Origin of the sequence: Kribbella sp. NPDC051718, from assembly GCF_040681515.1 — a bacterium.
Classification (GTDB): Bacteria; Actinomycetota; Actinomycetes; order Propionibacteriales; family Kribbellaceae; genus Kribbella.
Genome location: NZ_JBFAYZ010000007.1, coordinates 285325 through 400667 on the forward strand (window position 1 = coordinate 285325; position 115343 = coordinate 400667).

General features: G+C 68.0%; 101 protein-coding genes (2 of these 101 only partly in view). 43 read left to right on the plus strand and 58 right to left on the minus strand.

What is annotated here, in order from left to right:
- From AB0M15_RS26700 to AB0M15_RS26720, 5 genes are all read right to left on the minus strand, one after another.
- Positions 1 to 86 carry the 5' end (the start) of a hypothetical protein gene (locus AB0M15_RS26700; RefSeq protein WP_363824175.1) on the minus strand. Its footprint begins 448 nt before the window's first position, so 86 of the gene's 534 nt are visible here — the first part of the coding sequence; the start codon lies at positions 84 to 86; the stop codon falls past the left edge of the window.
- A gap of 121 nt (positions 87 to 207) precedes the next feature.
- Positions 208 to 600 (minus strand): hypothetical protein, encoded by a 393-nt coding sequence (locus AB0M15_RS26705; RefSeq protein WP_363824176.1) that lies wholly within the window; start codon positions 598 to 600, stop codon positions 208 to 210.
- Positions 597 to 1976, minus strand: a complete 1380-nt coding sequence (locus tag AB0M15_RS26710) for a DUF4331 domain-containing protein (RefSeq protein ID WP_363824177.1) — start codon at positions 1974 to 1976, stop codon at positions 597 to 599. Before AB0M15_RS26710 ends, AB0M15_RS26705 begins: the two co-directional genes overlap by 4 nt.
- 10 nt (positions 1977 to 1986) lie before the next feature.
- Positions 1987 to 2259 (minus strand): twin-arginine translocation signal domain-containing protein, encoded by a 273-nt coding sequence (locus AB0M15_RS26715; RefSeq protein WP_363824178.1) that lies wholly within the window; start codon positions 2257 to 2259, stop codon positions 1987 to 1989.
- 124 nt (positions 2260 to 2383) lie between these two features.
- Positions 2384 to 3793: a protein kinase gene (locus AB0M15_RS26720; RefSeq protein ID WP_363824179.1), complete on the minus strand. Its 1410-nt coding sequence runs from the start codon at positions 3791 to 3793 to the stop codon at positions 2384 to 2386.
- Positions 3794 to 3880: 87 nt separating this feature from the next.
- Between AB0M15_RS26720 and AB0M15_RS26725 the strand changes: the two genes are divergently transcribed.
- Both AB0M15_RS26725 and AB0M15_RS26730 read left to right on the plus strand, forming a co-directional pair.
- On the plus strand, positions 3881 to 4525 hold the full coding sequence (locus AB0M15_RS26725; protein ID WP_363824180.1) for a hypothetical protein: 645 nt from the start codon (positions 3881 to 3883) through the stop codon (positions 4523 to 4525).
- Entirely contained in the window at positions 4522 to 5676 is a 1155-nt protein-coding gene (locus AB0M15_RS26730) for a PrsW family intramembrane metalloprotease (RefSeq protein ID WP_363824181.1), read from the plus strand. Before AB0M15_RS26725 ends, AB0M15_RS26730 begins: the two co-directional genes overlap by 4 nt.
- Here AB0M15_RS26730 and AB0M15_RS26735 read toward each other — a convergent pair.
- The 3 genes from AB0M15_RS26735 to AB0M15_RS26745 form a co-directional block, all read right to left on the minus strand.
- On the minus strand, positions 5670 to 6203 hold the full coding sequence (locus tag AB0M15_RS26735) for an EF-hand domain-containing protein (protein WP_363824182.1): 534 nt from the start codon (positions 6201 to 6203) through the stop codon (positions 5670 to 5672). The two genes, AB0M15_RS26730 and AB0M15_RS26735, sit on opposite strands and share 7 nt — an antisense overlap.
- Before the next feature lie 119 nt (positions 6204 to 6322).
- Positions 6323 to 7444, minus strand: a complete 1122-nt coding sequence (locus AB0M15_RS26740) for a heavy-metal-associated domain-containing protein (protein ID WP_363824183.1) — start codon at positions 7442 to 7444, stop codon at positions 6323 to 6325.
- Positions 7445 to 7470: 26 nt separating this feature from the next.
- Complete coding sequence (locus AB0M15_RS26745) at positions 7471 to 8529, minus strand: acyltransferase family protein (protein WP_363824184.1); 1059 nt, start codon at positions 8527 to 8529, stop codon at positions 7471 to 7473.
- 171 nt (positions 8530 to 8700) lie between these two features.
- On the opposite strand from AB0M15_RS26745, the gene ligA reads away from it, so the two are divergent.
- Genes ligA through AB0M15_RS26765 form a run of 4 tightly spaced genes read left to right on the plus strand, consistent with a single transcriptional unit; the run spans position 8701 to position 13360 of the window.
- The gene (gene ligA / locus AB0M15_RS26750) at positions 8701 to 10698 is read left to right on the plus strand and encodes an NAD-dependent DNA ligase LigA (protein ID WP_363824185.1); all 1998 of its coding nucleotides are present in this window, start codon (positions 8701 to 8703) and stop codon (positions 10696 to 10698) included.
- 33 nt (positions 10699 to 10731) lie between these two features.
- On the plus strand, positions 10732 to 11145 hold the full coding sequence (locus AB0M15_RS26755) for a metalloregulator ArsR/SmtB family transcription factor (RefSeq protein ID WP_363824186.1): 414 nt from the start codon (positions 10732 to 10734) through the stop codon (positions 11143 to 11145).
- Positions 11142 to 12182 carry a cation diffusion facilitator family transporter gene (locus tag AB0M15_RS26760; protein ID WP_363824187.1) on the plus strand — a complete coding sequence of 347 codons (1041 nt, stop codon included), beginning with the start codon at positions 11142 to 11144 and terminating at the stop codon, positions 12180 to 12182. Before AB0M15_RS26755 ends, AB0M15_RS26760 begins: the two co-directional genes overlap by 4 nt.
- Positions 12182 to 13360 carry an MFS transporter gene (locus AB0M15_RS26765; protein ID WP_363824188.1) on the plus strand — a complete coding sequence of 393 codons (1179 nt, stop codon included), beginning with the start codon at positions 12182 to 12184 and terminating at the stop codon, positions 13358 to 13360. Before AB0M15_RS26760 ends, AB0M15_RS26765 begins: the two co-directional genes overlap by 1 nt.
- Here AB0M15_RS26765 and AB0M15_RS26770 read toward each other — a convergent pair.
- The 7 genes from AB0M15_RS26770 to AB0M15_RS26800 form a co-directional block, all read right to left on the minus strand.
- Positions 13317 to 13832: a DUF2231 domain-containing protein gene (locus tag AB0M15_RS26770; protein WP_363824189.1), complete on the minus strand. Its 516-nt coding sequence runs from the start codon at positions 13830 to 13832 to the stop codon at positions 13317 to 13319. The two genes, AB0M15_RS26765 and AB0M15_RS26770, sit on opposite strands and share 44 nt — an antisense overlap.
- 37 nt (positions 13833 to 13869) lie before the next feature.
- A complete protein-coding gene (locus AB0M15_RS26775) occupies positions 13870 to 14322 on the minus strand; it encodes an FMN-binding protein (protein ID WP_363824190.1) in 453 nt (150 codons plus the stop codon).
- On the minus strand, positions 14319 to 14855 hold the full coding sequence (locus AB0M15_RS26780) for an FMN-binding protein (RefSeq protein WP_363824191.1): 537 nt from the start codon (positions 14853 to 14855) through the stop codon (positions 14319 to 14321). The genes AB0M15_RS26775 and AB0M15_RS26780 overlap by 4 nt, the downstream gene beginning before the upstream one ends.
- 19 nt (positions 14856 to 14874) lie before the next feature.
- Positions 14875 to 16281, minus strand: a complete 1407-nt coding sequence (locus AB0M15_RS26785) for a ferredoxin reductase family protein (protein WP_363824192.1) — start codon at positions 16279 to 16281, stop codon at positions 14875 to 14877.
- A gap of 67 nt (positions 16282 to 16348) precedes the next feature.
- A complete protein-coding gene (locus AB0M15_RS26790; RefSeq protein WP_363824193.1) occupies positions 16349 to 17572 on the minus strand; it encodes a HAMP domain-containing sensor histidine kinase in 1224 nt (407 codons plus the stop codon).
- Positions 17569 to 18225, minus strand: coding sequence for a response regulator transcription factor (locus AB0M15_RS26795; protein WP_363824194.1), 657 nt, complete (start codon positions 18223 to 18225; stop codon positions 17569 to 17571). Before AB0M15_RS26795 ends, AB0M15_RS26790 begins: the two co-directional genes overlap by 4 nt.
- Positions 18222 to 19001 (minus strand): FAD:protein FMN transferase, encoded by a 780-nt coding sequence (locus AB0M15_RS26800; RefSeq protein WP_363824195.1) that lies wholly within the window; start codon positions 18999 to 19001, stop codon positions 18222 to 18224. Before AB0M15_RS26800 ends, AB0M15_RS26795 begins: the two co-directional genes overlap by 4 nt.
- A gap of 172 nt (positions 19002 to 19173) precedes the next feature.
- Between AB0M15_RS26800 and AB0M15_RS26805 the strand changes: the two genes are divergently transcribed.
- Together AB0M15_RS26805 and AB0M15_RS26810 are read left to right on the plus strand one after the other, a co-directional pair.
- Entirely contained in the window at positions 19174 to 19842 is a 669-nt protein-coding gene (locus AB0M15_RS26805) for a response regulator transcription factor (RefSeq protein WP_363824196.1), read from the plus strand.
- On the plus strand, positions 19814 to 20932 hold the full coding sequence (locus AB0M15_RS26810; protein WP_363824197.1) for a HAMP domain-containing sensor histidine kinase: 1119 nt from the start codon (positions 19814 to 19816) through the stop codon (positions 20930 to 20932). The genes AB0M15_RS26805 and AB0M15_RS26810 overlap by 29 nt, the downstream gene beginning before the upstream one ends.
- On the opposite strand, the gene AB0M15_RS26815 is transcribed toward AB0M15_RS26810, so the two are convergent.
- From AB0M15_RS26815 to AB0M15_RS26865, 11 genes are all read right to left on the minus strand, one after another.
- Positions 20889 to 22706: a copper resistance protein CopC gene (locus AB0M15_RS26815; protein WP_363824198.1), complete on the minus strand. Its 1818-nt coding sequence runs from the start codon at positions 22704 to 22706 to the stop codon at positions 20889 to 20891. The two genes, AB0M15_RS26810 and AB0M15_RS26815, sit on opposite strands and share 44 nt — an antisense overlap.
- On the minus strand, positions 22706 to 23188 hold the full coding sequence (locus AB0M15_RS26820; RefSeq protein WP_363824199.1) for a hypothetical protein: 483 nt from the start codon (positions 23186 to 23188) through the stop codon (positions 22706 to 22708). Before AB0M15_RS26820 ends, AB0M15_RS26815 begins: the two co-directional genes overlap by 1 nt.
- A gap of 63 nt (positions 23189 to 23251) precedes the next feature.
- Complete coding sequence (locus AB0M15_RS26825; RefSeq protein ID WP_363824200.1) at positions 23252 to 26287, minus strand: multicopper oxidase domain-containing protein; 3036 nt, start codon at positions 26285 to 26287, stop codon at positions 23252 to 23254.
- An 11-nt stretch (positions 26288 to 26298) separates the two neighbouring features.
- The gene (locus tag AB0M15_RS26830) at positions 26299 to 27588 is read right to left on the minus strand and encodes a multicopper oxidase domain-containing protein (protein WP_363824201.1); all 1290 of its coding nucleotides are present in this window, start codon (positions 27586 to 27588) and stop codon (positions 26299 to 26301) included.
- Positions 27589 to 27604: 16 nt separating this feature from the next.
- Positions 27605 to 28858, minus strand: a complete 1254-nt coding sequence (locus AB0M15_RS26835; RefSeq protein ID WP_363824202.1) for a multicopper oxidase domain-containing protein — start codon at positions 28856 to 28858, stop codon at positions 27605 to 27607.
- 79 nt (positions 28859 to 28937) lie between these two features.
- Entirely contained in the window at positions 28938 to 34265 is a 5328-nt protein-coding gene (locus AB0M15_RS26840) for a hypothetical protein (protein ID WP_363824203.1), read from the minus strand.
- A 253-nt stretch (positions 34266 to 34518) separates the two neighbouring features.
- Positions 34519 to 37197 carry a phosphoesterase gene (locus AB0M15_RS26845; protein WP_363824204.1) on the minus strand — a complete coding sequence of 893 codons (2679 nt, stop codon included), beginning with the start codon at positions 37195 to 37197 and terminating at the stop codon, positions 34519 to 34521.
- 90 nt (positions 37198 to 37287) lie between these two features.
- The gene (locus AB0M15_RS26850) at positions 37288 to 38661 is read right to left on the minus strand and encodes an ABC transporter permease (protein WP_363824205.1); all 1374 of its coding nucleotides are present in this window, start codon (positions 38659 to 38661) and stop codon (positions 37288 to 37290) included.
- A complete protein-coding gene (locus tag AB0M15_RS26855) occupies positions 38661 to 39611 on the minus strand; it encodes an ABC transporter ATP-binding protein (protein WP_363824206.1) in 951 nt (316 codons plus the stop codon). Before AB0M15_RS26855 ends, AB0M15_RS26850 begins: the two co-directional genes overlap by 1 nt.
- 121 nt (positions 39612 to 39732) lie before the next feature.
- Positions 39733 to 40551, minus strand: a complete 819-nt coding sequence (locus AB0M15_RS26860; RefSeq protein ID WP_363824207.1) for an NADPH-dependent oxidoreductase — start codon at positions 40549 to 40551, stop codon at positions 39733 to 39735.
- Between the two features lie 24 nt (positions 40552 to 40575).
- Positions 40576 to 41055 (minus strand): hypothetical protein, encoded by a 480-nt coding sequence (locus tag AB0M15_RS26865; RefSeq protein WP_363824208.1) that lies wholly within the window; start codon positions 41053 to 41055, stop codon positions 40576 to 40578.
- Positions 41056 to 41188: 133 nt separating this feature from the next.
- Between AB0M15_RS26865 and AB0M15_RS26870 the strand changes: the two genes are divergently transcribed.
- Entirely contained in the window at positions 41189 to 41923 is a 735-nt protein-coding gene (locus tag AB0M15_RS26870) for a hypothetical protein (protein ID WP_363824209.1), read from the plus strand.
- On the opposite strand, the gene AB0M15_RS26875 is transcribed toward AB0M15_RS26870, so the two are convergent.
- Positions 41905 to 42528, minus strand: coding sequence for a DJ-1/PfpI family protein (locus AB0M15_RS26875; RefSeq protein WP_363824210.1), 624 nt, complete (start codon positions 42526 to 42528; stop codon positions 41905 to 41907). The two genes, AB0M15_RS26870 and AB0M15_RS26875, sit on opposite strands and share 19 nt — an antisense overlap.
- A gap of 63 nt (positions 42529 to 42591) precedes the next feature.
- Between AB0M15_RS26875 and AB0M15_RS26880 the strand changes: the two genes are divergently transcribed.
- Positions 42592 to 43929, plus strand: coding sequence for a PLP-dependent aminotransferase family protein (locus AB0M15_RS26880; protein WP_363824211.1), 1338 nt, complete (start codon positions 42592 to 42594; stop codon positions 43927 to 43929).
- On the opposite strand, the gene AB0M15_RS26885 is transcribed toward AB0M15_RS26880, so the two are convergent.
- Complete coding sequence (locus AB0M15_RS26885) at positions 43926 to 44750, minus strand: M55 family metallopeptidase (RefSeq protein WP_363824212.1); 825 nt, start codon at positions 44748 to 44750, stop codon at positions 43926 to 43928. The two genes, AB0M15_RS26880 and AB0M15_RS26885, sit on opposite strands and share 4 nt — an antisense overlap.
- Positions 44751 to 44920: 170 nt before the next feature.
- Positions 44921 to 45148: a hypothetical protein gene (locus AB0M15_RS26890; RefSeq protein ID WP_328324740.1), complete on the minus strand. Its 228-nt coding sequence runs from the start codon at positions 45146 to 45148 to the stop codon at positions 44921 to 44923.
- Between the two features lie 123 nt (positions 45149 to 45271).
- Here AB0M15_RS26890 and AB0M15_RS26895 point away from each other — a divergent pair, with 123 nt between their 5' ends.
- Entirely contained in the window at positions 45272 to 45463 is a 192-nt protein-coding gene (locus tag AB0M15_RS26895) for a hypothetical protein (protein ID WP_343965354.1), read from the plus strand.
- On the opposite strand, the gene AB0M15_RS26900 is transcribed toward AB0M15_RS26895, so the two are convergent.
- A complete protein-coding gene (locus tag AB0M15_RS26900) occupies positions 45460 to 46614 on the minus strand; it encodes a zeta toxin family protein (RefSeq protein ID WP_363824213.1) in 1155 nt (384 codons plus the stop codon). The genes AB0M15_RS26895 and AB0M15_RS26900 overlap by 4 nt on opposite strands.
- Before the next feature lie 107 nt (positions 46615 to 46721).
- Between AB0M15_RS26900 and AB0M15_RS26905 the strand changes: the two genes are divergently transcribed.
- From AB0M15_RS26905 to AB0M15_RS26935, 7 genes are all read left to right on the plus strand, one after another.
- On the plus strand, positions 46722 to 47210 hold the full coding sequence (locus AB0M15_RS26905; RefSeq protein ID WP_363824214.1) for a SigE family RNA polymerase sigma factor: 489 nt from the start codon (positions 46722 to 46724) through the stop codon (positions 47208 to 47210).
- Positions 47207 to 47785, plus strand: a complete 579-nt coding sequence (locus AB0M15_RS26910; RefSeq protein WP_363824215.1) for a hypothetical protein — start codon at positions 47207 to 47209, stop codon at positions 47783 to 47785. The genes AB0M15_RS26905 and AB0M15_RS26910 overlap by 4 nt, the downstream gene beginning before the upstream one ends.
- An 88-nt stretch (positions 47786 to 47873) precedes the next feature.
- Positions 47874 to 48779 carry a carbamate kinase gene (locus tag AB0M15_RS26915; RefSeq protein WP_363824216.1) on the plus strand — a complete coding sequence of 302 codons (906 nt, stop codon included), beginning with the start codon at positions 47874 to 47876 and terminating at the stop codon, positions 48777 to 48779.
- Positions 48780 to 48808: 29 nt separating this feature from the next.
- The gene (locus AB0M15_RS26920) at positions 48809 to 49891 is read left to right on the plus strand and encodes an acyl-CoA dehydrogenase family protein (protein ID WP_363824217.1); all 1083 of its coding nucleotides are present in this window, start codon (positions 48809 to 48811) and stop codon (positions 49889 to 49891) included.
- Positions 49892 to 49992: 101 nt separating this feature from the next.
- Positions 49993 to 51987 carry a PEP/pyruvate-binding domain-containing protein gene (locus tag AB0M15_RS26925; protein WP_363824218.1) on the plus strand — a complete coding sequence of 665 codons (1995 nt, stop codon included), beginning with the start codon at positions 49993 to 49995 and terminating at the stop codon, positions 51985 to 51987.
- Positions 51984 to 53195 carry an MFS transporter gene (locus tag AB0M15_RS26930; protein ID WP_363824219.1) on the plus strand — a complete coding sequence of 404 codons (1212 nt, stop codon included), beginning with the start codon at positions 51984 to 51986 and terminating at the stop codon, positions 53193 to 53195. Before AB0M15_RS26925 ends, AB0M15_RS26930 begins: the two co-directional genes overlap by 4 nt.
- Positions 53192 to 54541, plus strand: coding sequence for an ATP-grasp domain-containing protein (locus tag AB0M15_RS26935; protein WP_363824220.1), 1350 nt, complete (start codon positions 53192 to 53194; stop codon positions 54539 to 54541). Before AB0M15_RS26930 ends, AB0M15_RS26935 begins: the two co-directional genes overlap by 4 nt.
- On the opposite strand, the gene AB0M15_RS26940 is transcribed toward AB0M15_RS26935, so the two are convergent.
- Positions 54534 to 55235 carry a hypothetical protein gene (locus AB0M15_RS26940; protein ID WP_363824221.1) on the minus strand — a complete coding sequence of 234 codons (702 nt, stop codon included), beginning with the start codon at positions 55233 to 55235 and terminating at the stop codon, positions 54534 to 54536. The two genes, AB0M15_RS26935 and AB0M15_RS26940, sit on opposite strands and share 8 nt — an antisense overlap.
- An 18-nt stretch (positions 55236 to 55253) precedes the next feature.
- Entirely contained in the window at positions 55254 to 55613 is a 360-nt protein-coding gene (locus tag AB0M15_RS26945; protein ID WP_363824222.1) for a cupin domain-containing protein, read from the minus strand.
- A gap of 332 nt (positions 55614 to 55945) precedes the next feature.
- Here AB0M15_RS26945 and AB0M15_RS26950 point away from each other — a divergent pair, with 332 nt between their 5' ends.
- Entirely contained in the window at positions 55946 to 56554 is a 609-nt protein-coding gene (locus tag AB0M15_RS26950) for a response regulator transcription factor (protein ID WP_363824223.1), read from the plus strand.
- Positions 56555 to 56577: 23 nt separating this feature from the next.
- Here AB0M15_RS26950 and AB0M15_RS26955 read toward each other — a convergent pair whose 3' ends face one another.
- From AB0M15_RS26955 to AB0M15_RS26980, 6 genes are all read right to left on the minus strand, one after another.
- Positions 56578 to 58287, minus strand: coding sequence for an ABC transporter ATP-binding protein (locus tag AB0M15_RS26955; protein WP_363824224.1), 1710 nt, complete (start codon positions 58285 to 58287; stop codon positions 56578 to 56580).
- A gap of 94 nt (positions 58288 to 58381) precedes the next feature.
- Positions 58382 to 60025 carry an ABC transporter ATP-binding protein gene (locus AB0M15_RS26960; protein ID WP_363824225.1) on the minus strand — a complete coding sequence of 548 codons (1644 nt, stop codon included), beginning with the start codon at positions 60023 to 60025 and terminating at the stop codon, positions 58382 to 58384.
- Positions 60022 to 61980, minus strand: coding sequence for a prolyl oligopeptidase family serine peptidase (locus AB0M15_RS26965; RefSeq protein WP_363824226.1), 1959 nt, complete (start codon positions 61978 to 61980; stop codon positions 60022 to 60024). The genes AB0M15_RS26960 and AB0M15_RS26965 overlap by 4 nt, the downstream gene beginning before the upstream one ends.
- Positions 61981 to 62045: 65 nt before the next feature.
- On the minus strand, positions 62046 to 62180 hold the full coding sequence (locus tag AB0M15_RS26970; protein WP_363824227.1) for a SapB/AmfS family lanthipeptide: 135 nt from the start codon (positions 62178 to 62180) through the stop codon (positions 62046 to 62048).
- A gap of 3 nt (positions 62181 to 62183) precedes the next feature.
- Positions 62184 to 64733, minus strand: a complete 2550-nt coding sequence (gene lanKC / locus AB0M15_RS26975) for a class III lanthionine synthetase LanKC (RefSeq protein WP_363824228.1) — start codon at positions 64731 to 64733, stop codon at positions 62184 to 62186.
- A 121-nt stretch (positions 64734 to 64854) separates the two neighbouring features.
- A complete protein-coding gene (locus AB0M15_RS26980) occupies positions 64855 to 65778 on the minus strand; it encodes a patatin family protein (protein ID WP_363824229.1) in 924 nt (307 codons plus the stop codon).
- A gap of 192 nt (positions 65779 to 65970) precedes the next feature.
- On the opposite strand from AB0M15_RS26980, the gene AB0M15_RS26985 reads away from it, so the two are divergent.
- From AB0M15_RS26985 to AB0M15_RS27000, 4 genes are all read left to right on the plus strand, one after another.
- The gene (locus AB0M15_RS26985; protein WP_363824230.1) at positions 65971 to 66882 is read left to right on the plus strand and encodes an MBL fold metallo-hydrolase; all 912 of its coding nucleotides are present in this window, start codon (positions 65971 to 65973) and stop codon (positions 66880 to 66882) included.
- 17 nt (positions 66883 to 66899) lie between these two features.
- On the plus strand, positions 66900 to 67235 hold the full coding sequence (locus AB0M15_RS26990) for a PadR family transcriptional regulator (protein WP_363824231.1): 336 nt from the start codon (positions 66900 to 66902) through the stop codon (positions 67233 to 67235).
- Between the two features lie 77 nt (positions 67236 to 67312).
- Positions 67313 to 68053, plus strand: a complete 741-nt coding sequence (locus AB0M15_RS26995; RefSeq protein ID WP_363824232.1) for a hypothetical protein — start codon at positions 67313 to 67315, stop codon at positions 68051 to 68053.
- A 50-nt stretch (positions 68054 to 68103) separates the two neighbouring features.
- Positions 68104 to 68865: a DUF4184 family protein gene (locus AB0M15_RS27000; protein ID WP_363824233.1), complete on the plus strand. Its 762-nt coding sequence runs from the start codon at positions 68104 to 68106 to the stop codon at positions 68863 to 68865.
- On the opposite strand, the gene AB0M15_RS27005 is transcribed toward AB0M15_RS27000, so the two are convergent.
- Both AB0M15_RS27005 and AB0M15_RS27010 read right to left on the minus strand, forming a co-directional pair.
- Positions 68843 to 69730 (minus strand): alpha/beta hydrolase, encoded by an 888-nt coding sequence (locus tag AB0M15_RS27005; protein WP_363824234.1) that lies wholly within the window; start codon positions 69728 to 69730, stop codon positions 68843 to 68845. The genes AB0M15_RS27000 and AB0M15_RS27005 overlap by 23 nt on opposite strands.
- Positions 69731 to 69795: 65 nt before the next feature.
- Positions 69796 to 70716, minus strand: coding sequence for a sigma-70 family RNA polymerase sigma factor (locus AB0M15_RS27010; protein WP_363824235.1), 921 nt, complete (start codon positions 70714 to 70716; stop codon positions 69796 to 69798).
- Positions 70717 to 70892: 176 nt separating this feature from the next.
- On the opposite strand from AB0M15_RS27010, the gene AB0M15_RS27015 reads away from it, so the two are divergent.
- Positions 70893 to 71813: a lysylphosphatidylglycerol synthase domain-containing protein gene (locus tag AB0M15_RS27015; protein WP_363824236.1), complete on the plus strand. Its 921-nt coding sequence runs from the start codon at positions 70893 to 70895 to the stop codon at positions 71811 to 71813.
- A gap of 49 nt (positions 71814 to 71862) precedes the next feature.
- Positions 71863 to 72489 (plus strand): hypothetical protein, encoded by a 627-nt coding sequence (locus AB0M15_RS27020; protein WP_363824237.1) that lies wholly within the window; start codon positions 71863 to 71865, stop codon positions 72487 to 72489.
- Between the two features lie 27 nt (positions 72490 to 72516).
- Here the strand turns inward: AB0M15_RS27020 and AB0M15_RS27025 are convergent, their stop codons facing one another.
- The gene (locus AB0M15_RS27025; protein WP_363824238.1) at positions 72517 to 73857 is read right to left on the minus strand and encodes an FAD-dependent oxidoreductase; all 1341 of its coding nucleotides are present in this window, start codon (positions 73855 to 73857) and stop codon (positions 72517 to 72519) included.
- A 187-nt stretch (positions 73858 to 74044) separates the two neighbouring features.
- Between AB0M15_RS27025 and AB0M15_RS27030 the strand changes: the two genes are divergently transcribed.
- Positions 74045 to 74677: a dienelactone hydrolase family protein gene (locus tag AB0M15_RS27030; RefSeq protein WP_363824239.1), complete on the plus strand. Its 633-nt coding sequence runs from the start codon at positions 74045 to 74047 to the stop codon at positions 74675 to 74677.
- Positions 74678 to 74788: 111 nt separating this feature from the next.
- Here the strand turns inward: AB0M15_RS27030 and AB0M15_RS27035 are convergent, their stop codons facing one another.
- Complete coding sequence (locus AB0M15_RS27035; protein WP_363824240.1) at positions 74789 to 77311, minus strand: X2-like carbohydrate binding domain-containing protein; 2523 nt, start codon at positions 77309 to 77311, stop codon at positions 74789 to 74791.
- Positions 77312 to 77511: 200 nt separating this feature from the next.
- Between AB0M15_RS27035 and AB0M15_RS27040 the strand changes: the two genes are divergently transcribed.
- The 3 genes from AB0M15_RS27040 to AB0M15_RS27050 are packed head-to-tail and all read left to right on the plus strand — an operon-like array spanning position 77512 to position 80239.
- Positions 77512 to 78993 carry a hypothetical protein gene (locus AB0M15_RS27040; protein WP_363824241.1) on the plus strand — a complete coding sequence of 494 codons (1482 nt, stop codon included), beginning with the start codon at positions 77512 to 77514 and terminating at the stop codon, positions 78991 to 78993.
- Positions 78990 to 79616 carry a hypothetical protein gene (locus AB0M15_RS27045; protein ID WP_363824242.1) on the plus strand — a complete coding sequence of 209 codons (627 nt, stop codon included), beginning with the start codon at positions 78990 to 78992 and terminating at the stop codon, positions 79614 to 79616. The genes AB0M15_RS27040 and AB0M15_RS27045 overlap by 4 nt, the downstream gene beginning before the upstream one ends.
- A gap of 14 nt (positions 79617 to 79630) precedes the next feature.
- On the plus strand, positions 79631 to 80239 hold the full coding sequence (locus AB0M15_RS27050) for a hypothetical protein (RefSeq protein ID WP_363824243.1): 609 nt from the start codon (positions 79631 to 79633) through the stop codon (positions 80237 to 80239).
- Here the strand turns inward: AB0M15_RS27050 and AB0M15_RS27055 are convergent.
- From AB0M15_RS27055 to AB0M15_RS27070, 4 genes are all read right to left on the minus strand, one after another.
- Positions 80236 to 82833 (minus strand): hypothetical protein, encoded by a 2598-nt coding sequence (locus AB0M15_RS27055; protein WP_363824244.1) that lies wholly within the window; start codon positions 82831 to 82833, stop codon positions 80236 to 80238. The genes AB0M15_RS27050 and AB0M15_RS27055 overlap by 4 nt on opposite strands.
- Before the next feature lie 49 nt (positions 82834 to 82882).
- Positions 82883 to 83146, minus strand: coding sequence for a hypothetical protein (locus tag AB0M15_RS27060; RefSeq protein WP_363824245.1), 264 nt, complete (start codon positions 83144 to 83146; stop codon positions 82883 to 82885).
- Positions 83136 to 83591, minus strand: coding sequence for a hypothetical protein (locus AB0M15_RS27065; protein ID WP_363824246.1), 456 nt, complete (start codon positions 83589 to 83591; stop codon positions 83136 to 83138). The genes AB0M15_RS27060 and AB0M15_RS27065 overlap by 11 nt, the downstream gene beginning before the upstream one ends.
- Positions 83592 to 83762: 171 nt before the next feature.
- Positions 83763 to 84497 carry a lipoate--protein ligase gene (locus AB0M15_RS27070; protein ID WP_363824247.1) on the minus strand — a complete coding sequence of 245 codons (735 nt, stop codon included), beginning with the start codon at positions 84495 to 84497 and terminating at the stop codon, positions 83763 to 83765.
- Positions 84498 to 84524: 27 nt separating this feature from the next.
- Between AB0M15_RS27070 and AB0M15_RS27075 the strand changes: the two genes are divergently transcribed.
- A complete protein-coding gene (locus tag AB0M15_RS27075; RefSeq protein ID WP_363824248.1) occupies positions 84525 to 85247 on the plus strand; it encodes a hypothetical protein in 723 nt (240 codons plus the stop codon).
- A 47-nt stretch (positions 85248 to 85294) separates the two neighbouring features.
- On the opposite strand, the gene AB0M15_RS27080 is transcribed toward AB0M15_RS27075, so the two are convergent.
- Positions 85295 to 86275: a methyltransferase gene (locus tag AB0M15_RS27080; RefSeq protein WP_363824249.1), complete on the minus strand. Its 981-nt coding sequence runs from the start codon at positions 86273 to 86275 to the stop codon at positions 85295 to 85297.
- A gap of 133 nt (positions 86276 to 86408) precedes the next feature.
- Here AB0M15_RS27080 and AB0M15_RS27085 point away from each other — a divergent pair, with 133 nt between their 5' ends.
- On the plus strand, positions 86409 to 87389 hold the full coding sequence (locus tag AB0M15_RS27085) for a hypothetical protein (protein ID WP_363824250.1): 981 nt from the start codon (positions 86409 to 86411) through the stop codon (positions 87387 to 87389).
- Here AB0M15_RS27085 and AB0M15_RS27090 read toward each other — a convergent pair whose 3' ends face one another.
- From AB0M15_RS27090 to AB0M15_RS27100, 3 genes are all read right to left on the minus strand, one after another.
- A complete protein-coding gene (locus tag AB0M15_RS27090) occupies positions 87390 to 87839 on the minus strand; it encodes a transglycosylase SLT domain-containing protein (protein WP_363824251.1) in 450 nt (149 codons plus the stop codon).
- A gap of 259 nt (positions 87840 to 88098) precedes the next feature.
- A complete protein-coding gene (locus AB0M15_RS27095; RefSeq protein WP_363824252.1) occupies positions 88099 to 88344 on the minus strand; it encodes a hypothetical protein in 246 nt (81 codons plus the stop codon).
- A gap of 90 nt (positions 88345 to 88434) precedes the next feature.
- Positions 88435 to 90774: a chitobiase/beta-hexosaminidase C-terminal domain-containing protein gene (locus AB0M15_RS27100; protein WP_363824253.1), complete on the minus strand. Its 2340-nt coding sequence runs from the start codon at positions 90772 to 90774 to the stop codon at positions 88435 to 88437.
- A gap of 219 nt (positions 90775 to 90993) precedes the next feature.
- Between AB0M15_RS27100 and AB0M15_RS27105 the strand changes: the two genes are divergently transcribed.
- Entirely contained in the window at positions 90994 to 93213 is a 2220-nt protein-coding gene (locus tag AB0M15_RS27105) for an NADP-dependent isocitrate dehydrogenase (protein WP_363824254.1), read from the plus strand.
- Between the two features lie 130 nt (positions 93214 to 93343).
- On the opposite strand, the gene AB0M15_RS27110 is transcribed toward AB0M15_RS27105, so the two are convergent.
- Positions 93344 to 93916 carry a GNAT family N-acetyltransferase gene (locus tag AB0M15_RS27110; protein WP_363824255.1) on the minus strand — a complete coding sequence of 191 codons (573 nt, stop codon included), beginning with the start codon at positions 93914 to 93916 and terminating at the stop codon, positions 93344 to 93346.
- A gap of 47 nt (positions 93917 to 93963) precedes the next feature.
- Here AB0M15_RS27110 and AB0M15_RS27115 point away from each other — a divergent pair, with 47 nt between their 5' ends.
- Positions 93964 to 95034 carry a hypothetical protein gene (locus AB0M15_RS27115; RefSeq protein ID WP_363824256.1) on the plus strand — a complete coding sequence of 357 codons (1071 nt, stop codon included), beginning with the start codon at positions 93964 to 93966 and terminating at the stop codon, positions 95032 to 95034.
- Here AB0M15_RS27115 and AB0M15_RS27120 read toward each other — a convergent pair whose 3' ends face one another.
- Both AB0M15_RS27120 and AB0M15_RS27125 read right to left on the minus strand, forming a co-directional pair.
- The gene (locus AB0M15_RS27120) at positions 95035 to 97086 is read right to left on the minus strand and encodes an AAA family ATPase (RefSeq protein ID WP_363824257.1); all 2052 of its coding nucleotides are present in this window, start codon (positions 97084 to 97086) and stop codon (positions 95035 to 95037) included. It lies immediately after the preceding gene.
- A 147-nt stretch (positions 97087 to 97233) separates the two neighbouring features.
- Positions 97234 to 97656, minus strand: a complete 423-nt coding sequence (locus AB0M15_RS27125; protein ID WP_363824258.1) for a hypothetical protein — start codon at positions 97654 to 97656, stop codon at positions 97234 to 97236.
- Positions 97657 to 97734: 78 nt separating this feature from the next.
- Here AB0M15_RS27125 and AB0M15_RS27130 point away from each other — a divergent pair, with 78 nt between their 5' ends.
- A complete protein-coding gene (locus AB0M15_RS27130) occupies positions 97735 to 99099 on the plus strand; it encodes an ABC transporter ATP-binding protein (RefSeq protein ID WP_363824259.1) in 1365 nt (454 codons plus the stop codon).
- 10 nt (positions 99100 to 99109) lie between these two features.
- Here AB0M15_RS27130 and AB0M15_RS27135 read toward each other — a convergent pair whose 3' ends face one another.
- Positions 99110 to 100084 carry a LuxR C-terminal-related transcriptional regulator gene (locus AB0M15_RS27135; RefSeq protein WP_363824260.1) on the minus strand — a complete coding sequence of 325 codons (975 nt, stop codon included), beginning with the start codon at positions 100082 to 100084 and terminating at the stop codon, positions 99110 to 99112.
- 110 nt (positions 100085 to 100194) lie between these two features.
- On the opposite strand from AB0M15_RS27135, the gene AB0M15_RS27140 reads away from it, so the two are divergent.
- The gene (locus tag AB0M15_RS27140) at positions 100195 to 101328 is read left to right on the plus strand and encodes a hypothetical protein (protein ID WP_363824261.1); all 1134 of its coding nucleotides are present in this window, start codon (positions 100195 to 100197) and stop codon (positions 101326 to 101328) included.
- Positions 101325 to 103226, plus strand: a complete 1902-nt coding sequence (locus AB0M15_RS27145) for a putative Ig domain-containing protein (RefSeq protein WP_363824262.1) — start codon at positions 101325 to 101327, stop codon at positions 103224 to 103226. The genes AB0M15_RS27140 and AB0M15_RS27145 overlap by 4 nt, the downstream gene beginning before the upstream one ends.
- Before the next feature lie 53 nt (positions 103227 to 103279).
- Here the strand turns inward: AB0M15_RS27145 and AB0M15_RS27150 are convergent, their stop codons facing one another.
- Complete coding sequence (locus tag AB0M15_RS27150) at positions 103280 to 103960, minus strand: FadR/GntR family transcriptional regulator (RefSeq protein WP_363824263.1); 681 nt, start codon at positions 103958 to 103960, stop codon at positions 103280 to 103282.
- A gap of 54 nt (positions 103961 to 104014) precedes the next feature.
- Here AB0M15_RS27150 and AB0M15_RS27155 point away from each other — a divergent pair, with 54 nt between their 5' ends.
- Positions 104015 to 105205, plus strand: coding sequence for an MFS transporter (locus tag AB0M15_RS27155; RefSeq protein WP_363824264.1), 1191 nt, complete (start codon positions 104015 to 104017; stop codon positions 105203 to 105205).
- 181 nt (positions 105206 to 105386) lie between these two features.
- On the opposite strand, the gene AB0M15_RS27160 is transcribed toward AB0M15_RS27155, so the two are convergent.
- Positions 105387 to 106856: an MFS transporter gene (locus tag AB0M15_RS27160; protein ID WP_363824265.1), complete on the minus strand. Its 1470-nt coding sequence runs from the start codon at positions 106854 to 106856 to the stop codon at positions 105387 to 105389.
- 53 nt (positions 106857 to 106909) lie between these two features.
- Between AB0M15_RS27160 and AB0M15_RS27165 the strand changes: the two genes are divergently transcribed.
- Complete coding sequence (locus AB0M15_RS27165) at positions 106910 to 107581, plus strand: TetR/AcrR family transcriptional regulator (RefSeq protein ID WP_363824266.1); 672 nt, start codon at positions 106910 to 106912, stop codon at positions 107579 to 107581.
- Here the strand turns inward: AB0M15_RS27165 and AB0M15_RS27170 are convergent.
- Together AB0M15_RS27170 and AB0M15_RS27175 are read right to left on the minus strand one after the other, a co-directional pair.
- Positions 107578 to 108570 (minus strand): slipin family protein, encoded by a 993-nt coding sequence (locus AB0M15_RS27170; RefSeq protein ID WP_363824267.1) that lies wholly within the window; start codon positions 108568 to 108570, stop codon positions 107578 to 107580. The two genes, AB0M15_RS27165 and AB0M15_RS27170, sit on opposite strands and share 4 nt — an antisense overlap.
- A 107-nt stretch (positions 108571 to 108677) precedes the next feature.
- Entirely contained in the window at positions 108678 to 109919 is a 1242-nt protein-coding gene (locus tag AB0M15_RS27175; RefSeq protein ID WP_363824268.1) for a Gfo/Idh/MocA family oxidoreductase, read from the minus strand.
- Positions 109920 to 109993: 74 nt separating this feature from the next.
- Here AB0M15_RS27175 and AB0M15_RS27180 point away from each other — a divergent pair, with 74 nt between their 5' ends.
- The 5 genes in view from AB0M15_RS27180 to AB0M15_RS27200 are tightly spaced (at most 57 nt apart) and all read left to right on the plus strand, a layout consistent with a single transcriptional unit that may run on beyond the window.
- Positions 109994 to 111148, plus strand: a complete 1155-nt coding sequence (locus tag AB0M15_RS27180; protein WP_363824269.1) for an ROK family protein — start codon at positions 109994 to 109996, stop codon at positions 111146 to 111148.
- A 57-nt stretch (positions 111149 to 111205) separates the two neighbouring features.
- Positions 111206 to 112459 (plus strand): sugar ABC transporter substrate-binding protein, encoded by a 1254-nt coding sequence (locus AB0M15_RS27185; protein ID WP_363824270.1) that lies wholly within the window; start codon positions 111206 to 111208, stop codon positions 112457 to 112459.
- Between the two features lies 1 nt (position 112460).
- The gene (locus AB0M15_RS27190) at positions 112461 to 113363 is read left to right on the plus strand and encodes a sugar ABC transporter permease (RefSeq protein WP_363824271.1); all 903 of its coding nucleotides are present in this window, start codon (positions 112461 to 112463) and stop codon (positions 113361 to 113363) included.
- Entirely contained in the window at positions 113356 to 114168 is an 813-nt protein-coding gene (locus tag AB0M15_RS27195) for a carbohydrate ABC transporter permease (protein ID WP_363824272.1), read from the plus strand. The genes AB0M15_RS27190 and AB0M15_RS27195 overlap by 8 nt, the downstream gene beginning before the upstream one ends.
- A 25-nt stretch (positions 114169 to 114193) precedes the next feature.
- Positions 114194 to 115343, plus strand: partial view of a DUF4832 domain-containing protein gene (locus AB0M15_RS27200; protein ID WP_363824273.1) — the 5' portion only. Its footprint extends 602 nt past the window's final position; only the first 1150 of its 1752 coding nucleotides appear in the window; its start codon is at positions 114194 to 114196; the stop codon falls past the right edge of the window.

Genomic DNA, 115343 nt, shown 5'->3' on the forward strand with positions numbered 1-115343 from the left:
TCGTGGCGGAGCCCGAGGTACCAGACCCCTGCACCCACGACCAAAGCTCCGGCTGCGACACCGGCAACCAACGTCTTAGCACCCATCCGCTCCCCCAGCCCATAGCGTGCTTGTGGTCAGACGGTATCGCCTGCGGGGGCCGCTCGCACCGAACCGCCGGGGTGGGCCCCTGTCCCATCCCGACGGTCCTGCGGTGCGGTGTTCGTCTCAACCCAGCCAGTCCGCCTCGGTGACGTGCCCGCCGGTCACTTCGACCGCCAGTTGCACGGGGCCGTCGGGTAGCAGGTACAGCTCGTAGCTGCCTTCGGGGACGTCGAAGAAGACCGCGGAGTAGACCAGCTCGCCGTCCGGAGATGGCCGCGGGACAACGGCCACATGCGGAAAGCCGGCTCCATGACCGTGGCCGTGCCCATGGCCGTGTCCAGCGCCATGCTCATGACTGCGGCCGTTCTCAGCCGTCCAGCCGAGCGGGCGGCGTTCGATCTCGGCGTCGTCGAGGGCGGCCGGCATCGTCAGTACGATCGCGCCGACGCCGTCACCGATGTCGAGCAGGACCGAAGAACCCTTTCCTGCATGGGGATTCTCCTCCGCGTTGCTCATGACGCGGCCGGTACGCCCGGCTTGCTCTGGTAGCCGCCACCTGGCGTACCGAGGTACGGGAACACCTTGAGGTAGTCGGAGTTGGTGTTGGACGTGCCGTCCTTGACCGCCGACGCGGCCCCGTCCGGCGTGAACGACGGATCGACCAGCGGAATCGTCAACCCGGCGACCGCCCGGATCTCCACGGTTACGACGTCGTCGAAAACCCTGCGCCCGTTCGGGAAACCGGCCGCGTCACCGGCCACCAGCCCGAGCGGATTCGGCGACTTCGACGGCGGTACGGCCACGTTCAGCCGCAACATGTCCGCCTGCACCGGCCCGGTGTAGTTCTGGAACCCCGGTACTACGCCCTTCGGGATCCCGGTCAGCAGGATCGCCGCCAGATCAGCGCGCGGCTTCTTGTACGCCGCCAGGTTCGGGAACACGCCCGGATACAGCACCGGCAGCAGCCCGGCCAGCTCCGGCTTGGTCACGTACTGGGCGTACTTCTTGTCCTCCGACGGCGGCCGGCTGTTCCACTTGTCCTTCTCGGCCATCGGCACGATGACCTCGTTGAACAACGGGTTGCCCAGCCGCGAGACCTGCTTGTGCGGACCGTGCCAGTGCGAGATCCCGAGCAGCTCGTCGAAGATCTTGGACTGCTGGCGACTCGCGGTCGCGTAGACGCCGATGACCGACTTCGCCGACATCACATCCGTCGGCTTCTTGCCGTCGCGCGTCAGGTCCGAGATCGGCACCTGCAACGCGATGGTGTGCACGTTCGAGCCCTGCAGGCCGTTGACGCCGACCGCGGCAGCGGACGGGATCAGGTGCGCCGCCTGGAACGGGCGCAGCGTACCGAGGTCGAAGATCGAACCGAGGTCCGCGAAGAATCCGTCGGCACGCTGGCCGGCGAACACCTTGCGGTTCTTGCCGATCGTGTGGATCGCCTCGCCCGCGAGCTTGGCGTAGTTCGGCGTACTACGAACGCCCACGTTCACCGGCGGCGCGGCCAGGTCGCGCGCCAGGATCCGCGACTTGCCGTGCTCGACCCGGGTGACCGAGTAGTACTGCGGCCGGTTCCACGTCTTGTCCTTGATCGAGGTGATCGGGCCGGTGTTGTACAGGAACGTCTTCTTGTTCCGGATCTCGGCGTGGAAGCGGAACTGGTAGCTGATGTCCGCCTTGCCGGTACCGGAGTTGGAGATGTGGATCTGGTAGAGCACGTCGTCGCCGAACTCGTAGAAGTTCGGGCCGCCGAACGGGTTCTGGAACGGGATGAAGTTGGCGATCAGGGTGACCGTGTCCGGCTTGTCCGGGCTGACGAACGCGTAGACGTCGGTGTTGTCGGCGACCGGGTCCTTGGAGATCTCCGGAGCTTCGCGATGGGAAGACATGTCCCGCTCCTCAGGCCGTGGTCACGCCGGCCAGCCGGGTGGCCAGCTCGCGATCGATGATCGATACCTCGCGCTCGCCGACCAGGATCGTCAGCTCGCCCTTCTTCACGTCCTTGACGTGGACGACGAACGATTCCGCGTTCGCCAGGTCCGCTGCCTCCAGCTGGGGCGCGGCGTCGGCGGACTGGTCGCCGAAGATCCTCGGCGCCGCGACCGCGCCGACCGCGGCTGCCGTCCCCGCCCCCGCGAAGACCAGAAAGCCGCGACGTGTTGCGTCACTCATGACTGTCCCTTCCCTCTTCTCCTGCCTCCACATGCGAATCAGTCGCATGTGTTGTGATCTGGATCACAACTGCAGTCGAGGGACATTCGGGGCTGTCCTGCGGCCGGATGGGTGCCTTCGGTGTTTATCCCCCGGCAGGCGTGGTGGCCGACGACGGTGGAGGCGTCGAGGGATTCTCGGGTGGCGGCGTGCTCGAGGGAGCGGTCGTCGGCGCGGAGGTGGCCGGCGTGGTGGGTGCGGTGCTCGTCGGCGGCTTGGTCGAGGTGGGGGTCTGCGACGGCGCGGTTGTCGCCGGCGTACCTGACGATGTCGTCGGTGTGGGGGTGTTCTGGCTGGAGGGCGTCTGCGATGGCTTGGGCGAGGTGCTTTGGGTCGGCCGGGTCGTGGTGCCGGCTTGCTCCGGGCCGGAGCTCGACGGGTTGGCGGGCGCGTTCGGCGTACCGGAGGTGACCCCTGGGCCGGGTCCGACGTTGTTCGTCTCCGGCAGCCGGGGATCGTTGTTGTCGAGCAGGACCACGGCCAGTACTGCGGCCGCGGCGGCGACAAGCGCGATCACACCGGCCAGCAAAGCCTTCTGTCGCGGCTGCCAACCCGCGGGCGGTGGCGGCGTCGGTGCAACAGGAACAAGCGGCGTCGTCTCGACCGGGACGACAGGCGTAGCACGAACCGTCGGTGCGACCGCTGGCGCGACCATCGCCGCGGTCGCAAGGCCCGGCGTCCGGAGCGAGCCGGCTGCGATCTCCTCGGCGGTCGGGCGCTCGGCGGGCTCCTTGGCGAGCATCCGGAACAGCGCGGCCTCGAAGGCGCCCGCGAGCTCGGGGCGGGTCGCGCTCGGCAGCGCCGGTTCGGCGTCCACGTGCTGGTAGAGAATCGCGGCCGGGTGCTCGCCCGCGAAGGGCGGCTGGCCGGTGAGCAACTGATAGAGAACACAGCCGAGCGAATACACGTCCGACGGCTTGCCGGCCTGTCCACCGCGCGCCCGCTCCGGTGCCAGGTAGAGCGCGCTGCCGATCAGCTGCCCGGTGGCGGTCAAGGCGGTCGCTTCATCGGCACGATGCGCGATCCCGAAGTCCGCGACCTTCACCGTTCCATCAGGCGTCAGCAGCAGGTTTCCCGGCTTGATGTCGCGATGCACCACTCCCTCGCGATGCGCCGCGGCCAGCCCCAGCGCAGCCTGCTCGACGATGCCGATCGCGCGGTCCTTCGGCAACGGTCCGTGCTCGGCGAGCTCGCCCGCCACCGTCCGCCCCTCGACCAGCTCCATCACCAGGAAGAACTCGTTGCCGTGCTGGCCGAAGTCGTACACGGCGACCACATGCGGATCGTTGAGCTGAGCGGCCGCCCGGGCTTCCCGATGAAAGCGCTCCACCGCGCTCGGATCGCGATCCGACGGCAGCATCAGCTTGACCGCGACCGGCCGCCCCAACTGCTCGTCGACAGCACGGAACACCTCCCCCATCCCGCCACGCCCGAGGGAAGTACCAAGTCTGTATCGCTCCGCTACCAGCACCCACCCATCCGTACCCCACGACACCAAACCCAACCCCAGCCCCGGACCGGCGCGGACCGAATACGGTGTCTGTTACGCCCAGACCGCGCCGGATGGACGAACGGAGCTGCGATGACGGCCAGTACGGAGCAGTCACTGCGAGACTGGGTGCCAGTCGAGCATCGGTGGTTCGGGCTCGACCGGCGGACCTTCAAGCCTGCATTGATCGTGCTCGGCGTGGCGCTGGTGCTGATCTACGGCCTGCAGGGGCTCAACGCGGCGATTCCGTGGCGCAACGCCATCGAGTCCGGGCAGGTGCTCGATCTGGGTGGAGGCGCGACCGCGGTCCCGCCCGTCGGGTGGCAACTCGAGAGCGGCACGCTGACCGGCGGCGCCGGGGCGAGCGCGACGAATCTTCAGGTGCTCCTGGTCTCCGGCGGCGCGCGGATCGAGCTGATCGGTACGACCTACGACGGCAGCGCGACCGCCTTCCTCCAACAGGTCCGGCGCTCGCAAGGCGATGATTCGCCGCAGGTCCCGTCCGGCCAGGGCACCCTGACGACCGACGCGGGCCTGGTCGGTGTGGTGCAGACCCGGACCGGGCCGACAGGTGACGGGATCGACGTCGCGTTCAAGATGGCCGTCGGTGACAGCCAGGCCGTCGACTCGGCTCCCGCGCTGCTGGTCCGGATCCGGACGGCGGCGGGGCAGCTGGAGCAGTACCAGAACGAGGTCAGCGCCTTGTTGCGCAGCATCAAGCCGGGGGTCGCGCGATGACCGCCGTACCGCAGGAGCGCGCCGCGCAGCTCGACGCGATCGAGCAATCCGGCTGGGGCCGGCCGTACCCATTCCTCCAGCCGCACAACCTGGCCTTCTGGGTGTATCTGCTCGGTGTGGGTGGCGGCCTCCTGACGATGCTCCGGTACTTCGGAGCGGGCGCACCGTTCTACGCCCCGGCGCTGGCCGGAGGCGTCGTCCTGTTCGGTCTGTACCTCGTACCGTGGCTGCTGCTCCTGCGCCATCACAACCGCTTCACCGCCCAACCCGCCGGACTGCTGCTGACCGGCTTCGTCTGGGGCGGTATCGCCGCGACCTTCTGGATCGCGCTGCCGGCCAACACGGCGTTGCAGGCGATCTGGGCCAAGGTCGGCGGTACCTCGTTCGCCGCCGACTGGGGCGCCGGGCTGACGGCGCCGATCAACGAGGAGTGGGGCAAGGCGCTCGGCCTGGTGCTGCTCATCGGCCTGGCGCCACGCCTGGTCCGCAGCGCCTACGACGGCTTCATCATCGGCGCCTTCATCGGCCTCGGCTTCCAGGTCTTCGAGGACGTCCTCTACGTCTACAACGGCGCCACCCAGCTGTTCGGCGTCGACCAGTTCGGCTCGTCGCTGCGGGTCTTCGCAGTCCGTGGCGCCGCCGGAATCGTGTCCCACGCCCTGTTCAGCGCGATCTTCTGCGCCGGACTGATGTGGCTGCTCGGCCGGACGCCCGGCGAACGCAACCGCCTGCGCGGCGTCCTCACCATGCTGACGGCGATGCTCTTCCACTTCGCCTGGGACGACATGACCGGCCTCAGCGGCGGGGGCGTCTGGGCAGCGATCCTCCCGTTCGTGATCGCGATCGTCGAACTGACCTTCCTCTTCTGGGTACTCCGCCACGCGGCCCGCCAGGAACGCGCCTGGATCCGGGCACTGCTCGCCCCCGAAGCCGAGGCCGGCACCATCGACCCACCACTGCTCGACGCCGTCAGCGGCCTCCGCAAGGACCGCCGGCGATACCGCAAACACCTGCACAGCCGGCGCCGGGCCAACCACCTGATCGAGGCCACCAACGACCTGGCCAAGGAGATCGCCACAGCGCGCGGCGCCGAGACTCCCCGCGTAACCCACGCCCGGGCAGAACTCCTCCGGCTAAGCCGGCCTCAATAAGGCCCGAACACCCACTGAGAGGGCGACTTCGGGTCGTCGCCGCGCCAGAAGCCCGACCACAGCTCGCGGAACTCGGTCCGCGAGAGGTGGCCGTCGCCGTCGGTGTCGAGCTGCGGGAAGACCTCCTCGATGCCGTCGGCGGAGCCCTTCCAGGCGTACACGACCTGCTTGTGCTCGGCCAGCGCGATCCGGTCGTCGCCGTTCTGGTCGATCGCGTCGAACATCGCGTCCGCCGTCCCGTACACCGCGTCGTCCATCGCCGGCAGCTGGTCGACCACCGTCATCAGCTCGTCGAGCGACACCCGGTCGTCGCGGTCGGCGTCGGACAGCGTCGAGATCGCCGACCACCAGCCCATCATGATCGCCCGCATCCGCTCGTACTCCGCGGTCCCCGGCTGCCAGTCGCGGATCCCGACCCACCGCTCGGTCAGCTCCTCGAAATCGGACTCCTCGAGAAAGCCGTTCCGATCGGCGTCCATCGCCTCGAAGACCCCGGCCACCTTGCGCCGCTGAAACTCACTGGCCACCCGCCCACCCCTTTGCGCCACACCTCGGTCACAGTCCGTGACCGACTCCAGTGTGTGACCGCGTCGAGCGGTTGACCACCCCGAACTTTTACCGCTCTCCCCCGAACTTTCGGTGCGTTTCAGGATGGCACCGGCGGGATCACGGTGTAGCCGCGGTCCCGGATCGCGTCGAAGCAGCGGTCCCGGACGTCGGCCGACGGGAACGCCGCGACCACCTTCTTGGTGTCCAGATCGATCTCCGACACCGTCACCCCGTTGCTCTGCAGGACCTTGGTGACCGTGCTCGTGCAGTGCGAACACGTCATGTCCGGTACTTCGAACACCTCGTCGACAGGACTGCTCATCGCGACCTCCTGCTCACTGTTGTTCTGGACCGAATCGACCGCCCGGACGAACGTCTCCACGAAGATGTCGACGACACGAGGAAGCAGCGTGACCCGACGAGCCTCGACGGTCGCCGGCATGTTCGCGAGACACCGCGGCTGCTCGGTCAGCGACCCGTACTGCCGCAGCAGACCGGCATCCTCAGGATCGGGCGCAGCAATGGTCGCGTCCTTCATCGCGCGCAGCATCCTGGTCGTCTCCGCCGTGTAGCGAAGAGTCCCCTCGGCCAGCGCGACCGGGATCATGCCGCGCCGGAACGTCGACGACTGCAACCCCCAGAACCACGTGTTCGCCACCACCGCGAACAACCCCGAGTCCCGCAGCCCACGGGCGAACTCCCCCGGACTCCGGTACGACGTCCGCTCGGCCAGATACGCATGCTGCACCAGCGCGCGAGCAGTCGTCTCCAACCCGACGCTGAAGATCTCCACGGGATCGCGATCCGTCGTGGTCGCCGCCATCACGGCCAGCTCGTCGGCATCGAGTTCTTCCACCGTGGCCTTGGCCAGAGCTCTCCGAAGTACCAGCACTGTCTCCCGGGCAGCGATCGCCACGATCGGACCGAATCCACCCGGACCGCAGTGACCGACGTTCAGTACGCCATCGCTGTCGTGCCACATCACCCCATGACTCGCGCTCGTCACCAACTCCGGCCGACAAGGCCGCATCCCGTCCTCGAGATAACTCAACTGCGCCCGCGTCAGGTGGCTGCCAGGCGCCGGCGTCAGCGGTGTCAGCTCCGGTTCGACCCGGTACGGCGAAGCCGGAAGATCCGGCTGCAAGTCGACGTCGGCGAGCACCCGGGCCAGGAGCTGCGCCGCGGCCGACCGATCGTAGTGCGCTACGTCCGGCAGCATTCTCCAATTCTGGTTGACGCCGGCCGTCAGTGCGCCGCGCTACTGCGTGTCACGGTCCGTACCGCGCGCGGAGCCGACGGCAGTTCGAAGAGCGCCTTGGGCAGGTAGCGGTAGAGGAAAAGACAGAGCCAGGCGAGGAAGGCGGTCAGTACGACCGGCTCGAAGATCGCCACGATCCACTGAGCTGTCGGGCCGGCCGACGACAGCGGGCCGATCAGCACCGCATGGGTCAGCGCCAGCAACGGCATGTGCATGACGTAGATCGGCAGCGTCCGGCTACCGATGCTGGCCAGCCCGTTGGACAGGCCCTCCCAGCGAGTCACCAGCCCGGCCGCCGTGACCCCCAGGACGATCGCTACCCCGCTCACCACCGGCCAGAGACCGAACCAGGTCTTCGCGTCGAAGGCGGCGATGACGGCCAGCAGTACGGCGTACGGCGCTCCGACCAGCAGCAGTCGTCGCCAGCTCGCCCGGGCGGCCAGGTCCTCGATCAGGCTCTTGCCGTAGAGACCGGCCAGGAAGAAGACCAGGTTCTGGTAGACGCCGGCCCGGTCACCCGGTACGGCGAGCAGGCCGGCCGACGCTGCCGCTGACAAGAGGAACGCCGGGGCGAGGACCGCCCACGCCGGCACTCGGCGCGCTGCTTTCGCGATCACGAAGTACAGGGCGAGGGCGTAGAGGTACCAGAGGTTCGACGGCGTGATCGTCAACTGGGCCAGGAACTTCAGTGGACCGTCCGCCCGCTCGGTGCCGAAGTCCGGTACGAAGGCCAGCACGACGGTGTGGATCACCAGCCAGACGACGTAGAGGTAGTAGAACTTCGCCACCCTGGTGCGAAGGACCACCGGCCACGGGCGCTGGACCGCGCGGACCGCGAAGAAGCCGGACACCGCGAAGAACAAGGGCATCCGGAGCGGAAGCAACTGCTCACCGAGCGTCCCCCACAACCCCCGCACCTGGCCACTGATGTGCCAGTCGATCTGCAGGTAGTGCTTCATCAGGACGTGCCAGAGCACGACCAGCAGAATACACATGCCCTTGGCAACGTCCGCCCAAGCGACCCGCCCACGCTCTGCCGTCAACATGCTTCAAAACTTAGGGAAACCGGCTCCTCACTCCATCAGGCCGGTGTCGCCACCGACCGTCATCCCGTGGTCGTAGGCAACGATCCGGCGTCCACCCGGGGACCGACGGCCGCCGCGGGATCAGCACCGGATCGCGCGTTTTGTCCCCGGCCGCCGGTAGTGTTCCGGCTCGTGGACAAAGGGGAGCGGATTCAGGAGCTGGCCGACCGGATCGTCGTGCTGCGGGACGCCTATTACCGGGGGTCTCCGGAGGTGGCCGACGCCGACTACGACGCGATCGAGGACGAGCTGCGGTCGCTGATCGAGGCGAATCCGGAGCTGGCGCCGGATCCGAATCCGCTGGAGCAGGTCGGGGCGCCCGCGGTGCTGCATGCGCCGATCCGGCACTCGCGGCCGATGCTGTCGCTGGAGAAGGCGACGCGGCCTGAGCAGGTGGAGGCGTTCTTCAGCCGGTTCCCGGGACAGTCGGTCGTGGTGATGCCGAAGCTGGACGGGTTGTCGCTGGCGCTCGTCTACGAGGACGGGCGGCTGGCGCGGGCGATCACCCGTGGTGACGGGACGACCGGCGATGACGTGACGCCGCTTGTGCGGGCGTTGGCTGATGGGGTTCCGGAGCGGCTCGAAGTACCGGGCCGGATCGAGGTGCGGGGTGAGGCGGTCATGTTGCGGTCGACCTTCGCCGCCTACAACGCCGCCCACCAGGACAAGCCGCTGATCAACCCGCGGAACGCCGCCGCGGGCACCTTGCGCGCCAAGGACCCGGCCACGGTCGCGGAGCGGCGCCTGCAGTTCCTCGCCTTCGACCTGCTCAGCGACGCCGACGACACCGACGCCGACCTGGAGCGCGCGCTGCAGACGCTCGGGTTCACCGTCGCCGAGATGCGGCACTGCGATGACGCGGCCGCAGCGCAAGCGGTCATCACCACGATCGAGCAGCAGCGCAACGACCTCGACTACGACCTCGACGGCGCCGTACTACGCCTGGCCGACCGCGACGCCTTCGCCGCCGCCGGCACCCGGTCGAGCTCACCCCGGGGTGCCCTGGCGTTCAAGTTCGCCGCCGAGGAGAAGACCACCATCCTGGCCGACGTCGTCTGGGACGTCGGCAAAACCGGCAAGATCGCGCCGGTCGCCTGGCTGGAGCCGGTCTTCGTCGGCGGGACGACGGTCACCCGGGCGACGCTGGCCAACCAGGAGGTGATCCGCGCCCGCGGCATCAAGATCGGCGACACCGTCCTGGTGCGCCGCGCGGGCGACGTCATCCCCTTCGTCGCCGGCGTACTCGATGCCTCCAAGCGCACCGGCGCCGAGCGCGACATCGTGCCCCCGTCGGTCTGCCCGTCCTGCGAGCAGCCGCTGACCGAGCAGGGCAACAGCCGCGAACTCTTCTGCACCAACGTCGCCTGCCCGGCCCAGACCGTACGCCGCCTGATCCACTGGGCGTCGCGGGCAGCCGCCGACATCGACGCGATCGGTGGGGTCTGGATCGAGAGACTGGCCGAGGCCGGCATCCTCGAACACCCCTCGGACTTCTACCACCTGACCAAGGAAGGCCTGCTCGAGTTCGACCGGATCGGCGAGGTATCGGCCGCCCGGATGATCGAATCGATCGACGCCAGCCGCCAGGTCGGCCTCCGCCGCGCCCTGATCGGCCTCGCCATCCCGATGGCCTCCGAAGGCACTGCGACCAGGATGTGCCGAGCCGGATTCGGCTCCCTGGAGGAAGTCGCCGACGCCGGCGTGGACGGCCTGGTCGCAGTAGAGGACATCGGCCCGAAGGTCGCCGCCTCCCTGATCGAGCACCTAGCCCGGCTCCGCCCCGAACTCGAGCGTCTCCGGGCCGCCGGTGTCTCCCTCGACGTCCGCGAAGAAGACCTCCCACCTGTTGTCGCTGCAGGCGCCCCGCTGGCCGGCAAGACAGTGGTCGTCACCGGCTCGATCAGCGACCCCCGCTCCGGCGAAAAGGTCCCCCGCCCCGCCTTCCAGCGCCTCTGCGAAAAGGCCGGCGCCACCATCGCCTCGTCGGTCTCCGCGACCACCGACTTTCTCATCACCGGCGCAGACGTCGGCGCCGCCAAACTCACCAAGGCCGAGAAGCTCGGCGTCACCGTCGTCGACCAGTCCGAGATCTGGCAACAACTCCAGGACGCCGATCTCCTCAACCGCTGACACCTCGGTGGCCTCATGCTCTACTATCTGCGTATGCGTGCAGATAAGGGAGCATGTCGGCGCCGGCTGGCCGACGATCAGGTCGACCTGGCCGTCGAGGTCTTCCGGATGCTTGCCGACGCGACCCGGATCCAGTTGCTGTGGGCGTTGACCGAAGAAGAGCTCGCGGTCAACGAACTCGCGGCCCGGGTCGGCAAACCTGCCCCGTCGGTGTCGCAGCATCTGGCCAAGCTGCGGATGGCCCGACTGGTCCGGACTCGTCGCGAGGGGACGCAGGTCTTCTACCGGCTGGAGAACGACCATGTCGGACGGCTGGTCGCTGATGCGATCCACAACGCCGAGCACGCCGGCCCCGGCGTACCAGCCCACCACCTCGACGACGCGGGCCTCGCGCAGCTCCATCCCGGTCAGGAGACAACGGCCGTCGACCGAGGGGCAGCCCGATGAGTGACGGGCGAACCGACGACCCCGACGTCGGCCACGGGCACGGGCACGGGCACGGGCATGGTGCGGGACGCGAGAGCTGGTGGCAGCAACTCCAGCACGCGGTGCGGCCGCATTCCCACGACTCGGTGGATTCGATCGACGACGTGATCGAGTCCAGCGCCGCAGGGATCCGCGCGGTGAAGATCAGCCTGGTCGTCTTGCTGATCACGGCAGGTCTGCAAGCGGCTGTGGTAGCTGTCTCGGGTTCGGTCGCCCTGCTGGCCGACACCGTGCACAACCTGTCCGACGCTCTCACCGCGCTGCCGCTGTGGATCGCCTTCGTCATCGGACGGCGAGCAGCCAACCGTCGCTACACCTACGGCTACGGCCGGGCCGAAGACCTGGCCGGCTTGTTCGTCGTGGTCATGATCGGTCTGTCGGCCGTGGTGGCAGGCTGGGAATCGATCCGCCGGCTCGTCGACCCGGTGCCTGTACCCAACGTCGGATGGGTCGCGGCCGCGGGGGTGATCGGTTTCGCCGGGAACGAGGCCGTCGTGATCTACCGGATCCGGATCGGCCGCAGGATCGGATCAGCCGCCCTCGTCGCGGACGGGCTGCACGCGCGGACAGACGGCCTGACCTCGCTGGCCGTGGTGCTCGGCGCGGCCGGGGTCGCCGCAGGCCTTCCGCTGGCCGATCCCCTGGTCGGTCTGTTCATCACCATCGCGATCCTCGCCGTCTTGCGAACCGCGGGCCGCGACGTCTTCCGCCGCCTGATGGACGCCGTCGACCCGTCCTCGATCGACGCCGCCGAGACCGCGCTCGCCGCGCTGCCGGGGGTCGAATCGGTAATCCGCGTCAGGATGCGCTGGATCGGCCATGAGCTGCACGCCGACGTCGACCTGGTGGTCGGCGCCGCCGACAGCGCCGAGGCACACCGGCTGGCCCACGACGCAGAACACGAACTCACCCACGCCGTGCCGCGCCTTCGCACCGCGGTGGTGCACGCCTACCCCGCCGATACCGCTCAAGTTCACCAAGCTCTGGCCGGCGGCTGATGTCCGCGACTGCGGTCGTAGTGCGCGACCGGCGGATGTGGCCGTTGTATGCGGCGGGCTTCACCACGGCGTTCGGCGCGCATGCGGTGGCGGCCAACCTGGGGGCGTTCTCCGACGATGCGGTGAAGTCGCTGTTGACGCTGGGGATCCTGCTCGCCCTGTACGACGGTGCCGAGGTGTTGCTGAAACCGGTGTTCGGCACGATCGCCGACCGGATTGGTGCGCGGCCGGTATTGCTGGCTGGGTTGGTCGGGTTCGCGATCGCCTCGGGTCTTTATGCGGTCGCGGACAGTCCTCGGTGGTTGTGGGTGGCGCGGCTCGGGCAGGGGGCAGCGGCGTCGGCGTTTTCGCCGGCCGCCTCGGCCTTGGTTGCCCGGCTCAATCCGGCGGCCAAGCACGGCCGGGCGTTCGGCAGTTATGGCTTCTACAAGAGCATCGGCTACACGCTCGGGCCACTGCTGGGCGGAGCGTTGGTGTGGCTGGGTGGGTTCCGCTTGCTGTTCGTGGTGATGACGGTGCTGGCCATCGCCGTGGCCGGCTGGGCGCTGTTCGCCGTACCGGCCGTACCGCCGCTGCCGCGGACCCGGCAGACGGTGATCGACCTGGCCCGGAGGATCGCCGACCCCGTCTTCCTGCGGCCGACCGCGGCGCTGGCCGGCGCGACCGCCGCGTTGTCGGTCGGTGTCGGATTCCTCCCGGTGACCGGCGCGGCCGACGGCCTTGGCACCATTGCGACCGGAGCCGCCGTTTCAGTGCTGGCCGCGACGGCTGCGGTGATCCAACCCCGCGCCGGTCGCGCTCTGGACTCCGGGAAGCTCACCACCAGGACCGGTATCACCGTAGGTCTCCTCGTCACAGCGACCGGCCTGGCCTGCGCCACCCTTTCCGGCGTTGCCGCTGTACTCGGTGCCGCGCTGTTGATCGGCGCCGGTACCGGTCTGATCACCCCGCTGGGATTCGCGGCCCTAGCGGCCTCTACCGATCCATCCCGCCTCGGTCAGACGATGGGCACCGCAGAACTCGGCCGCGAACTCGGCGATGCGGGCGGACCCCTACTCGTCGCAGGCGTAGCCACAGCGACAACCCTCGGCTACGGCTACGCCGTACTGGCGATCATCCTCGCCGCCGGACCCGTCATCGGCCTGGCGGTGCGGACGCGACCTTCCCGTCCCAACTAGCCTTCGCGCCCGAATCACCGATCCGGTACACGTCGTACACGGCAGCACCGCCGGCAAGGATCGACAGCACCGCGATCACGACCGTCACCGCCATCGACGCCGGAGCGAGGAACGTACGCCGGTCGTCGCCGGAGGCCGCCGCCAGGTGGCCGATCTCTCGTCCTCGCCACCAGACGACCAGCACCATCACCGCGACAGCGATCGCCACGACGAGAGCGGTGTCGCCGAGTTCGGTATGAGCCCGGATCAGCGCGGTGGACGCCACGCGATGCTCCAGCCATTCACCGGCGCTGGTGGTGACCGGCACCAGCGCGACGACGACGAGCGCCAGCAAGGCGTTCGGTCCGGCAAGCCGCCTGCGGGCCGGTGCCCAGACGGCGGTCAGCACCAGAAGCACCGCGGAAAGCGGAAGCAGTACGACAATCGCATGCACCAGCAAGACATGCGCGGGCAACCCGTTGACGGTCGTCATATCCATCTCCTCGAGCTTTCTTGGTGGTTTCTTGGGATCACTTGGTGAAGTGGGCTGTGTCGAGAGCCGATTGAAGCGAGCGGCGGTAGCCGTCGGAGGTGAAGGTGGCGCCGGAGACCGTGTCGATGGTCGCGCTCTGGGCGGTGACCGCTTCCCGTTGGAGGATCGGCAGGGCGAAGGCGCTGATGGCGCGGTCGCGGTCGCCGGAGGACGGCGAGGCCAGGGTCTTGACCGCGCTGATCCGGGACGAGCTGATCGTCACCTGGACCTGCACGGGGCCGTACCGGGTCAGTGCGGATTCGCCGTTGACCACGGTCGTCGCCCGTCCGCCGCGACCCGCCGGCGCGGTAGTGACGATGCCCGCCGAAGCGGCCGGCGCGGCCGGACCGCCGACACGGTTGGTACTGGTCGGGTACAGGAAGAGCAGGCCGAGTACGGCGGTCGTGGCGCCGAGCACGATGCTGTTCCGCCGCAGATGCCCGGCTCTCACAGCGCACCGGCTTGATGCGCTGCGTCCAGAGCCGACTGCAGCGACTGGCGATACCCCTCGGACGTGAACGTCGCGCCGGACACCGCGTCGATGTGCGCCGACTGAGCGGCGACCGCTTCCCGGTCCAGCGCCGGTACGGCGTACGCGTTGATCCCGTCGGTCGTCCCATCGCCTTGCGGATGTTCGATCGCCTGCGCCCGCTTGATCCGGCCCTGTCGGACGGTGATCCGCACCCGGACCGGCCCGTACTGCGTATCGACGAGGTCCCCCTGGAAGCCGGCAGCTGCCGTCGTCGCATGCGCGCTCGCCTTCTTCGGGGCGGTGCTCGCCGTTGCCGACGGAGTACCGACCGGGAGGCGCGGTGCCACCGTGCGGGCCGGGGACGGCCGGACCCGGACGTGCCGCGGCCTCCCGGCCGGCGTACTGGTTACCGAAGGGGGCGACGAGCTGGACGGCTGCGCACCGGCCCGCAATCCCAACCCCACCACGGCGAGCGTGGCGACCGACATCGTCCGGACGACACCGCGTCTCATCGGCCACTCTCCTGATCGTTCACCACGAGAACCTCTCCTGGTGAAGTTGATCCGCCGGGAGCCCGGCCGCCAGCGCCGCTGCGCAGACGGCGTCCATCCAGGGATCAGGACCGCAGACGAAGACGTCATACCCGTCGATCCCCGGCACCAGGCTCTGCAAGGCGTCGACATCGGACCAGGCCGCCGCGCTCTGCGGCAGCCACGACGGCCGGTCACGCAAGCGCGGGCCGAGGACGTAGTGCACATCGATTCCCCGCCGGGCAGCCAGCTCGTCGAGCTCGGCTCGGAAGACCAGGTCCTCCTCCGCGTGTGCGCGGTAAACCAGGGCGGCATCACCGGCGGCGTAGTCGAGGTCCTCCAGCAACGACCGTAGCGGCGTGATACCGATGCCGCAGGCAAGCATCGCGACCTTCGAGGTCACCCGGTGCTCGCCGGTGAGGCGGCCGTACGGCCCCTCGATCAGCACCTTCGTGCCCGGCCGCAACCAGGCCAGCCGGCGGCTGCCGTCTCCCGCCTCCTTGGCCGTCACCCGGAGCTGCCGCGGCGACGGCGTCGCGGACAGCGAGTACGGGTTGCCCCGCGACCATCCCGCCCCGTCGAGGAAGCGGAATACGAAGTACTGACCCGCCTTGGCCGGCAGTCGGTGCAACCCTCGCCCGGTGAGGTGGACCGAGACCACGTCCGGGCTCTCGCGCACCACCGAGCTGACGGTGATGCCGTGCCGCAACGAGCGCCACACCGGGAGGCCGAGCCGATAGACGACCACAGCCGCCAGCGCCATCGCATAGACGGACCACCAGTAGATCCGCGCCAGCGAGGAGGTGGCGAAGTCGGCGCCGGTCCAGATCTCGTGCGGTACGGACAGTCCGACGCCCACGTACGCGTACAGGTGCAGGAGATGCCACGACTCGTAGCGCAGCTTCCGGCGAGCCACTCGCACCGACGTGACCACGACCGCGGTCAGCGCCGCAGCGGCCGCAACGGCGAGCAGCATCCCGCCGTACGAGGTGACGACGCTCCACGTCTCGTGCAGCAGGTCGTTGTGATCGCGCAGGGTGTAGCCGATCAGGATCAAGGCGACGTGCAGCATCAGCAGGTTGAACGACGCGAACCCCACCAGCCGGTGCCGGCGGGCCAACTCGTCCTGACCGTAGCTCCGCTCGATCATCGGAACGCGGGCCATCAGGATCACCTGTACCAGCAACAGATCCGCCGCGACCAGGCCGGTGATCCGCCCGAGCGAGGTGAACAGGTCGGCCGGCCCGGCCGCGAGCAGTTGGGCGCCACGCCCCGAAAGCCAGAGGGTGATCACGACCAGCACGCTGGCCCAGCAGGCGATCCCCACGACATCTCGCCACCAGCGCGGAGTACGCCGGGCCCGGCGGCGGGTGTGCGCTGCCCGCGCAGGACTCAACAGGGAGGTCATCGGGGCAACTGCCGGTCGGTCACTGCGGCTCCATCGGGTCGGATACCCCGAGGATGCGCCGGGATTCTTAGCCGTTCCTTGGAGCCGCGGGAAGAACGAGTTCGAAGGTCGCTCCGGTGTCGCTGCGCACCAGCCGGAGCCGGCCGCCATGACGGTTCGCTACGTCATGGGTCAGGGCGAGGCCGAGACCGTAGTGCGCCCGGCCGGAGCGATGGCCGCCGGAGTCGAATCTGCGCAGTACCCGTTCCGCGTCCTCGGGCTGGATCCCCGGCCCGGTGTCGCTCACCAGCAGTACCACGTCCCGCCCCGCCCGGCGGACGGCCACTCGCACCTCTCCCCCGTCCGGCGTGTGGTCGATCGCGTTGTCGACCAGGGCCAGCACAGCCCGTCGTAGCGCACTGGGCGAACCGAGCACGGCGCAGTCCTCATCGGTCGCGCTATGCAGGACACTCACGCCGCCCGCTGCCGCATGGGCTCTGGCACTGTCGGCGACGTCGCCTGCCAGCTGGTCCAGCTCAACGGGCTCACGGCTCTCCTCACTACGCGGATCGGCCACTACCAGGAGATCTTCGACCACCTCGCCCAGCCGCTGCGTGTCCTGGACGACACCACGCGAGTCCCGCAGTACCTCCTCGCTCAAGTCACTGCGCTGCAAGGCACGATCCAGTACCTGGGCACGAGTGCTCAGCAAGGTCAGCGGCGTCCGCAACTCATGCCCGGCGTCCGCGATGAAGGCACGTTGCAGGGCCAGCGCCTGCGCGAGCGGCCGGACCGCCCGCCGGCCCAGCAGAACGCCGAGCAGCGCCGCGAACACCAGCCCGACGACGGTCGCGAACCCCATCGCCTGCAGCAACCTCGCCCGCTGCTGATGTGCCGTCGTCAGATCGAGGACCGCCTGGATCGGCCGGCCGTCGCGACGCACGGTGGCGATCCGGTACTCCGCCTCGTCGTCCTCCCGCACGTTCGTCAGCCGCACCGCCGCACCCGCCGTACCGCGCAAGCCGGCCAGCGCCGGATCCAACTCGTCGGGCAACCCGGCCGACTTCTCCAGGCCCTTCGCGGTGTCCATCACCAGCCAGATCCCCGACGGTGGATCGCCGACGTCGTCAGCGGTGCGCAAGGTGTTCCGCAGGAGGTCGTCCGCCGCACCGGCCTGGCCACGGACGACGACGATCGTTACCAGCACGACCAGCAGCAGCATGGCGACCGCGACCAGCGCCGCCACCTGGATCGCGACCTCACGCGCGGCACGGCGGACGAGGACCTGGTCACCGATGGGACGGTCGCTCACGAGCGACCTAGCCGATACCCGAGCCCGCGGACCGTACTGATCACTCCCCGGCCCAGCTTGCGCCGGCAGTAGTGCACGTAGGTGTCGACGACGGTCTCGGACTCCGCCTCGTCGAAGACCCGCTCGAGCAACTCCGCCCGGCTGAAGACGACGCCCGGCCTGGCGGCGAGCAACGCCAGCAACGCCGACTCCCGCTCCGACAACTCGACCACCCCGCCGTCGGTACGCCGTACCGTCCGGCCGGCCAGGTCGAGGCGCCCACCCGGTACTGCGAGATGCTCCGCCCGGTCCGGATGCCGCCGGAGCAAAGCCCGCAGCCGGGCCAGCAACTCGGTCAGCTCGAACGGCTTCGCGAGGTAGTCCTCCGCACCGGCGTCCAGACCGTCCACCCGCTCCGCCGTCGTGCCGCGTGCCGACAGCACCAGGATTGGCGTGGTGATCCCGCGGCTGCGCAACCGGGCGATCAGGTCGAGCCCCTCGATGGCCGGCAACCCCCGATCGATGACCATCACGTCGAACTCCTGGCTCAGCCCGAGATGCAGCCCGCGCTGACCGTCTGGCGCCGCCGTCAGCAGGTAGCCCTCGTCACCGAGCACCCGGCCGAGCAGCCCGGCCAGATCCTGGTCGTCCTCCACCAGAAGGAGCCGAGTCATCCTTCGTCCCTCGGCGTAACGCTTGGCCAGCAGGGCATCGCCCGGACGGTGCCGTCAGCGTGCACCCCGAGTCCGGCGTACCCGGGCAGCAACGAGACGACCCGCGGCCAGTCGTCACCGGCGACGAACGCGGCGGTGGCGAGTACATCCGCCCACTCCAGCGACGGCCCGGTCACCGAGACCGAGGCCCAGTTGCCGACCACCGCTCCCCCGTTCCGTGGGTCGTAGAGATGGGCGCCGCGCGCCGCCGTCCCACTTGTCGCGACCGCGTCACCGGTACTACGCACAGTAGCCACCACCGCACCAGGATCACCCGGATCCTGGATGCCGATGGTGAACGGCTCGCCGCTCGGGCAGATCACCACGACATCGCCACCGGCATTGAGGCACCAGTCGGCGTCGTCGACCTCGGTCAGCAATCTGCTCGCCCGCTCGGCGGCCCAGCCCTTCACCAGACCCGACGGATCCCAGCCGGCCGCCGGTGTCTCCGCGTCGAAGAGACCACCGGTGAGATGACGGGCCTGCCGGCATCGGTCAGCCACCTCACGGACCACCGGAGCAGCGGCCTCCCAGTCCAGTTCCCCCCGCGCCAGCCGGGTCACCTCGCTATCCGGCCGGTACGTCGAAAAGGTCCGGTCGACCTCTCGCAGCTCCCGGTAGACCGCGTGGGCAGCGGCGTCCGCAGCTGTGGTGCGAGCTGCCGGGCCTCTGGCGAGCAGGCTGATGGGCAGACCCATCACCTGCTCGACCCAGCTCCGTTTCTGCGGGGAGGACACGACGCAAAGGTACGTCGGCGCAACCGACGGCCGCGGCGGCGCGACCGGCGAATCGAAGGACTTTCGGCCCTTCCCTAGACCGTGACGGAGAGTCAGTATGTCCTTGGGGGGTCCGCGACAGCGGGCTCAAGGGGAATGTGCGGGACCGGCTGCGGCCGGACCTGGGGGGCAGATGACGACGATTTTGGTGGTTGACGACGAGCCAGAGCTGGTCCGCTTCGTCCGGCGCGGACTCGAGGCCGAGGGCTATCAGGTGCTGACCGCGACCGACGGGGCGGACGGCCTGCGGATGGCGCTGACCAGGAAGCCCGACCTGATGGTGCTCGACCTGCGGATGCCGGAGGTCGACGGCGAGGCCGTGATGGCCGGTGTGCTGGCCCGCAGCCCGTCGACCCGGATCCTGGTGCTGTCCGCGGCCGCGGACGTACAGGCCCGGGTGCGCTGCCTGGAGCAGGGCGCGGTGGACATCCTGGCCAAGCCGTTCGCGATCCGGGAGCTGCTGGCCAGGATCCGGTTCAGGCTGCGCGAGTCGACCGACCGGGATCCGGACGAGTTCCTGCTCCGGGTCGGGCCGATCAGGCTCGACGTGCGGACCCGGCGGCTCCGGGTGGACGGCGCCGAGGCGGCGCTGTCGGAGCGGGAGTTCCTGCTGATGCAGCACTTCATGCGCAAACCGGACCTGGTCTGCTCGCGCAGCGAGCTGCTCTCGGCCGTGTGGGGCTACGACTTCGACCCGGCGACGAACGTGGTGGACGTCTGCGTCCGCCGGCTGCGGGCGAAGATGACCAGAGACCTGATCCAGACGGTGCGCAATGTCGGTTATCAGCTTCAGATCGCGTGACGCGGGCGTCGCGGGCTGGTTCCCGCGCCTCGGCCGGGGCATGCTGCAGCCACACTGGTACCGGCTGATCGACGGCCTGCTCGCCGTCTTCGTGCTGGCCATGCTGGCGGCGATGAACCTGATGATCGAGCGCGAGGTGATCCCGTATCACCTGCTCTTCCTCGCCCTCACCCTGGTCTACGGCTTCCGGGTCTGGCCGCTGAAGCAGACCCTGCTGATCACCTTCGCGATCACCGTGGTGACCGGCTGGATCCTGGTGGTGCACCAGCTCCAGGACGGCAGCAGCCGGGCCGAATGGGCCGAGATCCCGTTGATGCCGATGCTGTTCCTGGCGATGGTCTGGCACGCCCGGCGCCGGGTCGCCGCGCAGCAGCAGGTCGAGCTGATGGCCGAGGAACGCCTCGCCGTGTTCGATCGGGAACGGCAGTTCTTCCGCGAGGCCTCGCATGCGATGCGCACCCCGGTGACGATCGCCCGCGGTCATCTCGAACTGCTCGAGCCGGTGCTGACCGGCGACGAGTCCCGGCAGGACCTCGCCATCGCGATGCGTCAGGTCGACCGGCTCTCCGCGCTGTCCACCCGCCTGCTGGCGCTGGCCAAACTGGACTCGGGCCGGGCCGTCCGGCACCAGGAGCTGGACCTCAGCGGGTTCCTCGACCAGATCGGGAAGAACTGGCGCGACAGCGCCGACCGGGACTGGGTGGTCGACCGGCTGCCGTCGATGCCGGCCCTGGCCGACCCGGTCTGGCTGGAACTCGCCCTGGACGCGCTGATCGAGAACGCTGTCCACTTCACCCGGACCGGAGACCGGATCCGGCTGTCCGGTGGAGTTTCCGGCCAGTGGTACGTGATCAGTGTGGCCGACTCCGGGCCGGGGATCCGGACCGAGGATCTGCCGCACGTCTTCGACCGGTTCTGGCACCGGCGCCCACCGACCGCACCGATGGGCAGCGGCCTGGGACTGCCGATGGCACAGGCCACCGCCAAGGCGCACGGTGGCCGGATCAGCGCTTCGAGGGCACCCGAGGGCGGCGCCCTGTTCGAGCTCACCCTGCCACGTCAGCAGGACTCCGGTCCGGTGGAGGACTGATCTCGAGCGCGGTTCCCGATTCCCGTCGCGACACCCGGCGGAGCCGGGCAAGCATCGCCACCCACCAACCGCCGGCGAGCAGGATCGTCAGCACGAACCAGACCATGATCAGCTCTTTCTTGATCGGATCGGTGGACACGAGCACCGGCCGTGCCGTCGCGTTCGCTCCGCCGACGGCCCAGTTGTAGGTGTGTACGGCGTCCGGCAGACCCTGCCGCCGGACAGCCACCTCGATCCCGGCGCTTCCACTGCTGTTCAGCACCACGGCCACCGACCAGCGGCCGTCGGGCAGCCGCTCGGCGCGCACCGCCGGGGAATCGGTGCCGTCGGCATCGACCACCGCCACGGTCACCTGCTGAACCGGAGCAGGGGCCGGTCGCCGGGTGTCGAAGACGTCGACCATCACCAGGTTCCGGCCAGGCAGGTTCGGGCGGACGGCCAGCGTCTGCTGGAGATCCGCCACCCGGGAGTCCTGCAGCGGTACCAGCTCGGCCGCCGGATCTCGGACCAGCTGCGGCTCGACCGCGGGCTGGCCACTCGTGATCACCGCTGCAAGGCCGAGCACGACGATGGCCAGTCCCACCTCGGCCGTCAGCGTCCCGTGCCGCACGGTCGGTCCTGCCACCCGCCGCAGCCGGTAGTGGTTCAGGAGACCGAGCACGCCGATCACCGCGAAGACACCGAGCTTCGCCAACAGAGCCCGGCCGTAGAACGTGACCAGCGCGGCGTCGACGGAACCGATCACCCCGCTCGTCAGATAGATGCCTGAGGCAATGATCAGGCTGACGCACGCCGCGGCGGGCAGCCCGAAGGCACGCAGTACCGCCAGCAGCTCGAGCCGTGGCCGCCGATCGCGCGCGGACCAGGCGAACCACAGTCCGAACAGCACCGCGCCGGACCAGGTCGCGGCCGCGCTGACATGCACCGCATCGGCGACGACCCGCGTGGACAGTACGCCGTGACCGGCACCCGAGTGCCCGGTCAAGGCGCTGCCAACCGCGACCAGAGCCGCGCCCAGGACCAGTACCGGCCCACGACTCCTGTAGCGACGACCGAGAGCAGCCCCGATCAACAGCAGGAAGCCTGCCTCACGGACTCCCCATCGCACGCCGTACGCACTGCTGAGCAGGTCCGTGGACTCTGCCCTCGAAATCTGATAAACCAACAGCAGAAGGGCTCCGACGGCACCCGCACAACCTCCGGTCAGCTCACCGCGATGAGCCATTCGGGACCACCCGGGACCGGCCGTAGCCGCCTGGCGTCGAGCGAGGCGACCCATCAGCGCACCGCCCAGCGTGAGTGCCAGGGCACCGAACACCAGCCAGCGCAGCAGAACCTCACCTGGAGCAGGCACCGGCTCATCGAGACCGGCAGGAGCCACCGCATGGCCGATGCCGAAGACCAGAACACCGGCGGTTCGGTGCAGGTCGTCGGCCGACAGTGTCTGCCACGACACCCGGTAGGCGCCCCTCGGCAAAGCCGGCAGGGTGGCCAGGACCTCGGACGGCTCCTCGCCGCCTTCCCCGATGACACGCACGTTCGTCACCGCATAGTGCTTGCCGTCCTCGGCCACCACGTCGATCTGCGTCGCAGCGGGAACGACGGTCTCGCTGAACGCCAGCCGCAGCCGGGTAGGCGCCACTGACAGCGAGGATCCGTCTGCCGGACTGGTCGAAGTGAGGTAGGCATGGGCACTCGCGGTCTGCGGAGACCAGGTGACCAGAACCCCGACGAGGATCAGCAAGCCCAGGAGCCGACTGCGTCTCCCGGACATCACAGCACCGGTACGTGCAACAGGCTGAGGTCCCCCAGCCGGATCGTGGCCTTCTCGCCGTGCCGCAGGGCTCCCTTGGTGTTCTGGTACACCAGGTAGTAGGTCTGGCCGGATCGCAGGCTGTGCCCCTGTTTCATCACTGACACCCGCTTCGTGCCACCGTCGCGGTCCTCGCTGCGTAGCTCCGGCGGATGCTGCACATCGGACTGGAACCGGGTCGCCTTCTCGCTGTCCAGTACGACGTACGTCAGGGTGACCAGTCCCCCGTCGCCGACGACGGCGACCCGGGAGAAGCGCACGCCGTACTTCTCCTCGATCGACGAACTCTGCGGAAAGGCAGCGGGGTCGCCCGACGCCCAGAGCTTGACCGCGACCAGCCCGCCCGCGATCAGGGCGACCGCCAGGACGGCGATCAGGATGACGAGACGATTGACCCGGTGGCGCGGCATCGGGCTTGTTTCACGGTGAATCGTGTCCAGCATGGCGGTCCCCTCCCAAGGACGGCGCCGGAGCCCTGAACGCCCAGGGCCCCGGCGGTCTTACCGCTACGGCATCGTGTACCTGGTCGAGGCGAAGCTGTCGAAGTACGCCCGTCCAGTGGAGCTCGCACTGATCCCGGCCGACACCCCCAGCCAGGCCGTGTCGATCCGCAGCGTGCTGGTGTTACCGGTCTGCAGCTGTCGACTGACCCCGTCGACCAGCAACCTCACCGACCCAGCACCCGTTCCGGTGGCCGGCCCTGAGGTCCAGTCGACCTGCAGGGTGTGGGTTCCGCCGGTGAGCGTGACCCAGGCTCCGGTCAGAGCCGTCGCACCGCTTCGGTCGAGGATGGTCCGGACCTGCGCCGAGCCGGCGTTGAACCGGTACTCCAGCGCGTAGACCTGACCGTTCGCCGCGGTCCGGCCCTGCAGCAGACTCAACGCCGTGTTCACGTTGGTCCCCGAGGTCAGCGTGTTCCGGTTGAACACGAACCTCGCGTGGTACGACGTCTCCGCCGTCGGGGTCAGATCGGTCAGATAGCCGTTGTTCGGCAGGGTGACCTGGAGACCACGGGTGCTGCCCGGCTCGATCGCCGTCGGCAGAGCAGCTGTGGTCGTGTTGAGGACACCACCGGTACTCGCGCCCCAGAACCCGAAGCCGCCCGACTCGAAGGTGTCGGAGAAGATCGCGTTCGGCCGCTGTACCGAGACCGTGGTGTTCACGGACTTGCTCCAGTTGCCGGCCAGGTCCTGCACCCGCAGGTTGAACACCTGGTTGCCCGGCGGCACCGAGGCCAGCGGAACGGTCACCTGCACCTTGCCCGCGACCACGCTGACCGGCAGCGAGATGCCCTTGCCGACACCAGGATCGGTGCCGCCCAGCCAGTACTCCGCCTTGGCGATCAGCGACGCGTCCGTGACCGGAGCGGTCAGCGTGAGCGTGTTCGCGCCGTTGGTCGGGTTCGGTGACGCGGTCAGCGCACCGAGTACCGGCGCCGTCTTGTCGACCACCAGGTTCACCGCGAACAGCGAACCCCAGTTGCCGGCCGCGTCCTGACCACGGACGTAGACGTGATGGGTGCCGTCGGCAAGCGCCTTCACCTGGGTGAGCGGGATCAGCCCGTAGAACGCCTCGCTGGTCGAGTTCAGCGTGCCGTCGACCGGAAGCATCTGCAGCCCTGTTCCACCGGCCGGGTTGGGTGAGGACGGATCCAGGAACGCCTCGGCATCCGTCAGCAAACTCTGTACCGCGCCACCGGCGTCCTTGTCGGTGATCTGCGCCGACACCAGCAGGCTGCCCGGGTGACTCTTGTCAGCGAGCAACCCGTTGGTCGGGTTCGGCCCGACGCTGGCCGCGTCGACGGCCGGCCCGGTCACGTCGATCGGCAACGTGATGTCGAGCGGCGGTCCCCACAGCCCCAGCGAGTCCAAGCTGTGCACGAACACGTGGTGTTCGCCCTCGCCCAGGGTGCTGAGCACGGCCGGTGACAGGTCGGCGTCCTCGGCCACCACCGTCGCGCTGCGGTTCAGCGTCAGCGGCGTTCCGGTGCCGTTGGCGCCGACCGTGTCGAGGAAGTACTCGGCAGCCGTGATGAGGCCGCCCGCGTCGGTGTCGTCACCGGTCGCCGAGATGCTGACTGTGACCGCGCCGTTCGCCGGTACGTCCGCGATCGACCCGTTGATGGTCTGCGGACCGGTCTTGGGCAGGTTCAGGATGGCCAAACCGACGACGCCCCAGTTGCCGACGGCATCCAGTGCCCGCACGAACACGGTGTGCCGGCCTGCGTCGAGAGCAGCGAGCACCGCGGTACTGATCGAGCCGGTCGCACCGGTGATGCTGACACCGCTGCCAGGCAGCGACATCGGCGTGCCGAAACCGACTCCGGTCGTGACCGCGTCGTCGATGACGAACTCTGCCTGGCTGACCGCCGACCCTCCGGTCGTGGCGTCACTGAGGTCGGCCGTCACCGTCACCGGCGCGAGACCGGTCGAAGGGTTGGGCGCGAGCTTGATGTGACTCGAGACCGGTCCCACGCCGTCGGTGCTGGGTGGTGGGGCGTTGGTGTCCAGGAAGGTCAACATGCCGCCGAAGGCCAACTGCGTGGGATCGGCGGTGTGCTGGCCGTTGTTGTCCAGATGCCTGGCGGTCTCGTACAGAGCCAGTTTGGCCTCCGGCCCGGTCGGCATCGTGACGAGCGAGTCGAGCGTCTGCCCGGGGTCGATGCTCTCGGCCGCGACCGTGGTCGCGTACTGCGCGGGATGGCCCCCCTGGGCGATCTCGGTCTGCAGCCCGCCGAGCACCGTCATCGGGTGGGTCAGCGAGCCAACGTTGACATACCGCACCAGGACCTTATGCCCCTGATCGGTCGCGATCGGATCGCTGGCCGGGTACGGCTTGCCGTTGATCAGCCGGTACTTCGGGCTGAACTTCCGCAGGTCGAAGGCCGCCGGGTTCGCGTTGAAGGCCGGGTCGATCTCACTCAGCACGGCCACCGCGTCGTCGTCGTACCCGGAGGCCGGGTAGCCGGCCGGCTGGGTTCCGTACGCCGTGCCGTCGGCGGGCAGTACGACGAAGGCGCCGGCCAGGCCCATCGCGACCTGACGAGCACCACCCGAGGTGTGTCCGGCCTCGTAGAGGAAGGTGCCCGCGCGTCCCGCTGTGAAGCTGTAGGTGCGAGTAGTACCTGAGGCGATACCAGTCGAGTCCTCTCCCCCGGCCGGCAGCGGCTGACCTGGAAACGCCAGGGAGACGCTCTGTCCGGCCACCTGGTTGTGCAGCGTGACGGTCACCTGGTCGCCCTGGTGGACCACCAGCACTGGGCCCGGCGCGGTCGCCGAGCCAGTTGCTCCGGTCGAGGAGAAACCCCAGATCGGGACCGGAGCACCCAGCAGGGTGGCAGTACCGGTCATGGCGTAGAGATCGCAGGCGGCGGTGGCCGCGCCGAAGGTACAGCCCCTCGGCGTCAGCTTGCCGACGGCAACCGATGCCCGGCCCGGCAATTGTTGTGCTGCAGTGGGCGTGGCCGCCGCGTGCAGCGACAGGGTCACGCCGAGCGTCGCGGCCGTCAGGATCGCAGCGGCGACACGGAATCTGTTCGTCATCGTCGGAGTCCTCACTGGCCCGTGCAGCCGGCCGGCGGGTCGATGCGGAAGACCGTCATCATGCCGCCGAAGGCTGCCCCGTAGTTGGTCGCCTGTTCCAGCGCGTGGCTGTGCGCGATGTGGTAGTACTCGCCACATTCGTTGTTCTGCGTCAGGTTCGACGGCACCGCGTTCTTGGTGCCGAGGTAGCCGCTCTCGGAGAACCAGGTGTCCGGGCCGACCAGCAACTGGTCGGTGATCGCCGGGATCTGGGTCGGGATCGGGTTCGTGGTCGCGTTCCAGTGCTCGACGTCACGCCAGTCCATCAGCACGTCCAGCGTCTGCCCGGGACCGACGTCCAGGTCGTACTTCTCGTACGACAGGTCCTGGCCGGCCGGCCCTTGCAGGGCGTGCCCGTCGCGGTTGACGACGCGCTCGTCGCTGCCGTGCGGGTGGAACGGATAGTTGACGCTGCCCGCGTTCAGGTAGCGGATGGTGGCCGGCAACGGGTTCGTCGCGGCGTCGTACGGTTTGATGTGCACGAGGGCGCCGTACGGCTGGCCGGGCAGCCAGGGCGCGTTGTTCGGCGCCAGGGTGTCCGGCATGCTGCGGCCGTTGATCAGGAAGTACCGCGACTTGGAGCCGTTCAGGTCGATCGGCTGGTTGCGTTCGACGGCCAGGTGCACGTCCGGGTCGATCTCGGAGAGCAGGTAGACGTACTCCTTGCCGTTCGCGAAGGCGGAGTCGGCGCGGTCGTTGACCTGGTTCGCGTGCCCGGCGGGCCGGACCACCAATGCGCCGTACAATCCCATCTGCTGTTGTTTGCCGACATCGGTGCCGGTGACGTACAGGTAGGTACCGGGGCTTCCCGCCGTGAAGGTGTAGGTGACGGATCCGTCGGTAGCGGCCGCGGACTGGACCAGCGAGGTCAGCGACCCGCCGGAGTCGAACTGTGGCTGGGCCGGATTGCCGTTCGCCTTCACCGACTGCTGGCCGGGGAATACGATGGAAGTTGCCTCCGGCAACTTGTTGTGCAGGACCACGGTGACCGGCCGGCCCGACTCCACGCACAGAGTGGGACCGGGCGACTGGAAGCCGCGCTTGCTGTTGCCGTAGCTCCACATGTAGATCGAGTTGCCGTCCGGAGTGGAGACGTAGCCGTCGCTCGCGGTCAGCGAGAAGGTCTGGTTCGGGTCGGTGTCGCAGAGCAGGCCCTCCGACATCGCCGCCGCCGAGGACTGGGTCCAGACCACGGCCGGGGTGATCACCAGGACCGCCGCCGCGGCCAGCGAGAGCAGCCGCTGGATCGAGAGTCGCTTCATCGGATCATCGCCCCCATCACGCGTTCGCCGCGGTCTGCGCGGGATAGGTACCGGGTGGGCCGACGACGATCTTGGTCATCATGCCGCCGTAGCCGGCCCCGCCGCCGTTCTCGAGGTAGGAGTACTTGCGGTCGTACAGCAGGTACTCGCCGGGCCCGGGTGCGACGAACAACGCGTCGCGGCTCTCGCCGGGCCCGATCTCGATCATGTTGGTGGTCAGGTAGTTGGTGGTGCCGTCGCGCCCCTTCAGCAGGCTGGCATCCTTCGCGATCACCGTCAGGTCGAGGTTGTCGACGGTCATCGCGTGGTTCTGGTAACCCAGGTTGGACATCCGCAGCAGCACCCGGTCGCCGGTGTTGCAGCGGATCAGCGAGGAGATCGGCTGGTACTGCAACTTGCCGGCCGCGGTGCTGAGCGGATCGCCGTTGGCGGCGATGGTGTCCGGGTAGGCCCGTCCGTTCAGCAGCCAGAAGCTGGGGTCGTAGTCGGTCCAGTCGTTCACCTGGATGTGCGCGTCGCGGTAGTGCGCGGCCGACCAGAGCTCGGTCAGCATGAACGCGAACTCCCGGTCGTACGCCGTCGAGCCGTCGCCGTCGTTGTACGCGTACCGCTCACCGGGATGCAGCGGTGTGCGATTCTGGGCCGGGCGGACGAACACCATCCCGGTCATCCCCATCTGGACGTGCTCCACGTCCTCGAAGTGGCAGTGGTACATGTAGGTGCCGGCGTCGTGCGGACGGTAGAAGTAGGTCAGGTCGCGCCCGATCGGGACCGCCAGCGAGAGCTCCGGCACCCCGTCGAACAACGGGATCGCGTTGACGAAGCCGTGCCAGTGCAGGGTGTGTCCGTCGAACAGGTCGGGCCGGGTGGCCAGGCCCAGGTTGGTCAGCGTCAGGTAGACGTCGTCGTCCTCGTCGAACGCCATCATCGGCGCGCTCACCTGCGCCTTGCCCCGCTGGGCGGCGACCAGGTTGGAGCTCATCCCGGTCACGTCGCGGAAGCCGAAGACGTAAGTGTTGAACGGGCTGGGTGCGAGCGGGTCGGGGAAGAACGGCGGGTCGGGCGGCGCATCGCCCGGCATCGCCACCCAGCCGTCGGTACCGGCCAGGTGGACCTGCTTCGTCGGATGGGCGACGGTGGCGCGGTTCGGCGCCGCCAGCACCTGGCTCGAGCTGAGCAGACCACCGCCGAGGACCGCGCCCCCGACGACGCCTGCGCTGGTGAGGAACGAACGCCGCGACAGTCCGCGCGGCAGAGATTTATCAGTCATTGGGATCTCCCGTTGCTGGTCGATGTGCGCTGTGGAATGTGCGGCCCGCCTTGGGGGGTCGAAGGCGGGCCGCACGGCTTCAGGGCGTCATCTGGTCCGAGCCGGCGTCGTACCGGCGTTGTACGAAGGGGAAGACCCCGGTGACGGTCGGGCGAGGCTGACCGTCGATGTCCGGGCTGTGCGCGCTGACCGTGTAGCTGAACCCCGACGTCGGGGTACCCCACCGGACCACCGTGCTCGCGGCTCCCAGCCCACGGGCGGACGAGGTTGGTGTCGCAGTGGCCAGATGGAAGTCGCCCATCAGGTTCGGCGGCAGCAGTTGCGCCACGATGGCCGCCTCACGGAAGGCCGGGTACGACCGGACCGCGAGGATGTTGACGCTGACCTCGTACGGCGACACGAAGCCTGGGTCCACCAGCGAGTTCGTCGCGTCTGGAGCGGAGCCGGTCTCGTCCTGTAGCACCGAGTGGGTCGGCGTGAGCAAAGCCCCGGGCACATCGGCAGCGCCCATGTCCCACGAGTTCACGCTGTTGTCCGTGCCGTCCGGCAGCTTGCCGCCGATGCCGTAGACCCAGCCGCCGCTGAAGTTGCCGGCCCGGTTGTCCCAGAACACGTCGTTCAGGAGCGTCGGCTTGCTGAAGGTGGTGTTCGCCAGTGTCTGCGAGCCCGGGAACAGCGAGGTGTTGCGCAGCCTTGCCTGCAACGGATCGCTGTTCGCGGCGGTGGACAGTCCGGCGGGCGCCGGATCGCCGTTGCTGGTCACCGCAGTGGCGGTGGTCAGGTTCTTCGTCACCGTGTTGTCGACGATGTTGACGAAGGCCGAGTCGTCCAGTGCCAGGCCGCCACCCTCATGGGCGGACACGTTGTCAGCGATGGTGTTGTCGGCGATCAGGATGGTTTGCGGATCGGAGCGGGAGATGTGCGATCCGCTCGTCTGCAGCAACCGGATCCCGCCACCGTCGTCGTTGGCCAGGTTGGCCTGGATCGTGTTGCCCTCGATGGTGACCGGCCCGGTGCCCGGCGACAGCGCCGTCGGGGTGGCCGGCAGTTCGCCGGCGATCATCACGCCGCCGCCCTCGTCGTACGAGGCGTTGAACCAGATCCGGTTGCCGGTGATGGTTCCACCGGTAGCGCCACCCGGGTTGGCCATGTAGCCGTAGGCGGTCAGCGCGCCGCCGTACTCCGCGGAGAAGTTCCCGCAGATCGCGTTGGCGTCGACCTGATAACCGTCGCTTCCGGTGAACAGTCCGATTCCGCCGGCCAGGTTGGTCCCGCCGTTGTCCCGGATCTGGTTGCGGCTGATCACCGGGCTGTAGTTCAGGTTGTCCCCGACATACGGGGTACCGATCCTGACCGCTCCACCGTACGAACCGCCGTTGCCGTGGATGACATTGTCTGTCACCTGCAGATTGCGGACGTTCGCGTGGGCGTACACCCCACCGCCTTGGGTGACGAGTGCGCCGGCCGCGCCGTACGGCGTCTTGATCGCGCCGGTGAGGACGTTCACGTTGCCTGGGATGTCCGCCTGTGCGCCACCGGTGATGCTCAGGCCGTCCAGGGTGACCGGCCAGCTACTCGGGGTCGCGCCGGCAAGGGCTGGGTCGTCCAGCACGGTGACCACTGCCGAATCAGGGACGGCTGGGTTGCCCGAATACCTCAGGCTGCTCAGCAGGTTGATCCAGGCCGTTCCGTTCGGGTTGTCCAGGTTGAAGCCGGAGCCGTCCAGGATCGAGCCGGGTACCCAGGTGTTGTCCGCGTCGAAGCCGCCCGGGCCGACACCTTGGATGCGGACCTGGTGATGGACGATGACGTTCTCGTTGTACTCACCGCGCGGGTTGGCACTGGTCTGCGCGTTCGGCCAGACCACGACCAGCCAGTACGGCCTGAGCCTCGTCGGCCTGGCTGCCTCGAGCGCCGCCTGGACCGTCTTGTAGGTCTTGGTCGGTCCGACCTCCGCGATCAACGGGACGCTCGGGAGCATGCCCGCCAGCGCGGGGACGTTGGCCGCCAGCACCTGCAGGGTCAGGCCGTTGACGCTCTTGAGCCCGCTGTGACCGGTGATCGCCAGCTCGGCCGTGCCGAGGGCGAACCCGTTCGGCACAGTGAAGGTGATGCTCTTGTCGGTCCAGTTGGTGACCGCCATCGTCGTTCCGTTCAGCGTCACCCGGTCCGGTGCGCCCGCTGCGCCGAAGCCGAGACCGCTGATGGTGATCGACCGGTTCGGGTCTCCTCGCCTGATGTAGGGCCGGCTGACCGCCAGCAACTGCGGCACAGTGGCGCCGAGATCGCACATCGTCGGATTCACCGTCGTGGTGTCGGGTCCGAGCACGGTCGCCGCCACCTGGGTGGGCGCTTCGTCGGTCACCGTGTAGAGGCCCGGCCAGGCCTGGAAGTTGGTCGCGATCGTCCGGAACCTCGAGTTGTAGTCCGGGTTGAGCGCGCCCGGCTGACCTGGGTCGTTGCCGACGAACCGGTACATGTTCGGGCACGGACCGGCCGGCAGCGGGCAGTTGTAGGTACCCGTCGACGGCTCCAGCGCCTCGTACAGGCCGTTGAAGTCGGTGTGCACGGTGTCCATCAGGCGACCGGACCAGTCGTAGAGACCGACCGGGACGAAGGGCAGGCCCTGCGCCTCGCCGTAGTTCACGCTGCGCTTGTCGAGCGTCAGCCCGAGGTCGTTCAGCGTCAGTCCCCAGAAGTGCGTCGGGATCGGGACCTCGGTGAACAGGCTGAAGTTCGGCGCGACGGCCTGGTTCGCCCGCAGACCCACGAGCTTGTCGTCGCAGGACGGCCTTTCGTAGCCCTCGAACGGGCTGCCGCCACCGGCGTTGAACGCCTCGTTCGTCACGTTGACCGTGTGCAGCGGTCCGGCACAGGGCGAGATGATGCCCGCCTGCTGCGACGGCGGCTGGTCCGGAGGTACCGGGGTCGGATCCGGCGGACCAGCCGGGTCGTTCGCCACAGCCGGAGTGGCCGGCGGGTAGTTCTCCTGCGGCAGGTAGGTGTCACCGTCGAAGACGTTCACGTCTTCCTCGGCGGTCGACTTGTACATCGGCTTGCCGTCGACCGGATCGCTCGGGATGTCGACCGAGACGATGTAGTCGCGGGCCGGCAGATCCTGTTCCTGACCGGCCGGCAGCGGTGCGTAGAGCTCGAGACCGTCAGGGTTGTGCACGGTGTCGGTCGGCGGATAGAGGTTGATCTTCGACGTGGCGAACCCGTAGTTCCCGTTCACCGTCTGGCTTCCACCGGGAGCGTCGCTCGCCCCGACCGCCAGGCCCATCATCGGCGCCTCGACGCACATCCTGTTCGCGGCCGCCCCGAAGGCCGGCAACGCCTGCTGGTCGGTCAGCGGCTGCCCGTTGTACATCCGGGCGGTGCAGCCTCGCGGCGGCGCCCACTTCTCCGAGGTGTAGGAGTCCTGGACCTCCGGCCCCTTCACGAACGCCCCGTACTTCGGGTTGTCCTGCAGCCCACCGTTGCCATCGGAGACCTGCTTGGGCTCAGTCTCGTACCCCTGCCGGCAGAGCTCAGCCGGCGTGGTCGCGGTACAGGCCTTCGGCAGGTACAGCCGTACCGGGATGTCCGGAATGCCCGGCTGGTACGGCTCGGTCGCGGCCTTCGCCGGGTCCAGCTCGTTGCGGGTGGTGTCGTAAGTGACCGTTCCGACGATGCCGCCGTTGGTGCCTGGATCGTACGGCTGGACGCCCCAGTCGATCTGGCCACGCAGGCCGATGATCGGCAGGAAGTTGATGTCCACCAGGCTGCCCAGCTGGGTGGTGGCCTTGGTCTCGTTGGCGCCCTTGTAGGTGATGCCGGTGGTCTTGTAGCGAGTGTTGAAGCCTTCCAGGATCAGCCACTTGCCGAGCGGGTAGGTCTCCTTGATGTCGTAGTTGCCGTTGACATCGGTGGTCGCCGTGTTCATCGCCTGGTCCATCAGCGAGTTGTCGCGCTCGCGGACGGTCAGGCCGAAGCCGGGCACGGCCCGCTCACCCGTGTCACGCTTGCCGTTGCCGTTGGCATCGACGAAGACGCTGCCGTGGACGTGACTGAACCAGCCGACCAGCATCTTGTTGCCGACGTCGGTGACGTCACCGTTGTGGACCTCGACGTTGAAGCTCCACAGGATGTAGTCCTGATCGTCGTCCCACAGGGTCAGTTGGTACGTACCGTCGGGCACGTTCTTGATGTCGAAGCTGCCGTTGGCCGCGCCGCGACCGACGTACACAGCGGCGTCGCCCGCGTCGAGATCCGACAAAGCCACCCACGGGTTCGGGATCGGGCCGTCCGACTTGGCGCCGGCGAACCCGGTCTCGGGAACGACCTGGCCGTTCTGACCGCCGATGTAGGGCAGGCCGGCGATGGCTACACCCTTGATCTCACCGGTCGGCGGCGTGCCGGCCGGTGGGGTGATGGCCCGGGTACGGACGAAACCGAACTGGACGGACGGCACGAGTTCGCGGCCGCGCACCTGCTCGGTGTCGTAGCCGGTCTCGCCCTCCTGCTGCCAGATGTCGTGGTCGTGACCGCCTTCGAGCGTCGTCGTCTGCACCCACTGGGAGGTCTGGCCGGGAGTCGGCGGGGGCGGCGTGACAGTCGACGCGTAGCGGTTGGGGCCCATGTTCGGGATGACGATCTGACCGGTGGCGTCGCTGACGCACTTGCCGGTCGTCCGGGCGGTGTCCACGATCGGCTTGTTGTTGTCGTCGAAGAGCATCGGCCCACTGCCGTTGGCGTTCGCGTGCTGGTAGACGGTGCACAGCGTGTTGCCGTAGTAGTCCGTGCTGACCAGGCCGAGGACGTCGCTGAGGGTGGCCGTGAATCCGGCCAGGCCCTGCTCCGCGTCGACTTCGTAGGTGCCGTCGACGGGGACACTGTCGTTGAACACCTGTATCCGCAGGGTGGTCAGCGGCAGTGGGGTCGGATTCATCCGGACCACCGCGTGCGTGGTGGCGCCGGAACCGACGGTGAAGTGCTGCCCGTCGATCTTGAACCCGTCGGCGGTGACCGAGATCAGGTACTTCCCGGCCGGCAGGTTGCCGAGCGCGGTGTCGTCGTCCAGGTCCGCCTCAGTGCCCTGGGCAACGATCGGCGCGAAGCCGGACGTATTCCTGGTCGACGGCCACGGGCAGCTGTCGGCGTAGTCCGGATCAGTCGACCCGCCCGTCGCCGTACTCGGCAGGCATTGGTCGGTCAGCTGGTTCGCCCGGGTGCCCGGATTGCCGGTGTCGTCGACGTTGATCAGCCACTTGTAGTGCGGCACCGGATCGCCCTCGTGCACGAATCCCGGTCCTGAGTTGACCGAGCGCGCGCTCTCGACGTGCAAGGTCAGGTTGCCGGGCCCGGCGGCCGCCGCGGGCGACGCACCTCCCGACGCCTGCCCTACCGAGACCAGCGCGGCGATCATGCTCAGCCCCACCAGCGCTCGCAACCATCTGGGCGCGGATGTCCGTTGTCCTGTCACAGCCCCTCCCCCACCTGTCGACACGCGCGAGTCCTCCCGACTCACGTCTGTCGCTCGCCAGCGTGGCGGAGGGAGCAACACCCGGACCGCAGATGACGGCGGCGTCATCTGTTTGTCACCGGGCCTGCTCGCCACGACGGAAGGCCCCCGTCCGGCGGGCTGCCGGACGGGGGCCTTCGTTGGTGCTCGGCTCAGGTCAGCCGTCGTTCTCCGCTGCCGGGATGGCTGCGCCTGGTACGTCCTGCGGGGCGTAGAGCTGGTCTTCGCCGGGGTACGGCTTGGACCATTCGTGCGCCTGGTACCAGTCGAAGTGGTTCATCTGGGCCGGGTTGGCGAAGTCGGCTCGGGCATCCGGGCCGGTGAGACGCTGCTGCGACTTCCAGGTGTCCCACTTGGCCGCCAGTTCCTGCTTGTCGGCAGGGACGGTCGCCTTGGGAGCAGGGGCCGCTGCCGGGTTCTGCGCCGCGGGAACGTCTGCGCCACACTTCGGCAGGTTGGCCGCGGACAGGCCCGCGGTCAACGAGGTGCGGTTGGGCAGGTAGGTGAACGGGGTGAAGTCGGGCGTCGTGGTGAAGGCCGCCGTCATCGGGCTCGCCGCGCTGTCCTTCTGGTTCATCGGGTGGATGCCGAGGATCTGCTCGATCGTCCGGATCATCGTGATCTGCGTGTAGTACCGGTTGTCGACGACGCCGTGCTGGGCGTACGGGCTGATGATCTGGATCGGCGCCCGGTGACCGTCGACGTGGTCCATACCGGCCTGGGAGTCGTCCTCGACCACGAAGACGGCCGAGTCCTTCCAGTACTTGCTGTGCGAGATGGTGTCGACCATCTTGCCGACCGCGAGGTCGTTGTCCGCTACCTGAGCGGCACCGTTCGGCGGGCCACCGGTGTGGTCGCTGGACAGCCAGAACATGTTCAGGTTGGCCGGACCGTTCTGCTCGAAGTCCTTCTTCCAGATCTCGTTGCGGTAGATGTCCGGCACCGCGGTGTCGAACTTCGGGAATCCGGGCACCGACACGTCGTTCAGCGACGGGATCGGCGACGACGAGTTCAGCGGGTACGCCGTGCTCGCGCCGGTCGACGCCATGTTCTTCGTGTCGCAGTACAGGTTCTGCCAGGTCGCGCCGGCCGGCTTGGTGAGGAACTGCTGGAACTCACCGAAGTCGCGCACGGTCTTGCCGGCCGCCTGCGCACCGGTCCAGATGAACCCGGTCCGCTGGTGCCCGAGAGCGTCGTCCTCGGTGTCGTAGCTGCGCAGGTACTCACCGGCTGAGGACTCGGTGTACTCCGGGTTGTCGGCCTGCATCAGCCAGTTGTGGCCCTCGGCGGAGTTCGTGCCGATGTCGTAGGTGTTGTCGTACAGCCCGAACTGCTTGGCCAGCGCGTGCTGGTTCGGCGTCACGTTCTCGCCGTACTGCGCGAGCGCGGGGTCACCGTTGCCTTCCGGGATGTCGCCGTAGACCTGGTCGTACGTGCGGTTCTCCTTGACGATCAGGAAGACGTGCTTGATCGTCGACGGTTCACCGAGCCGGTTCGGGACCGGTACCGGCTTCTTGTTGCCCTCGCCGACCCGGACCGAGCTCTTCGTCCAGGCGTTCTGCTCGAAGACCGCGTCGGTGCCGTTGCGGATCTCGCGATCACCCGGCAGCTTGAACCGCTGCAGGCTCGACGTCGTGTCGTGGGTGCCGTGGCCGGCAGCCGTCGTCGGGCGGCGGGCGTCGATACCGCGGGTGTTGGAGACCAGTACCTGGTCGCCGACGGTCGTGATCTCCGCGGGGAAGTAGTCCGTCGGAAGCAGGCCGATGTAGCTGACCGGCTCCTGCGCGGACGTGTACTTGTAGACGGCGACCGCGTTGGCGCGGCCCAGTGTCACCAGCAGGTGCCCGTCGTTGGTCAGCGTCACCGCGTCAGGCTCGTAGCCCACCGACGCCTCCGGCCACGGCTGCGTGGCGATGGTCTGCACGACCTTGTCCTTGGCCGTGTCGATGACCGAGACATCGTTGGTCGCGGTGTTGGTGACGAAGAGTGCGCCGTCCTTGGCGTACAGCGCGGTCGGGTGCAAACCCACGTCGATGCTCGCTGGTGGCGCGCCCGGCGCGTTGAGATTGATGACGCTGACCGTGCCGCTGAGGGTGGCTGCCGTCACCTGCGACGCCAGTACCTGAGTGCCGTACGAGTTGATCGTCGGTTCGCCGGGCCCCGCCGGACGGCCGCCCTCGTTGCTGACGTACAGCTTGTCGCCGACCTTGACCATGTCGCGCGGCGCGTTGCCGACCGCCCAGCTCTGCCGGATGGCTCCGGTCGCCGCGTCGATGGCGACCACGCGGTTCTGGCCGTTGACCGCGGAGTAGACGGTCGATCCGTCAGCCGAGAACACCGGCTCCGCGACCAGCGCGTGCTTCGCGCCGTCCGCCGGGATCGCGACGAACGTCGGGTTGGCGAGGCTGCCGTCCGGGTTCACCGTGAACTTGCGGTACCCGTCGGTCTGCCCCAGCCACAGCTGGGAACCGTCGGGCGAGTACGTCGGGCCTTCCTGGCCGATGTCGTTGCCGGGGATGCGCAGGTTCGCCGCGGCATTGTTGCCGATCAGCTGCTGCACCTTCCACGTCGACAGGTCGACGATGGCCAGCGCCATCCCGCCATCGGTGATCGAGGCCGCGACGTGCTTGCCGTCGGGGCTGACCACGGACGACATGATCTTGCCGTTGTTGATGACGAGCCGGTCGCCGATCGGGTTGATGTACTGGTCGCTGGAGACGACCTGACCCTCCTCGGTGACCTGGCCTACCTGATCCGTTCCGAACATGTCCGTCTTGGCGACGGCGACGCCGGTACCGGCGGCCACGACGGCGACAGCGGTGGTACCCGCTGTCACCCGTGAGATCCGTCGGCCGACTTGCCGAGCGGCGAGGCCGGGGCCTCGCTGCTCGCGCCTTCGGCGGGTTACTTGCATGGAGCTTCCCTTCTAGCGGGTGGAAAGCAGTTCGACATTGGCGTCGAACTGCCAGAGTGGGTTCGGCTGGTCGCCGGCCGGCGTCTGCACCAGGAAGTAGCCGTTGACTTCCTTCGGTCCGTCGCCGTCAGCGACGTAGCGCCCGTTCGGGGTGAGGTCGAGCTGGTAGATGGCCGAGCCGGCGGCCTCGATGCCGGGCAGATGCCAGGTCACCACGCAGCGCCAGTCATTGCCCGGACCTTCGGCGTCGAGCTGGCCGCCGCCCTTGGTGCAGGCCGCGGACGTGTTCAGCTGCTGCTCGGTGACGTCGGCGCGATTCAGCTGCTTGGCCTGGATGCGGTACAGGTGCGCGAAGGCGGTCGCGACCGACTGCTGCACCTTGTCCTGGGTGATGCCGGAACCGGTCGCGCCCGTCGCCGGCGCGATCACGCCGGTGGTGACTGCGAGCAGGGCCACCAAGGGCAGGGCTCCGAGCCACATCCCGCGGCGTGCCGAACCGTCATCGGTGAGGTTGGTGAAGTCGCGGCGCAGGAACAGCAGGTAGGCCAGGACAGTCGCGACCACGGCCCAGACCAGGCTGACGATGATGCCGATCAGCAGTGGGCCGACCTGGGTGGGGCTGGTGAACAGACCGTTCCAGGAGATGAACGCGTACCCGGGCAAGGCGAGCCGGAAGGCCACCGGGATCGGCAGCATCTGCGCCAGCTGCATCACCAGCGCGACGATCGCCGGTACCAGCAAGCCCATCGGCGAGCGGCCGAGCGCGATCGACCCGAGCAACCCGATGGCGGCCAGCGCCAGGGTCGGGGCGAGCACACAGGCCCAGGCGAGCAGGACCTTGCCGGCCGCGTCCGAGGACGACAGCAGGTGCCCGTCGAGCCCGATCAGCGGTTGGTTGCCGACCGCAACGAGTCCACCGGCCGAGCTGCCGATGACCAGTCCGGCCACCAGGATCAGGATGACGGTGAGGCTGGCGAGTGCCTTGCTGACGAAGATCCGCCGGGGCGACCGGACCGCGACGAGCAGATGCCGCCAGGTGCCGAGCCGGTCCTCTGAGGCGAACACGTCGCCGGCGATCATCGAGGTCAACAGGGGCAGGGCCCAGGTACCGGCGAAGCCGAGCGTCACGAGCGGACCCGCCCAGGCGGTCGCGTGCATCCAGCGGCCGAACAGGGTGTCGACCGGGAGTGAGCCCTGCTGGCTCACCGCGGCGACGAAAACCGCGGGGGCGATCCAGCAGGCGATCACCAGCAAGCGCACGCGCCACTGCGAGACCAGCTTGACCAGCTCGAAGCGATAGCCGCGAGCCACGGAGACCCGGCCTGCGGTCGGCGCGGCCGGTGCGGCCGTTGGCTCTGCGGCGACGTCGGTGACGGTCGCGGTCATCAGTTCTCCTGCTGGTCGGTAGCGGCCTGGTCGGTCAGGGCGAGGAAGGCGGCTTCAAGGGGTGACACCACCGGAGCGAGTTCGCGGATCGCGATCCCCGCCTGGACGAGCCGGACGACCAGCCCGTCCAGAGCCGGTACCTCCGCCCGCACCACGAACCACGCCTGAGACACTCCCCCGGCCGCGTCGGCGGTATGGATCCCGGCCGTCTCGCCTGCCACCTTCCGAGCGGCTTCCGGGTCGGACGTGAGCAGCCGGTACTCGAGCTCGCCGTTCTCGGCCGCCAGCTTGCTGAGCGGCCCGGAGAAGACGACGCGGCCGGTCGACAGGATGGTGACCTCGGAGCACAGCGTCTCGAGATCGTCCATCCGATGGCTCGACATGACGACCGCGGTGCCTTCGGAGGCAAGCCGGGTCAGTACTCCGTGCACGTGCCGCTTGCCGGCCGGGTCGAGACCGTTGGACGGCTCGTCGAGCACCAGCAGGCGCGGCTTGCTGAGCAGTGCCGCGGCCAGTCCGAGGCGCTGACGCATACCGAGCGAGAAGCCGCGGACCCGGTCGTCCGCGACGTCGGTCAGCCCGACGTCGGCGAGCGCCTCGTCGATGCCGGCAGTGCGTGCGTTACGGCCCTGCAGCTCGGCCAGCGCGGCGAGATTCTTCCGGGCGGTCAGTGAGGGGTATAGGCCGGGGCCGTCGACGAAGCCGGTGACGCCGTCGGGTGCGGCGAGCGCCCGGCCTACCGGCGTACCGAGGATCTGGAGGCTTCCCTTGTCGGCGACCGCCAGGCCCAGCAACAGGCCGAGCAGCGTGGTCTTGCCCGCTCCGTTCGGCCCGACCAATCCGTGGATCTGGCCCCGCTCGACCTCCAGTTCGATGCCATCGAGGGCGACGACCTCACCGAAATACTTCTCGATTCCCCGGGCGCGGACAGCAGGGGACGTCTTCTTCATCAAGCGGACTCCGTGGCGGCGGAACAATGTGACGGACTACCTGACCACGTTGTCACCAACTTCCGGTGACGTCACTACCCCCGCAGGTGAACAGTTGTTGACCCCTGGCTGGATCGGCAGGTCAGCGGAGCGCAAAACCCTGGGTCTCCAGCGCGGTGCGGAGGTGTTCGCGGCCCTTGAGACCGGCCACGCTGCCGAAGCGGTGCGCCACTCGCTTCACCCAGCTGCTCGGGAGGCCGGCGGTCGCGTAGAAGGCATTGAGAAGCTCTTCGTACGCCTCGACGTGAGCGAGTTGCGGCTCCAGGGCGTACTGCTCGTGGTGCAGAACCGCCTGCTGCGGGAGTCGCGGTTTGACGGCCGTCTCGGCGCGCTCGTCCGGATGACCTACCGTGAGACCGAAGACCGGGAAGACGTTCGGCGGCAGACCCAGCTCCTCGGCGACCTCGAGGGGCCGGTTGCGGATCGCGCCGACGAACACCGTGCCCAGACCGAGCGACTCCGCGGCCAGCGACGCGTTCTGCGCCGCCAGAGCGACGTCGATGAACGACAGCAGCGCGGCCTCGACGAAGTCCGCGCCTTCCGCGGTGGCCGAGCCGATCTCGGTGGTCACCTGGCGGGCCCGGGCCAGATCCGCCAGCCAGACCAGCAGCAACGGCGCGTCGACGACGAACTGCTGATCCCCGGCCAGGTGCGCGAGCCGCGCCCGGCGCTCGTCGTCCCGAACCGCGACCACACTCCACAGCTGGAGGTTCCCCGACGTCGGCGCTGACTGCGCCGCTGCGATCAGCGCCGCCAGCGTCTCGTCGGAGACGGCATCCGGCCGGTATCCCCGCACCGACCGATGCGCCAGTTGCTGCTCGAGAACCTCACTCCACTCCCCCGGTACGCCGAACCCAGCGCCGTAACGCAACCGGTAGGACTCTTCCGCAGCTGTGGTCATACCGTCGATTCTCGCCGATGTGCACTACCGCACTGCACTTTGTCCGCGATCCGATCCGGCCGGAACATTACGCGCCTCGATCGCCCGGAGGGTGTTGGCGAAGGCCTTGCCCAGGACCTGCTTGCCGAAGAAGGCAAACACGCCGGCGAGCAGGTGGCCCTTGAGGTTCTTACCGTCCCGAACGATCACCGCGCTGATCTCGGTAGCGCCATCCGACCGCTGCTTGAGCGTGTAGACGTAGCCCGAGTCCCCGCCCCAGACGCTGGAGTCGGTGGTGGTGAGGACGATCCGGTTCGGGTCGGACCAGTCGTACCGCAGCCGTTCCCAAACCTCGCCCGACCCCTCGGTGACGTCGGCGTAGTCCGGCCCGACCTCATGCACCTGGAGCGAGTCATCATGACTGTTCTCGAACAACTTCGAGCGCCCCGGCCCAAAGTCCGTCAGCCCGGCAACGAACTGCTCGGGCGTCGAGGTGGTGATCGCGGTAAAGCGAATGGTGGTCATCAGTCTTCCAATCCTCGTTGTGCTGCTTCTGCCTCAAGAATCGGTCGACAGTCCGCGCATCACCCCAAGGGCAACACCCTGGCGCAGTGCCTGGTGTTCGAGGATCCTCAGTCGCATCGACCAGAGGAGCAACATGAAGCGTTTGATCGCAGTGGCACTCGTCGCCATCCTGGCCCTGCCTGGACTGCTCTCGGCAGCACCGGCGCAGGCGGCCGATCCGCCAGCCCCGGTCGTGATGTCGTACGGCCTCAAGCCCGACGGTAGCGTCGTGCCGCTCAGTACGGCGGCCAAGGCCAAGGCGTCCAAGCTAGCGGCTTCGTGCACGTGGTACCCCGACGACAAGTGCTACTGGATGAACGACGGCTACACCCACTTCAACTACCGGAACATCTGCTTCCAGAACAATGTCGGCACGTACTGGGACTACCTGGCCGCGCAGGCCGGCTTCGAGTCCGGCTCATCGACAGTCACCTTCTTCAACCATGGGCCGAGCACTGGCACTCCGACCTCGTGTGCTGCCTCACCGGGCTGGCGGCCGGAACAGATCCTGACGTATGGAACGTACGGCACCAATGACGGCCTCTGTGCGCATTACGCCTGGACCGTCGACCTGTTCAACTACTACAAGACTGCGACCGTTGCGATGAACGTTTCGACCAGTCGTCCGGCATACTGCGCCGACACCGTCCAGCACCGCAACAACAACGTCTCCAGGGCCATCGGGCACATTCTCGGACTCTCGCTGTTCAACAGCTCCACGAACCTGACGGCGTCGATCATGAACACATACTTCCCGGCGTACAACTTCCCCGGCACCGACGACCGGAACGCGCTCTACTGGCTGTACTACTACAGCACGCCTAACTGATCCATCGCGAGATAAGGCGTCACGTTGGTCAGGGCTCGGGTGACGTATTCGTCCTTTTCGCCGACGGGGGCGACGTAGTGGATGGCTTCCTTGGCGGCTTCGAGGGTGTGGAGGCGGGCGATGGTCCAGGTGGCGAGGTAGGTCGATGCGAGACAGCCGCCGGCGGTGGCCAGGTTGCCGCGGGCGAAGAACGGTTGGTTGAGGATCTCGACGCCGGCGGCGATGACCCAGGGCTTGGTGGTGAGGTCGGTACAGGCCGGTATGTCGGTCAGGTGGCCGAGTTTGGCCAGGACCAGGGCGCCGGAGCACTGGGCTGCCAGGAGTTGGCGGGTCGGGTCGAGGCGGCTCAGGGTGCTCGTGATGGCGGGGTTCTCGACGACCTCGCGGGTCTTGGTGCCGCTGCCGACGATGACGGCGTCGGCGGTACAGGCCTCGTCGAGGTCGATCATGGCGTCGATGGTGACGCCGTTCATCGAGCGCAGCCGCGGTGTCGGACCGGCGATCGACACTCGCCAGCCGGGTTCGCGGACCCGGTTGAGGATGCCCAGGGCGATCAGCGAGTCGAGTTCGTTGTAGCCGTCGAAGGTCAGGATGGCGATGTGCATGAGGCCGACGCTAGGGACCTCGACCCATGACGATCCAGAAATTGTCCTGCATACAATGCGGGGGTGAGAGTCCCGAAGTACAAGGGCGTCGTCGACGCGCTGGCGGCGCAGATCCGCGAAGGGCGGTGGCCGGCTGGGCATCGGCTGCCCACTCATCGGCGGCTGGCGGCCGACGCGGGCATCGCGGTGGTGACGGCTTCCCGGGTGTACGCCGAACTGGAGGCGATGGGGCTGGTCAGCTCCGAGCAGGGCCGAGGTACGTTCGTCCGCGATCTCGCGGCCGCCACCGGCGACGACGTGGATCAGCGGGAGGTCGCTGTCGACGCCATCGACCTGAGCTTCAACTACCCCGCCATGCCCGGGCAGGCCGAGCTGCTGCGCCGGGCCTTGCGGGATCTCGCCGCCGCGGGCGATCTCGAAGCGCTGCTTCGCTATCAGCCGCATCGCGGGCGAGTACAGGATCGAGCTGCGGTTGCGCAGCATCTGCGGCGGCGGGGACTCGACGTCGGCCGCGAGCGGGTCCTGATCGTCAGCGGCGCTCAGCACGGTCTGACGGTGGCGGCGATGGCACTCTTCCAGCCCGGCGATGTGGTCGCGGTCGATGCGCTGACCTATCCCGGGTTCGTCGTGCTCGCACGCTCCTTGGGGGTCGAGTTGGTGCCCTTGCCGGTGACCGGGGCCGGGCCTGACCTCGATGCACTCGACCAGCTGTGCCGGCGACGGCGAGTCCGGGCTGTCTATGCGATGCCGACCATGCACAACCCGCTCGGCTGGGTGCTCGACGACTCCCAGCGCGCTCAGCTGGTTTCCATCGCCTCGCGGCATGACGTCACGATCATCGAGGACGCGTCCTATGCCTACCTCGCCGAGGACGCACCGCCACCGCTGGCGACGCTCGCGCCCGACCTCACCGTCTACGTGTCGGGGCTGTCGAAGAGCATCGCGCCGGGGTTGCGGATCGGCTTCGTCGTCGCGCCCGCGGGGCTGGTACCGGTGCTCGAGCGCGTCATCCGGGCAACCACGTGGCACACGCCCGCCATCACGGCGGCGATCGCCACTCGCTGGCTGACCGACGGTACCGTCGAGCGCCTCGAGACGCAGAAGCGCGCCGACGCCCGCCTCCGCCAGTCCATCGCGACCGACGTACTGGCCGGCTTGCCTCTGGTACGTCACCCGTCCTCGTACTTCGTCTGGCTCCCCCTCCCCCAGGACGCCCGCCCGGACCGGATCGCGGCGGCCCTCGCGGATCAGCGCATCGCGGTCTCCACCGCCGAGCCGTTCGCCACGACCCCGACGGTGCCGCACGCCCTCCGGCTCGCACTCGGCTCAGTCGGCCTCCCCGAGCTCCGCGCGGCGCTTCCCGTAGTACGGACCGAAATAGACCAGGACCCGTACCGTTAGTCCGGGATCCCTCTGGTCAACGACACCAAGGCGATGAAGCTCCGGTAGACCTCCAGCGGATCATCATTGCTAATGGCAACAACCTGCTCACCCCGACGCTCGACGTTCCGCAGCGCACACACCAACTCCGCGAACGCCTGGTTGTGGAACCGAACGGTCAACTCGGCCGGCTGCGTGACACTCGGCAAACCGAAGTCGGCCAGTCGATCCAACGCACGATGCGCACCGTCTCGGATCAACTCACGCGCCACCTCGGGATGCACGGACAGCGCCGCATTGTGCGACACCGACTCCTTGACGACCACCGACTCGATCCCCGGACAGAACGCCTCTGCTTCGTCGATCGTCACGCGATCACCCGAGATGAGCACCACCGGAACCCCGTGCGCCAATGCCACCAACGCATTGATCCCGGCCTCGCCGGTGATCTCACCGTTCAGCCGCACCTCGGCGATCGCCCGCGGGTTGTACGTGTGATGAAGCACCGACGACGTAGCTCCCGCCGACCCGTGGTACGAAATGAAGAACACCGCATCGAACGATGCATCGAGCCCTTGCATCATGTACAGCGGCTTGTGCCGCCCGGACAGATAGCTCGCCCGGCCGTGCAACTCGTCCGGCCGAAGATTCTGCATCGTCGAGTGCGAGTCATTGACCAGAAACTCCGTCGCCCCAGCCGCCATCGCCCCATCGATCGCAGCATTCACCTCACCCTGCAACTGCCCCCGGTAGTACTCGTACTCCACCCCCGGCCCCCGGCACTGACTCCAGTCGACAACCCCCGCCGTCCCCTCCATGTCAGTCGACAAAAAGACCTTCAAAGCGCCGCCTCCTCAGATGACCGGACTACTTGACACCGTAGAAGAGGTTGTAGCCGACATACCAAGGAGCAGGGCGGCCGGACGGATCAGGCCTCGGGGCCCCCAGAATGCGCATGGCATTAGGCATGCCTCACCTAAGTAGGGCGTGTGCCGGGGCCCCGGCGCCGAGGTCAGAGCGTGTGTAGTTTGTCGAACGGGGAGAGGACCCGGAGCAGCTTGCCGCCGCCCAGGTCGACCACCACCGCGTGGGTGCCCTCGACGGCACTGATCGTGCCCATGCCCTCTTTGTCGTGAGACACCCGGTCACCTTCTTCGAAGGTCTTGATCGGGGCGGGCACCCGGGGCTTGAAGGGACTCGTGGACAGGTGACGACGCGTCGTCGCGCGGGAAGGCTCCATCAGGTCTCCAGTATGCGCCCATCTCGCCGATCTGCACATGTCGCCTCCGGGCGAACGAGGTCTTGTCCGGCTCCGCCCGGCGGCAATAGCATCCACCGTCACTACCGCCGAAGGGATGCCGTCATGGCGTGGGGTAAGGGTAAGCAGAAGGCGCAGGATCCGGAGCAGGGTGGCTGGCAGTCCGGCCGCAAGGCCAAGAAGGCCGCAGGTTCTGGTGGCGGCCTGGTCGGCGACAAGGTCGTCGATCCCAGGGGTCGCGTGGTCAAGGACTTCTCGGGCCGCCAGCGCCGGCAGGGCAACGAGCACGGGGTTTAAGGAGTCGCAATCCCGGCGGTGGCGATCTGTAGCGTGACCGCGTCCGGGTGCAGGAGAGGTCGCGCCAGGGCAGTGACTGCTCTGGCGGCCTCGACTGTCTGTTGCCGGATCTCCGGGACGGGTGCGGATCGGCCGCGGTGCTCGAACGTTGCGACCGCCTCGAGGAAGAGACGGGACTCCAGGACCGTCCAGGGGCGCGTACGTTCGGCGGTGATCGCTGCTGCGCTGGCCGGTTGCCGGAGCCAGCGGCCGTCGGCTCCTCGCTGGTTGGCATAGAGGAGTTCGCCGTTCGGACGCAGTACGGCGGCCACGTCGGCGAGTTGCGCTCGATCGAGGGCTTCGGCTGCTCGGAGTACGGGTTGATCAGAACCAGCCAGGCGGCCATAGCCGTAGGCCTCCAACGCGCGGAGGTGACGGTCCTGTACGCCGAATCGGCTGACCGCATCGGCCACGGCGACGATCGCGACCTCGACCTGATACCCGGCCGCTTTGAACTCGCGAGCCGCCTGCTCGAAGTCGCTCGGCGCCTCCAGTACGACGTCGAAGCGGCGAGAGCTGACGTACTGCCTGGCGTTGGTCGTCCAGCGACGGGCGTCGGCACCCTCCATCGATTGGTGGAAGTCGGGATGGTGCGGCGCATACAGATCCGTGCTGATCACCACCGGCCGGCCGCGACGCTCGAGGACGTCCCGCGCGAGCGCAGTGATCGACGCCTTGCCGTCCCCGGGCTCGCCGACCACGATCACGACGATCGGCTGAGCCTGCGGCGTACCGGTCAGCTCGTCCGGCACGATCCGCTCCCGGAAGATCCGCTCACTCTCGCCCGCATCCAGCAGACCCCGCAACACCAACTCAGGCTCCGGCTGCTCATCGTCAGGTTCGGCGAGCAGATCCTCACCGTCGGAGTGGATAGCGGCAACCTCGACCATGTCCAGTGGCGACAGCTCCCGCCGCCGGACAGCCCAGCTCTGTTGAGCCTCCCGCCAGCCAGCGATCGCCGCGCGGTCCGGCGTACCGGCTGCTTCCTCGCGCGCGATCAGTTCGGTGTACCACCCGATCACCTGACCCGCGCCCTCCAGTGCGACCTCGTACCGCACCGCTTCCTCACCCGACCAACTCGCCGAGCCCAACCCGGCCAGCACGTTCAGCACCCGGGCGACGATAGCGGCGTACGGACTCCCTGCATACGCCGAAGCAGCGTTTCAGCCGCCCGTAGCGTTTGGAAGGGAAAGACCTGAGAAACCCAGGGGGACGAAGAGTGGAGTTCGACGAGTACGTCGCAGCCCGCGGCCAGCAGTTGGTGCGGCTGGGTCTCGTCCTGTCGTCCGACCACCACCGCGCCGAAGACCTGGCGCAAACCGCCCTGATGAACGCCTACCGCCACTGGCGCCGCGTCCGGGCCATGGACGATCCGCACGCCTATGTCCGTCGCATCCTGGTCAACGCGCACCTGTCTAGTACCCGCCGCAGCTCCTCCCACGAAACCCCCTCGGAACTGGACGACCTCGGCCGAACCGAACCCGACCCGTCGCTGGCACTGGTCGAGCACGACGCGATGTGGCAGCTGCTGGCAAAGCTGCCGGCGCGGGAACGGACCGTGGTCATCCTGCGGTACTACGAGGACCTCGACTACGCCGCGATCGCGGCCGTGCTCGGGATCAAGGACTCGACCGCCCGGGCGAGTGTCAGCAAAGCACTCGCCTCTCTCAGAGCAGCGCACGACCCGGCTGAAGGGCACCACCCATGAACCAGACAGAGCTCGAGCAGGAGCTTCGCGCGACGCTGGCCGAGGCGGGCGACCGGGCAATGGTCATTCACGACCTCGGCCTCAGGGCAGTACGGCCGGTACGCCGTCGGCGGGCGTGGCTGGCCTCCGCCGTCGCCGCCGCGGCCGTGGCTGCTGCCGCGGTCGTCGTCGCAGTCAACGCGTCCGACCACGGCAACAGCGAGGTGGTGAGCAACCCGCCGTCCAGCAGGCCGGTCACCATCCCGACCTCATCCTGGAAGCCGGGCGACTTCGAAGACCAAGCTTTGCAGTCCGGCGTGCTGCGAGTCACCCCCGAAGGTTGCCCGTACCTCATTCCGGCGGACTCGCGGGCGAGCCTGAAGGACCGGACGGCCCTCATCTGGCCGGCCGGCTACACCGCCCGCTACGCCGCGAACGGCAAGCTCGAGATCCTCGCCCCCAACGGCACCGTCGTCGCCCACGAAGGCGACCACCTGGCAGTCGGCGGCGGTCTCATCACCACCCCCAGCAAGCTCTGCACCTTCGGCAAACCCGACGCCTTCGCGATCATGGAAGACCTCACCCAGCCACGGTGAGCTGTGACGAGTGGAGTTCGTACGAACCCGCCCCGAGCGACACCCTGCAATGGATCCTCGACTGATGCCCGGCATGCGAAGCTGAACCATGCGCATAGTCATCGCACTCGGCGGCAACGCCCTGCTGCGTCGGGGCGAGAAGCCCGATGCCGCCGTCCAGCTCGCGCACCTCGTCGCGGCGGCCCCCGCGCTCGCCAAGATCGCCGCCGAACATGAGCTGGTACTTGTCCACGGCAACGGTCCGCAGGTCGGACTGCTCGCCCTCGAAAGCACCGCGGACACCAGCCTCTCGCGTTCGTACCCGCTCGGCGACCTGGTCGCCGAGACGCAAGGCATGATCGGCTACTGGCTCCAGCAGGCGCTCAGCAACGCCGGCCTCGCTCGTCCCGTCGTCACGCTGATCACCCAGACCGTCGTCGCCGCTGACGACGCCGGGTTCGATCATCCGAGCAAGTTCATCGGCAGCGGGTACGCCGAGGACAAGGCCCACCAGCTCGCCAAGCGGAACAACTGGACGATCCGCCGCGACGGCAACAGCTGGCGACGAGTCGTGCCCTCCCCCAAGCCCCAGCGCATCGTCGAGCTCGACACTGCCGAACTGCTCATCCGAAGTCAGACGACGGTCATCCTCGCAGGCGGAGGCGGAGTACCGGTGACAGAGGGACCTGACGGTCTGAGCGGCGTCGAGGCTGTCGTCGACAAGGACTATGTGGCTGCTTTGGTGGCGACACAGCTCAACGCCGATCGGCTGGTCATGCTCACCGACGTACCGGCCGTCTACCTCGACTACGGAACCTCGTCCGAGCGTCCCCTGCACGACATCACCCTGGCTGAGCTGGACGACCACACCTTCCCGGCCGGTTCGATGGGTCCGAAGGTGGCCGCTGCCCGCCAATTCGTCGCAGAAACCGCTGGCAGAGCAGCGATCGGCTCCCTGGACGACGCCACCGCTGTAGTAGCCGGCAGCGCCGGGACGCAACTCTCACGGACCTGACGCACCACGCGCGCGAGGAGGAGGACACGATGACTGGGGAGCTCGACCCTCTACTCGCGCGGATCGAGGTCTACGCCGGCGACGTACTCCGTCCCCGCGCGCTGGAGACCGATCGGACCGGTGTCACTGAGCAGACAATTCGCGACCTCGCCGACCTGGGCGCCCTGAACCATCTCGCGCCGGCGGAGTACGGCGGTGCCGACCTCGATCGCACCGCCGACCGTCGCCTGCACGAACTGCTCGCCGGGGGCTGCTACAACACGTGGCTGGTCTGGGCCCAGCACGCCCCGCAGGTCGGGCGTATCCGGCAGGCAGTCGAGGAGCCAGGGTCTGCCTTCGACACTGCACTCGCCGATCGTCTGCTTCGCGGCGAGGTGCTGCTCGGAGTCGCGTTGAGCGATGTACGACGCTTTCCCGACCGGTACGTCGCAGCTCGGCGTACCGGTGACTGCTGGGTCTTCGAGGGCACCATCTCGTGGGTCAGCGGCTGGGGCCTCAACCGGTGGATCGGCGTTGCCGGTGTCGACGACAGCGAACCCGAGCGACCGCGGGTCGTCCACGCGCTCATCCCGATCGGCGACGGCGTCGTCGGTACTCCGCTCCGGCTCAGCGCCGCAGCCGGCAGCCGGACCGAACGTGTCCAGCTGACCGGCGTCGAAGTACCGGACAGCCACGTCATCGCAGTACAGGATCTCGACAGCTGGCGAGCAGCCGACGTCGCCGGGGCAGCAGACGCCCGCGCACATCATTTCGGCCTGGCAGCAACCGTTCTCGACGAACTACGCGCCAGCCCTCATCCGGACGCCCACAAGGTGGCCGAGGTCTGGGCACCTCGTGTCGACCTGATCCGCCGGCAGGCCTACTCATTGACCGATGCGGTCACCGCGGCGGGGCCCGATGCGCCACAGCGGGTTGACGAGAGGCTCGCCTTGAAGGTCGCCATCGGCGATGCTCTTGGCGTCCTCACTCGCGCACTTCTGATCTCCCGGGCGGGACGAGGTCTGTCTGCGGACGACACCGCGCAACTTCATGCACGCTCGGCCCTCTTCGCGTTGGTCCAAGGGCAGACCTCGGCGGTCCGTGAAGCTCAGCTCCGCGCACTGGCCACCTAGCTAAATGATGCCTAAGGCAACTATTAGTGCGGCGTGATAGTGCTCACAGAGGGTTAGATCAGCTACCCTGAGTGGCCTTGTTCACCTTATCGTAATCTCTCGTGCCTACCGCTCCCGCCCCTTCTGCCCTGGCCGCCATCGTCCCCGCATTGCCCGCGGATCGCCTTACTCTGGCCGACTTCTCGGGCCTGGCGACCACCGTTGCCGGCTATCCCTACGTGAAGCTCGTCCTCGATCAGGAGACCTCGACCGTCCACCTGATCGACGGTGCCGAGCGCATGCTGCACGTCCAGTACGTCGCCGAGCGGATCCTCGGGATGACGCGGGCCGAGCTCGCCCGCAACCTCGACGCGTTCAACGACTCCGTCTACCGCGCCGACCACCGCCGCTTCCTGCTCGGAACGCTCGCGCTGCACGACCGGCCGGAGTACGGCGGGCTGTTCTTCTCACTGGAGACGGTCGAGGTCGACACGATGGGCCCCGACCTGCTCGGCTCCTTCTACAACACCGTTCGCGCTCTCGTCGACGACACCGTGCCCGTGCTGCTGAAGCCCGCGAACCACCTGCAGGAAGGCTTCCTGCAGGGCACGACCACCCCGCTGATCCTGGCCCACGAGCTCTACTCCACCGCGCCGTACGTGCCGCTCAACCCCGGTACGACGACCGGCCGCCTGCGCCTGTTCGCCGATGAAGCGGCGTACCGCACCACGACCGATCCCGTCCGCTGGCACGACATCCTCGTGATGGAGCGGATGCCCGACGACATCCCGCGGGTCTCCGGGCTGATCAACGCCAAGCACACCACCCCGCTGTCGCACACCAACGTGCTCGCCGCCGGCTGGGGCATCCCGAACGCCATCCAGCAAGGCGCAGTGCAGAGCCTCGCCGAGCTGGACGGCAACTGGGTCGAGCTGACCGTCGACCCGACCGCGCCCGAGCTGACGGTGCGCGCGATCACCCGGCCGGACTCAGCCGACGCCGGCCCACCGTGGGCGGTCACCCAGGTCGACATCGGCAAGCCGGATCTCGCCGCGGCCCAGATCCTGCCGCTGGAGCAGCTGCGGTCCACCGACGCTCATCGCTTCGGCACCAAGGCCGCAAATCTCGGCGAGCTGACGGCGGTACTGCGCGACGGATCGCCTCACTGGCTTGGCTTCTACGAGAAGCCACGACCGCCACGGCCGCACCTGCTCGAATACCTGGCCCGGCAACTCGAGACGGCCGGCACCGATACCGGCGTACTGGATCAGGCGGCTCAGCGGATGTTCGCCGAGCAGGTCGTCGTACCGCGCGGAATCGCCCTGCCGTTCGCGTTGCAGCAGCAGTTCCTGGAGTCGTCGCCGGCCATCCAGCAGACCATCGGCAAGCTGAAGATGGCACTCGCGCTCGGTGGTGAGATCGACGGGCTCTGCGCCGAGTTGGGCGCCCTCATCCGCGATACCCCGTTGCCGGCCGAGCTGCGCATCCTGATCGAGGACTCCGTACTGCGCCACCTGACCGGCGCCGGCCGCGTCGTCGTCCGCAGCTCGTCGAACGCCGAGGACCTGATCGGCTTCTCCGCCGCCGGAATCTACGAGTCGGTCCCCGAGGTCGAGTCGATCGAGGACGTCATCGACGCAATCCAGCGGGTCTGGGCCTCGCTGGTCACCACTCGCGGCGTACTACTCCGCGACGAAGCCGGCATCGGCCTGTCCGACTGCTTCATGGGAGTCGTCATCCAGCAGCAGCTCGACGGCGCGCTCGGCGGGGTCATGGTCACGACCAACCCGCTCGACCGGACCGACTTCCGGTCGGTACTGCTGAACCTCGCCCGCAACTCGGTCGACGACGTGGTCTCCGGTGCGCGCGATCCACTGCAGCACCTTTACAACACGATGGAGGGCGGCAGCCGGACCGTGGCGATGGGTGCCGAGCCGGCCGACGTGGACGACCAGGCGAAGGCGACCCTCGGTCGGCTCGCGCTGATCGGACGGCTGCTCCAGGCCCATTTCGCGGGCGCCGACGGGTCCGTCGACGCTCCGGTGGATGTCGAGTGGCTCGTCGACGGCGACCGGATCGTGCTGCTGCAGTGCCGTCCGTACCAGCTCGCCGCGTGAGCGCCGCAGGTCCCGATGCGGTGCGGGTGATCCGCCGCTACAACGCCTTCCAGCTCTTCGCCGGGCTGCTGTGGTGGTTGCCGGTCTTCTACGTGTTCCAGCGGTCCGAAGGGCTGTCGGACCAGGAGATCTTCTCCATCCAGAGCATCTTCTACCTGGCGTTCTGCCTGCTCGACATCCCGACCGGGATGATCGCCGACCGGTTCGACTACCGGCGTTGTCTCCAGGGTGGCGCGATCATCCTCGTGGTGGCGAACGTGATCCCGGTCTGGACGCCGACCTTCGGCGGCTTCCTGGTCCAGTTCCTGTTGATCGCGTTGGCGCATTCGCTGTTCTCCGGCGCCGGAAGTGCTTATCTGTATGAGTATTTGCATCGGACGGGCAACGATGCGGCGTACCAGGGCGCCGAGGGATCGGCGCGCGCCTGGACGCTGATCGGGCGGATCGTTTGCTTGCCTGCCGCCGGATTCCTGACGGCTTGGTGGGGGCCGTCGCCATACGTATTGTCCGCAGCGACCTGTGGCATCGCGGCCGTGATCGCCCTCGGCTTCCCGGCGCTGCCCAGGACTGGTCCCGTAACTGTTGAGCCGGTACTTCCCGCGCTGGCCGGTGCACTCCGGTCGCTGGGTTCGTCGAAACGGCTGATGTTGCTGATGGCGCAAGGCATCGCGATCTTTACGCTGGTACGGATCGGGCAGGCCAACCTGTTCCAGCCGATCCTGGAGTCGAAACACCTGCCGCTGCACTGGTTCGGCGTACTGATGGCCGCGACGACCGTGTTCGAGGTGGCTGGTGCGGCGCGGTCGAAAGTACTGGCTCGTTTCGGGCAGATCCGGGTGGTGCTGGTACTGACCGTGCTGATGGCGGTCGCGCTCGCCTCCGTCATCCCCCTCGGGCTGGCCGGGACGATGGTCTGCCTCGCGGTGTTCTCGCTCGCGTCCGGGCTCGCGTTCCCGGTACAGCGCAAGCTGGTCAACTCCGCCATCACCGAGCCGTCCCGGCGAGCGACGCTGCTGTCCGTCGAGTCGCTCGCCGACCGCGCCGTCTGCGCCCTCGTGGTGTTCGTCCTGGGCGCGTTCCTCAGCCGCGGCGCGATGGCGGGCTTCCTCGTCGCGCTCGCGGCCACAGTCACCCTGGCGATGGTCGTTCTCGCCGTACTCGTCAATCGGAGCCGCGACCGCGCGGCCGTCAAGGAGAGCGTCGCGTGAAGAAGATCCTGTACGTCTATGTCAAGGGCGGCGCTCCCCTGGAGACCGCGTTCCCCCGGATCGCGGCCTGCGGCGAGCTGCATGTGCTCGCGCTGTCGCCGCTGCCCGAGGCGGCCAAGGAGATCTGGGAGCCGTGCTGCACGAGCATCACCGTGCACCCCGGTGGGCTGACTCCTGGTGAGCCGGTGGTGGAGGCGATCATCGCCCACGCGCGTGAGCTCGGTGCGGATGCGCTGTTCACGCTGTCGGAGTTCGCAGTACTGGCCGTCGCCAACGCCGCGGACCGGCTCGGCCTTGCTGGCGCCGGGCCGGGCATCCGGGTGGCGCGTGACAAGCGGCTGATGCGACAGGCGTGGCAGGCTGCGGGCGTACCGATCCCTCGCTTCCGTCGAGTGGACTCCGCTGCCGATCTGCAGGGTGCACTGGCTGCGCTGACTCCGCCGCTGCTGCTCAAGCCGGCCTGGGGTGCTGGGTCTGTGGCTCAGCTCGTATTGACGTCGCAGGATCAGGTCGCGGACGCTTGGGCGGAGATCGAGCAGGCGCTGGAGCTGGGCGGCCAGGTCGGGATGAACGAACTGTACGAGCAGAACACCGATGCCGACCGGCTGGTCGAAGAGATCATGGACGGTACGACCGAGGGCTGGTATTCCGAGCCCGGGTACGGCGACTACCTGAGCATCGAAGGCATCGTTGCCAAGGGCAAGTACCACCCGCTGGCGATCACTGCCAAGCTGCCGACCGTGCCGCCGTACATCGAGGTCGCCAGCACCTCGCCCTGCGTACTGCCCGAGCCACTGCAGCGTCGGATCGAAGAGGTCTCACGTCGTGCGGTCGACGCACTCGGCCTGGACACCTGCGGCACCCACACGGAGCTGAAGCTGCGGGCCGACGGTGAACTGGTAGTCATCGAGGTAGGCGCCCGCTTCGGCGGCCTCCTGACCACCCGCCAAGCCGAAATCGTCTTCGACCTGGACCCGATCGGCATGCTGATCCGCGAGCAGCTGGGCGAGCACGTCGACTACCCACCCGCCATGCTGGTCGAGGGCGGCCGCGCTGCCGCCTCCGTCGCCGTAGTACCAGCCAACGCCGCCGGCACCCCCTGGCAAACCCAGCCCCTCTGGCACCCCGACCAGATCGACTGGGCAACCCTCCTCTCCCCCGGTAGCACCATCGAGCCCGTGCCCGCCTTCATGCTCCCGTCCGGCACCCGAGTCCCGAAGTTCGACCCGTCCGGCGGCTCCCGCAACTGGCTAGGCGTCTTCCTCCTCACCGCCACCGACGCCCCCACCCTCCAACACGACTGCCGCACAATCCTCGACAACCTGGAAGGCGCCCTACCTACCTGACCAGTACGCGCCACACCGGTAGGTAGGTGGAGCGGTTGGGTTGGCCGATCAGGTAGGCGGTTAGGCCGGTCTGCTCGGCGACGGTGATCTCGGTGGGGGTCTCGCCCTCGTAGAACGACCGGCATGGGGTGGCGGCGTCTCGGCCTCGTTCGAAGAGGGTGGGAGCGGGCTTGGACTCGGCCTTGGTGCGTGGGGTCAGGACTCGGTCGCCGAAGAGGTACCAGGGGAAGGGTTGGGATTCTGCCCAGGACGAGTTGACGTACGCCTTGGTCGCGGCGGCACGTTCGGCGTCGGTGGCGCCCCACTCCGGCGGCACGTTGGTGATCAGGCCTACCGGTACGCCGACGGCTCGGAGCAGTAACAGGTGGCGCAGAGCTCCCGGCATCCAGGTCATCCGACCCGGCACCGAGGTATCCACCAGCGTGTTCCCAAGATCGAACCAGACCACAGAGCACGATGGCCGATGCCGCCCGACCGGATCCGCAGCAGCCGCCGGAGCGGCGGCAGCAAGCGGAGCGGCGGCAGCAAGCGGAGCGGCGGCGGGCGTTGGGGCGGGCCGCGCTGCGGTGGTCGGGGCGGTCCGTACGGCGGACGTCGGGGGGAGCCGTGCGGCGGATGCCGGGGTTAGGGCGGCTGTGGTGAGGAAGGTGGTTGTGACGGTGACGGTGACGGCTAGGCGGGTAAGGGGGTGCACGGGGCTCCTTGGGGGCGGTTACTCGAGCCAGACGGTCTCGAAGGTGGAATTCTCGTGGATGTGGATGGCCTCGTAGCCGTCGGGGCCGGTGGAGAACTTGTGCGGGGTCTCCGCCGGTACGACGATGATCTGGCCCGCCCGGCCGACGAGCTGGGCGTCGCCAACGGTGAAGGTGGCCGAGCCGCGGCGGATGATGAAGGTCTCCGGGTAGTGGTGCAGGTGCAGGCGAGGGCCGACGCCCTCCTTGGTGGTGGACTCGAAGATCAGCGAGACACCTACCCCGCCGGGCAGTTCCTCGTAGTTCTCGGTCCAGTCCTCACCGTCTTCGCGCCCGTCGGCCCGATCGACGACGAAGGCTCCACTGGTCAGCTCACTCATGGCGGTCCTCCAGGTTGTACACAGTGTGCTTGCGGTCAGTCTCGACCCTGCCCGGGTCACCGCCGAAACCATTGCCGGAAGCAACGGTTTCGGCTGGGATCCGTACCGCTTCAAACGCGTGCTGGGGAAGGGATCTGGCGAGATTGTCAAGACGTCGCAGAGAACGGTTCGGTATTCGGCTGGCACCGATGCCGGACCGTGTCGCGAAGTTGGGGCTGGGCTGGTGACAGGCACCAGGTCTGCGGGGACACTATCGGTGACCGAACCAGTAGAGCCCACTGCAGTGCGTGACCGGGGCTCTCACGACGATTGACTCGCCAGGGGGGCGTAAGGTGATCCGACTCGTCATCGGGCACCGCGGCAAGTTGGTCCGAGGAGCGCTCGCCGCGGTGCTCAGCAGGGAACCAGATCTGACCGTACTCGCGGAGTACGAAAGTGCCGACGAAATCCTGGCGATCTGCGCCGTCGACCCGCGGCTGGTGGTGGTGCTCGATCCGCTGCTGCCCGGCAAGCTCGGGATTCCGGAGCTGTGCGGCCGGCTCGACGGACAGCCGATCTTGATGCTGATCGACCGGGAGGACACGACGTCCATCTCGCTGGCTCTGTCGGTGGCGAAGGAGTCGCAGTCGGTCGGGGTGATCGCGACCGACATCTCCCCCGACGACCTGGTCGACGCCGTCCGCGGAGTCGCTGAGGGCCGGCCGGTGTTCGACGGGGGTCTCGCGCTGGTGGCGCTGCGCGCGGGCGGCAGTCCGCTGACCGAGCGGGAGCGAGAGGTACTCCGGCTGATCGACACGGGCGCGACCGTTCAGGAGGTCGCCCGCAGCCTGAGCCTCAGCGCCGGAACGATCCGCAACTACCTGTCCCGCATCCTCGCCAAGACCCGAGCCAGAAGCCGAATCGAAGCCATCCGCAAAGCTCAAAACGCCGGCTGGCTCTGATTGACCTCCACCAACCCCCGCCCTTACCCGCCACCAGCCCGAGCAGACAGCCCGCCGTCGGCCCGGTGGGCGGGATGGGCGTCGCCGCCTGCGCGATCAGCCCGGTGGGCGTCGCCGTTTGTGTGGGTCCAGGTGGTGGTGAGTTCGGTGTACAGGGAGGAATGGTGGAGGAGGGTTTGGTGGGTGCCGACGGTGGCGGTGTTGCCGTCGAGGACGAGGATTCGGGTGGCTCGTAGGGCGGAGCTGACTCGGTGGGCGATCACGATCAGGGTGCCGGGGCGGGTTGCGAAGGCTTCCTCGGCGATCTGTTCGGCTCGTGGGTCGAGATGGCAGGTGGCTTCGTCCAGGACGACGAGGGGTGCGGGCGAGAGGTACGCCCGGGCCAGCGCGATCAGTTGACGCTCCCCCGCCGACAACTCCGCCGGCCGGACCTCCGCCGCGAGGCCGCCCAGCCGGCGTACGAGCGGGTACGCGCCGACCGCATCGATCGCCGCCGAGATCTGTACCGCGGTGGCGTCCCGGCGCAGATAGCTGACGTTGTCCAGGATCGTGCCGCTGAACACATAAGCCTCCTGCGGGAGGACGACCCGCGTATCTGCCAGGTCGGCCGCCTCGAGCTCGGATGGCCGTACGCCGCCGAGCCGGACCTCCCCCTCGGTCGGCGACAGCAGCCCGCAGATGAGCCCCGCGAGCGTCGACTTGCCGATCCCACTCGGCCCGACCACCGCCAGATGATCGCCCGGTGCGACGATCAGGTCGAGATCACGTAGTACCGGCTCGGCGGCCGGACCATAGGCGAAGGACATCCGCCGCAGCCGCACTTCGTACCCCTCGGGCCTTTCAACCATCACCTTGTACTCCGGAAGCGCGCTCCGATCGAGGATCCGCCCCAGCGTGACGACATACCGCAGCCCGCTGTCCCCCAGCGCCGACATCACCGTAGTGAGCGCCGGCTGCAACCCCAGCAGCACATAGGTCAGCCCACCAAGCAACGTCCCGGTCGAAACCCCACGCCCAATCAACCAAGGCGCAGCGCCGAGCAACACAACCAACGGCAGCCATCCCCCGACCGCAAAGCACAGCGTCCGCAACGCAGCCACCTTCGCCAGCGACCGCTCAGCCGCCGCGTGCGCTTCCACCGGTACGCCGACCAGCCCACCGGCGAACTCCTCAGCCCCCGCCGCCGTCACGTCCCGCACCCCCGCGAACACCATCCCCGCCGAAGTCGCCAGCTCCTCATCAGCTCGCAACGAAGCCCGAACCCGAGCAGCCGCCAGCCCAAGAATCCCGAAGCTCAGCGCGAACCCGACCAAGAACGGCGGCACCACCAACGCCGCCACCAACGGCGACAACGACAACAACCCGCTGACCACCCCGATCGCCGTCACCACAAAACTCCGGACCACGAGCACCAGCCCGGCAAAAGTGTCCCGGACGATCTCCACCTGCCGATTGAGCCGCGCCACCGCGCCATCCGCCCGCGCATTCCGCAGCGCCCCCACCACCACCTTGCGAACCAGCTCATCCCGAACCGGCTCGACCAGCTCCCCCAACCGCTGATAGACCTGCCGAGCCCCGACCGCACCGAGGACCGCCGCCGCCAGCAACCCACCGAGCCACGCCAGTCCCGCGCCGGTCCGGCCCCCGAGAAACCCGTCGGTGGCGTGCGCGACAGCCAGCCCGTAGAACGCGCTCGGCAGAATCTCCGGCAGCGACCAAACGGCAAGCCTCACGGCAGCCCTGCCCCGCACAGCCTCCACCCCAAACCGCACCTCCCGCTTCATCCGCACACCACGCTCGGCCGGGGCCCGCCCGGCGACCCGCGCCTCATCCGAAGGCTTTTCGGTAGGCGGGGTTTTGCCAGAGGGCTTGGTGGGGGGCGACAGCTCGGACGCGGCCGTGGTCCAGCCAGACGACCAGGTCGGCGCGGGCTGCGGTGGCGGCTCGGTGGGTGATGATCAGGCGGGTACGTCGGCGCCGGTCGGTCATCAGGGTTTCGCTGATCAGTAACTCGGTCGCGGTGTCGAGGCTGGAGGTCGCGTCGTCGAGGATCAGCAAGCGCTCCGCAGCCCAAGCTCTGGCGAGTCCGAGACGCTGCGCCTCGCCACCAGACAGCGGCGCCTCCACCAGCGGAGTGTGATAGCCGTCCGGCATCCGGCTCACGAACCCGTGGACGTGGGTGGCACGAGCCGATGCAAGCAACTGATCCGGTTGCTGCGATCCGACGCCGATCGCATCGCCCACCGTCGAACCCACCAGCGCCGGACGCTCAAACGCGCAGTTCACCGCCGTCCGCAGAGCCACCTGGCTAAGAGCGCCCAGAGGAACACCATCGAGCCGTACCTGACCAGAGTCGGGGTCCTGCAATCGACCGGCGACAGCAGCCAGTACGGACTTGCCTGCACCGCTCGGCCCAACTACCGCAACCGCTGCCCCACCGGGTAGATCCAGATGGACGCGATCCAGCAGGAGGTCGTCCCCTGCCCGCACAGTGACCTCATCGAAGACCAGCCGCCCCGGACCGTCCGGCAAGGCGAGGGCACCGTAGCCCATCGGCTGTGCAGCACTCACCTCGGCGACGCGCGTGATGCCGGCCCGTGCCCGGGCCAGTTGCCCGAGCAGTGACGTGAGGCCGCCCAGACCAGCACCGATGACGGCGTACTGCGCGGCCGCGAAGTACTCGCCCGGGGTGATCCGGTGGTCGACCAACTGGATGCCACCCACGGCCAGTACAGCAATCAGCACCAGCGGACCGACCACAGCCGCCTGTGCTCCGGAGCGAGCGAGCACCTGCCAGGTCCGCAACCCACGAGCATGCAGCTCCGGCAGCAGCCGCAGTACACGCTGCTCCTCGCGACCTGCCGTCCCCGCAGCAGCAATCGTCCGCAAGCCAGCCAATGCCTCCGTCAGCGTCGCCGCGATCCTCCCTTGCGTCTCCTGGTACGCAAGGCTGATCTCAGTGGTCCGCCGCGCAAACAACCAAAGCACGGCGACCACTAGCAGCACACTGCCCAGGAATGCCGCACCCAGCCACGGACTGATGAGGATCAGCAGCACCAGACTCCCAATGGGCGGTACGGCCGCAGCAATCGCCGTGAGCGTCGCAGGACCGGCCCGGGCCGCATCGACCGCATTGCTGGACACCCGGCTGACCAGATCACCGGTATCGAACTGGCGCACTCCACTTGGCCCCGCTGCCAGCACCCGGGCAACCAGACCGTGCCGCAGCCACGCCGTCGTCCCCGCCACACAGGCAGTACCGGCGATGACCTCGACAACATCGCAGACGATCCCCAGCACGATCAGCCCACAGGCGATCAGCACCCAATCACCGCTGGCCGCTATGCCGTCGATGGCCTTACCGAGGACCGTTGGGAGCGCCAGGACGGTGAGATTGCCCAGCAGGGCGGCGACGCCGAGCAAGGGGAGCCAGCCGCGGCCGTGGCGTAGTACTGCGCTGAAGCTCGTCACGGCGTCAGGCCGGTGTGGAAGGCCAGGAAGGCGAGCATGTCGGCCGCTAGGCCCACACCGCGGCTGACCGCGGCCGGCAGGTGGCCCGCATCGCTCTCGTACCTGAGCAGGACCGACCGTGAACCGGTACTGGCATGCTGCAGCGCCGCGCACATCTTGCGCGCGTGCAGCGGATCCACGCGACTGTCCGCACCGAACACCGTGAACAAGACCGCGGGGTAGTCCACCCGCGCCACCCGGTGGTACGGCGAATAGGCCAGCAACGCCTCGAACTGCTCAGCAACCTCCACTGACCCGTACTCCCCCGCCCAGGAAGCGCCGAGGCCGGACTGCTGATAGCGGACCATGTCCAGCAGTGGCGCCGAGCAGACCGCGGCGGCGAACAACTCCGGCCGTTGCGTGAGAGCCGCGCCGACCAGCAGTCCCCCGTTGGACTCACCGCAGATCGCGAGTTGGGCAGGTGTCGTCCAGCCGTCCGCGATCAATGTCTCGGCCGCGGCGAGATAGTCGTCGATGACGTTCTGCTTGGCCTCCCGCGTTCCGGCCCGGTGCCACTGATGGCCCTGCTCGCCACCGCCGCGCAGGTTCGCCGTCACGAACACGCCACCGGCCTCGACCCAGGCCAGCGCGAACGACGAGTAGGTAGGGGTGAGCGACAGGCCGAACCCGCCATACCCATAGAGCAGCGTGGGCCGCGGCTCGCGTTTCGCCTTGCGGGCGAGTACGACCATCCGGATCGGCGTACCGTCGAACGACCGGTAGCTGATGTGGCGGGCGTCGATCCTCGGCCCAGGGTCCGGTTCTGAAGCCCACGGGCTCACTCGCAGCGTGCGGGCGTCGTACCGGTAGACGGTCGGCGGGGTGACGCTGTCGGTGTAGCTGAACCAGGCCTCGTGGCCGCCCTCCGGCCGAGTGCCGAGGTCGGCGATCGTGCCCGGCCCCGGCAACGGCACTCTGTGCAGGCGATCGCCGGTCCGCGCGTCGTAGGCGGTCAGCTCGCTGAGGGCGTGCCGCTGCCGCCCGACGAGCAGCACCCCGTCGAGCACCGCCAGTTGACTGAGCGGCGCACCCGGTTCCTCGGCGACGAGTTCTCGCCACTGCTCGTGGCCGGGGTGATGCGGATCGCCCACGCATACCCGTCCGGACGGTGCACCGAGGGTGGTCGCGATGTACAGCCGGCCGTCCGGTCCCACGGCCAGTGCCGTCCGCGCATCGACCTGCTCCTGCGCGACGACCGGCACGAAGTCCGGCCGATTCAGGTCGACGACCCAAAGATCATTGCGGTCGGCAACAACCGTGGAGATGGTCAGCCACCGGCAGTCCGCGCTGATCTCCAGCCCGTACGCCGCTTCGCCGGCCAGCACCTGCGCGTCGTCCGGCTGTCCGAGCCGGTGCAGGTACAACCGCCGCGAGCGGACGAAATAGAAGGAGCGGCCGTCCGCACACCAGGCGACGGGCGAGTAGCGGCACCGGTCGATCGGCCCATCGATGAGCTCCCCGGTATCGACGTCCAGCACCCAAAGTACGGATTCCTCGTTGCCCTGCGACACCTGGAACGCCACGAACCGGCCATCCGGCGAGGGCTGCCAGCGATCGAGCGTCGTCAGCCCGGACGGGTCGAGACGCATCGGGTCGATCAGGGTCCGCTCGCCGTCCGTTGCGAGCACTGGGTGTTCCTGACCGGCATCCCTGCGGAGGAAGAATTGACGCGAGCCTCGCCAGGCCGGCGTACCGGTGGTCTCGACGTCGCTCAAGGCGGCCACCCGAGCGCGGAAACAGTAGCGGCCGGGTAGGGCGGCGGCCTGGGTGAGCCAGAGCTCGTCCTGGGCCTGCTGCCAGGACTGCGTTCGCGGATCGGCCGGGTCTTCCAGCCAGCGGTACGGATCCTCGACCCGGTGGCCATGCAGATACTCGACGCCGGCCAGCCGCTCGGCGTCGGGATAGTTCGACTGCACGGGCACTCCTTCCAGCAAGCCGGTCCCGGGCGGGCTGTCGGATCCCGCCCGGGACCTATGTGTGCCTAGTGGCACAGCACCAGGCTGACGTTGCTCGGGGTCTGGGACGCGCAGCCGAGGACGGTCAGCGTGCTACCGCCGCCACCGCCACCGCCGCCTCCAGTCGGAGCGTCGAGACCTTGCAGGTCGAGAAGTGCCATGTTCTACACCTCCTTCCGTGGCTCGCAGGGTTCGGACGACGGAACGCGTCCGAGGAACGGGAGGGCCACCGGCTGCTCGTGCAGGGCGGCTCCGAGGGCCAGCAGGACACCGGCCGAGCCCGTCGCGAGATCCATCGACAGGCGAAGCAACTGGTTGCCGGGGAAGGCGAGGCCGCCGGCGTACGGGAGCGCATGCCAGCCGAGACCGGCGATCAACTGCTCCTGGACACCCGGGTCGAGCCGGGTCGCGGCGAACAGCAGACCGGCGCGACCCATGAAGAGGCCGGGCTGGACGAAGTACCCGCAATGGGTGACCTTCCGCAGGGCGGCGAGGGCCGGGGCGAGGTCGTCGTCCGGGCGGTGGCGCAGGTAGCGGTCGAGCACCAAGGCGATACCTGCGGAACCCTCTTCGAGGTACGGGAGAGTGCGCCAGCCCTGGTTGACCTGCAGCATGCCGTGATCGTCGGTTGTGCAACGGCGCAGGTCCTGTTGCAGGGCGATCCGCGCGAGGTCGAGCAGGCCGCTGTCGCCGGATCGCTCATAGGCACGCAGGAACAGCAGCGCCGGTCCCGACGAACCGAACATCAACCCGGCGCGGGGGCGCCCTTCTCCGCTGAGTTCCGGCACGTCGCTGGGTCCACCGAGCCGATCGGCGACCTGATCAACGACCCGGGTCGCGGCCGCGAGGACGGCCGGCTCGGCGGCGAAGTCGAAGAGGTTGAGGCCGACGCCCGCCAGGCCGGAGTACAGGCCGAGCTCTTGTATGCCGACAGGTTGCGCCAGGCAACGATCCAGAGCGTCGAGGGCATCCTGGTGGTAGCCGAGTTCGTTGAGTACAAGGGCGATGCCGTGGAGTCCGCTGTAGAGACCGGCGCCGATCGCCGGGTCATGGGCGTGCCGGCGCAACCACTCGTCGTACTCCGGAAAGCGCCCACCCCCGCATCGCGCCAGCGCGTAAAGCACCCCAGCCGCCCCATGCGCGAGGTTCACGCCACCGCCCGGCTCGAACTGCTGGATGTCCCCAGGGAACAGCCGATCGTCCCGCTCCGGCGTCGCACCCGCCACGATCGCCTTGGTGATCGCCGCCCGCACCTCCACCCACGAGACCTTGCCGGGCAGCACCAACTCCTCCTGCACCGTGGCCGGTTCGCCAACAATCGTCGCGACCGCTAAGTCGAAGGTTGCCCTCGGCACCGAAAACGTCTCACTGATCTGATCGGCGAGCTGGTTCGCCTTCTGCGGATGGAAGCGCAACAGCATCGTCGACTGCGGCGCGAACAACCCAAGCGCCATACAGGCCAACGCATATCGGTCCACATCGACGCCCTGTCGATCACCGGGAGCCGCATACCCCGGATGCGCCAGCGCCGACCGTGCCTGCTCGGTCACCAGCGTGGCGACCTCGAAGTCGATCAGCACCAACCGGTCGGCCCCGTCGACAAGGATGTTGCCCGGGTGAAGGTCATTGAAGACCACACCACGCTCATGCAGCGCCGCGACGGCTTGCTCCACCTTGCCGAGCATCTCGAGCGCCCACGACGCGTACGCCGCCAGCTCCTCGACCGGCGCATCCGGCCTGGTCAACGGATAGCGCCGACCGATCAACCGCTGCAGAGGATTGGAGTCGACGAACTCCTGCACCAGGAAGTGGTGATCCCCCAGCGTGAAGTAGTCGTGCACGGCCGGTACCACATCCAGCCCCGCCAGCCGTCGCAAGATGTCGCGCTCGTGCCCCACCCGGGCCACCGCGTCCCGCCCGATGACGTCCAGCCCGGCAAGCGGCCGGCCTTCCTTGAGTACGACCTTGATCTCGCTGTCCCGGTGATGCCCGAGGTAGACGCCACCGCCGTTGGAGAATTGGATCACGCTCTCGATCACATACGCGAGGTCGTTGGTGGTCACCGCATTGCGAGCCTGCAGGTGCGACTCGAGGAAGGGCGGCAGCGTCACCCAGGAAGGAATCGAGAAGATCGGTCCGCGAACGTCGGGAACCAGCCGGCCCTCGGCATTGGCGAGCGCGTAGACCCGTTCCCCGCTCTCCGAGAGGCAGTACCGGGTGACGAACGCGCCGTATCGGACGAAGAGCGGCCCGGTCCCGTAGCGCAGATCGCTCAGGATGTACGGCCCGGCGACTCCGGTGAGGATGCCGTCGAGTTCCTTGAGCACCAGCTCGAGTTGCGCGTCATCGCCCGGATAGATCGTGACGAGCTTGCCGCTCGAGCCACGGGCAGCCGACTTCGAGTTGAGCATGACCGCGACCGGCTTGCTGCGCAGGAACTTGAACGCCAGGCCGCGCGGAACGCAGTACTCCCAGATCGCGGCGATCGCCCGCTCGGCATCGTCGAGGCCGGCGGACACGTGGATCTTCCAGCCCTGCTGCGGAATCTCGGCATCCGACGGCGCGTAATGCATCCAGACGTCGCCCCCGTGGTGGTCCCACCCACTGGGCACCGGACGGGCACAGGCCGCGAAGTCCGGATCCTCTGCCCCGCGATTGGTAGGGGTGTCGTAGAACAGCCGATCAGCGAGGCAGTAAAGCTCGTACTGCTCCATCTCGACCTCCCATGTGAACGACCCGTCGTCACATGGTGTGTCCCCTCAGCCGCGCTGCGTAGTGTCTGCCGTCACGACCGATGCGTGAGGAATGCGTCCGATACTCCTGCGTATCTCAACCTCATCGCGTCAGCCCGAGGGCGTCGAGGGCTGCTCGGCGGCCGGTGTCGACGGCTGCTCGGAGTGGGGCGGGGCGGCGTTCGGTCCGGCTGATCTTGGCGCTGCCGAGGGGTGGGCGGACCTGGATGGTCGCCGGGTGAGTCGACAGGAGCCGCTCTTCCTCCGCCCTGATCTCCACCCGGTGCAGCCACGGATCGAGTGCTCCCGGCGCGTTGCGGGCGAACCATCGCGCCATCAGCAGCCGTTCGCCCCGAGACGGAGGCGACTGGAGCTCGTCCGCCCGGCGGGTACGAAACGCGACCAGGTGAGTGGCACCCTGAGCGAGCGCGGACCGTACCGGCGTCCCCTCGCTCAACCCCGCATCGACAAAAGCTCGCCCGTTGATCGTGATCGGATCCCCCGCCAGCAACGGCATCGCGGTCGAGGCACGCAAAGCTGCCTGCAGACTCGCCTGATCGCGGATCTGATCATGCAGGTCGACGCCCTCACCCGTCAGCGCATCCGTAGCGATCGGGTGCAACTCGACCGGACTGTCGAGGATCTCCTGGAACCCCATCGGCATGATCTCCGTATAGACCGTGTCGACGAGATACCCGGTGTCCACCACCGGCCCGCCCCGGAAGAACCGCCGCGGGCTGATCGTCGTCCCCATGATCGCCGGATCCCACCACGCATGCATGGTCCGCTCGGCACGACCGCAGATCAGCCAAGCAGCATTCAGCGCACCGGCCGAACTCCCGTGGACAGCGTCGAACAACGGCAGCATCCCCAACTGCTCGACCGCGACCGTCATCCCACTCGAGTAGGCGCCCCGAGAGCTCCCGCCCTCGATCAGCAGCACCACCCGCGCATCGTCTCGCCGATGCCCAGGCGTACTCCCCTGCTCCTTGCGGGCCCGCAGCAACCGAATGACGTCGTCGTCCATACAGTCCTTTATAGCGATCCGCCGGCTGGCCGGCACGTTCCGCGGCTTCCTGGTCGCCAACCCGATCCTCGCGCAGATCATGTTCGCCCTCGTCACCAGCGTCCGCCCCTCGATGAAAGGCCACGCCATGACGCTCTCCAGCCGAGGGGCGCTTCGGCGGGGTGTTGCTGGGCCCCTCTAATCTTGGTTGCCATGCGCAACTCAACGACCCCGCCGGCCGCCGTCGAGATCAGTGAAGGCATCTACGCCTACATCCAGCCGGACGGGAGTTGGTGGATCAACAACGCCGGCTTCCTGGTCGGCCGGCGCGGCGTGATCAGCATCGACACCTGCGCCACCGAGAGCCGCACCCGCGACTACCAGGCGGCGATCGCCAAGGTCACCGACCAGCTCGTCCGGACCATCGTCAACACCCACCACCACGGCGACCACACCTGGGGCAACGCCTTGTTCACCGGCGCGACGATCGTCGCCCACGACCACCTCCGCCCCCAGATGGAGGCCTTCGGGCCGCCCGCGCAACTCCCGCCGCTCTGGACCCCGGTCGACTGGGGCAACCTCGACCTGCAGCTCCCCACGCTCACCTTCCCCGACCGCGTCACCGTCTGGAACGACGACCTGGCCTGCGAGGTCCGGTACGTCGGTCAGCCCGCTCACACCACCAACGACTCGATCGTCTGGATCCCCGAACGCTCCGTCCTCTTCACCGGCGACCTCCTCTTCAACGGCGGCACGCCCTTCGTCCTGATGGGCTCGGTAGCCGGCTCCATCGACGTACTAGAGAACGTCCTCAAGCCCCTCGATGCCACCACGATCGTCCCCGGCCACGGCGGAGTCGCCGGCCCGCAACTGATCGACGACGTCCTCGACTACCTCCACTTCATCCAGGACACCGCCCGTACCGCCAAGGCAGCCGGGCTTACTCCCCTGGAGGCTGCCCGCAACACCGACCTGGGCCAGTACGCCGACCTCCTCGACGCCGAACGCATCGTCGGCAACCTCCACCGCGCATACTCCGAGCTCGGCGACTTCCCCTTCGACCTGATCGCCGCCTTCACCGACATGGTCACCTACAACGGCGGCCCCCTCACCTCGCACGCCTGACGGAATACCCTGTCCGCATGACCGACCGAGGGATGCAGGAGCTGGCCCTGCTGTTGCTGACCGCGCTCGCCAACGAGTCGCGGCACGGCTACGCGATCGCTCAAGAGGTCAAAACGATTACGGACGGCCGGGTGGCGCCGCGCACCGGCGCTCTGTACGGCGCGCTGGATCGGCTACTGGCGGAGGGCCTGATCCAGGTGGAGCGCGAGGAAGTCGTGGGCGGTCGGGCCCGCCGGATCTTCGCACTGAGCCCGGCCGGTCGCGACCGCCTCGAAGCAGAGGCCGAGCGGCTGGCAGCCACCGCCCGCGAGGTCCGCCGACGACTGGCCGGCGGCACCGCGCCAGCCACATGACCGACCCGCTTCTCCGGCTGTACCCGGTCGCGTATCGAGAGGCCTACGGTCGCGAGATCCTCGATGTCCATCATGAAATGACAGTGGATCTGCCCCTTCCGGCCCGCGTACGTGCGGATGCCGATCTGATCGCGCATGCCCTGCGCGTGCGGCTGAGACTCGACTCCGCCTCCCCCGGCGGCCGCTTCTTCGCTCTCACCGCACCCTTCGCCCTGGCCGTCGCCGCGGCCTACGCCGGCATTCAACTGATGCGCTGGTACGCCGGAATCGCACTCTCCCCCGGCTCGACCCGCAGCCATCTCGTGACCATCGACCTCCCCCAAGCACTCAACATCGTCCTGCTGGCGACGACCACCATCGGCGCCATCCTCACCCTCACCCGTCGCTGGCCCGCCGGCCGATTCCTCACCATCACAGCCCTTCTGGCCTTCGCCGCTCAATGGCCGGTCACCCCAGCCCTCTACGGCAACGGCCCCTACGAGGCTCTTGCCGCAACCCTCACAGCCGCCACTCTCCTCGCCTGCCCTCCCGACCTCGCCACCTCGGAAGACGACTGGATCGACGGACGGCGGCTGGCTTTTGCAGCTGGGGTGATGGCTGCCATCGCCTGGTTTCCGGTCGCGCTTGTCGAGACTCGGGCGTTCGTCGTCAGCACGGACTACGGCGCCTGGCCGTTGCTGACGCTCGCCGTCACCGGCATCGCCCTGGCGCTTTACGCCAGACCAGCCGGTCTGCGCGTGCTGGCGGCGACAGCGATGGCTTCACCACTCTTTCTCGCCCACGCCTACGCGACCGGGGTTTTGGAGATAGTCCGTTGAAGTGAGTACTCTCGGGTGCGGACTATCCCGAGCAGAGAAGACGACCAACGATGCCCTTCACCCTGGCCCATCCCGCCGCGGTCCTCCCCCTGCTGCGCCCACCCTTCGTCCCGGCGGCGCTGGTCGCCGGCTCCATGGCCCCCGATCTCCCGTACTTCCTCAGAGCCGCCGGCATCGCCTCGACCAGCGCGGGCGACTGGTACGAGCCGTTCCTCAACGCCACCCACACGCACTCCCTCAGCGGCCTCCCCATCGACCTCCTGTACGCCGTAGCGCTGGTAATCGCCTACTGGCTGCTCCGCGCCCCACTCACCGCCCTACTCCCACCCGGCCTAGCCATCCCCGAACCGACTGCAATCAGGCGCGCCAAACTCCAGTACGTCGGATGGCTGGTCGTGTCCGCTCTGATCGGTGTCGGCACCCATCTGCTCTGGGACGCCTTCACCGACACGGATCTGCTCCCGGCGCAGCGACTCCTCCAGTACGCGAGCACAGCATTCGGCCTCGCCGTCGTCACCTGGTACCTCTGGCAGCACCGCGATCGACTCCGCACCGGCAACGACCGAACCCACCACTTCACCCCAGCGGTCCGCCGGACAGTACTGGCCCTACTGATCGCTGCCCCGCTACTAGGCGCCGCCCTGCTCGCCCACCGCGACTACACCGACTACCAGGCCGCATCGACCACCTGGACCGCCACCGCAGAAGGTGTTCTGACCGGCGCGGTCAAGAGGGCGGGCGCCGCACTAGCAATCGCCCTCTTGCTCTACACCGCGGCCTGGCAGCTAATCAGACCCCTACGAAGGCAGTAACCGCCGCAGCGAAGGCCCCCGGCTCCTCCAGATGACCGAAGTGCCCACTGTGCTCGAGAACCACCAACTGCGAACCTGGGATCAGCTTGTTGAGCTCCTCCGCCCAGCGCATCCCACAGATCGGATCGAAGCGTCCGACGATGACCAGCGCCGGGACGGCGACCGACCCCAGCACCTCCCGATCATCGATGACATCCGGTACGCCGTCCGCGTCGACCCCCGAGATGTAGGTGCCACTGACCATCGCCTGCAACGGCTCGAACTCCGCCCGCCGATTCCAGAAGTCAGCGACATACAGCGGAATGATCCCGCCCAGCGCGACCGTCATCCCCTCATCGGTCGAGATGGCCGGAATCGACTGCACGGTCGCCAGCACCTGCGGAAGATCCGGATTGCCCTCGTTGCGGGCGACGAACTCCTCGATCTTGCGCATGAACTCGGCGCCGTGCTCGGGCCCGGTGACCGGCGCACTGTCGTACAGGATGAGCCCGGCCAGACGCTCAGGATGCGTGAGCGCGTAGCGCTGCACCACGAAGCCGCCGTGCGAGTGGCCGAGGAGGTAGACCGGGCCGGCGGCCAGAGCTTCGATAACACCATCGAGCGCCGAGACATAGCGATCGCGGGTATAGCCGTCAGGATGGCTCGCAAGGCGTCCAGAGCCGCCCGTACCGATCGGCTCGACGTAAACCATCGTGAGGTGCTCCTCCAGTTGCGGCACCCGCAGGTACTCCCAGAAGACGCCCGGCCCGCCGGAGTGCGCGACACACACCGGGCCGCTGCCGTGGACGTGGTATCGCTGGGCGATGCCGTTCAGGTCGATGGTGTGCGTACCTGTCGCCAGCGAGTTCGAATCGAGGTTGGTCATACCGACAGGACGCAGGCATAGGAACGAAGTTCACAACACTACGTGTGACCTGGACCACGAAAGGGTCAAGCGGCGACAGGGTGGTACAGCCGCAACTCCTTCACCAGCCCCTCCGACAGCGACATCAGCCAGATCGCGGCCGGCGGGCAGTGCTCGGGATCGTCCGGCGGACTGATCAGGTCCGTCTCCCAGATCGCGATCTCCTGGCTGGCGACCACATGCCTGAGTCGCTGATGAACCCCAGCCTCCAGATCGCTCTCCATCCCGCGCAGCAAGAACGAATGCCCGATGATCGGCTGCCCGCGGAGGATCAAAGCAACCTCCGGCGACCACCGCTCCGCCAATACCCCGGCGAACCGCCCCCGCTCGGCCTCCGCCAGCGTCTCCAGCCCCTCTCGCCGGCTGGCCTCGGTCAACGCCCCCGCGTCGCCGTGCGCAGCGTCCGCGGTACCGCGCAACGCCTCCGCCAACTTGGCCCGCCCCTGACTGAGCCGGCTGCGAATCGTCCCCACCGGTACGCCGCAGACCGCCGCGATCGCCTGGTACGACGTGACGCCGGTGCTGAAGTACCGCAGCATGACCGCCATCCGGATCGGTGCCGGCAGCTCCTCGATCGCCCGCCAGATCCAGTCCCGGGAAGCGTGCTGATCCAGCACCTGCTCGGGCGTCGGCGAGGTAGATGCCAACGGCAAGCTTTCGATCGGCAGCACCGACCCGGCAACCCGCAGCCGGGTCCGGCACGCATTGCGGACGATCATCCGCAGCCAAGGCCCAACCGCCGCGGGATCCCGGACATCCCCGATCCGCCGCAACGCGACCAGAACCGCATCCTGCACGGCATCCTCCGCATCAGGCCCGAAGCCGAGCACCCCAAGCGCGACCGCCCGCATCCCGGCCTCATGCCGCTGCAGCAGCACCCCCAGGGCCCCGACATCTCCACCCTGAGCGCTCAGCGTGAGCTCGGCGTCGGTACCCCCGCTGACCATGCCCCAAGCCTACCGAGGCGGCCAGAGACACCAAATATTCAACAGCCGTACCTCACCAGTCACTACAGAACCGCGTGTCCCGTCAAGATGCGAGGGCATCGTTGCGGAGCTATGGTCTGAGCGACGAGTCCGGTCGCCCCCGGTCGAGGAGCTCGTTCCCCTGGAAGGAGGCCGCGATGCGCGCCGGCCCTCAGCAGTTCAGCGCCCTACGGCGCTGGGCCTGGACGATCATCGGCAATCGCACCGTCCGCGTCGCCGCCCTGCTGGGCGCGGTAGGACTGTCGTTGTGGAACGTCGAGCGGGTTCCGCATACTGCGGTACTGCCCGCCATGATCGGCCTGCTGCCGTTCGCGATCGGCAAGTACGTCCTGTGCCCGCTGCGCTGGCACTCGCTGTCGACCAGCGGCCGCTCGCGCTGCTGGCACCTTCGCGCCTACGCGGAGAGCGAGATCCTCGGCCTCATCTCTCCCTGGCATGCCGGCGCCGACCTGTGGCGGATCCACCGCCTGGAAGGCACCGGCGTACGCCGTGCGCCCGCCGTCGCCGAAGTCGCACTCGACCGCTTCGTCGGTACGGTCGGCCTGACGTGTGCCGTCGCGGTTTGTGGCGTCGCGTTCCCACGGACCGTACTGATCGTCGCTCTCAGCCTTGCCGCCGTCGTACTCGCGGTGGCGCTGATCGTGAATCGACGGCATCCCCGTCTCGCCGGGCGCTGGCCGTGGCCGTCGCCGAAGGTCTTTGCCGGCGGCATCCTCTTGTCGGTCGGCTACCAGGCAACGATTCTCGGCCTGCTGATCGGCGCACTCCATGCGGTCGGAGACTCGGTGTCGGCCTTCCAGCTGGCCGCAGTGTTCGGAGCCAGCCAGCTCGCCGGTGCGCTGCCCGGCGTCCATGGAGCCAGTCCGCGTGAGGGCGCCCTGGTGGCTGGGCTCGCGTCGATCGGCGTTCCTTGGACCGCAGCGTTCGGCGCTGTCGCGCTGACTGCGATTCTCTACTGGATCCCGGCCTTGCTCATCGGCGGCACTTTCCTCTTCCTGCGTTGGCGTGGCTGGTTCACCGATCCAGTGCTAGCAAGACCTGTCGATCAGCTCGCGTAGCTGCTCGATTCGGTCGGGACCGAAGCAACCAGCTCGTACAGTCGTAGCTGTGCTGACCGACCCGAACTACTTGGTCCCGACCACTCCCCCGGCCGCTACCGGCGTCGCCTGGCTGCGCTCATCCGTCGCCCGCTTCAGCAACGGCCCAACCCACACCCGCCGCCGAGCACTCGCCGTCACGGCGCTGGCCGCCATCAACCCCGACGACCTACGCGCCCTGGCACTCGAGCGCGGCACCGGACCAGTCGAAGTACTAGCCGAAGCCCTCGGCCTACCCCCGTCGATCGCCGACGACATCGCCATCATCGCCAGGTCTTACCAACCCCACACCGAAGTCACCCCAGAGGCCGACGAAGCCGTTGCCCGCCTCATCGTCCTCCTGGGCTCCGACGACGAGCACGCTGCGAACCTGATCGCCCTGCTCGTGCAGGCCTGCAACGCCACCAAGGCCCTGATTGCGAACACGCTCGCCGGCCGCAGCGACCCACCGGTGCCCAAGACCCGGCGGATCGCCCCCGACGGCACGACGGTGGAGATCGACCTGGCCGGCACCCCTTTCGGCGCCGGCCCCCACGCCTGCCCCGGCCGACTCCACGCCCTCGCCCTCACCGAAGGACTTGTCGCAGCGAGCCGCCGGCCCTGCCAGCTCCGTCGACCAGGCCCAGCGCCGCAGTGACGACCAGCGCGAGCATCCCCTCGGGTCTTAGCCCTGGGAGGCCTTCAGCATGTCCTCGCGCGGTACGACCTTGATCCGCTCGCGGCCCTGGGTCTGACCCAGCGACTGCTCGTGGGCGTCGAGGCGGGACCAGCCGTCCGCGTCGACGACGGTCGCGCCGCGGTCGGCGAGGTGGGCCAGGATCGCGTCAGGGTCGGCGACCTCGGGTCGCGGGAGACCTTCGAGATCGGCCAGCAGGCTGGCGATCGTCTCGGCGGCGTCCGACTTGGTGTGACCGATCAGGCCGATCGGGCCGCGCTTGATCCAGCCCGTGGTGTAGAGCCCTGGCAGCGGTACGTCGTCGATGTCGAGGACCCGGCCGCGGTCGTTGACGATCACTCCGGCCTGGTGGTCGAACGGGATGCCCGGCAGGTTCGACGACAGGTAGCCGACTGCGCGGTAGACGGCCTGCACCGGCGTTTCGACGTACTCGCCGGTGCCCTTCACCGTGCCGTCGCCTTGCAGCTCGGTCCGCTCGGTGCGGAGCGCCTCGACCCGGTCGGTGCCCAGCACTTCGACCGGCGCCTGGCAGAGGTGGATGTGGATGCGGTGCTCGGCGCCGGTCGGCTCGGCCTCGAGGTACTTGAGCAGGGTGTCGACCATCAGCCGCGTGCCCTTGTTCGAGTTGATCGCCTGCTGGCTCGCCTCGTCGATCTCGAAGCCCTCCGGGTGCACGATCACGTCGACAGCCGGGGAGTGCGAGAGCTCGCGCAGCTCCATCGGGGTGAACTTGATCTGCGCCGGGCCACGCCGGGCGAACACGTGCACGTCGGTGGCCTGGTTGGCCTTCAGACCGCGGTAGACGTTGTCCGCGATCTCGGTGGTGAGCTGCTCGTCGGCCGGCTTGGCCAGCATTCGAGCCACGTCGAGGGCGACGTTTCCCGCTCCGAGGACGGCGATGTGGCGGGCTTCCAGTGGCCAGTCGCGCGGTACGTCGGGATGTCCGGCGTACCAGCTGACGAAGTCGGCGGCGCCGTGGTTGCCCGGCAGGTCGATGCCCGGGATGTCGAGCTCGCGGTCGGTGATCGCCCCGGTCGCGAAGATGACCGCGTCATAGTGCCGCCGCAGGTCCTCGAGCTTGAGGTCGGCGCCGTACTCGACGTTGCCCAGGAACCGGATCCGGTCCCGCCCGACCACCCGGTGCAGCGCCTTGATGATCTCCTTGATCCGCGGGTGATCCGGCGCCACGCCGTACCGCACCAACCCGAACGGAGCGGGCAGCCGCTCGATCAGATCGACCGTGGCCGTATCGTGCTCCTTGGTCAGGATGTCCGCCGCATATATTCCCGCAGGCCCAGCGCCGACGACGGCGACTCGGAGGTCTCGCACGGATCTCCCCAGTTCACTCGAGCATTACAAATTAGGCAAGCCTTACCTAATCACCCTATCCGCCGCAACCCCTGATCCCCAACTCTTGAGATTCATTTCACAAGCACGGCTCTGATACCCCCAAGGCATCACAGCCGGCCGAACAGGTCTTGGACGACACTCGCCCGGCGCGAGCAGAGTCAGAGCTATGAAACCTGGGATGAACCGCGACGCCGTGCTGTGGTCAGCATCCGAGACCGACCGCGATCAACGGCCCGTCCTGGTAATGCTGCACGGCTGGAGCTACGACGAGACCCACCTGTATCGCCTCCTGAAACCCCTGTTGCCGGCTGACCTCGTGGTCGCCTCGGTCAGAGCGCGCATCCCGGAAGCAGGCGGCTACGCCTGGTTCCCGAGCGCGGGCAACCCGATCGGCGACCCCCAGCCACAGGTCGCCGACGCCGCCACCGAAGACGTGCTCGACTGGCTGCGAGGCATCGACGCGCCATCGATCGGCCTGACCGGCTTCTCCCAAGGCGGCGGCATGGTCCATCAGTTGATGCGCCACGCCCCCGACCGTTTCGCGTACGGCGTGAGTTTTGCCGGGTTCGTCGTACGGGATCAGCAACCCGGTGACGCGACTCTGGCGGAGACCCGCCCACCGGTCTATTGGGGCCGGGGCGAGAACGATTGGGTCATTCCCGCCGGCGCCGTCGACCGCACCGAACGCTGGCTGAAGGAACACGCCACCACTGAGACCCATGTCTACCCAGGCCTCGGTCATGACGTTGCCGGTCGGGAGATCACCGACGCCGTCGCCTTCATCGGCAACCAGCTGTGATTCAGGGCAGCTGGAGGAGGCGGCCGAGGCCGTAGTCGAAGCGGTTGTCGTAGGTGTCGTCGACCCTTCGGGTGACTTGGGGTGGCCCGTTGCCGGGCCATCCCAAGGCGCTTACTTGGCGAGGGTGTAGCGGATCTGGTCGTTGCGCAGGACGTCGCCGGACACCTTCACGATCCGGAGGGTGTGGTTGCCGTCCGGCAGACCGGTCTTGCTGAACACCTGCTGCTGGGTGAGCCGGGCGTCGCCGTGCAGGTTGACCCGGGTGACGAGCTTGCCGTCGATGAAGACGTCGGCGTTGCCCTGGTCCGGAGCCAGCGCGGTGACCCAGTCGACGCTGACACCCTTGAAGGCGAACTGCAGCGCCGCACCGTTCTCGGTCGCCGCGTGAACGTCGTCGCGGTAGTCACCCTTGAAGCTGAAGTCCAGCTTCGTACTGCCGACCGGCTGGGTCGCCAGGTACTCCTTCTTGATCGTCACGACCTTGCCCGCGACGGTGTAGTCGGTGCCCTTGACCAGCAGCTTGCCGGCGTTCGCGATCGAGGCCAGCTCGCCGGGATCGCGGGCGATCTCGGTGGTGACATCGGCCTGGGCCTGCTTGTCGAAGGACGCCGTACCCGGGTTCAGCAGGCTCTCCTGCCGGATCACCAGCTTGTCGACGAGCATGAACTGGCCGGACTTCTTCACACCGCGGATCGTGTGGCTGCCGTTCGGCAGATCCGAGATGCTGTAGACCAGCTGCTGCGCGGACCGCGAGTCGGCGTGGGTGTCCACGGTCGCCTTCAGCGCGCCGTCGACGTAGATCTCGACCTCACCCTGGGACGGGTCCTTCTCGGTGATGTAGTCGACGCCGTTGCCGACGAAGCTGTACGAGAACGCGTCGCCGTTGGTCTCGGTGTACTGGACGTCGTCCTGGTAGTCACCCAGTCCACGCCCGGTACTGCGGCTCCACGAACCTGTGTAGACGATGCCGGAGTTGTCGTTGTTCAGCTCGACGGTCCGGGTGCCACCGTTGCCGGCCACCGGCGGGGTCTGGGTGCCGGTGTCGGTCACGTTGACCGTCAGCGGCTCGGAGACGGCCGGTACCTCGTTGTTGTTGTTCCGCGTCCAGACACCGTCGTACGAGACGCGCAGATCGTCGTCGTTGACCCGGATCGCGGCCTTCTTCGCCGGCGTGACCTTGAACAGCCGGACACCGTGCGGGGGGACGACCGCTGCGGTGTAGCTGCCGTTGTACTGGCCGAGATCCCGGCGCGCCCACAGGTCGCGAACGGTCGCCGAGCCGTCGAGGCCGAGGTCGGAGAACTTCGCCGTCATGTCGGCCTCGGTGGTACCGAGGTTGAACAGGGCAACGGTGTAGGAGCTGTCCGCGTTGAGCGAGTACCAGACCTGCTTGTTCGTCTTGGTCGAGACCGGCTGCGCGGGACGCCCGGCCTGGTTGACCGCGACGACCTCGGGGTTGGTGAGCAGTTCGAGGCCGTACGAGTCGAGCTTGGTCATGTCGTTGCCGATGTAGAACGGTGCCGCCGAGACGGCCCACAGCGTTGCCGCCGTACGACGCTCGTCCTTGGTCATGCCGTCCATCGTGCCGTTGCCGACGTTGAGCGAGTCGAAGTCGTTCCAGCCACCGGGTCCGGCGTGCCGCCACCAGTCGGCGGCCTTCGGGAACAGCCGGTTGATGTTCGGCCAGGCCGTGAGTGCCTCACCAGGGCAGTAGCACTCGACGTCCCACTCGACCCGCCAGCCGTTCGCGACCGACTTCCAGTAGTCCGCGTAGTTGATGTCGAGGGCCCAGGACAGCTCGAGCCAGATCTTGTGCCGGGCCAGCGACTGCGACCAGCCCTTGACCTCCTCGCGGGCGTCGAGGGACAGGTCGTTCTTGCCCGAACCCGGGGTGACGCTGTCGAACTTCAGCAGGTCGACGCCCCACGAGGCCATCAGGTCGACGATCGAGTCGATGTACTTCTGCGCGCACGGGTTGTCCATGTCGACGCGGTAGCCGAAGCCCCAGTAGTCGCCCTGCTGCAGCGGCTGCTTGGCCAGGTTGCCGGTCCGGCACTCGGGGGCGCCGTAGACGGGGTAGTTGGCGTCCAGCACGGCCTTGGAGATGCCGGGGATGCTGTAGATGCCGACCTTCTGGCCGTTGTCATGGATGTGCTTGATCAGCGCCGGCAGACCGTGCGGGTACAGCTTGGTGCTCGGAATCGGGCGGCCGTACTCGTCGACGCCGCCGTTCCAGGCCGCGTCGATGTTGATCCGGTTGTACCCGTACGGCTGCAGCTTCTTGTGCATCGCGTCCGACTGGGCGGTGATCTGGGCCTCGTTGATCCAGTTGCCGCCGTCGTTGGAGTACACCTGCATGCTGTAGCTGCTCCACCCCATGTAGGGCTTGGCCGCTTGCGCTCCCGCAGGCCCGAGTGAGGGGCTCCCCGCGGTGATGACGTTGGCCGGCATCGAGATGCTGCCGGACGTGGTACTGGTCGTGGTCTTGGTCTTGGCGTCCGCGGCGTTCGGCGCGGGCTTGGCTCCGCCCGGCCCTTGAGCGGCCGAAGCGGTCAACCCGATCGGGAGGACGGCGGCGACGAGAACCCCCGCGAGGATGCCTCGCCTCGTCTTGTTACGAAGGAACCTGGACATGAGCGATGCCTCTCTTTGTGGCTCGTTCAACCCCCGGGCGAGAACCACAGATCGGATAGGATATTGGAACCCTCATGCCTGGCGCAGACGATGTCAAGATCCGGAGACAGGATTATTGACGCCGTTAACTAATTGCCCACTACTGGCGGTAACCCCACCGGCGCTCCACGATGAAGCAAGCAATCTGTGGGGGGAACCACATGTCGCATCACAACGCCCTGCTCAGCGCCTTGAGCGAAGAGGGCGAGCTCATCCTGGGGCAGAACCTGCCGTTCTGGCGCCCGGGCCTGCGAGGCCGGGTATCGACGGACCTGGTGATCTCCGCGAACGAACTGCGAGCGCTGATCGTCGGCGGACTGTCCGGCCGACGGCGACTGACTGTCCGCGGCGCGGTCATCGAAGGCATCCTCGACCTGTCCGGAACCGCGATCGAAGCGCCGCTGGAGTGCAGTTGCTGCTGGTTCGCCGACGACCTTGACCTCCGGCACGCCAAGCTACGCGGTCTCGACCTCACGGGCAGCGCGTTCAGCGGACAGGTCCTGCTGAGCGGATGCGAGGCGAGCGCCGACCTCACTCTGACCGGTGCGATGCTCGAAGGTAGGGGCCACAACGGGCTGAGCCTGGTCGGCGACGGCCTACGAGTGACGGACAGTCTTCATCTCGACGAAGACTTCAGCTCGCTGGGCGCGATACGGCTGACCGGCAGCCATGTCGGCGGTGACCTGGTACTGGACGGAGCAAACCTCGCCGGCTTCGACCAGCACCGGGTCAGCCTGTCGGCGGACGGGATACAGGTCGATGCCATCGCGAGTCTGTCGGACGGGTTCAGATCGGCGGGAGCGGTTCGCCTGGTCGGGGCGAGTATCGGTGCGCAACTGAGAATGCGAACCGCGACCCTGACCGGTCGCGAGGCCGGTGGCTGCGCCCTGGTGGCCGACGGCCTCAGCGTCGGACACGACGCAAACCTCAGCCCGGGGTTCGTCACCGAAGGAGCGGTCCGGCTCGTCGGCGCCCGGATCGGAGGTCAACTCAAGATGCAGGGAGCCACTCTGCGCAGCGCGAACAACGAGGGAATCAGCCTGCTCGGCGATCGTCTTCGCGTCGCTGACAACACCTACCTGAACAAAGGTTTCAGCACCGACGGCGCCGTCAAGCTCATCGGCGCACGTCTGAGCGGGCACCTGAGCATGACCGGCGCAATGATCCACGGCTCCAACTCCAAAGGTATCGGCCTCATCGCCGATCGCCTTCAGGTCGACGACAACGTGTATCTCGGATCGCTCAACTGCGCGGGTGCGGTACAGCTCATGAGCGCGCAGGTGACCGGGAGCCTGTCGATGAGCGGAGCATCGATCAACGGCGCCAATCCGAGAGGCGTCAGCCTGATCGCCGACCGGCTGCGAGTCGACAGCAGGGTAACCCTGAATGAGGGATTCACCACAGCTGGAGCGGTCCGGCTGGCAGGCGCGCGGATCGGTGGCCAGCTCATCCTGAACGGCGCCGACCTCCGCGGGACCAACGCCGACGGACAGAGTCTCATCGCCGAAGGCCTGCACTGTGAGCGCAAGCTCATCCTGAAGAGCGACTTCTCGGCCACAGGCAACCTCGGCTTGCGGGAGCGGAGATCCAGAATCTGGTCGTCGGCGACTCGGCCGATGAACTGCCGACGCTTGGCGATGTGACCGGATGGACCGTCCAGGACGTGACCGGCAGGATCCGGACCGACCGCTCGGCTGCGGAGGCTTGGTTGTCGACTCAGCCGGCCGCCCAGCCCTGGCACGCGATGGCAGGGGTCTACGACCGGAACGGCCAACCGGCCGACGCACGCCGGATCCGCTACAGATCAGCGGTCCGCTCGACCAGGGGCACCGCCAAGCGCATCTGGCTCGCTCGACAGACATACCGGTGGACGACTGGCCACGGCTACTACCCGCTGGCAGCCCTGTTCTGGCTTGCCCTCATCTTCGGTGCGGCCACCACTCTCGCCGCCTCCTCCGCCGACCAGTTCACCACGGCGACCACCGCCACCATCCGTGCCGACCTGACAGCCAGGGGGCACGTCCCCGTACCAGGCCGGGTTCCAGCCTCGCAATGCTCTCGCGCCACCTGGGATGTCCCGTGCTTGGACCCGCTGGCCTACGGCCTCGGAACCGCATTCCCAGTGATCGGCTCGGCGAACACCTGGACCCCGTCCAACGACTCGCTAGGACTAGCCATCACCTTCCACATCATGCGCCTGATGTCCTGGGTCTTCGCCGCAATCCTCCTGGCCGGCATCACCGGCCTTCTCCGCAAACAAACCTGACCGGAGCCGAACAGATGACGGACGAGCTGCAACAATTCGATCCCGCTGAACTCCGACGGCGAGCCGCCACCGCGGCGGAGTTCCGTCGAGATACCCCGCCGTCGCAACTGGCGGTCCAGCGAGAAGAGACCGAGACCACCAAAGGCTGGTTCAGCTCGCGTACAACGACGACGCGAGTACAGACGGCCGAATCCGCAGGTGGATGGATCCTGCTGGTCGACCGGGCAGAAGGACAGGCGGCATTCGAGGGTGCGAGCTACGTTCACGCCCGCACCTATGTCTACGAGCGAGGGCGACTCCTCATCCTCACTGTCACCGGCGAATTCGAGGTCGGCGAGTACTTCGTCGAGAAGTACGCTCCGATCGGCGCCAACCAATCACCCGGATGGGAGAATCACGAGCTGACCGCCATCCACCTGGCGACAGACGACGACCTGGCCAGTTTCGGCCGGCTCAACCGCGCGGAGTACGAGCAGGTCGAAGCCACTGACAAGTCCTGGCGACGAGAGCTGGGACATAACTGGCAGATCACTGTGCCGCACGCGGCGTTGGAACTGAGCCTCGCCTTGAAGAATTTCGAAGAACAGGGCTGGTACATCGACAGACTCGAGGTTCACTACTAGTCCGCAGAGAACCGACTCCTCGCCGTCTCGAAGATCCTCTTCCAGCGAGCCACAACCTCGTCGTAAGGCCCGAGCCACTGGGTCGGTACTTCGGAACGCAGCGGGCTGCCCATGATTTGAAAGAGGCACTCGATGGGGATCCAGGCCCGTCCCCGCGAGAGCGGCCGATCGTCGACCTCGTCCGCCAGCCGTGCCGCCAATTCGCGGTCCTCGGCTACGTATGCGCCCCAGAGCGCGCCAAACGTATACCGATAGCCGATGACGCCAGTTGCCAACAGGTCGAGCGCGTGAAGTCGCTCCAAGGCGACGCTGACCATCGCCGGATCCGCCCGGTGATGAAGCACCAGGGACAGCAGGGCGTGTCCCAGGCCGAGGTTGTGCCCAACCAACTCGCAATCAGCCTGCAGCGCAGAGATCTCTTCCAGCTCGCACTCACCCAAGAGCGTCCGCCGCATCAACGCCGCGCCGGCCTCTTGGAGATATTCTCGCTCGCGACCTCCCTCTCGCAGTCGAGCTACATCGCCGCTGAGCATATGCAGATGGACACCGTCCAGCCGGCCATGCGCGAAATCCGCCTCCCGCTGCATGGCGACATGTTCGGGACGGCCTTCCGACTCAACCAGGCTGTCCCGGAACCGCCGAGCACGCGACATGGTCTCCGGCCGCTGCCTGCGGTGCAAATCCGACGGTGCCCTCGCGATGACCTCATCGAGGACCGCCAAGGCCTCGTCCCACTGGCAGAAGGTCCGCAATGTGTAGGCAGCATGCCGCGCGGCATGGACTGACAGCGGATGCGCGGACCGCGCGACCTCTCGCAGCAACCCGAGTCGCTCGTCGAGGGCTACTGCAGATTTTCCCGCCACGAACTTGAGCACAAGATCGCCGTATGTCGTAGACGCTACCGGCGGTATCAGTGCGCCCAAACCGCTGATTGTCGGGCCATGGATGATCGCCTGCGTCAGCCAGTCGGCATACCCGTCTTTGGTCGCCGCAGGGATCTGCACAAGTTCCTGGCAGACGATGGTGATGGCTGCTGCGATGAAGCGTTGGACTTCAGCGCTGTCCTCGGCTTCTTTGGCTTTGTCGTGCACGCGGCGGATCTCGGCGACTGCTCGGGTGGCTGCTGCCTGCCAATCATGAGGTGACCAGCCACCGATGACTGAGCTGTCAGCTGCGCGGAGGGCAGATCGGATTTCGTCGTGGATGCGGTACGGGAACCGCTCCCCCGGCACCATGTCGATCATCGGCCGGCGTACTGCGCGCTGGGCACAGCCGTGGTCGACCCCGGCCGCCGCGGCCAGCAGGTCGAGATCGAAGGCGCGGAACAGGGCGCCGGCTCTGATGGCGCGTTGTTCGTCGGCGGGGATGTCCTCCAGCACCCTGCTGACCAGGTCACCGAGGGAGCCGGTCACGTCGTCGACCGTTACCTGCCGATGACCGCCGTTGTCGCGGACCCCGATGGCGACCTGGCGAGCCAGTTCGAGGTACTGCGGAAGGCCGCCCGACGAGGTGACCAACTCCTCGACCACGGAGTCCGGTATCGGCAGCTTGAGCAACTGCCGCGCCCGGACGATCACGAACCTGGTGTCATCGTCCGACAACTTGCCGATCAGGTGCTGCCGCGGTTCCTCGGTCGCACCTGGAAGTAGTCCCGGCCAGATCGCGGGGCCGGTGGCCGCGAGGTTGGTTCGCCGGTAGTCCCACCAGTCGAGCATGTTGCGACCGGTCAGCACGAACAGCATGTTCGGCAGCTGGTGGATCAGGTCGTTGAGCAAGAATTCGGCGTGCCGCCGGTGGTCGATCGACAGCCGCTCGGTGGTGTCGATGAAGATCACGATCAGCGGCATCCGCTCGGCCAGCGACAACTCGTACGACAACACGTAGGCGATCTCGCTGAGCAGGTCCGGACGTGGCGACGTCGGGCTCGGCTCGTCGAGACAACGGCCCACCAGCTGTTCGTAGTCCGGGTAGGCGTCGAATGCCTTGATCTTCTGGCGTCGGCGCCTGATCTCGTTCATCACCAGCCGCACGCCTCGAACTCCGAGCCCGGCGACGCTGTCGAGCAGGCCGACGTCCTGGGCGACGTCGGCGATGGTCTCGATCACGCCGTCGCGGACCCGGCGCTCGTTCGGCGACTGTGCGGGCATCGGCGTCCCGGGTTTGACCGCCGACCAGTACGCCGCGAGGGCGAAGTCGAAGATCGGCAGGCTCGGCCGGACCGGGACCAGCCCCCGGCGGATGGCCAGCACCAGCGACAGTAGATCGATCTGCCCCGATGAGGTGTGCAGGTCGACCCGGATCGTCGCATCGACCTTCGTGTCCGGAGTCGATCCCCATCCGGTGACGAGCGGCAAGTCCCCATCGACCCAGGCCTGCAGGCGGGCGGAGAGCGCCGTCTTCCCGATGCCGCCGACGCCGTAGTACGTCAGGACGTTGTAGCGGGAATCCGAGTCCTCATCGGCATCCAGCCGCCGCCGGAACGCCCGCAGTGCCGTCCGGAATGCCTGCGACTCCGACATCCGATCCGTGAACAACTCTCCCGCATGCGGCTCTCGCCCCCGCGGCCCGGTCGAACCGGGCGGACGCAATGGCATCTATTCCCCCACAGATGATTTCTCCGAGTACCAGCAATTCCCGCCGAATTCACTCCAGCGCCGAATCCACCTGCCGCTTGAAATCGGCCCGGAGCTCGGCCGGAAACCCTGGAAAGAAACCTGGCCTGAATTTCCGCGCCCGCTCCACCGCCTTGTCTTTGCCGGCGGCTCGAAGCCGGCCGGCCAGCGCTGCCATGTCACCAGCCAACTTGCTCCGCCCCTCCGGCGTACCGTGCGCCGAACCGCGCAGGTAGGACCGGGCCAGCGCCTCCACCAACTGCTCGAGCTCCTCGCTCCTGGCACTACCGAACATCAAGTCCTCCAGCGTTCTCCGGGTGAAGGAAATCTCCACCGAACCGTGGCTGCAGTTGCCGCGCGAGATGGTTGGCCGTATCGGCTACGACAGCGACCACCTGGTTGATGAGTTGCTGGGTGACCGTCTCGCCGTACAAGGCATACGAGAAGGTGAGCCAGGCTCCCTGCGCGTCGCTCTGCAGACCCAGCGCGCCCATCTTGAAGGCGGTCGCGTTCCAGCCGAGGTACTGGATCAGCGCCTCACTCACCTGGACGTCCTCCAGCACCGACGCACGCACGTCGACCAGGACCTGCGCGGTCGCCAATTGCTCGAAAGCGACGAATACGCTCGTCACGCCAATCTGCGGGACAATGATGTCCAAGGCAGCATTGGTATAGATATTCGAATAGAAGCGACTGAGCCATTGGAAGCACTGCACCCGCATCTCTTGCTCATCGGCCATCAACAGGCCCCCACCCCTGGGAATTCGGTCCGGTCGCCCGGTGAATCACCGCACTGTCAGCGCGAAGGGACGATCATGACATCCACCCCGCTGATTCGCCAGCACTCGACGACATCTTTCGGCGCATATTCTCACCACGCCGGAATGGCGGGCCTGTGGAGAAGAAGCGGGCTACGCCCGGTGGTCGGCGGACAGCGTTGCGGCGACCTCGAGAGTGGCGGCGTCGAGGGGGGCTGGTCCCTGTACACCGTACGCGGCGGTGACTCGCTGTTCGAAGGCGTCCGGGTCGAGGTCGGGTAGCTCCGATGACAGCGAGCCGACCGAGGTCGCGTCGAAGGGGAGGTCGAGGTGGCGGTAGATGTCGGTGAGGAGGGGGCGGAGTTGGGCGTCGCCGCCGAGGACGACCAGGGCGCTGAAGAGCCAGGCGTTGCGGACTACGCGTTGGCCGGTGCCGACCAGTTTCACCACGCCGCGGGCGTTGACGCTGTGGGCTCCTGGGCAGTATTCGCCGGGTACTGCGCCTACGCGGGCGTCGATGCCGGAGTCGCGGAGGATTTCGGCGTACAGGTTGCCGAAGTGCTGGAACCGGCTCTCGAGGCCGTCGGGCGCGAGTGGTTCGTGTTTGACGTGGTCGATCACTAGGGCTTCCGGCGTGTAGGCGACCGGGCGGCCGCCGACGGCTCGTACCAGCGGTTCGAACCCAGCCTTGCGGGCCGATCGGAGGGCGGCATCGAAGCCGGGGAGGCGGGTGTCGCGCCGGCCGAACACCACGACGGGCGCCGTCGGGCGGTAGATCCGCAGGGCCTCGCTCAGGTCGCCGGTGGAGGCCTGCCGCACCATCGCGTGGGCGACGGCCAGCTCCATCGCCTCGTCGCCGCTTGGCAACGCACCCGAGAAGAGCCGCACGACGCCATCGTGCCATGGTTGGTTGCTGTGACGACCTATCGGGACCGCTATCCACTGTCCACGCGAGAGATCGACGGCGTCACCGTCCAGATCATCAGTCCCCCAGCCGGCGTCGAGCCGGCGGCGGGGATGCCGTGGGTGTGGCGGGCTGAGTTCCTCGGGGCTTTCGACGAGGCCGACCAGGCGATGCTCGACGCCGGCGGGCACCTGGTCTACGTCGAGGTGCCCGACCGGTACGGCGACCCGGTCGCGATGGCGGCGTGGTGGACGGCGTACAGATTCCTGGTCGACGAGCTCGCCTTCGACCCGCGCCCCGGCCTGATCGCCCTCAGCCGCGGCGGCCTCTACGCGATCTCCTGGGCAGCCGCCCACCCCGACTGCGTCAGCGCCATCTACCTCGACAACGCCGTCTGCGACCTCCGCAGCTGGCCCGGAGGCCTGGGCGACGCCCGCCCCGCCCCCACGGAATGGCAACAAATGCTGAAGGTCTACGCCCTGGACCCGGCCGACCTGGACGCCGTCGCCGCAATCAGCCCCATCAGCAAACTCGCCCCGATCGCCGCCGCCCGCATCCCCCTCCTGGTCGCCTACGGAGACGCCGACCGCGCCGTCCCCGCCAACGAAAATTCCATCCCCCTCCTGGCGAACTACACCGGCCCCTCCCAAACAGTCATCCGCCCCGGCGCCGACCACCACCCCCACGGCATCGACCCGGCCACAGTCCGCTCCTTCTTCGAAGCGGCCCGCTGATTTCCCGCTGGCTGGACGTGCTGCCAGGCGCCCGGCGCGGTCTGGCGTCAACGGGCCTCGACGATCGACATCCGGCTGGGGGTGTCGATGACGCGGGTTTGCCGGAGGCCGGCGGCGGTGAAGAGGGCGGCGTACTGGTCTTCAGTGCGTTCGCGGCCGCCGGGCATGACCAGCATGTTGATGTCGGAGAAGGCTGCCTGGGCCTCTTGGCCGGGGCGGTCGAGGATCGTCTCGATGACCAGGATCGCGCCGCCCGGATTCAGTGACCGGGCGCAGACCCGGAGAATGTCGACGCAGCGGTCGTCGGGCCAGTCGTGCAGGATCGACTTGAGTAGATAGACGTCGGCGGGCGGGACTTCCTTGAAGAAGTCGCCGGTGGCTGCCGACCACCTCGAGCTGACCGCGGGCGACACCGGCTCGGTGGCGACGACGTGCTCCTGGTCGAACACCGTGCCGACGAGCTGGTCGTTGCTTCGGAGTACGGCGTCCAGCACGATGCCCTTGCCGCCGCCGACGTCGACCACCGTGTGGAAGCCCGAGAAGTCGTACGTGTCGGCGACCGCCGTCGCGATCTTCCAGCTGAGCGCGGTCATGTTGTCGTTGAAGATCTCGTTGTGCTCCGGCTGGTGCTGCCGATGCGTCCAGACGTCGACACCGTGCAGCGCCTCGAACGCGTTCTCGCCGGTACGCACGCTGTGCCCGAGATGACCCCAGGCCGCCCAGAGCGCTGGATCCTGCAACGTCCGCGCGAGCGGCCGCAGCGAACCGGGCACGTCCGATCGCAGCATCTCCCCCACCGCCGTGTTGCTGACCGCGCCGTCAGCCTCCGCGTACACGCCGATCGCGACCAGCGCCCGCAGCAACCGCGCCAGCGTCTCCTCGTCGGCGCCGGCCACGGTCGCCAGCTCGGCGACTGTCCGCGGTCCCTTCGCCAGTTCGTCCGACAGCCCGAGCTCTGCCGCCACGCTGAGCGCCGCGGAGATCCGGTAGCCGGTGATCATCGATTCGAGTCCGCCCCTGGTGTCCATGGATCAGATCATGCACCCGGAACCCCGTCGGCGACTCTGCCCGGACGCGACTACTTTTCGACGGCACGTGTTCAGCCGGTGGTCGCTCGCTGACCGCAGACTCGGAGGGTTGCCCCCTTCGAGAGGACAGAAGATGAGCTGGCTTGGGAAAGCGCGCGTCGGAGTCGTGGCCGTGGCGGTTGCGGGACTCGGGATCACCGGTACGTCGTACAGCTGGGCCGCGACGACTTGGCCCGGAGGGTCGGCCGTCACCACCGCCGACGCGAGCAACGTGTTCGGCACGAACCTGAGCGGCCTGTCGTTCCAGAGCTCCACCGTCTTGTGGGCGGTCGACAACGGCCCGGGCAAGGCGTACAAACTCGTTCCCAACGGTACGACCTGGAAGCCGGACTCGGTCGGCGGCCGGACCCTGCACTACAGCAACGGCGCGGGTGACCCGGATGCCGAGGGCGTGGTCGTCACACCCGACGGCGTGGTCGCCGCGACCGAGCGGAACAACGACGACGATGACAACAGCCTGCTGAAGGTACTCCGCTTCGACGCCAACTCCTCGTCGTCGACGCTGAACGCCAACGCCGAGTGGAACCTCACGGCCGACCTGCCCGACGTCGACCCCAACGGCGGCCTCGAAGGCATCTCGTGGATCCCGGACTCGTTCCTCACCGCCCACGGATTCCGCGACGAGCACACCGGCGCCGCCTACTCCCCCGCAAGCTACCCGGGCCACGGCACCGGCCTGTACTTCGTCGGCCTCGAGGACAACGCCACGATCTACGCCTACGCGCTCAACCAGTCCAGCAGCGGCTACACCCGGGTCGCCACCATCAGTACCGACTTCTCGGCCGTGATGGACCTGGAGTTCGACGGTGCGACCGGCCACCTGTGGGCGGTCTGCGACAACAGTTGCTCGGGCCAGACCAAGACGCTGGACATCAATGCCCAGGGCAAGTTCGCGGTCACCGCGACGTACAGCCGCCCGTCCGGGATGTCGAACCTGAACAACGAGGGCTTCGCCATCTCACCGACCTGCTCCAGCGGCCACAAGACGGTGCTCTGGTCCGACGACGACAACACCAGCAAGCACGCACTCCGGGCCGGCACCCTGAACTGCTAGTCAGCTGACGGCCTTCGCGGCCTTGTTCCAGTTCTCGTGCAGGTTGTCGAGGTACGACTGCGCCTGAGCACCCGGCTTGGCACCGGTCGCGAAGGCCCTCATGTTGCCCGCCCCCGTGTTGTAGCCCAAGGCAAGCAATTCGTCCTTGCTGAACTTCCCGCTCCGCCGGTCGGGCAACCGCCGGGCCAGGTCATGCAGATGCCAGGCCGCTGCCTCGATCGCCAGCTCCGGATGATCGGGCAACTCTTCCCACTGCCGCTTGCCGAACCGCCCACGCTTGGTGTCGTCGAAGGCGGCCCGATGCATGTTGGCGATCCCGAACGCCGAGTCTTCCTTGATGTGCTGCCACGACCGCTCCAGCTGCGGATCATGCGGTTTGTACGCCTCGTTGTACAAAATCCCCATCAACAACTGAGCACTGACCCCAGCCCGCTTCGCGTACTTCCGCACCGGCCCCGCGAACTCCGCTGGATCATAGTTGTCGAACCAATCCGCCCGAGGCTCCGTCGCACTGGGCCGCGGCGTGGCACTCGGCTTCGTCGGCTCAGGCTTCGTCGGCTGGGGCGTGGCCGAGACACTAGGCCTCGACGCTGCTTCAGGTGCCGGTGAGTCTCCCCCACCACGCGCAGCCCACGCGGCGACCACCACGGCCCCGGCGACCAGCCACCACCAGCCCTTACTCACCCACACCTCGCATCCCAGCAGCGTACTAGGCCGAACGGTACGTCACGGTCGGCTCCTCGACGTTGGCATCGAGGCTGATCCCGAGCTGGTCGAAGGTGCACAACGGGGTGCCCTCGAGCACGACATCTTGAAGTAGGACATCGGTGATCGCACCGTCCGCGTTGCCGGCGGCAACGAGAGGTTTCATGCTGCCGGAGTGCCGGACGTTGATGCGTTCGATCCGTACGCCGGAGACCGGACCGATACCTAGGCCGCGTTCCTGGACCGCCAAGTCAGTACCGTCCCACGGCTCCCGCCTGATCACCCTGTCCTGAAACGCCGAGCCGGCCGGGCTGACGTGCCCGGCCGGCTCGCGTTCAGATCAGGGGTAGCTGACTACGTTGACCGGCACCGTGCCCGGTGGGGTTACTGCTCCGGTGTCGTTGATGACGTGGGTGATCACGCCCTGGTAGTTGAGCGAGACCGTGCACAGGCTGTGGAACCGGACATTCGCGTTGTTCGGCACCTCGAAGGCGTTGTACGCGCTCACCGACGGGTTGACGTTGAAGAAGTTGTAGCTGCCCAACCCCCACGCCTCGTGCGACGTGACGTTGTCGCCGACCTTGTACGCCGGATAGCCCGCCTTCCCACCAGGCCGGTTCCAGCTCGCCTGGTTCGGTACGTCGTACGGCATCTCGTTCTGGAAGAAGATCGTCTTGCCGCCCTGCCCGTTCCAGATCACCTGCGACTTCTGGTAGTGCTCGACGAACAACCCGGTCGCCAGCACGTTGTTGCCGTTGACAAGCAATCCGGTGTCCGCGGTCGCCTGCGTCCAGCCCCAGGTGCCCGCGTTGCCGTGGTCGGCGCGCCAGGCCCAGATGTGGTCGATGATCACGTTGTTGCTGTTGACCACGAGACTCGTCGTCGCGTGCCCGGCGATCGAGCCGCCGATCCGGAAGAACACGTCCTGCAGCGTGGTCGGGTTCGCCGCGTGACCAGCCGATGAGCCCGACGGACCGACGGTCAGCAGCGCAGCCGAATTCGTCGTACCGGCGTCGAACAGCAGTCCCTTGATCCGTACGCCGTCCACGTCGGCGACCTGCATCGCGTTGACCCCGCCGTCGGGGATCAGCGTCGGGTAGCCGATGCCGAGTACGACGGTGTTGGCACGCGTCACGTTGAGCGTCTGGTTGAGGTGGTAGACGCCCGGCGTGAAGAACAGGTTGCAGCCGGCCGTCAGCGCCGAGTTGATCGACGACGCGGTGTCGCCCGCCTTCACCACGTAGAACTGGCTCATCGGGATCGACGTCCCCGGAGTCGAGCCGTTGGCCCAGCTCGCACCCGAGGCGTTGGTGCGCAGCGACGGCGTGAAGACCCGGTACTTCCCCGCGCTGTCGATGTAGAGGTAGGGCACGTCCCGCGAGACCGGCGTCGTGGCGAGGGTCGTCTCGGGCGGGTTCGGGAAGGTGGTGGCGGGCGCTCCCGGCGTACCGGAGAACACCATGTTCCACACGCCGCCGGCCCAGCTGCCGAGGTTGCTGTCCCGCGTGTACCACTGCTGCTGCGAGATCGACGCCGTCTCACCGGACACCTTCGTGTCAGCGATGTAGCCGCCGCTGGCGAAGCCGTAGCTGGCCGGGTAGAGCTGCAGGTTGCCGCGGATGTCCATCCGGCGGAACGGTGCCGCCTGCGCGACCGCCCAACGGTCGGAGCCGCCGATCGGGTTCACGGCCATGTTCTCCGCGGACCGCCAGAAGTTCTGCAGCGCGACGCCCTGGTCCGAGGCGTTGAACGCGTCGACGGTGATCGCACCGTTGATGACCACGTCACCAGGGTTCTGGCCGAGGCCGGCGACCGAGGTGTAGTAGCCGACGTCGTCATGCACGCTGTACGCGCCCGGCTTGAACAGGTGCGCGACCCGGCGATTGGCCATCTGCGCGGTCAGCGTGTCCTTCTGGTTGTTGAAGTCCGTGTCGAGCTGCGCCTGGATCGACGCGGCCGACATGCCCGGGTCGAAGATGCGCGTGTTCGGGCCGAAGTTCGGTACGTCGGGCTGGGTCGTGCACCCGGTCGGTACGGAACCGATCGTGTACGACGCGCTGCCGACGGCCGAGTTGGTGAGACCCGACTTGATACCGATCGCGTTGATCGTCCGGGTCGTGGGGACGCTGATCGGTCCGGAGTACAGGGTCGAGGATGCCGTCGGTGTCGAGCCGTCGACCGTGTAGCGGATCGTGGAGCCCGCGGTCGAGGTGGAGATCGTCACCGTCTGCGCGGAGGTGTAGTTGCCACCGGCCGGCGAGAAGGTCGGCGTCGCTACGGTCTGCGGTGGGGTGGTTGTCCCGCCGTGCGTGTAGGTGAAGTGCGGAGTGTCGTACTGCGGTCCGCTCTTCTCGTACGTGAACCAGTAGTCGATGACGCTGCCCGACGACAGGCTGCTGACCGTCTTGCGCCAGGTGCCGCCGGACAGGTCCATCCGGAAGTTCTGCTGGCCCTGGCCGGTGACGATGTAGTGCACGTCGACGTACAGGGCAGCTGTGGTCGGGGTGAAGGCGATCTGGGCCTGCGTCGCGTTCAGCGAGGTGACCGACTGGGTGTAGTCGTCGGCTGCCGTCGCTACGCCACCCACCAGGAGGGTCGAGCAGACGGCCAGGACGAGCGCGACGATGGCCGCGCGCCAGCGCATGCGGCGTCGGCGGGTTGAGACAGGGGTGGGTATCACGGAAGCACCTCCGGGGGCGGAAGAAGGCGAACTCCCGTGTGAGAGCGCTCACACGGACCTTGAAGGTAAACCGAATCGACCCTTTGTGGAAGACCTCGGCGACCTTCCTCGTGAGCATCACCACTCCCCGCTGAGCACGGCCGGACCGGCGACTAAGGTGGGGTTGCCTCGCCGGGGTGGCCCGGGGAGCGACATCGACGGAGCAGAGGACAGACGCGAGTGACTGAGTCGACCATCATCTACACCCATACGGACGAGGCCCCGGCCCTGGCGACGTACTCGTTCCTGCCGGTGATCCAGGCGTACGCCGCGCAGGCCGGTGTAGGCGTGGAGACCCGGGACATCTCGCTGGCCGGGCGGATCATCGCCGTCTTCGGCGACTACCTGACCGAGGACCAGCGGATCCCGGATGCGCTCGCCGAGCTCGGTGCACTGACCAAGACGCCGGGCGCGAACATCATCAAGCTGCCGAACGTCTCCGCCTCGGCCCCTCAGCTCAAGGCCGCGATCGCCGAGCTGCAGTCGCAGGGCTACGCGCTCCCGGAGTACCCGGACGAGCCGAAGACCGACGAGGAGCGCGACATCCGCACCCGCTACGACTCCACCAAAGGCTCGGCCGTGAACCCGGTCCTGCGCGAGGGCAACTCCGACCGCCGCGCACCTGCCTCGGTGAAGAAGTACGCGCAGACGCACCCGCACCGGATGGGCGCGTGGACCCCGGACTCCAAGACCAACGTCGCCACCATGGGTGCCGACGACTTCCGCTCGACCGAGACGTCGGCCGTGATCGAGGCCGAGAACACGCTGCGGATCGAGTTCGCCGGCGCTGACGGCACGACGTCCGTACTGCGTGAGTCGATCCCCGTGCTGGCCGGCGAGGTCGTCGACTCCTCCGTCATGCACGTCGCCGCGCTGAACGAGTTCCTGGCCGCGCAGATCGCCCGGGCGAAGGCCGAGGGCGTGCTGTTCTCGGTGCACCTGAAGGCCACCATGATGAAGGTGTCCGACCCGATCGTGTTCGGGCACGTGGTCCGCACCTTCTTCCCGAAGACCTTCGCCCAGTACGGCGCGACGCTGGCCGCGGCCGGGCTGTCCCCCAACGACGGACTCGGCGGCATCTACAACGGTCTGGCCGCGCTGCCGGACGGTGACGCGATCAAGGCGTCCTTCGACGCGGAGCTGGCCGACGGCCCGGCGCTCGCGATGGTCGACTCCGACAAGGGCATCACCAACCTGCACGTGCCGTCCGACGTGATCGTCGACGCCTCGATGCCGGCCATGATCCGCACGTCCGGCCACATGTGGGGTCCGGACGGCGCCGAGCACGACACGCTCGCGGTGCTGCCGGACAGCAGCTACGCCGGCATCTACCAGGTCGTCCTCGACGACTGCCGCGCGCACGGCGCCTTCGACCCGTCGACGATGGGTTCGGTCCCGAACGTCGGCCTGATGGCGCAGAAGGCCGAGGAGTACGGCAGCCACGACAAGACGTTCGAGCTGGCCCAGGCCGGCATCGTCCGGGTGGTCGATGCCGACGGCAACGTAGTACTGGAGCAGGAAGTCGCCGCGGGCGACATCTTCCGGGCCTGCCAGACCAAGGACGCGCCGATCCGTGACTGGGTCAAGCTGGCGGTCACGCGGGCCCGGGCCACCGGCGACCCGGCGGTGTTCTGGCTGGACGAGACCCGTGCCCACGACGCGAACCTGATCAGCAAGGTGGTCAAGTACCTCACCGAGCACGACACCGAGGGCCTGGTGATCAAGATCCTGGCGCCGGTCGACGCGATCAAGTTCTCGCTCGAGCGGATCCGGCGGGGCGAGAACACCATCTCCGTCACCGGCAACGTGCTGCGCGACTACCTGACCGACCTGTTCCCGATCCTCGAGCTCGGTACCAGCGCGAAGATGCTCTCGGTCGTCCCGCTGATGGCCGGCGGCGGCCTGTTCGAGACCGGCGCTGGCGGCTCGGCGCCGAAACACGTGCAGCAGCTGGTCAAGGAGAACTACCTGCGCTGGGACAGCCTCGGCGAGTTCTTCGCCCTGGCCGCCAGCTTCGAGCACCTCGCCCAGACCACCGGCAACGCGCGCGCCCAAGTCCTCGCCGACACCCTCGACCGCGCCACGGCGACCTTCCTCAACGAGGACAAGTCCCCCACCCGCCGGGTAGGCGGCATCGACAACCGCGGCAGCCACTTCTACCTGTCCCTGTACTGGGCCCAGGAACTGGCCGCCCAAACCGACGACGCCGACCTGGCCAAGTCCTTCACCCAGGTCGCCGAGACGCTCGCCACCAACGAGCAAACCATCGTCGACGAACTGATCGCCGTCCAGGGCTCCCCCGTCGACCTCGGCGGCTACTACCAGCCCGACCCAGCCAAGGCCGCAGCCATCATGCGCCCGTCCAAAACCTGGAACGACACCCTCGCAACCCTGAGCTGACCCCACCTCCAAGCGCGGCAAGCCCACATCATGTGGGCTTGAACACCCAGCGGTGACCTTGAACAAGTAACAACTTGTTCAAGGTCACCGTTTCTTGTCCGAGCCCACATGATGTGGGCTAGGACAATGGTCAGCGCAGGTCGAGGCGCATGAGGACTCGGGGGTGTCCGGCCAGGGTTGAGGTGGTGTCGGCCGCCTTGACGAACCCGGCACGCTCGAAGTTCTTGCGGATGCCGGCGTACGCCATCGTCAGGTCGACCTTCGCATCACCGCTGTCCAGCGGATACGCCTCGACGACCGGTGCGCGGTTCGTGCGGGCGAACTCCACCGCACCGTTGATCAACACCGCCGAGAGGCCTGAGCCGCGATGGCCGGGGCGGACGCGGATGCACCAGAGGGACCAGACCGGTAGGTCGTCGAGGTGCTGGATTCTTGTGGTGCGGGCGAAAGAGGTCTCCGACCGCGGCGCGATCGCCGCCCAGCCGACCGGCTCGTCGCCGTCGTACGCGATGACCCCAGGAGCCGGCTGCTCGCGGCAGAGCCCGGCGACATACTCCCCACGCTCCGGCCCACGCAGCTGATTGTTCAGCTTCGACGGAATCCGATGACTCAAGCACCAGCACACCGTGGCGTCCGGCCGCTTCGGACCGACCAGCGCCCGGACATCCTCGAAGACCGAAGCCGGCCGCACCTCGATGTTCATCCGCTCACGATGGCACACCGCGGGTTCGGTGAAGGATCATGACCCTCATGGACAGCTTGGTCGTACAGACCGCCATCGGACTCATCCTGGTCTTCGCCACCCTCTCCGCCGTCGTCTCGGTCTGCACCGAGGGAGCGGCCCGCTTCATGGGCCTGCGTGGCGAGTACCTGCTCCGCGGCATCCGCTCGCTGGTCGACGGCAAGAGCGAGTTCAACCTCGGCTGGAAGGATCTCGTACGCCGTACCTCCGAAGCCCCCGTCCAGACGCCCAACCAACCGCAGCCACCGGTCGGAACCACTCCCCTGGTCACCCAGGTCATGACGCAGCCGATCGTCGCGCGAACGGCCGACAACGGAGTCGTGGCAGTCAACGCAGGCAACGCCAAGCTGAGCGTCAAAGCCCGGCGCGAACTCCCGTCGTACGTCTCCGGCCGTGCCTTCGCCCGAGCCTTCCTCGACGTCATCGTTCCCGACCTGTCCGGCGCAACCACCCTCGATCAGGTCAAGGCCGGGATCGACGGCTGGCCGAACAACAACCCCTTGAAGAAGACGCTGCTCGGTCTGGTCGCCGAGGCGGAGGGCGATCTGGCGAAGTTCCGGCAGAGTCTGGAGCAGTGGTACAACGACCACATGGACCGGGTGTCCGGTTGGTACAAACGCCACGTCCGCTGGATCTCCCTGGCGATCGCCGCCGTCCTGGTCGTCCTCTTCAACGTCAACGCCATCGGCATCACCCGCTCGCTCTACACCGACGAAGCGCTCCGCGAGACGGTCGTCAGTCAGGCCGCCGCGAACTCCGCCGAGTGCAAGGACAAGGACTCCGGCGACTGCCTGAGCGACCTCCGCAAAGAGATCCAGAAGACCCGAGCAGCCGGCCTCCCCCTCGGCTGGGGAACGGTCTCCGCCTGCACGGCACCAGACACAGCCTGCAACTGGCTCGAGAAGCGCGGACTGCTCGACCCGGATCAGGGCGCCGGCCAGGACATCCAGGTCTTCCTGCTGGTCCTGCTCGGCTGGATCTTGATGATGATGGCAACCATCCCCGGCGCCCGCTTCTGGTTCGACGCGTTGTCCCGGCTGGGAAGTCTCCGCTCGTCCGGCCCGAAACCCGCCAAGTAGCTAGCTCAGAGACTCGGGCAGTGGGCTCGCGTGGACGACTCGTAGCGAGCTGACTGCCCGGGTCAGTACGACGTACAGCCGCTGAAGGCCGCGCGGTTCGGCGGCGACGATCTGGGCCGGCTCGGCGACGATGACCGAGTCGAACTCGAGTCCCTTGGCGAGAGTGGCCGGGACGCAGACGAGGCGGGTGGTGTCCATCTCTTCCTCGGTGGCGCCCAGGAGAGCGGGTTGGAGGCCGGCGGCGAGCAGAGCGTCGTACAGGGTGGTGATTTGGTCGTCGGCGGCGATGAGGGCGACGGAGCCTTCGGTGGTGAGGGCGGTTCGGCAGGATGCGATGAGCGTGTCGGTGAAGGACTGCTCGTCGGTCTCGACGACGCTGAGGGCGTCGGCGACCGTACGGACACCGCTCGGCACACCGAGCGTCGGAGCGATCTGTGGGAGCAGCTTCGCGGCGAAGTCGATGATCTGCTCGGGGACGCGGAATCCCCGGTCGAGCTCGGCGACGACGGCGTCGGACTTCTCGAGGTGGGCGAGCACTTGCGCCCAGGAGCCCGCTGCCCAAGGCGTGGTGGCCTGCGCGAGGTCGCCGAGCACGGTGGCCGAGCCGGTGCGGCACCTTCGGGAGAGCGCGCGGAGCTGCATGGCCGAGAGGTCCTGAGCCTCGTCGAGGACGAGGTGGCCGAGTGAGCCGGAGTTGCGCTCGATCAGGTCGTTGAGCTCATCGAGCAGCAGCGTGTCCGCGGCAGACCACTTCGCCGACTTCCACGAGCGGGCAGGCTTCTGCCACAGCAAGGCAGCGCATTCCTCGGACGTGAACTCCTCCCCCGCGCATTGCGACAGGAAGTCCGCGTCGGAGAGCAGCCGATGCAGAACCTGCTCCGGTACGACCTTCGGCCACACGGCGTCGAGCAACGCCTTGACCGGCTTCGACCGGGCCACGGCGTTCTGCACGCGATCGTCGGGCGACTCCCCTCGCCGCTCCATCTGAACCAGTACCGCGTGCGCAACCCGCTGCGCCAAGGCGTCCCGCCCGGGCGCGTACCGCGTCGACTCGCGCAGCGCCGAGACGATCTCCGCCAACTCGTAGTCGTGCACCCGATACCGCTGGGATCCCTTGCTGTAAAGGATTCCCTCGGCCGGTACGCCGAGGTGCGACCACAGCGCACGTCGCAGTACCAGCGCCATCCGCGCATCACTCTTCAGTCGCGCCGCCTCGGCCTCGTCGACCGCCGTGGCAGGCTGGCTGATCAACTCGTCGATGGTGATCTGCCGGACGTCGACCTCGCCGAGCGCGGGCAGAACCTTGCGGATGTAGGACAGGAACGACCGGTTCGGCCCGACGATCACGACGCCGCCCCGGCTCAACCGCTCGCGCTCGGTGTAGAGCAGGTACGCGACGCGGTGCAGACCGACAGCTGTTTTCCCGGTACCAGGCGCCCCCTGCACACAGACGCTGGGATGCAGCGCCGCCCGCACCAGATCATCCTGCTCGGGCTGGATCGTCGCCACGATGTCCCGCATCGGCCCGGTTCGCGGCCGCTCGATCTCGGCCCGCAGGAACGCGTCGGCCTGGTCGGTCTCGACGGCCCCGATGAGCGACTCGTCCTCGAACCCGGTCAGCTCCGCATGATCCGAGAACCCGTACCGCCGCCGAAGCACCAGCCGCTGCCGATCGCTCCGGGTCGCCCGATAGAACGGCACCGACACCGGCGCCCGCCAGTCGATGACCAGCGGCACCCCACTGCCGTCATGAACATGCCGCCGCCCGATGTGGATCTGGTCCAGGTCCTCGATGGTGCCGGCCTCGTAGTCGAGCAGCCCGAAGAACAGCGGTACGTCCGGCAGATCGAGCAGCGCCTGCGTCCGCATCTTCTTCGCGCGCTCGTTCGCCTCGTTGGTGAACCGCTCGTCGTTATCCTCGCCCCCGATCAGCGGGACGTCGCGCTCCTCGACCACCTGGTGCATCCGGGCCAGCGCGGCCTTGGCCTCGGCCAGGAAGGCGCGCTCGGTCTCGAGCTCGGCAGCGGCGGAATTGAGTGTGGTTTCGGCCATGACAAGGAGCCTCGAATCATCGAATCGGACTGGGTCGCGGTCAGAAGATCCCGCCCCGGAAGCCGTCCGGTTCGATTCGATCCACCATCAAAAAGACAGGCCGGGGACGTTACCAACCGGCCGACCCGCCCGCAACTCGATTACTCGTCAGCCCTCGATCTCCGCCAGCCGCAGCTCCAGCAACTGCTTGAGCGGCAACGACTCGCCGTCGCGCGCGCCCTGGCCGATGATGATCGGCGGGTCGGACGGCCGCACCTGCACTCCGAGCAGCCTGGCCTTCACACTCGGCTGCATGCCCAGGATGTAGAAGTTGCCCTCGGCATCGACTCCCAAGGAGTGGTTGCGGCGGAGGTACCAGCCGGTCACATCGGTCCGGTAGCTCGCGCCCGAGCCGACCACCGGAGCCCGCAGTGGCCGAGGTTCGATTCCCAGCGAATGCATCCTCGCGACGAACTCCGCGAGCAACTTACGGGCCTGCGCAGTCTCGTTGTCCTTACGGTGCTGGAGAGCGGCGGCCTGCGCGGCCGCGGCCTCTCGACGAGCCTCGCGCCAGCTCTGCTGATCGTCCACGATGCAACCCTATGCGCAGGACCTCTGGACAAGGCTGGCGCGGGGCTGTGTACTCACCTCACCCCAACGGAGGTGGTGATGACAGCAATCCGGCTGGACTCGGTTTCGAAGACCTATGACGGCAAGTATCCCGCCGTGAACGACGTGTCACTGAACGTCGCGGACGGCGAGTTCATGGTGTTGCTCGGACCGTCCGGATGCGGCAAGACGACCCTGCTGCGGATGATCGCGGGGCTCGAGGAGATGAGCGCGGGAGAGGTGTGGTTCGGCCGGACGCTGGCCACCGACCTGTCCCCGAAAGATCGCGGCGTCGCGCTCGTTTTCCAAAACGGCGCGCTCTACCCGAACCGGACCGCGCGCGAGAACATCATGTTCCCGTTGCGGATGGCCGGCGACGACGCGGAGGAGGCGAGCAGCAAGGCCGCCGGGCTGGCCCGGATCCTGCGGATCGAGGGCGCCCTCGACCGGTTGCCGAGAACATTGTCCGGCGGCCAGCGCCAGCGCGTCGCGATCGGCCGCGCGATCGTCCGGCAACCGCAGATCTTCCTGATGGACGAGCCGTTGTCGAATCTCGACGCGACCCTGCGGACCGAGCTGCGGCAGGAGATCGGCGCGATGGCCCGCGATCTCAACGTCACCACGGTGTACGTCACCCACGACCAGATCGAGGCGCTCACGCTGGCCGACCGGATCACGGTCATGCGCGACGGCCGGATCGAGGACGTCGGTACGCCCGACCAGGTCTTCAACGATCCCGCGACCGCCTTCGCCGCGGGCTTCCTGGGCAGCCCGCGGATCAACCTGATGTCGGCCGTCGTCCGGGTCACCGCGCACCACCGGGTCAGCCTCGACTTCGGCGCCCAGTCCATCCAGCTGCCGCCGATCGACCGCCGGTCGTTGATCCTGAGCAGCCACGACGGCGCCAAGGTGATCGTCGGTGCCCGCTCCGACGCCTTCACCGTCGCAGCGGCCGGTGGCGGCGAGCCCGGTCACCTCTCCGGCAAGCTGCGGACCCTCGAATTCCACGGCAACCAATGGATCGCGTTCATCGAGTGCGGCGTCGAGATGCTCAACCCCGACCTGGTCGGCGTCTCCGCCCGCCCCCGTACGCCGAAACGCCTCGCCTTCGCCGACGGCGGACCGAGGACCCGGCACGCGGCTCCGCACATGTCCGGCCTCACCACTCGCTTGTCGGGCTGGCGTTCCAGAGCCAAGGCCAAGACCGGCCTGGGCCGGTTCGAGCCGTCGTCGACCGAGCCTGAGCCGACCGCCACCGCGACCCACCGCCGCGCCGACCTCGTCCTGGAGATCGACCCGAACGCCGGCCTGAAGACCGGCTCCAAGGTCCACCTCGCCGTCGACACCGCCCGCCTGCACATCTTCGACGAGTCCGGCCGCCGGGTAGACCGCGTCACCCGCGAACCCGACGCCCGCACCCGCTGACCGCGGGCCTCTAGCGCCAGCCGTGCCGAGCGGCCTGGAGACCGGCCTGGAAGCGACTCGTCGCGCCCAATTGCTCCTGGACCTGCGCAATACGCCGCCGCAAGGTCCGCCCACTGACACCTAGCTGCCGAGCGATCGCCTCATCTTTCATCCCACTCGCCAGCAGATTGATCAACGATGCAGCCGGATCGACAGCATCGGACTCCGTCAGCCGCAACGGCGTCGCCTGGCGCCACAGTTGGTCGAACAGCACCTGCAGCGCGTTGGTCAGTACCGAGTCCGTGACCACTACCGCACGCGCCTGCGCGGGCGGCGTCTGACTGCCAGGCGACTCGTCACCGGCCAGCGGCAGGATCGCGGTGGTGCCGTCGACGATCAACAGCTTCAAGGGCACCTGAGGTAGTACCCGGGCCTGTTCACCCCGCTCCGCCATCGACGTCAGGTGCGCGACCCAGGCTGGATGGTCCAGTACCTCGGAAGCGTAGATCGACCGGAACCGCACCCCTCGATCCAGCAGCGCCAACTCGGCACTCGACACCTGATGGCTGCCGTCCGCGACGTAGGGCGGCGTATCCGTCCCGACTGCCTGCTCCGTTGCCCCACGCAACATGTCCTCGATCCGCGCCTCGATCGCCTCTCGCCCGACCGCGATCTCGATCAGCCGGCTCGGCTCGGCCCGCAACTGCCCCGCGCTGAACTCTCGCGCCAGCTGATCCGTCATCGCCGCGACCCCGTCGAGCGCGGCCCGCCGCTCCCGCACCAGCATCCCGACTCCAGACCGCGGATCCACCGGCGCCGGCGCTTCCTCCGACCCACCCCGCACCAGCCCCACCTCAACCAGCCGAGCCACCGCCGCCTCGACAGTTGCCACTGGCACCCCGAGCGCCTCCCCATGCTGGGCGATCGCCACCCCCGGCTCCCGCAACAACTGCCGATACAAGTCGGCGTCGAAACCACTCAGCCCTACCGCTTCCCAATCAGCCACCCCAGCAGCCTAGATGGCCACAATCGGCGCTTGGCCGGAATGGGCGCCGAACCGGGCCCGACAAGCCTTAACGTGTGCGATGGCAGGCCCCTAGGTCCAAGGAGTGAACAGTGCGTCTGCATGTCGGCCGTTCCGCGATAGCCCTGGCTGGGGCCGTCGCGACCGCGTTACTCGTGAGCTCGGGGGCGAGCGTGGCCACCGCGCAACAGCCCGCGGCTCCGAAGTTCGCCCCGCAGTCCATCGTCTGGCCGACCGCGAAGGACGGCTACCTGCTCGGCAGTTGCGGCGACGCGAGCTGCCTGGCGGAAGTACAGGCGACTCACGACGGCGGCAAGACGTGGGCGAAGGCGGGCAAGACGCACAACCCGCTCGCCATGAGCGGCGAGCCGGGACTGACCAGCATCCAGTTCGCCGACGCGAAGGTCGGCTGGGCCTACGATCCGTACCTCGAGGTCACCAAGGACAGCGGCCGGACCTGGACGAAGGTCGCGGTGCCGGGTGGTGACGCCAAGGTCCTGCAGTTGCTCGCGGCACCTGACGGCACGTACGTCGTGACCTCGGGCTGCGCGATCGGGACCGGCATCTGTGACGACCGGCCGCTCAAGGTCTGGCGCGCCCCCGCCGGGAAGTCCACCGGCTGGCAGCAGGTGAAGGTCGACGTAGCGGCCGACGACAACGTCCTCTTCGCGGCGCAGGCCCAGGGCTCGGCGGTTTACTTGCTCACGGCATCTTTCACCGCCCCCAACAGGCTGAACACCCTGCGCAACGGCAAGGCCCAGTCGACCAGCACCCTCACCTGCGCCGATGCCGAAGACGCGATCGTCACCGACCTCGCGACCAACGGACCGAACCGGCTCTTCGCCCTCTGCATCGCCCACTACGGTCGCGGCCAGTCCGAGAAGACCGTCATGGTCTCCGGTGACGGCGGCAAATCCTTCCGGTACGACGCTGTGCCCGGCACGCTCGGCCTGGGCAGCCAACTCGCCGTCAACGCGGACGGCGCGGTCATGCTGACCACCGTCACCGCGAGCCTGGTCTACAACCGCCCGGCGCTCACCAAGAGCTGGCGCTACGACCAGAGCTGGCTGGAGAACAGCGAACACATCCACGACCTCGTCTGGCAGTCGCCGACCACCGCCTGGCTGGTCGAGCGCGACGCCGCCTACACCCCCGACACCCAGCTCTGGGTGACCCACGACGCCGGCCAGACCTGGCAGAAGACCACCATCGGAGTACACCAGTGACCGCCCTGCGCCGGTTGGCGATTCCCCTTGCCCTGCTGATGGTCGGCGGCACGAGTATGGTCGCGTCCGCCGACGTCAGCGAGCCCCCGAAGGTGGTGGCCAGCTGCGATCAGAAGGTCGAGCCCGGCTACTTCACTTGCTTCGCGCAACGACGTGCGGACCTAGGTTTCCGCGCTCGTGCTGCCGGTGCGCCGCAGGGCTACGGCCCAGCTGACTTGGCAGCGGCGTACAAGTTGCCGAGCGCAACAGCTGGCCAGGGCCAGCGCGTCTACATCGTCGACGCCTACGACGACCCGACGGCCGAATCTGACCTGGCCGTCTACCGCAAGCAGTTCGGCCTACCGGCCTGTACGACGGAGAACGGCTGCTTCCAAAAGCTCAACCAGGACGGCAAACCCAGCCCGTTGCCGGCACCGTCGTCCTCCTGGTCGGGCGAGATCTCATTGGACCTCGACATGGTGTCGGCGGTCTGCCCGAACTGCGGCATCACCCTGATCGAGGCCGACTCGCCGACCAACGACCTCCTGGCCGCGGTGAAGACCGCTGAGAACCTGGGCGCGAAGTTCGTCTCGCTGAGCTGGGGCGGCCCCGAGTCGGGCAACCTGCCCGAGCTGGACAAGCAGTACTTCAACACCAACGGCATCGTCTACGCCGCCTCGACCGGTGACTACGACTACGAGGCCGGCACGTCCTACCCGGCAAGCTCCGCGGCGACCACGGCGATCGGCGGTACGTCGCTGACGAAGACCGACTCCGGCCGCGGCTGGGCCGAAACCGTCTGGAACAACGAACCCGGCCACGGCACCGGCTCCGGCTGCTCCGCCGAGATCACCAAGCCGACCTGGCAAGCAGTCATCCCGGCAGCCACCTGCCCGAAGCGCGCCGTCGCCGACGTTTCCGCAGTCGCTGACCCCGCGACGGGAGTAGCGGTCTACCAGACCACGGGCGGCAACGGCTGGGCTGTGTACGGCGGCACAAGCGCGGCCGCACCGATCATCGCCTCGACCTACGCTCTGGCCGGCGACCCCTCCCCCACGTCACACCCGGCCAGCTACCCCTACGGCAGTACCGCCAACCTCAATGACGTTGTCGAAGGCAACAACGGCGAGTGCGAGCCGGCCCCGCTCTGTACTGCGCAACCCGGCTGGGACGGCCCAACCGGCCTCGGTACGCCGAACGGCCTCGCCTCGCTCACGTCACCGACCAAGTCCAACCACCTCACCGTCAACACACCGGCCCAGCAATTCAGCGCCGTCGGTACTCCGGTCGTACTCCACGTCCGGGCGGCCCACTCAGGCGGACGTCCTGTCCGTCTGACCGCGACGGACCTCCCCAGCGGCTTGCGCCTCAACGCCGTCACCGGACTCATCTTCGGCGTGCCGAGCAAGCCGGGCACCCACTCGACAACGGTCACCGCCACCGATCCGACCGGCGCGCGCGGCAACACGGTGATCAGCTGGGTCGTCAGCACTCACAAGGATGCCGTCGCCAACGGCGACTTCGAAGCTGGCGCCGGTGGCTGGAACCAGTCCGCGGACGTGATCCGCTCCGATGGCCAGTACAGCAACGCCGGACTCGGCTACGCGATGCTAGGTGGCTATGGGACGATCCAGTCGGACGTGCTCAGCCAGCGAGTAGTCGTACCGGCCGTTGGCCGACCGCAGTTGCGCTTCGCCGCCCGGGTCAGCGGCGGCTACAAGGCCGACTCCCTCAAGGTAGCCGCCGACGGCAAGACGCTCCGCACGCTGACAGGTGCCCAGTCCGGCTCGCGCTACGTCACCCAGTCGATCGACCTGACGGCATACCGAGGCCGCACCATCACCCTGTCCTGGACGAGCTCCGAGAACGACACGACACCAACCTCGTTCCTGCTGGACGACATCGCGATCACCCACTGAGACTGCTGGGCGGCGCCGCGACCGGCCGCTGACGCTGCCGGCCGACGCCGCGATCACTCGCTGACGGATCGCTTGACCGAGTCGATCAGCGCGTAGGACGACTGGGCGGCGGTCTCGGGATCTCCTTCCCGGATCGCCGCCACCAGCGCGTGGTGGGCGTCGCGGATGCGCGGATCCTCTGGGATCGTCGCGGTGTCGTGGATCGACGCGGTCAACACCTCGGCCACCGCGTCGTACAGGCGGAGCAGCAGCGGGTTGCCACTCGCCTCGACGACGCCTCGATGGAAGGCCATGTCCGCCGTGACATAGCCGTCGAGATCCCCGGCTTCATGCGCCGCCCTCCGCGCGTCGAGCGCGGCCTCCATCGCGGCCAGCCCCTGCTGCGTGTGATTCTCCGCCGCCAGTCGCGCGGCCGCCCCCTCGAGCCCCGCGCGGGCGTCGAGGACGTGCGTCAAGGTCGCCGACAACTCGTCGCGGACAAGGACTCCACTGATCTCGTTCGTCGCGCGCACATAAGTACCGTCGCCGACCCGCGGCTCGAGCAGGCCGGTCAGGCTGAGCGATCGCAACGCTTCACGCACCGTCCCGCGGCTCACGCCCAGCTCGCCGGCGAGCTGGTTCTCGCCCGGAATCTTGGTGCCCACCTGCCAGGTGCCGGCCTCGATCAGGCCCCGGAACTGCTCCGAGACCTGGTGTACCAACGGGGCCTGCCGTACCGGTCCACTCAACGCCATGGTTACAGTGTAAATGTCGGACATTTGATCGGTCGAGGCAGTGGGGAGCGTGTCGTGGCAGTGACAACCGGAGCGGCGACCGCCCGGCGCAGCTCTTTGATCGCCGCGAGCGTCTTCCTGGTCGCACTGTGCCTGCGCCCCGCGATCACCGCAGTCGGTCCGTTGCTGCCGCAGATCGGGCTGGACGAAGGGCTCGGCGAAGGCGCGCTGGGAGTGCTCGGCGCGCTTCCGCTGGTGGCGTTCGGGCTGGCCTCTCCCCTGGTGCATCGCGTCTCGAAGTGGCTCGGGATGGAGCGCGCGGTTTTCGTGTCGCTGCTGGTACTAGCCGCTGGCAGCGTCCTCCGGTCGTACACCGGAGCCGTCGGGCTGTGGCTCGGAACGCTGGTGATCGGCGCCTCGATCGCGGTCGGCAACGTGCTCGTACCGGTCCTGATCAAGCGCGACTACGCCGGGCACGTGTCCCGCGCGATGAGCGTCTACACGGCCTTCATCACCGGCGGCGCCGCGCTCGCGTCGGCTATCGCCGTACCAGTCGCTGCCGGCTCGAACTGGCGACTCGCCCTGGCGATCTGGGGTGGCCTCGCACTGGTGGTCGCCTTGATCCGGATCCCCGCGAACGCGACCTCCACACCGCTCGCCCCGGAGACCACAACCGACAGGCCCTTGGTGAGTGTCTGGCGGCAGCCGATGGCCTGGCTGGTCACCGCCTACATGGGCCTGCAGTCGACGAGCTTCTACGTCTTCGTCACCTGGCTGCCCACGATCGAGATCTCGCACGGCTTCTCCGAGCAGGCCGCCGGCATCCACCTGTTCCTCTTCCAGGGCTTCGGTCTGGTCGGCGGCCTGGCCATCCCCTGGCTGATGCGCAACCCGGCCAGCCAGCGCGCCGGCGCTGTCACCGCCAGCGTCCCGATCGTCATCGCTCTCCTGGGCCTGCTCCTCGCGCCGAAGCTCGTCATCGGCTGGGCGGTCATCGGCGGCCTGGGCCAAGGCGCCGCCCTGGTGGCAGCCCTCTCCCTGATCAGCATCCGCGGCCGCAGCCACCACGAGACCACCCAGCTCTCCGGCATGGCCCAATCCATCGGCTACCTCCTAGCCGCCACCGGCCCCGCCCTGGCCGGATACCTGACCGAACTGACCAACTCCTGGACCGCCACCCTCATCGTCTTCACAGCCCTCGCCGCCCTCCAAATCCTCATCGGCACAGCCGCCGGCCGCGACACCCGCACCGCCACCTGGGGTTAGGTATGCGCGGCGGAGCGGAGCGGACCGCCACCCCATCAAACGCCCCACCTAGCCACCCGACACACCGAGCCAGACATCGACCTTCGGACGGTTGATGCGCTGGGGATCCGACAGTTGCCTTCAGCAACGCGGGGCACGTCGAGGCGCACGTGCCCTGCCACACTCCCTCCGAGCTGGTCACTCATCCGTCCCCCTTGCCGAGCTCAGTGCGAGGTCGGCCGCGGGGGGCGGTCGGGCGTCGCAGGATGATGGCGGCAAGCAGTACGGCTCCGAGCAGTAGGACCGCGCCGAGAGTCATGCCGAGGGCATAGCCTTCGTTGAGCGCCTCCGGCGTGGCAACCCCGCCGGTACGCCGATGCGCCGCAGTACCGAGCGCCGCCAACCCAAGCGACGCCCCGATCTGCCGAGAGCTGGCCAGCAGCCCCGACGCAGTACCCGACTCATGTGCCGGAACCCCTGCCGTAGCAAGCGAAACCACCTGGCCAAGGCAGATGCCGAACCCGATGCTCGTGATGATCGACGGCCCCAGGAAGTCCGCATGGAACGACCCATCGGCACTGATCAACCCGAACCACCCGAACCCGGCCGCAGCCAGCAGGCCACCCACCACCAAGAGCGCCCGCGGACCGAACCGGTAGCCGAGCTTGATCGCCAGGAAAGCCCCGACGACCACTCCGAAGGCAAACGGCAGGAACTCGATGCCGGTCCGCGCCGGACCGGTCCCGAGCACCCGCTGGAGATAGAGCGACGCGAAGTAGAACGATGACGCCATCGCAACGCCCAGCAGAAGGTTGTAGGCGTTGGCACCCGTAACAGCGCGGTTCGTGAACAGCCCGAGCCGGATCAGCGGATCACGGGTAGTCGTCCGCTCGACGTAGACGAAGGCAGCCAGCAAGGCGACCGCGATCGCCAGCGTTGTCAGAGTGGCCGCAGAGCCCCAGGCATGCCGGTCGGTACGCACGACACCGAAGACCAGCAACACCATGCCCGAGGTCGCCAAGACCGCGCCGAGCACATCCGGACGACCGCGATCCCCGGAGCCGGCGTCAGATCGGACACTGCGCCAAGCCATCAGCAACGCACCGGTCGCCATCGGTACGTTCACGAACATCAACCAGCGCCAGCTCGCGTACTCCGTGAGCAGCCCGCCGATCAACACCCCGAGCGCACCACCAGCCGCATTCGTCGCACTCCACACGCCGAAGGCACGGACCCGTTCCTTGCCACTGGGGAAGGTCGAGGTCAGGAGCGACAACGCGGCCGGCGCCAGCGCAGCCGCCCCGACTCCCTGGGCGGCGCGGGCGGCGACGAGTTGGCCGGCCTCCTGCGCGAATCCGCCGGCCAACGAGGCCAGCCCGAACAACGCCAGCCCGAACAGCAGGATGCGCTTGCGGCCGTACCGGTCGGCGAGTTTGCCGCCGAGCAGCAGCAGGCCGCCGAAGGTGAGGGCGTAGGCGTGAATCACCCAGGTCAGGCCGACTTCACTGAAGCCGAGGGCGGCGCCGATCTGTGGCAGGCCGAGATTCACCACCGACAGGTCCAGCGACACCATGAACTGCACGACGGCCACCGCGGCGAGGATCAGTCCTGGCCGGGCGTCCCGCTCGGGCGTCTGTGCGCCCGGCGACTTTTCGAACGTGTTCCGGAACATGTTCCGAAAGTAGCATGCGCGGATCCGGCCGTCGAGTGCACGATGATGGGACGATGCCTCGACCACTCGCCCCGCAAGGCCGCACCGGCCGGCCGCCGGTGACGTCCCGCGCCCAGATCCTGGCGGGCGCCCGCCAGCTGATCGACCGGGACGGCTGGGAGCAGCTGACGATCCGCAAGCTGGCCGCCGAGCTGGGTGTCGGCCCGACGACGCTCTACCACCACGTCCGGGACAAGGAGGATCTACTGCTCCTGCTGATCTCGGCGTACCTCGACAAGGTCCCGCACCCCGAGCTGCCGAGCGCGCCGCGGGACCGGATCATCACGGCCGCGATCGCGATCCACGACAGCCTCGCGGCCTGGCCGTGGACGGCGGAGGTGCTCACCGTCGACGGCTTCATCGCCCGGCTGAACGAGCCGACGCTCTGGTTCGTCGAGACCATCCTGGCGGGCGCGATCGACCACGGCTGCACGCCACAGCAGGCCGTCCTGCTCTTCCGCAACATGTGGTACTACGCGGCCGGCGAGATCCTCGTCCGCGCCCGCACGAAGGAGAAGGCGACCCCACCCGACTTCGACGCCTTCTTCAAGCGCCTGGACGAAGCCGACCTCCCCCACCTGACGTCCGTCGCCCACCACTGGGACAGCTGGGCAGCCCCAGACACCTTCGCGCTAGGCATCGAAGCAGTAGTGGACGGCCTCCTCGCCCAGGCAACGTCGACCTAGGTCCGACCGTTCGATTCCGCCTCTGCCGACCCAGCCACGGCCGACACCCCCGGGTCGGCGACCGCCGACAGCCCCGTGTCGGCGACCGCCGACAACTCCGCGACCGGCGGAGCCGGTGGCGTCAGCTCCGCTGCAGGCGCGCCGGGCTCCACAGCCGCCGGCTGCGATGCCGCTGGCTCCGATGCGACCGGCGCCGGCGCATCGGGGTCGGCCGCCGCCTTCGGCCTGGGTGCTTCGGCGGGGGTCGAGCGTTCCAGGAAGCGGAGCAATTCGACCGGGAACGGAAGTACCAGCGTTGAATTCTTCTCCGCGGCGACTTCCACGACGGTCTGCAGCAGACGCAGTTGCAGCGCGGCCGGATGATCCGCCATCACCTCCGCGGCCTGCCCGAGCTTCTCCGACGCCTGCAACTCGCCGTCGGCGGTGATGATCCGCGCCCGCCGCTCGCGCTCGGCCTCCGCTTGCCGCGACATCGACCGCTTCATCGTCTCCGGCAACGCGACGTCCTTGATCTCCACCCGCTCGATGTGCACACCCCAGTCGAGCGCGGGACTGTCGATCATCAACTCCATCCCTTGGTTGAGCCGCTCCCGATTCGACAGCAGATCATCCAGATCGCTCTTGCCGATGATCGACCGCAGCGACGTCTGCGCCACCTGGGCGATCGCCGAGAGATAGTCCTGTACGTCGACAGTCGCCCGGACCGGATCGATGACGCTGAAGTACACGACCGCGTCGACCCGAACCGTCACGTTGTCGCGCGTGATGCCGTCCTGCGCCGGTACCGGCATCGTGACGATCTGCATGTTGACCTTCTGCAGCCGGTCGGCGATCGGTACCAGCATCGCCAGCCCCGGCCCGCGGATCTCCGGCTGCACCCGGCCGAACCGGAAGACGACGCCACGCTCGAACTGCTTGACGACGCGCATGCTCAGTGCCGCCCCGATCAGGCCGAGGATGATCGCGATGAAGACGATGTCGAGGATCATGTCCACTCCCCGCGCGCACCGATGCCACCGGCGGGGTGGATCCGGGCCGGCCTCAGCAAACTCGAGCGATCCGCGCACTTCAAAGATAGCTCGCATCGGAGCGGGTTTCAGGCGGTCAGCGTGACCACCGTGCCGCTCGTTCGGGCCTGCTCGGCGGCCCAGACGACCCGGTGCGTAGCGAGGCTGGCGCCGGCGTCGGTGGGGAGCAGCGTCGGGTCTCCGGTCTGTACGGCGCGCAGGAAGGTCTCCGTCAGCTCCTGATCGCCGCCACCATGCCCGTCACCATCAGCCTCCGGTACTGCGAGCAGCTCCTCCTCACCAGTCCGGAAGTCCACCAACCGGATCGTCTGCCCATCGCCGTCGAGGAACCCGTGCGTGCCCAGAAGCCTTGTCCTGCGATGCTCCATCGGCGTGAACGCGCTCATCGTGAACGAGCAGGTGCCGCCATCAGGGAACTCCAGGTTCACCACCTGATGATCGACAACATCGTTGTCACACGCATAGACGCACCGCCCGTACGGACCGGTCCGCAATGCCTCGAGCACGCCGGCCTCGGTGCGCTCGTCGGTCACCGCACCCAGCGGCCAGTAGTGCCGGTCGGGGTCGGCCAGGCAGTCGAGGTAGAGCCGCTTCGCGGAGTACGGGCACGAGGGTTCGAGCGGGCAGTCGAGGCAACGCGGGGCTGCCCTGGCTGGACGCTCGGACGCCTTGAAATGGGTCAGGCTGCCGAACGAGCTGACCCGGGTCGGTACCGCGTCGAAGAGATGCACGAGCCAGTCGAGGTCGTGGCACGCCTTCGTGAGCAGCATCGGCGCCGATGTGTCCGACCGCCGCCAATGCCCGCGCACGAACGAATGCGCCTGATGCCACCACCCCACCGGCTCGAGGTGCTGGACGTTCACGAGCCGCCCGATCCGCCCGGTGGCGAGCAACTCCTTCAGCATCCGGGTGTACGGCGTGTACCTGAGCACGTGGCAGACCGCCAAGATGATCCCGTTGCGCTCGGCCGCACTCGCGATCTCGGCAGCCTCGACCTCGGTCGTCGCCATCGGCTTCTCGAGCAGCAGGTGATAACCGAGGTCGGCCAGCCGCACGGCCGGCGCAGTATGCAGTTGGTCCTGCGTGGCGATGATCGCGGCGTCCGCCAGCCGCCCGGCCTCGGCCAGGTCGGCCCAATCGGCGTACAGGCGATCGGCCGGTACTGCGAACTCCGCACCGAGTGCCGTCCGCCGCCCCGGATCGGGCTCGGCGATGGCGGTCACCCGGGCCGCTCCGGAGGCCACGGCACTCCGGGCGTACAGCTGTCCGCGGAGTCCGCCGCCGACCAGGGCTAGAGTCACGCTTGTCATGGATTCCTTTCCCCGAGTTATAAAGGAGTCCATCATTATTGGCACTGATCGCGACGAACCTCAAGGGGTGGACGATGACCGGGGAACCGAGCGGCGGCGACCTGTCCAGACTGCGGCAGCTCAACGCGATGGCGGCGATCAGGGCGTTGCGCGACGACAAGCCGCTCACCCTGACCGAGCTGGCCAAGCGCACCGGGCTGTCCCGCGCCTCGACCGAGGACGTGATCCGGGAGCTGATCGGCCGCGGCTGGGTGGCCGAGGCCGAGCCGACCGCCGGTACCGTCGGGCGACCCGCGCGCCGGTACCGGTTCCGCGCTGACGCCGGGCGGGTGCTCGGCGTCGACATCGGCGGCCACACGATCCGCGCCCTGATCACCGACCTCGACGGCGAGGTGCTGCACTCGGCGACCGTCGCTGTCACACCCGAGCTCGGCCGCAAAGAACGTCTCGCCGCCATCGACCGTTGCGTCGTAGCCGCTCTCGCCGGCGCCAACACCACACCCGATCAGATCTGGTCGACCGGAGTCGCCACCACCGGTCTCGTCGACGGCACCGGCAAAGTCATGCTGTCCGACTCCCTGACCGAATGGACCGGCGTAGACCTCGCGGACCACCTACGCCGCCTCGTCCCCGCGCCGATCCGAGTCGAAAACGACAGCAAACTAGCCGCGCTGGCCGAGTCCTGGCGAGGCGTCGCCCGCTACGCCAAAGACGTCGTCTTCCTCCTGGCCGGCGTCCGAACCGGCACCGGCCTGATCATCGACGGCAAACTCCACCGAGGCTTCGGCAACGCCGCCGGCGAGATCGGCGCCCTCCCCGCCGTCGGCTGGCTGAAAGCCCCCGACCACCTCCGAGCCTGGACCACCACCAACCCCACCCCCAGCCCCGGGGCGGGCGGTGATGAGTTCGGTGATGTGTTCGAGGCGGCCCGGCAAGGCGATCGGACTGCGGTGAAGGCTGTCCGGCGGTACACCCGGGACATCGCCGTCGGCGTCTCAGCGCTCATCCTCACGCTGGACCCCGAGTTGCTCGTGATCGGTGGTGGGTTTTCGCGCTCGGCCGACGTGGTGATCGGCCCGTTGCGCGGTGAGCTCGACCGGTGGTGTCTGCGGACGCCGGAGATCCGGATCTCGACCTTCGGAGACGAAGGCGTGGTGCTCGGAGCGGTGCGTTTGGCGCTCGAACAAGTGGAAACGAGCATGTCCGAGGGCGCTGACCCCTTGACATAATTTCAATGGACTCCATGATTAGTCCCAATCACCGGGATGTCGTCTGGAGGACCCAGGATGCGATTGTCGAAGAGGCTGAGCGCGCTGCTGCTCGGCGGGCTGTTGGCGGTTTCGGCCTGTTCGGGCGGCGGCGACGACAAATCGGCCGCCGACCCGAACGCGAAGGTCACGCTCTCGTACGGCGTCTGGGACGCCAACCAGAAACCGGTGATGGAAGCCCTCGCCACCGAGTTCACCAAGACCCACCCGAACATCACCGTCCAGGTGCAGCTCACCCCGTGGGCCGACTACTGGACCAAGCTCAAGGCCGCCGTCACCGGCGGCGCGGCGCCCGACGTCTTCTGGATGAACGGCCCGAACTTCCAGCTGTACGCCTCGAACAAGGTGATCGCGCCGATGCCCGGCCAGGCCGACCTCTCGGTCTACCCGAAGCCGCTGACCGACCTCTACACCTTCGAGGGCAAGCCGTACGGGCTGCCGAAGGACATGGACACGGTCGGGGTCTGGTACAACAAGACGCTCTTCGACGCGAAGAAGGTCCCATACCCGAAGGACGACTGGACCTGGGCCGACTTCAAGGACGCCACGGCCAAGCTCACCGACGCGTCCAAGGGCATCTACGGCACGGCCGCCCAGCTGGGCAGCTTCCAGGAGTACCAGTACGACACGATCGCCCAGGCCGGCGGTTACGTCATCTCACCGGACGGCAAGAAGTCCGGGTACGACGACCCGAAATCCATTGCCGGCTTGACGTTCTGGACCGACCTGATCAAGAACAAGCAGTCGCCGGACCTGAAGACGATGACCGACACGACGCCGATCCAGCTCTTCGAGGCGGGCAAGATCGCGATGTACTGGGGTGGCTCCTGGAACGTCTCGGAGTTCACCGCGAACACGTACACCAAGGGCAAGGTCGACGTCGCGCCCCTCCCCCGCGGCGAGAAGCAGGCGACCATCATCCACGGCGTCGCCAACGTCGTCTCGGGCAAGACCGAGCACCCCGACCAGGCCTGGGAGTTCGTCAAGTACCTCGGCTCGAAGGACGCGGCCGAGATCCTCGGGCAGAAGGGTCCGATCCCCGCGTACAACGGAACGCAGACCGCCTGGGTCAAGGCGCACCCCGAGCTCAAGCTGCAGACCTTCCTCGACTCGGTCAGCTACGCAGTGCCGTTCCCGGTCTCGAAGAACACGGCGGCCTGGAACGAGGCGGAGCTGACCTACCTCACCAAGGCCTGGACCGGCGAGGAGCCGACCGACAAGGCCGCCACCGACCTCGCGCAGGCGATGAACTCGCTGCTCGCCAAGGAGTGAGATGCGGCGTCCCGGATCCGTCAAGGAGGCTCTGTGGGGGTACGCGTTCATCGCCCCCACAGGCCTGGGGATCGCGATCTTCTACCTCTGGCCGGTGCTCCAGACCGCGTACTTCTCACTGACCGAATGGGGTGCCTTCGGCGGCCATACCTGGACCGGTCTGGAGAACTACCGCCGGCTGGGCAGCGATCCCGAGGTCGGCCGGGCGCTGGTCAACACGCTCACCTACACCGGGCTCGGACTGCTCAGCATCCCGCTGGCGATCGGTTTCGCAGTCCTGCTCAATCGCAAGGGCATGCGGTTCGTCGGCCTGTACCGGACCTTGTTCTTCCTGCCCGTCGTGACGATGCCGGTCGCGATCGCGATGGTCTGGCGGTGGCTCTACAACGGTGACTACGGACTCATCAACTACCTGCTGTCGCTGGTCGGGATCGACGGCCCGAACTGGGTGGCCGATCCCGCGACCGCCCTGTATGCGCTGGTCGTGGTCGGGATCTGGGCCAGCGTCGGCTACAACCTGATCATCTTCCTCGCCGGACTCCAGGCGATCCCCAAGGAGTACTACGAGGCCGCGGCGATCGACGGCGCCGGACCGTGGCGGCAGTTCTTCCACGTCACGCTGCCGTTGCTGTCGCCGACCGCGTTCTTCGTCTCGGTCGTGTCGGTGATCGGGTCGCTGCAGCTGTTCGACCTGGTCTACGTGATGGCAGGAGCCGGTGCCGGCGCGCGGGCGAACCCGGCGTTCCCGCGGCTGGAGACCGTCGTCCAGTTGTTCTACGACCGGGCCTTCGTCACCAACGATCGCGGTTACGCGGCCGCCATCGTGATGATGCTGCTGCTCCTCATCGTCGTGCTGACCGCGATCCAGTTCCGGTTCCAGAAGAGGTGGGTGCACTATGCGTAGCAAGAACGCCCCGGTGCACACGATTCTGATCGCCTCCGCGCTGGCGATGGTGGCGCCGTTCGTCTGGCAGATCATCACGTCGCTCAAGTCGTTGAGCAGCGCGACGAGTGTCCCGCCGTCGTTGTTGCCGGAAGGGCGGTGGGACAACTACAGCAAGGTCTTCCAGGTACTTCCGTTCGGCCACCAGTTCCTCAACACGGTGCTGATGGCCGGGTTGCGGACGATCGGGCAGGTGCTGTTCTGCTCGATGGCCGCCTATGCCTTCGCCCGGCTGCGGTTCCCCGGCCGGAACGTGCTCTTCGGGGTGCTGCTGTCGGTGCTGATGGTTCCGCCGCAGTTGTTCATCATTCCGCAGTACCAGATCATGTCGTCGCTGGGTTGGCTCAATTCGCTGCAGGCGTTGGTGGTACCGGGGTTGTTCAGCGCCTTCGGTGTGTTCCTGCTGCGCCAGTTCTTCCTCGGGCTGCCCAAAGAGCTCGAGGAGGCCGCCGCGATCGACGGTGCCGGGCCGGTACGGATCTACTGGTCGATCGTGCTGCCGCTGGCCCGGCCGGGACTGGTCGCGTTGGCGCTGCTCGTCCTGCTCTGGTCCTGGAACGACCTGTTCTGGCCGCTGGTGGTCAACACCGACCCCGACAAGATGACGCTCTCGGCCGGGCTGGCCTCGCTGCAGGGGCAGTTCCAGACCGACTACCCGGTCCTGATGGCCGGCTCGCTGCTCGCGTCACTTCCGATCATCGCGATCTTCACGTTGTTGCAACGCCAGTTCATCCAAGGCATCGCGACATCTGGAATCAAAGGCTGATCTCTACCAGGAGGACCTACCGCCCATGAGGTCTCTGAAAACGCTCGCCGCCGTTCTCGCCAGAAGCCTGATCGCCGGCAGCCTGCTCGCCGCCCTTGCCATCACGACTCCCGCCTACGCCACGATCAGCGGCCAGTCCGCGACCAACACCGCGACGACGGTGACGTACCAGTTCGGCTTCACCGGCGCACCGACGTACGCGCGGACCTACATCGACACGGATCGGAGTGCATCGACCGGCTTTGCGACCGGCGGGGTCGGCGCCGACTACCTGCTGGAGAACGGCAGCCTGTACCACCACAACGGCGGCGGTTGGAGCTGGACGCTGGTCGGGGCGGTCACCTTCTCCAACACTGGCGGAGTCGCCCGGTGGACGGTGAATCGCTCCAGCATCGGTGAGACCGCGACTCCGAACGACGCCGATCTCGTCTTCCAGGTCGAGAGCCCGTTGGAGACTTCGGCGAAGTACACGCACGTCTACAGCGGCGGCGGTGGTACTGGCGACGTTTCGTACACCGCATCGACCGACAACTTCGCCAACCCCGAGCGCGGGCTCTATCACCACACCGGAGACTGCGACAAGACCGACTTCTCGCTGGCGACGCTGCAGAGCTACCGGACCAGCCAGGGGATTTCGCTGGTGATGTGCGTGTTCTACCTCGCGGAGTACAAGAACTCGGCGATCGCGCAGTCGGCACTGGATCAGCTCCAGCAGCAGCTCGACACCGTCCGGGCCGCGGGCCTCAAGATGGTTCTTCGGTTCGCCTACACGACCTCGACCGCCGGCGACGATGCGCCGCTGAGCCGAGTCCAGTCTCACTTGAACCAGCTGGCGCCGTACCTGAGCAGCAACAAGGACGTCATCGCGGTCATGCAGGCAGGCTTCATCGGCGCGTGGGGTGAGTGGTACTACACGCAGAACTTCGGCAACGCCGGCACGGTCAGCTCGACCGACTGGGCCAACCGCAAAGCCGTCGTCGACAAGATCCTCAGCGTGCTGCCGTCCGACCGGATGGTCCAGCTCCGGACGCCTGCGATGAAGCGGACGATGTACTCGACCAGCCCGGTGGCGGCCGGCTCGGCCTACAACGGCTCGGCGCTGTCGCGACTCGGGCACCACAACGACTGCTTCCTGGCCAGCCCGGACGACTTCGGGACATACCAGAACACCTCGG

Coding starts and splice junctions, on each gene's coding strand:
- AB0M15_RS26705 (WP_363824176.1), bottom strand. CDS start 600: ATGAGCAACGCGGAGGAGAATCCCCATGCAGGAAAGGGTTCTTCGGTC.
- AB0M15_RS26710 (WP_363824177.1), bottom strand. CDS start 1,976: ATGTCTTCCCATCGCGAAGCTCCGGAGATCTCCAAGGACCCGGTCGCC.
- AB0M15_RS26715 (WP_363824178.1), bottom strand. CDS start 2,259: ATGAGTGACGCAACACGTCGCGGCTTTCTGGTCTTCGCGGGGGCGGGG.
- AB0M15_RS26725 (WP_363824180.1), top strand. CDS start 3,881: ATGACGGCCAGTACGGAGCAGTCACTGCGAGACTGGGTGCCAGTCGAG.
- AB0M15_RS26730 (WP_363824181.1), top strand. CDS start 4,522: ATGACCGCCGTACCGCAGGAGCGCGCCGCGCAGCTCGACGCGATCGAG.
- AB0M15_RS26740 (WP_363824183.1), bottom strand. CDS start 7,444: ATGCTGCCGGACGTAGCGCACTACGATCGGTCGGCCGCGGCGCAGCTC.
- AB0M15_RS26745 (WP_363824184.1), bottom strand. CDS start 8,529: ATGTTGACGGCAGAGCGTGGGCGGGTCGCTTGGGCGGACGTTGCCAAG.
- AB0M15_RS26755 (WP_363824186.1), top strand. CDS start 10,732: ATGCGTGCAGATAAGGGAGCATGTCGGCGCCGGCTGGCCGACGATCAG.
- AB0M15_RS26760 (WP_363824187.1), top strand. CDS start 11,142: ATGAGTGACGGGCGAACCGACGACCCCGACGTCGGCCACGGGCACGGG.
- AB0M15_RS26765 (WP_363824188.1), top strand. CDS start 12,182: ATGTCCGCGACTGCGGTCGTAGTGCGCGACCGGCGGATGTGGCCGTTG.
- AB0M15_RS26770 (WP_363824189.1), bottom strand. CDS start 13,832: ATGACGACCGTCAACGGGTTGCCCGCGCATGTCTTGCTGGTGCATGCG.
- AB0M15_RS26780 (WP_363824191.1), bottom strand. CDS start 14,855: ATGAGACGCGGTGTCGTCCGGACGATGTCGGTCGCCACGCTCGCCGTG.
- AB0M15_RS26785 (WP_363824192.1), bottom strand. CDS start 16,281: ATGACCTCCCTGTTGAGTCCTGCGCGGGCAGCGCACACCCGCCGCCGG.
- AB0M15_RS26795 (WP_363824194.1), bottom strand. CDS start 18,225: ATGACTCGGCTCCTTCTGGTGGAGGACGACCAGGATCTGGCCGGGCTG.
- AB0M15_RS26805 (WP_363824196.1), top strand. CDS start 19,174: ATGACGACGATTTTGGTGGTTGACGACGAGCCAGAGCTGGTCCGCTTC.
- AB0M15_RS26810 (WP_363824197.1), top strand. CDS start 19,814: ATGTCGGTTATCAGCTTCAGATCGCGTGACGCGGGCGTCGCGGGCTGG.
- AB0M15_RS26815 (WP_363824198.1), bottom strand. CDS start 22,706: ATGTCCGGGAGACGCAGTCGGCTCCTGGGCTTGCTGATCCTCGTCGGG.
- AB0M15_RS26820 (WP_363824199.1), bottom strand. CDS start 23,188: ATGCTGGACACGATTCACCGTGAAACAAGCCCGATGCCGCGCCACCGG.
- AB0M15_RS26825 (WP_363824200.1), bottom strand. CDS start 26,287: ATGACGAACAGATTCCGTGTCGCCGCTGCGATCCTGACGGCCGCGACG.
- AB0M15_RS26830 (WP_363824201.1), bottom strand. CDS start 27,588: ATGAAGCGACTCTCGATCCAGCGGCTGCTCTCGCTGGCCGCGGCGGCG.
- AB0M15_RS26835 (WP_363824202.1), bottom strand. CDS start 28,858: ATGACTGATAAATCTCTGCCGCGCGGACTGTCGCGGCGTTCGTTCCTC.
- AB0M15_RS26840 (WP_363824203.1), bottom strand. CDS start 34,265: ATGATCGCCGCGCTGGTCTCGGTAGGGCAGGCGTCGGGAGGTGCGTCG.
- AB0M15_RS26850 (WP_363824205.1), bottom strand. CDS start 38,661: ATGACCGCGACCGTCACCGACGTCGCCGCAGAGCCAACGGCCGCACCG.
- AB0M15_RS26855 (WP_363824206.1), bottom strand. CDS start 39,611: ATGAAGAAGACGTCCCCTGCTGTCCGCGCCCGGGGAATCGAGAAGTAT.
- AB0M15_RS26860 (WP_363824207.1), bottom strand. CDS start 40,551: ATGACCACAGCTGCGGAAGAGTCCTACCGGTTGCGTTACGGCGCTGGG.
- AB0M15_RS26865 (WP_363824208.1), bottom strand. CDS start 41,055: ATGACCACCATTCGCTTTACCGCGATCACCACCTCGACGCCCGAGCAG.
- AB0M15_RS26870 (WP_363824209.1), top strand. CDS start 41,189: ATGAAGCGTTTGATCGCAGTGGCACTCGTCGCCATCCTGGCCCTGCCT.
- AB0M15_RS26875 (WP_363824210.1), bottom strand. CDS start 42,528: ATGCACATCGCCATCCTGACCTTCGACGGCTACAACGAACTCGACTCG.
- AB0M15_RS26890 (WP_328324740.1), bottom strand. CDS start 45,148: ATGGAGCCTTCCCGCGCGACGACGCGTCGTCACCTGTCCACGAGTCCC.
- AB0M15_RS26895 (WP_343965354.1), top strand. CDS start 45,272: ATGGCGTGGGGTAAGGGTAAGCAGAAGGCGCAGGATCCGGAGCAGGGT.
- AB0M15_RS26910 (WP_363824215.1), top strand. CDS start 47,207: ATGAACCAGACAGAGCTCGAGCAGGAGCTTCGCGCGACGCTGGCCGAG.
- AB0M15_RS26915 (WP_363824216.1), top strand. CDS start 47,874: ATGCGCATAGTCATCGCACTCGGCGGCAACGCCCTGCTGCGTCGGGGC.
- AB0M15_RS26920 (WP_363824217.1), top strand. CDS start 48,809: ATGACTGGGGAGCTCGACCCTCTACTCGCGCGGATCGAGGTCTACGCC.
- AB0M15_RS26945 (WP_363824222.1), bottom strand. CDS start 55,613: ATGAGTGAGCTGACCAGTGGAGCCTTCGTCGTCGATCGGGCCGACGGG.
- AB0M15_RS26970 (WP_363824227.1), bottom strand. CDS start 62,180: ATGGCACTTCTCGACCTGCAAGGTCTCGACGCTCCGACTGGAGGCGGC.
- lanKC (WP_363824228.1), bottom strand. CDS start 64,733: ATGGAGCAGTACGAGCTTTACTGCCTCGCTGATCGGCTGTTCTACGAC.
- AB0M15_RS26980 (WP_363824229.1), bottom strand. CDS start 65,778: ATGGACGACGACGTCATTCGGTTGCTGCGGGCCCGCAAGGAGCAGGGG.
- AB0M15_RS26985 (WP_363824230.1), top strand. CDS start 65,971: ATGCGCAACTCAACGACCCCGCCGGCCGCCGTCGAGATCAGTGAAGGC.
- AB0M15_RS26990 (WP_363824231.1), top strand. CDS start 66,900: ATGACCGACCGAGGGATGCAGGAGCTGGCCCTGCTGTTGCTGACCGCG.
- AB0M15_RS26995 (WP_363824232.1), top strand. CDS start 67,313: ATGACAGTGGATCTGCCCCTTCCGGCCCGCGTACGTGCGGATGCCGAT.
- AB0M15_RS27000 (WP_363824233.1), top strand. CDS start 68,104: ATGCCCTTCACCCTGGCCCATCCCGCCGCGGTCCTCCCCCTGCTGCGC.
- AB0M15_RS27005 (WP_363824234.1), bottom strand. CDS start 69,730: ATGACCAACCTCGATTCGAACTCGCTGGCGACAGGTACGCACACCATC.
- AB0M15_RS27010 (WP_363824235.1), bottom strand. CDS start 70,716: ATGGTCAGCGGGGGTACCGACGCCGAGCTCACGCTGAGCGCTCAGGGT.
- AB0M15_RS27015 (WP_363824236.1), top strand. CDS start 70,893: ATGCGCGCCGGCCCTCAGCAGTTCAGCGCCCTACGGCGCTGGGCCTGG.
- AB0M15_RS27030 (WP_363824239.1), top strand. CDS start 74,045: ATGAAACCTGGGATGAACCGCGACGCCGTGCTGTGGTCAGCATCCGAG.
- AB0M15_RS27035 (WP_363824240.1), bottom strand. CDS start 77,311: ATGTCCAGGTTCCTTCGTAACAAGACGAGGCGAGGCATCCTCGCGGGG.
- AB0M15_RS27040 (WP_363824241.1), top strand. CDS start 77,512: ATGTCGCATCACAACGCCCTGCTCAGCGCCTTGAGCGAAGAGGGCGAG.
- AB0M15_RS27050 (WP_363824243.1), top strand. CDS start 79,631: ATGACGGACGAGCTGCAACAATTCGATCCCGCTGAACTCCGACGGCGA.
- AB0M15_RS27055 (WP_363824244.1), bottom strand. CDS start 82,833: ATGCCATTGCGTCCGCCCGGTTCGACCGGGCCGCGGGGGCGAGAGCCG.
- AB0M15_RS27060 (WP_363824245.1), bottom strand. CDS start 83,146: ATGTTCGGTAGTGCCAGGAGCGAGGAGCTCGAGCAGTTGGTGGAGGCG.
- AB0M15_RS27065 (WP_363824246.1), bottom strand. CDS start 83,591: ATGGCCGATGAGCAAGAGATGCGGGTGCAGTGCTTCCAATGGCTCAGT.
- AB0M15_RS27080 (WP_363824249.1), bottom strand. CDS start 86,275: ATGGACACCAGGGGCGGACTCGAATCGATGATCACCGGCTACCGGATC.
- AB0M15_RS27085 (WP_363824250.1), top strand. CDS start 86,409: ATGAGCTGGCTTGGGAAAGCGCGCGTCGGAGTCGTGGCCGTGGCGGTT.
- AB0M15_RS27110 (WP_363824255.1), bottom strand. CDS start 93,916: ATGAACATCGAGGTGCGGCCGGCTTCGGTCTTCGAGGATGTCCGGGCG.
- AB0M15_RS27115 (WP_363824256.1), top strand. CDS start 93,964: ATGGACAGCTTGGTCGTACAGACCGCCATCGGACTCATCCTGGTCTTC.
- AB0M15_RS27120 (WP_363824257.1), bottom strand. CDS start 97,086: ATGGCCGAAACCACACTCAATTCCGCCGCTGCCGAGCTCGAGACCGAG.
- AB0M15_RS27130 (WP_363824259.1), top strand. CDS start 97,735: ATGACAGCAATCCGGCTGGACTCGGTTTCGAAGACCTATGACGGCAAG.
- AB0M15_RS27150 (WP_363824263.1), bottom strand. CDS start 103,960: ATGGCGTTGAGTGGACCGGTACGGCAGGCCCCGTTGGTACACCAGGTC.
- AB0M15_RS27160 (WP_363824265.1), bottom strand. CDS start 106,856: ATGTTCCGGAACACGTTCGAAAAGTCGCCGGGCGCACAGACGCCCGAG.
- AB0M15_RS27165 (WP_363824266.1), top strand. CDS start 106,910: ATGCCTCGACCACTCGCCCCGCAAGGCCGCACCGGCCGGCCGCCGGTG.
- AB0M15_RS27170 (WP_363824267.1), bottom strand. CDS start 108,570: ATGATCCTCGACATCGTCTTCATCGCGATCATCCTCGGCCTGATCGGG.
- AB0M15_RS27175 (WP_363824268.1), bottom strand. CDS start 109,919: ATGACAAGCGTGACTCTAGCCCTGGTCGGCGGCGGACTCCGCGGACAG.
- AB0M15_RS27180 (WP_363824269.1), top strand. CDS start 109,994: ATGACCGGGGAACCGAGCGGCGGCGACCTGTCCAGACTGCGGCAGCTC.
- AB0M15_RS27185 (WP_363824270.1), top strand. CDS start 111,206: ATGCGATTGTCGAAGAGGCTGAGCGCGCTGCTGCTCGGCGGGCTGTTG.
- AB0M15_RS27190 (WP_363824271.1), top strand. CDS start 112,461: ATGCGGCGTCCCGGATCCGTCAAGGAGGCTCTGTGGGGGTACGCGTTC.
- AB0M15_RS27195 (WP_363824272.1), top strand. CDS start 113,356: ATGCGTAGCAAGAACGCCCCGGTGCACACGATTCTGATCGCCTCCGCG.